This window comes from Nocardia sp. NBC_01009 (assembly GCF_045208035.1).
Taxonomy (GTDB): domain Bacteria; phylum Actinomycetota; class Actinomycetes; order Mycobacteriales; family Mycobacteriaceae; genus Nocardia.
The window spans coordinates 2,579,088-2,694,430 of record NZ_CP108695.1 but is presented as its reverse complement, the minus strand read 5'-3'; the positions used below and the strand labels follow the sequence as shown (position 1 = coordinate 2,694,430).

The 115,343-nt window shown below is 66.5% G+C and carries 109 protein-coding genes, 1 tRNA gene and 2 pseudogenes (2 of these 112 cut by a window edge); 49 read left to right on the top strand and 63 right to left on the bottom strand.

Annotated elements, in window-relative coordinates:
* Positions 1–466, bottom strand: partial view of a serine hydrolase domain-containing protein gene (locus OHA42_RS11980; protein WP_406236819.1) — the 5' end (the start) only. Its footprint begins 656 nt before the window's first position; only the first 466 of its 1,122 coding nucleotides appear in the window; it begins with the start codon at positions 464–466; its stop codon lies off the left edge, out of view.
* Between the two features lie 159 nt (positions 467–625).
* Complete coding sequence (locus tag OHA42_RS11975) at positions 626–1,084, bottom strand: SRPBCC family protein (protein ID WP_406236818.1); 459 nt, start codon at positions 1,082–1,084, stop codon at positions 626–628.
* Between the two features lie 339 nt (positions 1,085–1,423).
* On the opposite strand from OHA42_RS11975, the gene OHA42_RS11970 reads away from it, so the two are divergent.
* Complete coding sequence (locus OHA42_RS11970; protein WP_406236817.1) at positions 1,424–1,840, top strand: nuclear transport factor 2 family protein; 417 nt, start codon at positions 1,424–1,426, stop codon at positions 1,838–1,840.
* A 68-nt stretch (positions 1,841–1,908) separates the two neighbouring features.
* Here OHA42_RS11970 and OHA42_RS11965 read toward each other — a convergent pair whose 3' ends face one another.
* Positions 1,909–2,145: a hypothetical protein gene (locus OHA42_RS11965; RefSeq protein ID WP_406236816.1), complete on the bottom strand. Its 237-nt coding sequence runs from the start codon at positions 2,143–2,145 to the stop codon at positions 1,909–1,911.
* Between the two features lie 172 nt (positions 2,146–2,317).
* Between OHA42_RS11965 and OHA42_RS11960 the strand changes: the two genes are divergently transcribed.
* From OHA42_RS11960 to OHA42_RS11925, 8 genes are all read left to right on the top strand, one after another.
* Entirely contained in the window at positions 2,318–3,412 is a 1,095-nt protein-coding gene (locus OHA42_RS11960; protein ID WP_406236815.1) for an LLM class flavin-dependent oxidoreductase, read from the top strand.
* Positions 3,409–4,020: an FMN reductase gene (locus OHA42_RS11955; protein WP_406236814.1), complete on the top strand. Its 612-nt coding sequence runs from the start codon at positions 3,409–3,411 to the stop codon at positions 4,018–4,020. The genes OHA42_RS11960 and OHA42_RS11955 overlap by 4 nt, the downstream gene beginning before the upstream one ends.
* Positions 4,021–4,112: 92 nt before the next feature.
* Positions 4,113–4,661, top strand: a complete 549-nt coding sequence (locus tag OHA42_RS11950; protein WP_406236813.1) for a YceI family protein — start codon at positions 4,113–4,115, stop codon at positions 4,659–4,661.
* Positions 4,662–5,015: 354 nt separating this feature from the next.
* A complete protein-coding gene (locus OHA42_RS11945; RefSeq protein WP_406236812.1) occupies positions 5,016–6,743 on the top strand; it encodes an LCP family protein in 1,728 nt (575 codons plus the stop codon).
* Between the two features lie 118 nt (positions 6,744–6,861).
* On the top strand, positions 6,862–8,079 hold the full coding sequence (locus tag OHA42_RS11940; protein ID WP_406236811.1) for an Ig-like domain-containing protein: 1,218 nt from the start codon (positions 6,862–6,864) through the stop codon (positions 8,077–8,079).
* A gap of 37 nt (positions 8,080–8,116) precedes the next feature.
* Positions 8,117–8,815, top strand: a complete 699-nt coding sequence (locus tag OHA42_RS11935; RefSeq protein ID WP_406236810.1) for a nucleoside deaminase — start codon at positions 8,117–8,119, stop codon at positions 8,813–8,815.
* 91 nt (positions 8,816–8,906) lie between these two features.
* Complete coding sequence (locus OHA42_RS11930) at positions 8,907–10,331, top strand: WGR domain-containing protein (RefSeq protein ID WP_406236809.1); 1,425 nt, start codon at positions 8,907–8,909, stop codon at positions 10,329–10,331.
* A 137-nt stretch (positions 10,332–10,468) separates the two neighbouring features.
* Positions 10,469–11,956, top strand: a complete 1,488-nt coding sequence (locus OHA42_RS11925; protein ID WP_406236808.1) for a mannitol dehydrogenase family protein — start codon at positions 10,469–10,471, stop codon at positions 11,954–11,956.
* 7 nt (positions 11,957–11,963) lie between these two features.
* Here OHA42_RS11925 and OHA42_RS11920 read toward each other — a convergent pair whose 3' ends face one another.
* The gene (locus tag OHA42_RS11920) at positions 11,964–12,347 is read right to left on the bottom strand and encodes a hypothetical protein (RefSeq protein ID WP_406236807.1); all 384 of its coding nucleotides are present in this window, start codon (positions 12,345–12,347) and stop codon (positions 11,964–11,966) included.
* An 89-nt stretch (positions 12,348–12,436) separates the two neighbouring features.
* Between OHA42_RS11920 and OHA42_RS11915 the strand changes: the two genes are divergently transcribed.
* Positions 12,437–12,697, top strand: a complete 261-nt coding sequence (locus OHA42_RS11915; protein ID WP_406236806.1) for a nuclear transport factor 2 family protein — start codon at positions 12,437–12,439, stop codon at positions 12,695–12,697.
* A 33-nt stretch (positions 12,698–12,730) separates the two neighbouring features.
* On the opposite strand, the gene OHA42_RS11910 is transcribed toward OHA42_RS11915, so the two are convergent.
* The 5 genes from OHA42_RS11910 to OHA42_RS11890 form a co-directional block, all read right to left on the bottom strand.
* Positions 12,731–13,057 carry an Rv3235 family protein gene (locus tag OHA42_RS11910; RefSeq protein ID WP_406236805.1) on the bottom strand — a complete coding sequence of 109 codons (327 nt, stop codon included), beginning with the start codon at positions 13,055–13,057 and terminating at the stop codon, positions 12,731–12,733.
* 402 nt (positions 13,058–13,459) lie between these two features.
* Entirely contained in the window at positions 13,460–14,626 is a 1,167-nt protein-coding gene (locus OHA42_RS11905) for an ROK family protein (protein ID WP_406236804.1), read from the bottom strand.
* A 26-nt stretch (positions 14,627–14,652) separates the two neighbouring features.
* Complete coding sequence (locus OHA42_RS11900; protein ID WP_406236803.1) at positions 14,653–16,071, bottom strand: sugar ABC transporter permease; 1,419 nt, start codon at positions 16,069–16,071, stop codon at positions 14,653–14,655.
* 32 nt (positions 16,072–16,103) lie between these two features.
* Entirely contained in the window at positions 16,104–16,877 is a 774-nt protein-coding gene (locus OHA42_RS11895) for an ATP-binding cassette domain-containing protein (protein ID WP_406236802.1), read from the bottom strand.
* Positions 16,878–16,887: 10 nt separating this feature from the next.
* Positions 16,888–18,045 (bottom strand): sugar ABC transporter substrate-binding protein, encoded by a 1,158-nt coding sequence (locus OHA42_RS11890; protein ID WP_406236801.1) that lies wholly within the window; start codon positions 18,043–18,045, stop codon positions 16,888–16,890.
* 477 nt (positions 18,046–18,522) lie between these two features.
* Here OHA42_RS11890 and OHA42_RS11885 point away from each other — a divergent pair, with 477 nt between their 5' ends.
* Positions 18,523–18,975: a hypothetical protein gene (locus OHA42_RS11885; protein ID WP_406236800.1), complete on the top strand. Its 453-nt coding sequence runs from the start codon at positions 18,523–18,525 to the stop codon at positions 18,973–18,975.
* A gap of 238 nt (positions 18,976–19,213) precedes the next feature.
* Complete coding sequence (locus tag OHA42_RS11880) at positions 19,214–19,921, top strand: TioE family transcriptional regulator (protein ID WP_406236799.1); 708 nt, start codon at positions 19,214–19,216, stop codon at positions 19,919–19,921.
* A gap of 54 nt (positions 19,922–19,975) precedes the next feature.
* Here OHA42_RS11880 and OHA42_RS11875 read toward each other — a convergent pair whose 3' ends face one another.
* Positions 19,976–20,476: a CGNR zinc finger domain-containing protein gene (locus tag OHA42_RS11875; protein WP_406236798.1), complete on the bottom strand. Its 501-nt coding sequence runs from the start codon at positions 20,474–20,476 to the stop codon at positions 19,976–19,978.
* 26 nt (positions 20,477–20,502) lie between these two features.
* Here OHA42_RS11875 and OHA42_RS11870 point away from each other — a divergent pair, with 26 nt between their 5' ends.
* A complete protein-coding gene (locus OHA42_RS11870; RefSeq protein ID WP_406236797.1) occupies positions 20,503–20,703 on the top strand; it encodes a hypothetical protein in 201 nt (66 codons plus the stop codon).
* 14 nt (positions 20,704–20,717) lie between these two features.
* Here OHA42_RS11870 and OHA42_RS11865 read toward each other — a convergent pair whose 3' ends face one another.
* Both OHA42_RS11865 and OHA42_RS11860 read right to left on the bottom strand, forming a co-directional pair.
* The gene (locus OHA42_RS11865; RefSeq protein ID WP_406236796.1) at positions 20,718–22,010 is read right to left on the bottom strand and encodes a diguanylate cyclase domain-containing protein; all 1,293 of its coding nucleotides are present in this window, start codon (positions 22,008–22,010) and stop codon (positions 20,718–20,720) included.
* Between the two features lie 39 nt (positions 22,011–22,049).
* Positions 22,050–22,859 carry an SAM-dependent methyltransferase gene (locus tag OHA42_RS11860; protein WP_406236795.1) on the bottom strand — a complete coding sequence of 270 codons (810 nt, stop codon included), beginning with the start codon at positions 22,857–22,859 and terminating at the stop codon, positions 22,050–22,052.
* A gap of 471 nt (positions 22,860–23,330) precedes the next feature.
* On the opposite strand from OHA42_RS11860, the gene OHA42_RS11855 reads away from it, so the two are divergent.
* Positions 23,331–24,179: a cation diffusion facilitator family transporter gene (locus OHA42_RS11855; protein WP_406239294.1), complete on the top strand. Its 849-nt coding sequence runs from the start codon at positions 23,331–23,333 to the stop codon at positions 24,177–24,179.
* A gap of 17 nt (positions 24,180–24,196) precedes the next feature.
* Here OHA42_RS11855 and OHA42_RS11850 read toward each other — a convergent pair whose 3' ends face one another.
* Positions 24,197–24,778 (bottom strand): TetR/AcrR family transcriptional regulator, encoded by a 582-nt coding sequence (locus tag OHA42_RS11850; RefSeq protein WP_406236794.1) that lies wholly within the window; start codon positions 24,776–24,778, stop codon positions 24,197–24,199.
* A gap of 165 nt (positions 24,779–24,943) precedes the next feature.
* Between OHA42_RS11850 and argS the strand changes: the two genes are divergently transcribed.
* From argS to OHA42_RS11820, 6 genes are all read left to right on the top strand, one after another.
* On the top strand, positions 24,944–26,710 hold the full coding sequence (gene argS, locus OHA42_RS11845) for an arginine--tRNA ligase (RefSeq protein ID WP_406236793.1): 1,767 nt from the start codon (positions 24,944–24,946) through the stop codon (positions 26,708–26,710).
* Between the two features lie 233 nt (positions 26,711–26,943).
* Complete coding sequence (locus tag OHA42_RS11840) at positions 26,944–27,381, top strand: DUF6196 family protein (RefSeq protein WP_406236792.1); 438 nt, start codon at positions 26,944–26,946, stop codon at positions 27,379–27,381.
* A gap of 376 nt (positions 27,382–27,757) precedes the next feature.
* Entirely contained in the window at positions 27,758–28,300 is a 543-nt protein-coding gene (locus OHA42_RS11835; protein ID WP_406236791.1) for a TetR/AcrR family transcriptional regulator, read from the top strand.
* 63 nt (positions 28,301–28,363) lie between these two features.
* Positions 28,364–30,298, top strand: coding sequence for an alpha/beta fold hydrolase (locus OHA42_RS11830; RefSeq protein WP_406236790.1), 1,935 nt, complete (start codon positions 28,364–28,366; stop codon positions 30,296–30,298).
* 6 nt (positions 30,299–30,304) lie between these two features.
* Positions 30,305–31,543, top strand: coding sequence for an amidohydrolase (locus OHA42_RS11825; RefSeq protein WP_406236789.1), 1,239 nt, complete (start codon positions 30,305–30,307; stop codon positions 31,541–31,543).
* Positions 31,544–31,601: 58 nt separating this feature from the next.
* Positions 31,602–31,988: a hypothetical protein gene (locus tag OHA42_RS11820; protein ID WP_406236788.1), complete on the top strand. Its 387-nt coding sequence runs from the start codon at positions 31,602–31,604 to the stop codon at positions 31,986–31,988.
* Here OHA42_RS11820 and OHA42_RS11815 read toward each other — a convergent pair.
* A tRNA-Met gene (locus tag OHA42_RS11815) sits at positions 31,970–32,043 on the bottom strand. The genes OHA42_RS11820 and OHA42_RS11815 overlap by 19 nt on opposite strands.
* 140 nt (positions 32,044–32,183) lie before the next feature.
* On the opposite strand from OHA42_RS11815, the gene OHA42_RS11810 reads away from it, so the two are divergent.
* A complete protein-coding gene (locus OHA42_RS11810) occupies positions 32,184–33,257 on the top strand; it encodes a MerR family transcriptional regulator (RefSeq protein WP_406236787.1) in 1,074 nt (357 codons plus the stop codon).
* A 35-nt stretch (positions 33,258–33,292) separates the two neighbouring features.
* On the top strand, positions 33,293–33,766 hold the full coding sequence (locus OHA42_RS11805) for a hypothetical protein (RefSeq protein WP_406236786.1): 474 nt from the start codon (positions 33,293–33,295) through the stop codon (positions 33,764–33,766).
* 45 nt (positions 33,767–33,811) lie between these two features.
* Here the strand turns inward: OHA42_RS11805 and OHA42_RS11800 are convergent, their stop codons facing one another.
* Positions 33,812–34,519 carry a hypothetical protein gene (locus OHA42_RS11800; protein WP_406236785.1) on the bottom strand — a complete coding sequence of 236 codons (708 nt, stop codon included), beginning with the start codon at positions 34,517–34,519 and terminating at the stop codon, positions 33,812–33,814.
* A gap of 217 nt (positions 34,520–34,736) precedes the next feature.
* The gene (locus OHA42_RS11795) at positions 34,737–35,210 is read right to left on the bottom strand and encodes a MarR family winged helix-turn-helix transcriptional regulator (RefSeq protein WP_406236784.1); all 474 of its coding nucleotides are present in this window, start codon (positions 35,208–35,210) and stop codon (positions 34,737–34,739) included.
* An 82-nt stretch (positions 35,211–35,292) separates the two neighbouring features.
* Here OHA42_RS11795 and OHA42_RS11790 point away from each other — a divergent pair, with 82 nt between their 5' ends.
* Positions 35,293–36,516, top strand: a complete 1,224-nt coding sequence (locus OHA42_RS11790; protein WP_406236783.1) for an FAD-dependent oxidoreductase — start codon at positions 35,293–35,295, stop codon at positions 36,514–36,516.
* A gap of 11 nt (positions 36,517–36,527) precedes the next feature.
* Here OHA42_RS11790 and OHA42_RS11785 read toward each other — a convergent pair whose 3' ends face one another.
* Positions 36,528–38,039, bottom strand: coding sequence for a flavin-containing monooxygenase (locus OHA42_RS11785; protein ID WP_406236782.1), 1,512 nt, complete (start codon positions 38,037–38,039; stop codon positions 36,528–36,530).
* Between the two features lie 69 nt (positions 38,040–38,108).
* Here OHA42_RS11785 and OHA42_RS11780 point away from each other — a divergent pair, with 69 nt between their 5' ends.
* The 4 genes from OHA42_RS11780 to OHA42_RS11765 all read left to right on the top strand — a co-directional run bounded on the left by OHA42_RS11780 (position 38,109) and on the right by OHA42_RS11765 (position 42,386).
* Positions 38,109–39,125 (top strand): AraC family transcriptional regulator, encoded by a 1,017-nt coding sequence (locus OHA42_RS11780; protein WP_406236781.1) that lies wholly within the window; start codon positions 38,109–38,111, stop codon positions 39,123–39,125.
* Positions 39,126–39,334: 209 nt separating this feature from the next.
* Positions 39,335–39,952 carry a YdcF family protein gene (locus tag OHA42_RS11775; protein ID WP_406239292.1) on the top strand — a complete coding sequence of 206 codons (618 nt, stop codon included), beginning with the start codon at positions 39,335–39,337 and terminating at the stop codon, positions 39,950–39,952.
* A 96-nt stretch (positions 39,953–40,048) separates the two neighbouring features.
* Positions 40,049–41,641: a GMC oxidoreductase gene (locus OHA42_RS11770; RefSeq protein ID WP_406236780.1), complete on the top strand. Its 1,593-nt coding sequence runs from the start codon at positions 40,049–40,051 to the stop codon at positions 41,639–41,641.
* Positions 41,642–41,651: 10 nt separating this feature from the next.
* Positions 41,652–42,386: a VIT family protein gene (locus tag OHA42_RS11765; protein WP_406236779.1), complete on the top strand. Its 735-nt coding sequence runs from the start codon at positions 41,652–41,654 to the stop codon at positions 42,384–42,386.
* Between the two features lie 19 nt (positions 42,387–42,405).
* On the opposite strand, the gene OHA42_RS11760 is transcribed toward OHA42_RS11765, so the two are convergent.
* Positions 42,406–42,561, bottom strand: a complete 156-nt coding sequence (locus tag OHA42_RS11760; RefSeq protein ID WP_328412783.1) for a DUF6131 family protein — start codon at positions 42,559–42,561, stop codon at positions 42,406–42,408.
* A gap of 2 nt (positions 42,562–42,563) precedes the next feature.
* A complete protein-coding gene (locus OHA42_RS11755; protein WP_406236778.1) occupies positions 42,564–43,007 on the bottom strand; it encodes a hypothetical protein in 444 nt (147 codons plus the stop codon).
* A 112-nt stretch (positions 43,008–43,119) separates the two neighbouring features.
* Between OHA42_RS11755 and OHA42_RS11750 the strand changes: the two genes are divergently transcribed.
* Together OHA42_RS11750 and OHA42_RS11745 are read left to right on the top strand one after the other, a co-directional pair.
* Positions 43,120–43,311, top strand: coding sequence for a hypothetical protein (locus OHA42_RS11750; RefSeq protein WP_406236777.1), 192 nt, complete (start codon positions 43,120–43,122; stop codon positions 43,309–43,311).
* A 100-nt stretch (positions 43,312–43,411) separates the two neighbouring features.
* Entirely contained in the window at positions 43,412–44,584 is a 1,173-nt protein-coding gene (locus OHA42_RS11745) for a cytochrome P450 (RefSeq protein ID WP_406236776.1), read from the top strand.
* A gap of 7 nt (positions 44,585–44,591) precedes the next feature.
* Here OHA42_RS11745 and OHA42_RS11740 read toward each other — a convergent pair whose 3' ends face one another.
* Complete coding sequence (locus OHA42_RS11740) at positions 44,592–44,858, bottom strand: DUF418 domain-containing protein (RefSeq protein WP_406236775.1); 267 nt, start codon at positions 44,856–44,858, stop codon at positions 44,592–44,594.
* A gap of 185 nt (positions 44,859–45,043) precedes the next feature.
* Between OHA42_RS11740 and OHA42_RS11735 the strand changes: the two genes are divergently transcribed.
* Positions 45,044–45,538 (top strand): MarR family winged helix-turn-helix transcriptional regulator, encoded by a 495-nt coding sequence (locus OHA42_RS11735; protein WP_406236774.1) that lies wholly within the window; start codon positions 45,044–45,046, stop codon positions 45,536–45,538.
* Positions 45,535–45,909 (top strand): DUF5313 family protein, encoded by a 375-nt coding sequence (locus tag OHA42_RS11730; protein WP_406236773.1) that lies wholly within the window; start codon positions 45,535–45,537, stop codon positions 45,907–45,909. The genes OHA42_RS11735 and OHA42_RS11730 overlap by 4 nt, the downstream gene beginning before the upstream one ends.
* Before the next feature lie 40 nt (positions 45,910–45,949).
* On the opposite strand, the pseudogene OHA42_RS11725 reads toward OHA42_RS11730, so the two are convergent.
* The 3 genes and pseudogenes from OHA42_RS11725 to OHA42_RS11715 all read right to left on the bottom strand — a co-directional run.
* A pseudogene (locus OHA42_RS11725) lies at positions 45,950–46,113 on the bottom strand (acyltransferase); the annotation flags it as partial.
* Positions 46,114–46,147: 34 nt separating this feature from the next.
* A complete protein-coding gene (locus tag OHA42_RS11720) occupies positions 46,148–46,816 on the bottom strand; it encodes a response regulator (RefSeq protein WP_406236772.1) in 669 nt (222 codons plus the stop codon).
* A 298-nt stretch (positions 46,817–47,114) separates the two neighbouring features.
* Positions 47,115–48,281: a sensor histidine kinase gene (locus tag OHA42_RS11715; RefSeq protein WP_406236771.1), complete on the bottom strand. Its 1,167-nt coding sequence runs from the start codon at positions 48,279–48,281 to the stop codon at positions 47,115–47,117.
* A gap of 330 nt (positions 48,282–48,611) precedes the next feature.
* On the opposite strand from OHA42_RS11715, the gene OHA42_RS11710 reads away from it, so the two are divergent.
* Complete coding sequence (locus tag OHA42_RS11710) at positions 48,612–49,580, top strand: SDR family NAD(P)-dependent oxidoreductase (RefSeq protein ID WP_406236770.1); 969 nt, start codon at positions 48,612–48,614, stop codon at positions 49,578–49,580.
* Between the two features lie 69 nt (positions 49,581–49,649).
* Here the strand turns inward: OHA42_RS11710 and OHA42_RS11705 are convergent.
* The 7 genes and pseudogenes from OHA42_RS11705 to OHA42_RS11675 form a co-directional block, all read right to left on the bottom strand.
* A pseudogene (locus tag OHA42_RS11705) lies at positions 49,650–49,982 on the bottom strand (cytochrome P450); the annotation flags it as partial.
* A gap of 198 nt (positions 49,983–50,180) precedes the next feature.
* Positions 50,181–51,062, bottom strand: a complete 882-nt coding sequence (locus OHA42_RS11700; RefSeq protein WP_406236769.1) for an aminoglycoside phosphotransferase family protein — start codon at positions 51,060–51,062, stop codon at positions 50,181–50,183.
* Positions 51,063–51,084: 22 nt separating this feature from the next.
* Positions 51,085–51,984 carry a hypothetical protein gene (locus OHA42_RS11695; protein WP_406236768.1) on the bottom strand — a complete coding sequence of 300 codons (900 nt, stop codon included), beginning with the start codon at positions 51,982–51,984 and terminating at the stop codon, positions 51,085–51,087.
* A 145-nt stretch (positions 51,985–52,129) separates the two neighbouring features.
* Positions 52,130–52,342 (bottom strand): hypothetical protein, encoded by a 213-nt coding sequence (locus OHA42_RS11690; protein WP_406236767.1) that lies wholly within the window; start codon positions 52,340–52,342, stop codon positions 52,130–52,132.
* 54 nt (positions 52,343–52,396) lie between these two features.
* Positions 52,397–53,488 carry a calcium:proton antiporter gene (locus OHA42_RS11685; protein WP_406236766.1) on the bottom strand — a complete coding sequence of 364 codons (1,092 nt, stop codon included), beginning with the start codon at positions 53,486–53,488 and terminating at the stop codon, positions 52,397–52,399.
* A 159-nt stretch (positions 53,489–53,647) separates the two neighbouring features.
* Positions 53,648–54,043, bottom strand: coding sequence for a nitroreductase/quinone reductase family protein (locus OHA42_RS11680; RefSeq protein WP_406236765.1), 396 nt, complete (start codon positions 54,041–54,043; stop codon positions 53,648–53,650).
* Positions 54,044–54,120: 77 nt separating this feature from the next.
* Positions 54,121–54,924 (bottom strand): transglutaminase family protein, encoded by an 804-nt coding sequence (locus OHA42_RS11675; RefSeq protein ID WP_406236764.1) that lies wholly within the window; start codon positions 54,922–54,924, stop codon positions 54,121–54,123.
* Between the two features lie 126 nt (positions 54,925–55,050).
* Here OHA42_RS11675 and OHA42_RS11670 point away from each other — a divergent pair, with 126 nt between their 5' ends.
* The gene (locus tag OHA42_RS11670; RefSeq protein WP_406236763.1) at positions 55,051–55,713 is read left to right on the top strand and encodes a phosphate signaling complex PhoU family protein; all 663 of its coding nucleotides are present in this window, start codon (positions 55,051–55,053) and stop codon (positions 55,711–55,713) included.
* A gap of 25 nt (positions 55,714–55,738) precedes the next feature.
* Here OHA42_RS11670 and OHA42_RS11665 read toward each other — a convergent pair whose 3' ends face one another.
* Positions 55,739–56,647 carry a LysR family transcriptional regulator gene (locus tag OHA42_RS11665; RefSeq protein ID WP_406236762.1) on the bottom strand — a complete coding sequence of 303 codons (909 nt, stop codon included), beginning with the start codon at positions 56,645–56,647 and terminating at the stop codon, positions 55,739–55,741.
* Positions 56,648–56,788: 141 nt separating this feature from the next.
* Here OHA42_RS11665 and OHA42_RS11660 point away from each other — a divergent pair, with 141 nt between their 5' ends.
* A complete protein-coding gene (locus tag OHA42_RS11660) occupies positions 56,789–58,030 on the top strand; it encodes a TDT family transporter (RefSeq protein ID WP_406236761.1) in 1,242 nt (413 codons plus the stop codon).
* Positions 58,031–58,095: 65 nt separating this feature from the next.
* Here the strand turns inward: OHA42_RS11660 and OHA42_RS11655 are convergent, their stop codons facing one another.
* On the bottom strand, positions 58,096–58,323 hold the full coding sequence (locus tag OHA42_RS11655; protein WP_406239943.1) for a hypothetical protein: 228 nt from the start codon (positions 58,321–58,323) through the stop codon (positions 58,096–58,098).
* 160 nt (positions 58,324–58,483) lie between these two features.
* Positions 58,484–58,864, bottom strand: coding sequence for an alpha/beta fold hydrolase (locus OHA42_RS11650; protein WP_406236760.1), 381 nt, complete (start codon positions 58,862–58,864; stop codon positions 58,484–58,486).
* A 707-nt stretch (positions 58,865–59,571) separates the two neighbouring features.
* Here OHA42_RS11650 and OHA42_RS11645 point away from each other — a divergent pair.
* Both OHA42_RS11645 and OHA42_RS11640 read left to right on the top strand, forming a co-directional pair.
* On the top strand, positions 59,572–60,351 hold the full coding sequence (locus OHA42_RS11645; RefSeq protein WP_406236759.1) for an HNH endonuclease family protein: 780 nt from the start codon (positions 59,572–59,574) through the stop codon (positions 60,349–60,351).
* 56 nt (positions 60,352–60,407) lie between these two features.
* Entirely contained in the window at positions 60,408–60,797 is a 390-nt protein-coding gene (locus tag OHA42_RS11640; RefSeq protein ID WP_406236758.1) for a hypothetical protein, read from the top strand.
* A gap of 111 nt (positions 60,798–60,908) precedes the next feature.
* Here the strand turns inward: OHA42_RS11640 and OHA42_RS11635 are convergent, their stop codons facing one another.
* Both OHA42_RS11635 and OHA42_RS11630 read right to left on the bottom strand, forming a co-directional pair.
* Positions 60,909–61,928, bottom strand: coding sequence for an NAD(P)-dependent alcohol dehydrogenase (locus OHA42_RS11635; RefSeq protein WP_406236757.1), 1,020 nt, complete (start codon positions 61,926–61,928; stop codon positions 60,909–60,911).
* 56 nt (positions 61,929–61,984) lie between these two features.
* Positions 61,985–62,428, bottom strand: coding sequence for a hypothetical protein (locus OHA42_RS11630; protein ID WP_406236756.1), 444 nt, complete (start codon positions 62,426–62,428; stop codon positions 61,985–61,987).
* A gap of 132 nt (positions 62,429–62,560) precedes the next feature.
* On the opposite strand from OHA42_RS11630, the gene OHA42_RS11625 reads away from it, so the two are divergent.
* A complete protein-coding gene (locus OHA42_RS11625; RefSeq protein WP_406236755.1) occupies positions 62,561–63,370 on the top strand; it encodes a helix-turn-helix domain-containing protein in 810 nt (269 codons plus the stop codon).
* 294 nt (positions 63,371–63,664) lie between these two features.
* Here the strand turns inward: OHA42_RS11625 and OHA42_RS11620 are convergent, their stop codons facing one another.
* From OHA42_RS11620 to OHA42_RS11595, 6 genes are all read right to left on the bottom strand, one after another.
* The gene (locus OHA42_RS11620) at positions 63,665–64,588 is read right to left on the bottom strand and encodes a LysR family transcriptional regulator (RefSeq protein WP_406236754.1); all 924 of its coding nucleotides are present in this window, start codon (positions 64,586–64,588) and stop codon (positions 63,665–63,667) included.
* A gap of 238 nt (positions 64,589–64,826) precedes the next feature.
* Positions 64,827–66,029, bottom strand: coding sequence for an FAD-dependent oxidoreductase (locus OHA42_RS11615; protein ID WP_406236753.1), 1,203 nt, complete (start codon positions 66,027–66,029; stop codon positions 64,827–64,829).
* A 214-nt stretch (positions 66,030–66,243) separates the two neighbouring features.
* Positions 66,244–66,891, bottom strand: coding sequence for a PadR family transcriptional regulator (locus tag OHA42_RS11610; protein WP_406236752.1), 648 nt, complete (start codon positions 66,889–66,891; stop codon positions 66,244–66,246).
* A gap of 60 nt (positions 66,892–66,951) precedes the next feature.
* Positions 66,952–68,988: an MDR family MFS transporter gene (locus OHA42_RS11605; RefSeq protein WP_406236751.1), complete on the bottom strand. Its 2,037-nt coding sequence runs from the start codon at positions 68,986–68,988 to the stop codon at positions 66,952–66,954.
* 79 nt (positions 68,989–69,067) lie between these two features.
* Positions 69,068–69,748: an alpha/beta hydrolase gene (locus OHA42_RS11600; RefSeq protein ID WP_328409988.1), complete on the bottom strand. Its 681-nt coding sequence runs from the start codon at positions 69,746–69,748 to the stop codon at positions 69,068–69,070.
* Positions 69,749–69,876: 128 nt separating this feature from the next.
* Positions 69,877–70,563, bottom strand: coding sequence for a TetR/AcrR family transcriptional regulator (locus OHA42_RS11595; protein WP_406236750.1), 687 nt, complete (start codon positions 70,561–70,563; stop codon positions 69,877–69,879).
* Between the two features lie 109 nt (positions 70,564–70,672).
* Between OHA42_RS11595 and OHA42_RS11590 the strand changes: the two genes are divergently transcribed.
* Positions 70,673–70,996, top strand: a complete 324-nt coding sequence (locus tag OHA42_RS11590; protein WP_406236749.1) for a hypothetical protein — start codon at positions 70,673–70,675, stop codon at positions 70,994–70,996.
* Between the two features lie 102 nt (positions 70,997–71,098).
* Positions 71,099–72,067 (top strand): sigma-70 family RNA polymerase sigma factor, encoded by a 969-nt coding sequence (locus OHA42_RS11585; protein ID WP_406236748.1) that lies wholly within the window; start codon positions 71,099–71,101, stop codon positions 72,065–72,067.
* Between the two features lie 19 nt (positions 72,068–72,086).
* On the opposite strand, the gene OHA42_RS11580 is transcribed toward OHA42_RS11585, so the two are convergent.
* A complete protein-coding gene (locus OHA42_RS11580) occupies positions 72,087–72,719 on the bottom strand; it encodes a TetR/AcrR family transcriptional regulator (protein ID WP_406236747.1) in 633 nt (210 codons plus the stop codon).
* Between the two features lie 410 nt (positions 72,720–73,129).
* Here OHA42_RS11580 and OHA42_RS11575 point away from each other — a divergent pair, with 410 nt between their 5' ends.
* On the top strand, positions 73,130–74,005 hold the full coding sequence (locus tag OHA42_RS11575; protein WP_406236746.1) for an oxidoreductase: 876 nt from the start codon (positions 73,130–73,132) through the stop codon (positions 74,003–74,005).
* A 94-nt stretch (positions 74,006–74,099) separates the two neighbouring features.
* Here the strand turns inward: OHA42_RS11575 and OHA42_RS11570 are convergent, their stop codons facing one another.
* The 5 genes from OHA42_RS11570 to OHA42_RS11550 all read right to left on the bottom strand — a co-directional run bounded on the left by OHA42_RS11570 (position 74,100) and on the right by OHA42_RS11550 (position 90,722).
* Positions 74,100–74,909: an ABC transporter permease gene (locus OHA42_RS11570; RefSeq protein ID WP_406236745.1), complete on the bottom strand. Its 810-nt coding sequence runs from the start codon at positions 74,907–74,909 to the stop codon at positions 74,100–74,102.
* On the bottom strand, positions 74,909–75,727 hold the full coding sequence (locus tag OHA42_RS11565; RefSeq protein WP_406236744.1) for an ABC transporter permease: 819 nt from the start codon (positions 75,725–75,727) through the stop codon (positions 74,909–74,911). The genes OHA42_RS11570 and OHA42_RS11565 overlap by 1 nt, the downstream gene beginning before the upstream one ends.
* Complete coding sequence (locus OHA42_RS11560) at positions 75,724–76,698, bottom strand: ATP-binding cassette domain-containing protein (protein WP_406236743.1); 975 nt, start codon at positions 76,696–76,698, stop codon at positions 75,724–75,726. Before OHA42_RS11560 ends, OHA42_RS11565 begins: the two co-directional genes overlap by 4 nt.
* Complete coding sequence (locus OHA42_RS11555) at positions 76,695–89,888, bottom strand: amino acid adenylation domain-containing protein (RefSeq protein WP_406236742.1); 13,194 nt, start codon at positions 89,886–89,888, stop codon at positions 76,695–76,697. The genes OHA42_RS11560 and OHA42_RS11555 overlap by 4 nt, the downstream gene beginning before the upstream one ends.
* Before the next feature lie 369 nt (positions 89,889–90,257).
* Positions 90,258–90,722: an AMP-binding protein gene (locus tag OHA42_RS11550; RefSeq protein WP_406236741.1), complete on the bottom strand. Its 465-nt coding sequence runs from the start codon at positions 90,720–90,722 to the stop codon at positions 90,258–90,260.
* 197 nt (positions 90,723–90,919) lie between these two features.
* On the opposite strand from OHA42_RS11550, the gene OHA42_RS11545 reads away from it, so the two are divergent.
* Positions 90,920–91,378 carry a transcriptional regulator gene (locus OHA42_RS11545; protein ID WP_406236740.1) on the top strand — a complete coding sequence of 153 codons (459 nt, stop codon included), beginning with the start codon at positions 90,920–90,922 and terminating at the stop codon, positions 91,376–91,378.
* Positions 91,375–91,758 (top strand): DUF3817 domain-containing protein, encoded by a 384-nt coding sequence (locus tag OHA42_RS11540; RefSeq protein ID WP_406236739.1) that lies wholly within the window; start codon positions 91,375–91,377, stop codon positions 91,756–91,758. The genes OHA42_RS11545 and OHA42_RS11540 overlap by 4 nt, the downstream gene beginning before the upstream one ends.
* 12 nt (positions 91,759–91,770) lie before the next feature.
* On the opposite strand, the gene rdgB is transcribed toward OHA42_RS11540, so the two are convergent.
* From rdgB to clpS, 10 genes are all read right to left on the bottom strand, one after another.
* Entirely contained in the window at positions 91,771–92,379 is a 609-nt protein-coding gene (rdgB, locus tag OHA42_RS11535; protein WP_406236738.1) for an RdgB/HAM1 family non-canonical purine NTP pyrophosphatase, read from the bottom strand.
* Complete coding sequence (rph, locus tag OHA42_RS11530) at positions 92,379–93,149, bottom strand: ribonuclease PH (RefSeq protein WP_406236737.1); 771 nt, start codon at positions 93,147–93,149, stop codon at positions 92,379–92,381. Before rph ends, rdgB begins: the two co-directional genes overlap by 1 nt.
* Positions 93,150–93,639: 490 nt before the next feature.
* Positions 93,640–94,404: a cyclic nucleotide-degrading phosphodiesterase gene (locus OHA42_RS11525; protein ID WP_406236736.1), complete on the bottom strand. Its 765-nt coding sequence runs from the start codon at positions 94,402–94,404 to the stop codon at positions 93,640–93,642.
* A gap of 69 nt (positions 94,405–94,473) precedes the next feature.
* Positions 94,474–95,232 (bottom strand): rhomboid family intramembrane serine protease, encoded by a 759-nt coding sequence (locus OHA42_RS11520; protein ID WP_406236735.1) that lies wholly within the window; start codon positions 95,230–95,232, stop codon positions 94,474–94,476.
* Between the two features lie 140 nt (positions 95,233–95,372).
* Positions 95,373–96,335: a PLP-dependent cysteine synthase family protein gene (locus tag OHA42_RS11515; protein ID WP_406236734.1), complete on the bottom strand. Its 963-nt coding sequence runs from the start codon at positions 96,333–96,335 to the stop codon at positions 95,373–95,375.
* A gap of 8 nt (positions 96,336–96,343) precedes the next feature.
* Positions 96,344–96,616 carry a MoaD/ThiS family protein gene (locus tag OHA42_RS11510; RefSeq protein ID WP_406236733.1) on the bottom strand — a complete coding sequence of 91 codons (273 nt, stop codon included), beginning with the start codon at positions 96,614–96,616 and terminating at the stop codon, positions 96,344–96,346.
* Between the two features lie 36 nt (positions 96,617–96,652).
* Positions 96,653–97,075, bottom strand: coding sequence for a Mov34/MPN/PAD-1 family protein (locus OHA42_RS11505; RefSeq protein ID WP_406236732.1), 423 nt, complete (start codon positions 97,073–97,075; stop codon positions 96,653–96,655).
* A 73-nt stretch (positions 97,076–97,148) separates the two neighbouring features.
* Positions 97,149–98,204: a P1 family peptidase gene (locus OHA42_RS11500; protein ID WP_406236731.1), complete on the bottom strand. Its 1,056-nt coding sequence runs from the start codon at positions 98,202–98,204 to the stop codon at positions 97,149–97,151.
* Between the two features lie 76 nt (positions 98,205–98,280).
* On the bottom strand, positions 98,281–98,850 hold the full coding sequence (locus OHA42_RS11495) for a DUF2017 domain-containing protein (protein ID WP_328409941.1): 570 nt from the start codon (positions 98,848–98,850) through the stop codon (positions 98,281–98,283).
* A gap of 23 nt (positions 98,851–98,873) precedes the next feature.
* Entirely contained in the window at positions 98,874–99,194 is a 321-nt protein-coding gene (gene clpS, locus OHA42_RS11490; protein WP_406236730.1) for an ATP-dependent Clp protease adapter ClpS, read from the bottom strand.
* A gap of 121 nt (positions 99,195–99,315) precedes the next feature.
* On the opposite strand from clpS, the gene OHA42_RS11485 reads away from it, so the two are divergent.
* Both OHA42_RS11485 and OHA42_RS11480 read left to right on the top strand, forming a co-directional pair.
* On the top strand, positions 99,316–100,629 hold the full coding sequence (locus OHA42_RS11485) for a nicotinate phosphoribosyltransferase (RefSeq protein WP_406236729.1): 1,314 nt from the start codon (positions 99,316–99,318) through the stop codon (positions 100,627–100,629).
* An 89-nt stretch (positions 100,630–100,718) separates the two neighbouring features.
* Complete coding sequence (locus tag OHA42_RS11480) at positions 100,719–102,764, top strand: ATP-dependent DNA helicase (protein ID WP_406236728.1); 2,046 nt, start codon at positions 100,719–100,721, stop codon at positions 102,762–102,764.
* Between the two features lie 439 nt (positions 102,765–103,203).
* On the opposite strand, the gene OHA42_RS11475 is transcribed toward OHA42_RS11480, so the two are convergent.
* From OHA42_RS11475 to OHA42_RS11455, 5 genes are all read right to left on the bottom strand, one after another.
* Positions 103,204–103,599: a RidA family protein gene (locus OHA42_RS11475; protein ID WP_406236727.1), complete on the bottom strand. Its 396-nt coding sequence runs from the start codon at positions 103,597–103,599 to the stop codon at positions 103,204–103,206.
* Between the two features lie 169 nt (positions 103,600–103,768).
* Positions 103,769–104,308 carry a DoxX family protein gene (locus tag OHA42_RS11470; RefSeq protein WP_406236726.1) on the bottom strand — a complete coding sequence of 180 codons (540 nt, stop codon included), beginning with the start codon at positions 104,306–104,308 and terminating at the stop codon, positions 103,769–103,771.
* A gap of 113 nt (positions 104,309–104,421) precedes the next feature.
* A complete protein-coding gene (locus OHA42_RS11465) occupies positions 104,422–105,783 on the bottom strand; it encodes an NCS2 family permease (protein WP_406236725.1) in 1,362 nt (453 codons plus the stop codon).
* Positions 105,784–105,989: 206 nt separating this feature from the next.
* Positions 105,990–108,593: an alpha-glucan family phosphorylase gene (glgP, locus tag OHA42_RS11460; RefSeq protein WP_406236724.1), complete on the bottom strand. Its 2,604-nt coding sequence runs from the start codon at positions 108,591–108,593 to the stop codon at positions 105,990–105,992.
* Between the two features lie 73 nt (positions 108,594–108,666).
* The gene (locus tag OHA42_RS11455; RefSeq protein WP_406236723.1) at positions 108,667–109,107 is read right to left on the bottom strand and encodes a VOC family protein; all 441 of its coding nucleotides are present in this window, start codon (positions 109,105–109,107) and stop codon (positions 108,667–108,669) included.
* 78 nt (positions 109,108–109,185) lie between these two features.
* Here OHA42_RS11455 and OHA42_RS11450 point away from each other — a divergent pair, with 78 nt between their 5' ends.
* From OHA42_RS11450 to OHA42_RS11430, 5 genes are all read left to right on the top strand, one after another.
* Positions 109,186–109,782 carry a TetR/AcrR family transcriptional regulator gene (locus OHA42_RS11450; protein ID WP_406236722.1) on the top strand — a complete coding sequence of 199 codons (597 nt, stop codon included), beginning with the start codon at positions 109,186–109,188 and terminating at the stop codon, positions 109,780–109,782.
* Positions 109,783–109,950: 168 nt separating this feature from the next.
* Positions 109,951–110,073 carry a hypothetical protein gene (locus OHA42_RS11445; RefSeq protein ID WP_406236721.1) on the top strand — a complete coding sequence of 41 codons (123 nt, stop codon included), beginning with the start codon at positions 109,951–109,953 and terminating at the stop codon, positions 110,071–110,073.
* 38 nt (positions 110,074–110,111) lie between these two features.
* Positions 110,112–112,115, top strand: a complete 2,004-nt coding sequence (locus tag OHA42_RS11440) for an alpha-1,4-glucan--maltose-1-phosphate maltosyltransferase (protein ID WP_406236720.1) — start codon at positions 110,112–110,114, stop codon at positions 112,113–112,115.
* On the top strand, positions 112,112–114,283 hold the full coding sequence (gene glgB, locus OHA42_RS11435; RefSeq protein ID WP_406236719.1) for a 1,4-alpha-glucan branching protein GlgB: 2,172 nt from the start codon (positions 112,112–112,114) through the stop codon (positions 114,281–114,283). The genes OHA42_RS11440 and glgB overlap by 4 nt, the downstream gene beginning before the upstream one ends.
* An 87-nt stretch (positions 114,284–114,370) precedes the next feature.
* Complete coding sequence (locus tag OHA42_RS11430) at positions 114,371–114,742, top strand: VOC family protein (RefSeq protein WP_406236718.1); 372 nt, start codon at positions 114,371–114,373, stop codon at positions 114,740–114,742.
* 22 nt (positions 114,743–114,764) lie between these two features.
* Here OHA42_RS11430 and OHA42_RS11425 read toward each other — a convergent pair whose 3' ends face one another.
* Positions 114,765–115,343, bottom strand: partial view of a co-chaperone YbbN gene (locus tag OHA42_RS11425; protein WP_406239289.1) — the 3' portion only. 270 nt of this gene lie beyond the right edge of the window; only the last 579 of its 849 coding nucleotides appear in the window; the start codon falls outside the window, past its right edge — the gene reads right to left on this strand; it ends in the stop codon at positions 114,765–114,767.

Here is a 115,343-nt window from a genome sequence, read left to right as displayed (position 1 = left end):
GCAATGCGTCGACGGAACCGAGGTCGAGGTAGGGGAGATAGTTGGGAATACCACTGGTGTGCTGCAAGAGATTTCGGACGGTGATCACACGGCCGTCGCCACCCGGCCCGTAGACCCGACCCGGGAGATACCGCTCCAGCGGAGCGTCGAGTTCCACTCGATGTTCGGCCACCAATTGCAGCACCACCGTCGCGACGAAAGCCTTGGTATTGCTGGCTATCCGCACCTGAGCGTTATCCGGGAAAGCCGCGCCGGTCGCCACATCTCCCACACCGCCATTGATCTGGGTGTCGGTTCCGTGCTCGGTGAGCACCAGTTGCGCACCGGGCACCAAGGTGTCCTTGACCAGCTCGTCCAGACCGACCTGCAGCACCTGGGCCCGCACCGAGAATGCCGGATCGGCACTCGACGCCGACGTCAGGGCCAGTGGCGAAACCAGCACTGCCACAGCCGAAACCGCCGTCATCGCACACCGTCTCATCGGGCCTCATCCGGCTCGGCCCGTGACCGTCCCGCGGATAGGCGATCATTCGTGGCTGGAGTTCGAGCACTGCGTGAGGCAATACCCGGACGGGTCCCGTTCGGTTCGAACCGACGCCGTACTGCAACCACCGACAATGCGGCCTCACTTCTGCTCGACGAACTCCTTGATCCGGCTCAGCGTTTTCCGCATTCCGTCACGATTGGTCTTCCCGCGCGCCCGACCGGCCACCAGCCAGTACAGCCGCAGCCCGACGATGTCGGCGAGCCGGAACGACTCGGTGACATCGGTGCCGCCATCGACCGTCTCGAACCGGTAGCTCCAGGTGTTGAGCGCCGCCCCGCCGGGACCGAGCACGGTGAAGGTGAACTCCCGGCCGGGCTCGCAGGCGTCGATCCGGCAGACCGTCCAATACTTCAGGCCCCAGCCATTGCGGTTGACGTGGCCACGGAACTTGACGCCGACGGCAGGTGCGGTCGCACCACCGAGCCACTCGGCGCCGAAGGTCTCCGGACTGAACCGGCCGGTATTGGTGATGTCGCTGACCAATTCCCAGATCTCTTCAGCAGGCGCAGCCATCCGAACCGTCACGCTATCGTGCATATTCGAACGCTATCACCGAGCGTGCGCACTAGGACCGGGCAGCGACGCGACGGTCGATGACGGTCAGCGCGAACTCCGGCCAGCGGATGTTCTCCCGCCGCCTGCGCCCTTGGCAAGCCCACGGCCATCGAGGCACGGATCGCGTCGGCGTTTTCTGCGTCGACGGCTTGGACCTGCACACTCAGCCCGTCGCGAATCACGGTCGGTTTCAGTACGCCGACGGCGAAGGCGTGCAACGCTACGCGCCCGGCCGGGGTGATCGAATGCAGTCGCTTGGTGGGGCAGCACCCGCTAGCGTTCGATTCGGATACTCAACACATCGACTATGAGAGGTGGGTCATGCACCCGTTCCGGAAAGCCGTCGAAGCCGGTGACGCGGCCGCCATCGAGGCACTGCTGGCCGACAACGTCGTCTTCACCAGCCCGGTGGCGTTCAAGCCGTACCCGGGCCGGGCCATCACCGCCGCCATCATCCGTGGTGTGATGCGAGTCTTCGAAGACTTCCACTACATTCGCGAGATCACCGACACCAACGGGCTCGATCACGCCTTGGTCTTCGAGGCGAAGGTCGACGGCAAACAGCTCACCGGCTGCGATTTCATCCACGTCGATGCCGACGGCAAGATTGATGACCTCATGGTCATGGTCCGCCCGCTGTCGGCGGCCAATGCGCTCGCCGCCGCCATGGGCGCACAGTTCGACCAGATCCAACGCGAGGCCACCGAGCAGATCGAGCGAGAAGCCGCCGGCGCATAGGCACCGAGGTGCGCCGGCTCGTCGATTCCCATTGCGGACGCACACCGCCCGACCCTGGGCCGCGACGACTACGCGTCCCGCCTCCGCAGCTCGACGCCGGCGGCAATGAGCCGCTTGGCATGCTTCTTGTGTACCGCCTGCCTGGTGACCCCGAGTGCCTCGGCAACCTGCGGCCAGCTCCACCCCTCCCGCATCGCCTGTTCGACGGCAGCGTCTTCGACCTGATCGGCCAAGCGACGCAGGGCCGCAACCGACGCAAGCGCATCGGCCGGGCCCTGGGTACTGGGAGGATCGGCATCGGGCATGCAAGCAACTTTAGTTGACTATATTCATTTCAGTCAACCAGGGTTGCTTATCGGCGACATCTCGAGTGACGTGGGCCACGTTCCCGCTCGACGGAATAGCAGGCTCGCTGTTCATGTTCCATTGGTTGCCACATCCACCAACTGGATGTAAGACTTGGATTGAGGAGGTGTCGTGCAGTTCGGAATCTTCACGGTCGGGGACGTGACCACCGATCCGACCACCGGTCGTACGCCGACCGAGCACGAGCGCATCAAGGCGATGGTGACGATCGCACGCAAGACCGAAGAGGTCGGCCTCGACGTGTTCGCCACCGGTGAGCACCACAACCCGCCGTTCGTGCCGTCGTCGCCGACCACCATGCTCGGCTACATCGCCGCACAGACAGAGCGGCTGCAACTGTCCACCTCTACGACGCTGATCACCACCAACGATCCGGTGAAGATCGCTGAGGACTTCGCCATGTTGCAGCACCTGGCCGACGGTCGGGTCGACCTGATGCTCGGGCGCGGCAACACCGGGCCGGTCTACCCCTGGTTCGGCAAGGACATTCGCGACGGCATCCCCCTTGCCATCGAGAATTACCATCTGCTGCACCGGCTTTGGCGCGAGGACGTGGTCGATTGGGAGGGTAAGTTCCGCACGCCGCTGCAGTCGTTCACCTCGACGCCCCGCCCGCTCGACGGCGTGCCGCCGTTCGTGTGGCACGGGTCGATCCGCAGCCCCGAAATCGCCGAGCAGGCTGCCTATTACGGCGACGGGTTCTTCGCCAACAACATCTTCTGGCCGAAGGAACACTTCCAGCGGCTGATCGAGCTGTACCGGCGGCGCTACGAACACTACGGCCACGGCTCCGCCGACCAGGCGATCGTCGGCCTCGGCGGACAGGTGTTCATGCGCAAGAACTCTCAGGACGCGGTGCGCGAATTCCGTCCGTACTTCGACAATGCGCCGGTGTACGGCCACGGCCCGGCGCTGGAGGACTTCACCGAGCAGACACCGCTGACTGTGGGCAGCCCGCAGGAAGTCATCGACAAGACGCTGAGTTTCCGCGACTCTTTCGGCGACTATCAGCGCCAACTCTTCTTGATGGACCACGCGGGCCTGCCATTGAAAACGGTGCTGGAACAACTGGATCTACTCGGCGAAGAGGTGGTCCCGGTGCTGCGCAAGGAATTCGACGCGCTGCGCCCGGAGCATGTGCCCTCGGCTCCGACCCACGCTGCTCTCGTCGCTGCCCGAAGCGCGGAAGTGGAGGTCGCGCAGTGACTCGCATCGCCGTCATCTCGGCCGGGCTGGCGCAACCGTCCTCGACGCGGCTGCTTGCCGATCGTCTCGCAGCGGCGGCCGATCGGGCGCTGACAGCGTCCGGTCGGGCCGTGCAGTTCGATGTCATCGAATTACGGGACCACGCCCTCGATTTGGCCAACAACCTGGTGACCGGGTTCCCGGCGGGCGGTCTCCGGGAGACGATCGGCACGGTCGTGGACGCAGACGGCATCATCGCCGTGACACCGATCTTCAATGCCTCCTACAGCGGCCTGTTCAAGACCTTCTTCGACGTGCTGGAGCCGGATTCGCTCACCGGAATGCCGGTGCTCATCGGCGCGACCGGCGGCACGGCCCGCCACTCGCTCGCACTCGAGCACGCCGTGCGGCCGATGTTCACCTATCTGCGCTCGGTCGTAGTGCCGACCTCGGTGTACGCGGCCTCCGAAGACTGGGCGTCCGCGGACGCAGACGGACTCAGCGCCCGAATCGACCGTGCAGCAGTGGAATTCGCTGATGCACTGGCCACAGCTCACCATGACCGCCCGTCCGATCCCTATGACGAGCCGGTGCCGTTCGCGCAATTGCTCGGAGGCACCGCGAGCTGACCACCGGTGCAACGACGCACCGCCCCCAGCACCACCGCTGGACACCTGTTCACACCGCAGTAATTGAAAAATCAACTATATTAGGAGACAGCATGACGACCAACACCGCCAACGCCCTGACCGCAGGCACCTGGGCGATCGACGCCGCCCACTCCACCCTCGGCTTCTCGGTTCGCCACCTCATGGTGAGCAAGGTGCGCGGCCGCTTTGCCGACTTCTCCGGCAAGCTGGTCATCAACGAGGACGGCACCGCGCAAGCCGACGCCGAGATCCGCGTCGACTCGGTGACCACCGACAACGAGCAGCGCGACGGCCACCTGCGCACCGCGGACTTCTTCCACGCCGCGGAATTCCCCGTCGCGACGTTCTCCTCGACCGGATTCCGTGTCAACGGCAACGGCTTCGTGGTGGACGGCAACTTCACCATCCGCGGCGTCACCAAGCCGGTCACCCTGGACGTCGAGTTCCTCGGCGTCAACCCGGGTATGGGGAACGGCCCGGTCGCCGGCTTCGAGGCCAAGACCGTGATCAACCGCCGGGACTTCGGCATCACCATCGACATGCCGCTGCCCGACGGCGGCGCCGTGATCGGCGACAAGATCACCCTCACCCTCGAGATCGAGGTCGGCCTGCAGAGCTGATCAATCCTCTCGAAGCCGAATCCGCAGCAACGGCTTCCGATCGGCGCCGAGCCCCACTCGTGGAGCCCGGCGCCGATTGGCGTTACTACCGACCACACCGGGTGTTTCGGCCCCAGCCGAATGTGTGGGTGCGCGCATCGTCCGCCGTTTCCTACGCTGCTGAGCGCCGACAACTCAGGAGGAGTGCGGGGTTAATGAACACGAGGTGACGACACCCGGCCCAGCCTTGCTCGACGGTGATTTCGGCAGCGGCGTGCGCATCGCATAAAGCCGTCGCTCGCGCAGTGTCCGATTCTTGCCACGATCGCAGGACCGGGTGACACTGGATCGACCGAGTGCGGCAACCATCCGCGGATGGTCAGCCACCGGCTCGTGCGCAGTGTCGAACGAGTCGAGACGAAAGTTGAGGCGGCGACGAATGACCCGGCCACGAAGGCTGCCGCAATGATGGACGACGACACTGTTCCCGGCGCCGAGGTCGACGGCCGATGGCCGCAGCGCCCGCCGCGCTCCCGGCAGGCGGCGCACCGGCGTGCGGCACAGTCCCCGAGACGGCGGCACGCGGCCGAACCCGCGCCACGGGCTCGTCGAGCCACCGAACCCCCACGACGTGGTCGCCGCGCCGCGCAGCTCGCGACCCGAGCGGTCGCCTGCGCCGCCGCTCTCGCTGTCCTGTCCGGCACCGGATTCGCCTGGTCCGCCAAGACCGATTTCGAGCACGGCTTCACCCGCACCGAGGCCATCCCCGACGACGCACCGCATTCGCTGGGTGGCGACATGAATATCCTGCTGATCGGCCTGGACACTCGAAAAGACCTGAACGGCAACGACCTACCCAAGGCAATCCTCGACCAGTTGCACGCGGGCGACGGCGACAACGGTGGATACAACGCGAATTCGCTGATTCTGCTGCACATTCCGGCAGATATGAAGAAGATCGTCGCCTTTTCCATCCCGCGCGACGACTACGTCGCGGTGTCGGGCATTCCCGGCTACGACCACGCCAAAATCAAGGAGGCCTACGGCCTGAAAAAGGCCGCCGCCCAGGCCAAGCTGATCAACAACGGCGAAAAGGACCAGGTCACGCTGGAGCGGCAGGGCCGCGAGGCGGGCCGCGCGTCCATTGTGCAGACCGTCCGCAACCTCGTCGGCGTGCCGATCGACCGGTTCGCCGAAATATCGCTCGCCGGTTTCTACGACTTGGCGACCGCGCTCGGCGGTGTCGATGTCTGCCTGAATCACGCGGTCGACGACAGCTACTACTCCGGCGCGTCCTTTCCCGCGGGCCCGCAGCACTTGAACGGCTCCGACGCACTCGCCTTCGTTCGCCAGCGGCACGGCCTGGAAAACGGCGATCTCGACCGCACCCATCGTCAGCAGGCGTTTCTCACCTCGGTCGCCAAGTCGATCAGGGACACCGGCACCCTGACCAACCTCGGCAAGCTGTCGGAGCTGATGAACGTCGCCCATCGCGACGTGGTGCTGTCAGGCGGCTGGGACCTGCTCGATTTCGCCCGCGACCTCGGGTCCGCGGGCTCGATGTCGGTCGAGTTCCGCACCCTGCCGGTGCTGCGCTACGACAATGTCGACGGCCAGGATGTCAACGTTGTCGATCCGGTCGCCATCAAGAAGGAAGTGCGGGCCGCCTTCGGCTTCGAGGCGGCGCAGCCGACCCCGGCCCGCGTCCCGACGAGCACGGTCGACGTCCACAATGCGAGCGGCCGAACCGGTCAGGCCGCCAAGCTCTCCGCCGCACTCGCCACGCGCGGCTACCGGCCGGGCGCAGTGGGCAACGGCACCTACGCCGACGGTTCTGCATCCACCGTCAGCTACGGGCCCGGCGCCGAGGCCGAGGCCACCCAGTTGGCCGAAACCCTCGGACTGACCGCGACGGCCTCGCCGACCACCGCGACCGGCCACATCACGGTCGTCATCGGCAGCGACTTCTCGATGCCCACCGAGCTGACCCCGGCCTCGGCCACTGCCTCGGCCGCGCCGACCACCGCACCGGATCTGCCCGTCCCCGACTCGGGCAGGCCGGTTGCGACCCAGATCGGCAGCACCGTGCCCTGTGTGAACTAAGTCATCGGTCAGGGCGGATATCGACGGCAAAGGCAGCCCTCAGCGGCCGGTAAACTACGGATGGGGACAGTAACCAGAGCTGCGCCGCTGGGAATGCACGGCGATATATAGGAGATCCATGTCGAGTCGCCGCTTCCGATCGAGTGTTGCCGCGGGTGTTGTGCTGGTGACGGTTCTGGTTGTCGCCGCGTGTTCTTCGTCTGCGCCGCAGGCGACGGGACCCGCCGAGCAGGCACCCGCCGGGATCTCCATCAGTCCGGGGGACGGCGCGAGCAAGGTCGACCCGCTCGGCCCGGTCCGGGTGAGCGCGGGCGACGGTCAGTTGACCTCGGTGACCATGACGAACGAGCAGGGCAAAGCTGTCGAGGGGATCCTGACCCCGGACAAGACCGCATGGAAGCCCGCCGAGCCGCTCGGCTACGGCCACACCTACACGGTCACCGCCGAGGCGCTCACGATCACCGGCCGCACGGGTCCGACCACGGCGACCTTCTCCACGCTGACCCCGAACAACCAGACCAAGGCATATCTGAACACCACCGCCGGCACCCCGTTGACAGACGGCGGCACCTTCGGCGTCGGCACCGTCATCGTCGCGCACTTCGACGAGGACATCCCCGACCGGGCCGCCGCGGAGAAACGGCTGGTGGTGACGACCACCCCCGTCGTCGAAGGCGCGTGGTACTGGGTCGACAACCGCAATGCGCACTGGCGCCCGGAGCAGTATTACGCGCCGGGTACCAAGGTGACCGTCGCAGCGAACATCTTCGGCGCCGAACTCGGCAAGGGCCTGTTCGGCCAGGAGGACAGCAAAACCTCCTTCACCATCGGCCCCTCCCATGTGTCGATCGCCGACGACAACACCAAACAGGTCCAGGTCTTCGAAAACGGCAATCTGATCCGCACCATGCCGACCTCGATGGGCATGGGCGGCAGCGAGGTCGTCGGCGGCAAGACGATCACGTTCTGGACCCAGCCCGGCGTGTACACGGTCATGAACAAGGCCAACCCGGTGATCATGGACTCCTCCACCTTCGGGCTGCCGGTCAATTCGCGGCTGGGCTACAAAGAGTCCATCAACTGGGCGACCCGGATCAGCACCGACGGCATCTACCTGCACGAGCTGGCGTCCAGTGTGTGGGCCCAGGGCAACACGAACACTTCGCACGGCTGCCTCAACCTCAGCCCCGCGAACGCGCAGTGGTTCTTCAACTTCGCGGCGCCCGGCGACATCGTCGAGGTCCGCAATACCGGCGGTGCGCCGCTCGAGGTCTGGCAGAACGGCGACTGGGGCCTCCCGTGGGACCAGTGGCAGCAGGGCAGCGCACTGCACTGAGCTCGTCGGCCGCGGCGTGGAGCGGAAGGGGACTGACTTGGACATCTCGACCATGCCGCGCTCCTACGGCGTAACCGTGCCGCAATGGGTCTTCGACGAGCTGCGCGCGACGCCCGATACGCTGAGCACCGACGAGGAACGAATGTCGTTGGTGCACAAGCTCGCCGCACGTAACCCGGCCGAAGGCTCCGGCGGCCCGTTCGCTGCACTCGTCGTCGACACCGCTACCGGCGAAATCGTCTCGGCGGGCGTCAATCTCGTTCTTGCCAGCGGTCTTTCGGCGGCGCACGCCGAGATCGTCGCACTGTCGCTCGCCCAGACCCGGATCGGGGGCTGGGATCTCGGTGCGACGGGCGCTCCGGACCGTGAGCTCGTCGTCAACTGGCGGCCGTGCGCCCAGTGCTATGGCGCCGCCCTGTGGTCGGGAGTGAAACGCCTGGTCGTTGCCGGTGCAGGCCCGGAGCTGGAGCAGCTGACCGGCTTCGACGAGGGCCCGATGCGCGAGGACTGGGCCGAGCAGTTCCACGGCCGCGGTATCGAGGTGGTCTCCGATGTGTTGCGCGAACAGGGCACTCGAGGTGTTCGCCGCCTACGGCCGGATGGCTGCCGAGCAGGGGCTCACCGTCTACAACGCGCGCGGCACCACCTAGCCGAAGCCCGGTCGGTCACTCCTGCACCCCGCCCCCACCCGACGCCGGGTACGTCACTGCCGCCTACCAGGGCCGCACGCCGGTGACGAGTCGGCCGCAAGTGGTCGCACGGGAATGTCGGTGCCCCTTGCTAACTTTCGAGATGTTCTGATCTCACGAAAAAAGCGGGGCTATGCGATGACCACCGGGGGCACTACCTATCTCGAACTGTCCGAAGACGGCGGTTCGGCACACAAGTTCTACGAAGTCGCCGTGGCGGGCACCGAGGTGACCATTCGGTACGGACGCATCGGCGACCAGGGGCAAATACAGGTGAGTTCCTTTGCCACCGCGGAGAAAGCGGCCGCCGCCGCCGCGAAGAAGGTCGGCGCGAAGGTGCGGCGGGGCTATGCGCCCGCGGTGATGGGTGCGCGAACCAAGCGCCCGGTCACCCGGCGCGCGATCGTCAGCCAGCGCTCCACCGCGAAGTCGGCGCCGGTGCTGTGGACCTTCGACTCGGGCGCGGCCGCGTTCGGCATCTTCGTCGACGAGCACCGCTGCTGGGTCGGTAACGAGCACGGCGACGTGTTCACCTTGACACCCGCCGGCGACGTAACCGGCCGCTTCCGTCTGCCCGATGCGGTGAAATGCATTGTGGCGGACGATTTCTGGATCTATGCCGGATGCGACGACGGCAGGGTGTACGACCTTTCCGGCAAGGTGCCGCGCGCCGCATACGACATCGCCGCCGATGTCGACATCTACTGGCTCGACATCCACGACGGCATCCTCGGCGTCTCCGATCGAGACGGCGGCATCACCGTGATCGACCACGAGGAGGAGTCGCTCTGGACTCGCCGTAGCACCGGGAACTCGGGCTGGATGGTGCGCATCGACCAGGACGGCGTCTATCACGGCCATTCCGACGGCGTCACCAAATATGGTCTCACCACCGGAAACCACCAGTGGCATGTCCGTACCGGCGGCCCGGTCCTGTTCGGCTGGCAGGAGACCGACGCGGTCTACGCGGGCACCAGCACCCGCCAGGTGCGGATGGTGGCGAAGAACGGCCGATCCGAGCGCTCCTACCAGTGCGATGCCGCCGTATTCTCGTGCGCCACTTCGCCGGACGGCCGCTACGTCTTCGCCGGTGACAACTACTCCTCGGTCTACTGCTTCGATTCCAGCGGTCAGCGCCTGTGGAAACTGGCCACCGGCTGCGGTTCGGCATACTCCATGCAGTACCACGACGACAAGCTGTACCTGGTCACCACAAACGGAGCACTGGCCTGCCTCGATGTCAGCGAGGCGGCCATCCACAATGCGGAGCAGGGCGTCCTGCCCCAGACGCTGTCGGTCAAAGCGCCGGAGATCTCCGCCGTAACTCCGAGCAGGACCGTCGAAGTGGCCGTGGACGCGGGCTCCGGCATCGTCGTGGAGTGCGTCGAGGACGGCGGCAATCTGCGGGTGCATGTCGTGTCTCCCGGCTACCAACGCGCCTGGAACGTCCAGTTCCCCCGCGATATTCGCGAAGCAGGCGTTCGCTACGTCGTCGATGCCGTCGCCGAGTCGGCACGCGGCGGTTTCTACCGGGTCCGTGGCGATATCCGGCGATTGAGCTGACACCGGTGGCGAACCAGGCGTGCCGGATGCGCCCGCCACACCTGGTTCGCCCGGCGAGCTACGCAGTCCGAGCTCGGTAGCAGACCGGCCGCTATCATCCATTGTGTGACGCAGACGACACTGGATCAGTTCCGGTAATGACCGGGCTCAACTCGCAGACTCTGTCCGATCTCGACGCTGCGATATCGACACCCACTTATGAACGCACCGGAATACGCGCCGGCATAGTGCATTTCGGTGTCGGCGGCTTTCATCGGGCCCACCAGGCGCGATATCTCGACCTGCTCCTCGAATCGGGTGCCGCCCGGGAGTGGGGAATCTGCGGGGTCGGCGTGCTCGCCAAGGATCGCCGGATGAGCGAGGTGATGGCCGAGCAGGACTGCCTGTACACCCTGTGCGTCACCGAACCCGACGGCGCTTGGACGCCGCGGGTCGTCGGCTCGATTGTCGAGTACCTCTTCGCCCCGGACGATCCCGAAGCGGTCGTCGAGAAGCTCGCCGATCCGGCCACCCGCATCGTCTCGCTGACCATCACCGAGGGTGGATACAACATCTCCGCGACCACGGGCGCGTTCGATACGGCGAATCCTGCCGTCCGCGCCGATCTCGCGCCGGGAGCCGTCCCGGCGACGGTGTTCGGCCTTGTCACCGAGGCACTTTCGCGGCGCATGGCACGTGGGACGGCGCCGTTCACGATCATGTCGTGCGACAACATTCAGGGTAACGGCCATGTTGCTCGAAACTGCTTCACCGCCTTCGCCCGCCTACGTGATCCGGCACTGGCAGACTGGCTGGACCGCGAAGGCGCGTTTCCGAATTCGATGGTCGATCGGATCACCCCGGCGACAACCGATGCCATGAGGGCCGAGCTCACCGACCGTTTCGGCATCGAAGACGGGTGGCCGGTGGTGACCGAGCCGTTCCTCCAATGGGTGCTCGAAGACGAGTTCACGCTGGGCCGCCCCGATTTCGGCAGGGTCGGCGTGCAGCTGGTCGAAGACGTCGCGCCCTACGAATTGATGAAGCTGCGGATGTTGAACGCCAGCCACCAGGCGCTGTGCTATCTCGGGCATCTGACCGGATATCGACTGGTGCACGAGGTGGTTCAGAACGAAGCGTTCCGGCGGTTCCTGCTCAGATATATGGACGAGGAAGCCCGACCGACGTTGCTTCCCGTCCCCGGTATCGACCTCGACACCTACCGGGACACTCTCATCGAACGGTTCTCCAATGCCGCGATCGGCGACACTGTGGCCCGGCTGTGCGCGGAGTCTTCCGACCGGATACCGAAGTGGCTGCTGCCGGTGCTGCGCAGCCAGTTGGCCACCGACGGCGCAATAGCTTGCGCTGCAACAGTAGTAGCGGGGTGGGCGCGCTACTGCGAAGGAGTCGACGAGGGCGGTGCACCGATCGATGTCGTGGATCCGCTGCGCGATCGCCTGATGGCGCTGGCCCGCCGCCAGCGCGACGACCCGACCGTATTCCTCTCCGACCGATCGGTATTCGGCAACCTGATCGACGAGCCCCGCTTCGTCGCCGCCTACCGCGCGGCATTGGCGAGCCTGCACACCCGCGGCGCGCGCGCCACCGTCGTCGAGCTGCTGCGCGATCAGCGGACACCGTGACAAGCAGCTACCGTCTGCTTCGGGCCGAAGTGCCGGCTGTGGTCGCGTATGGCCCGCGCGCACTCGGCGTCGACGCCTCCGAATTCCCGCAGATCGGCCGGAGTCGGGAACAGGCGCCCGAGCCCGAACTGTTCCAGCCCGGCGACCGGTGCGCCGTACTCTGTGGCGATTTCGCCGAGGACGGCCGAAGCAGTTGCCGCGCCGACGGGTCGGCCACGATGGCGCGGACACCGGCCTCGAACGGATCCCACGCGCGTCCATCGAGGAAACGCCGCACCTGGTCCACCTGGTGGATGAGTCCTTCGATACGCGGTAGGTGGGCGATCAGCAGCGCATCGGCAGGCCCGGCCGCGCTGATCTCGAGCACTCCCGGATCGCCGTCGACGCGCACCGTCCGCCGGTAGACCGTCTTCGTGGCGTTCTCGACGCCGCGGATCGCCTGGCAAGCCAGCTGCGAAAGCCGTCGGCCGAGACCGCGTCGTGCATTTCCTGACCACCGAATTCCCCGCGGTGTTCGTAGCCGACCGGCAAGTGGACTTCACAGCAGTCACCGCGACCGACACGACTGTCGTAGTCGAGACCCGAATGCGAGCAACCCTGATGAACGGCCGCCCCTACGACAACGACTACTGCTTCATCTTCGAACTCTCCGATGGCCGGATCCACCGGGTACGGGAGTACATGGACACGCAACGCGCTCAGGAAATGTTCGACGGCAACGGTTTCCGGCAGAACGGCTGAAGCTCTGTGCCATGCTCCTCGATCGGTGTGCGGTCAAAACAGCCGCAGCGCACTCAAACGCCAGCCCTTGGCACGCGTGCGGGTGATGCGGGCCGCCAGCGCGAAATGGCGGCTGCCGCGGTCGTAGGCGGCGCACACTTCCGCCGCGGCGGCATCGACCATGACCACGTCCACTCTGGTCAGCACCGCCGCGCCCAGGGTGCGCCCTGGCGCCAGGTCGGCTCTGACCAGAGTCCGCACCGCGGACAGCACCGCAGGCTCGGCGACCGCGGCCAGCTGTGCGACCGGTCGACGGTGATCGAGCACTTCGAGGGTGAGGCGCAGTGTTCGATCCGCGAATAGTTTCGTCGCCGAATCCACTTCGAGAATCGTGCTCTCGACGGCCGACGGAGCGGCAGCCCGGCGGACACCGGCCGGATCCCCCGAAGGGCGCGCACGGCACATCCGCTCGCGTGGCGGCGGTGGCAGCTCATCGAATCCCGTTGTTCGACGCGATGGCCGGCACGGCCGCAGAGGTGGCTCGCTTCGTGGCGCGCGCGACAACGCCCTGGGATACCTGTCCATACAACAACCCCCTCGCCCCTGATCGCGACCCCCGCGATCGAATCGCGATAGCATGTCACGGATCTCGATGCAAGTAAAGCTGCAGGTCAGCAGGCCAAGCGACCGCTCGGGTGCGGGGTCGACCGAAGGCGTTGATACTCGGGTGTATTGATTCGAGCAGCCGACGAGCTGGCCGATCACAGCGGTGCGGAGCAGCGCTCAGACCGTGCCGAGAACTCCCTCGAATGCCGCTTCCGCCGCACCGAGAAGTTTCAGATCCGGCCCGAGAGAAGACTTTTCGACTCGAACGCCGCCGAGCGCCCGGCTCACCATGCTGCGGCGACGCACCTGCTCGGCGGCCCGCTCCACAACGGCGTCGGGCAGCGCGGTGAGCAGGTCGCCGAGGACGACGAGTTCGGGGCCGAGGATGTTGACCACGTTCACCAGACCGAGAGCGAGCCAGTCGATGTATTCGCCGAGTCGGTCGACCGCGTCGCAATTGCGTTCCAGCTCACGCAGTTCCGCGACAATCGCGCCGCGCGGGCTGTCCGCGGCAAGGCCGAGCGCTCGAGTCAGTGCGGCCTCGCCGACCTCGGTCTCCCAGCAGCCCTCGTTGCCACAGTGGCACGGGCGGCCACCCGGCCGCACGGTCATATGGCCGATCTCGCCGAGATACCCTGCCGCACCGCGTAATAGCGAACCTTGCGCGATCAGTCCCCCGCCGACGCCGATGTCCGCCGACACGAAGACCGCGTCCGAAACACCACGCCCGACGCCGCGCAGATGCTCGGCCAGCGCACCGAACTCCGCATCGTTGCCGACGACAACGGGAACCCCGAGCAGCGTGGTCATCCGATCGCCGAGCGCGACATCGACCCAATTGAGGTTGGCCGCATCGTGCACATGCCCGTCGGAACGCCGCACCACGCCCGGCACCGAGATACCGGCGGCGGCGGGGCGCAGGTCGAGGTCGCTGCTGAGCAGCGCCGCGGATTCCGCGACATGGGTCATCACCTCGCTCGATTCCCGTTGCCGCCCACGCAGATTCCAGCTGTCGCGGCCGAGGATCTGGCCACCGAGCCCGATCAAAGCGATCCCGACATGCTCCACCTGCACATCCACCGCCAGCACGACCACCGCCTGCGGTTGCGGCAGCACCAGCAGTGAGGGTCTGCCCGCACCACGCGCGAGCCGAGGCACCCGCTCCTCCACCACTCCGGTCTCGGCAAGCCCGTCCACCAGCATCTTGATCGTGGAACGGTTGAGACCGAGTTCTGTTGCCAAGGCCGCCCGCGTCGCCGGGCCGCCCGCGTGCAACCGGCGCAGCAGGATCGCCCGGTTGACGCGTCGCAACTCGTCAGGGCGGGCGACGGCGGGGCTGGTCATGCCCTCAGGGATACCATCACCCGCACTCAACCTTCCGTAGTGGCCGCACGGCGGCGCGTCAGCGCGTCGACGGTTGCCGCCAGCAACAGCACCAGACCGGTGACGATGGCGACCACCGCGGCGGGCTGCTCGAGCAGCCCGAGCCCATTGGCGACGACGGCGAGCACCGTGCCGCCGATCACCGCGTCCGCGACCCGGCCCTTGCCGCCGAACAGCGAGGTGCCGCCGATCACCGCGGCACCGACCGCGAACAGCAAAGTGTTGAGCCCGCCCGCCTGCGGGTCGACCGAGCCGACCTTGGACGAGTACACGATCGCGCCGATGGCCGCGCACGACGAGCACACCACGAAAACGCTCGCCCGGATCCGAGTGACATTGATGCCGGCCCGCCGCGCGGCCTCGCGATTGCCGCCCACCGCGTAGATGTGCCTGCCATAGGTCGTCCTGTTGAGGACATAGGTCCCGATGACCAACAGTGCCAAGACAATCGGCACAACGTAGGGCACACCGCGGATCTCGATGGCGTCGTTGCGCGATCTGTTGATCGTGAGCAGGGCGGTGGCCACCGCCGCCAAGACGGTCAACACCGAAACCTTGACCACCACAAGCGGCGTCGGCTGGGTCACCAGACCACGCCGCAAACGCAAGACATGTCTGCCGATGGTGAGCGCCGCATACCCCCCTGCCGCCACGACGAACAGCGCCCAGCTGCCCACCGTCGACAGGTTGCCGTTGGCCACCCGATCCAGCACCGTCGAGGAGCTGATGCCCAGCACGCCGCCCTCACCGATCAGCTGCAGAATCACACCCTGCCACGCCAGGAACAGTGCGAGGGTCACCACGAAGGAGGGCATGCCGATCTTGGCGATGAGGAACCCGGTGATGCAGCCGATCGCCGTGCCGACGCACACCGCGAGCAGCATCTCGATCCAGGGATTCGCTTCCAGTCCGGACACGGTCAGCGCGAGCCCGAGCAGCGACACCGCGACGCCGGGCCAGATCCGTAGCAGCCCGGCCAGGACGGCCGCCAGTATCAGCATTGCGACGAAGATGATGAACACCGTCGAACCCATGCCAGCGAGCAGGTTTCCGTTCTCGACATAGTGCATCGCCAGCACCGCGCCCGCGACGCCCGACGCCGTGCCCGCCGACAGGTCGATCTCCCCGATCAACAACACGAAGACGATCCCGATGGCGATGATCGTCTGCCCCGCGCCCTGTGCGAGCAGGTTCGCGATGTTGTTGAGCGAGAAGAACACATCCGACAACGCCGAGAACATGATGACGAGCGCGACAAGTCCGAGCAGCGCGGGCAGCGAGCCGATATCGCCGCCGCGCAGCCGGGACAGATACTCGCGGACCGCATCCGCGGTGGACTGCGTGGTGGTGTCGATCCCGAAGTCGGCGACCGCCGTTGTCGTCGGGACCACGGAAGTATTCGTCATTGCATTGTCTTTCTCGTTCACAGCACTCTCGTTCACAGCACCGCGGATTCCGGTCGAGCCAGCCCCAGATCACCGGAACGTCCCGCGGTGATCAGTTCGACGACCTGACTGTGGGTCACGTCCTTGGTGTGCACCTCGGCCGCCATCCGCCCCAGATACAGCACCGAGATCCGGTCGGCGACCTCGAAGACGTCGGCCATGTTGTGGCTGATCAGCACCACGCCGAGCCCCTGTTCGGCGAGCCGTCGGACCAAGTCGAGGACCTGCCGGGTCTGCGCGACGCCGAGCGCGGCCGTCGGCTCGTCGAGCAGCACCAGATTGCTGTTCCAGAGCACCGATTTCGCGATGGCGACCGTTTGACGCTGCCCGCCCGACAGCGCCGACACCGGGGTGCGCACCGATTTCACGGTGCGCACCGACAGCGATGCCAGTGTCTGCCGCGCCGCCTCCTCCATGCTCGCCTCGTCCAGCAGCCACGGACGTCCGCGCTCCCGGCCGAGGAACATGTTCTGCACGATGTCGAGATTGTCGGCCAGCGCGAGGTCCTGGTACACAACCTCGATGCCGAGCTCCGCTGCGTCCTTCGGACCGCGGATGTGCACCGTCTCGCCCCGGTACCGCACCGTCCCGGAGTCGAAAGCATGTATGCCGGCAATGCATTTCACCAATGTGGACTTGCCTGCACCGTTGTCCCCGACGAGGGCGGTGACCTCACCGGCGGGCGCCGTGAAATCCACATCGTGCAGGACATGGACCGGTCCGAAACTCTTGTTGAGACCGGTGATCTGAAGAAGTGGCTCACTCATGCTCGGCGCCTCAGGAAATACCGAGCTCGGTGCAGGCTGCCTGCAGGTCGCCGCCGCAGATCTCGCGCGCCGGGACATAGCCTTCGGCGACTACCCGCTTGACGGTCGGCCGGGTGATCGTGAACGGCTCCAGCAGCACTGACCTGACCTCACGCTTGCCCTTCGCATCCTGACTCACGCCGGTGGCGAGGGCATCCGCCGCCGCTTTGTCGTTATTGGCGAGTGCGACAGCAAGTTTGGCGACCGCATCGGCCTCCTGCTGGATCGGCTTGAACACGGTCATGTACTGGTCCCCGCGCAGGATCGCCTTCAGTCCTTCGGCTGTCGCATCCTGCCCGGTCACCGGCACCTTCCCATTGAGCCCGTTCTTCTTGAGCACAGTGATCACCGCACCGGCCAGACCGTCGTTGGCGGCGACCACGCCATCGACCTTCCCGACATTTGTGGTCAGTATCTGTTCGAAGGTGGTGCCACCCTTCTGGTTGTTCCATCCATCGATCGGCTGGCTCTGGACCAGCTTCAGCGCGCCCGAGTCGTACAGCGGCTGCAGAACTTTCCGCTGCCCGTCGTGGAACAGCGTGGCGTTGTTGTCGGTCGGGGCCCCTTCGATCTCGATCACCTGCCCGCCGGGCTTGTCCTTCAGCGCATCGGCCAACCCCTGCCCCTGCAACTGCCCGACCCGCACATTGTCGAACGAGACGTAGTAGTCCGAGGATCCGCCGAGGTTGAGCCGGTCGTAGTCGATCGTCGGAATCCCGGCCTTCTTCGCCTTGGCCGCAACCGCGCCGCCGACTTCGCTGTTGATCGCCGCGATGATCAACACCTTCACGCCCTTGGCGATCATGCCGTCCGCCAAGGTAGTGAACTTCTGCACCTCGCCCTGGGCGTTCTGCACGTCGGCATCGAACCCCTGCGCACTCAAAGCCTTCTCGAGCATCGGTTTGTCGAAGCCCTCCCACCGGGCCGACGTCGCGGTCTCCGGCAGGATCACCCCGATCGTCCCGTTCTTCCCACCGCCGGACTTGGTCTCGCTGCCCCCGTCATTACGCGAAGAGTTCGCGCCGCAGGCGGTGAGCGCCAACACCCCGACCAACCCCACCGCCAGAGCCCCGACCCGTGCCCGTCCGTGCCTGTTTTTTCCGAACGAGACCTGGCTTTTAGTCCGCATCTGGAGGAACCTTCCTGGAACAACCGACGACCCGTCGGAAGGACTCCGGCACTGCGTCGAGCTAATATGTTGTGGGCAACAACATATGCCGGAGGGCAACGCCACGGTGTGCGGATAGCATCACGATTCGGTAACAGTGGACATGTCGGCGCGAGTCGCTCACGACACGCCTTCGTCGCACTACGCCACCAACACGACGGCTGCCCGTCGGCGGCCCCGATGCTGGCGGGGATAGCAAGCTCGGACAACCGGCCGCCCCCGGCGTGGACAGCGGCTCGACCATCAAGTCTTCGCCGATCGCACGGCCGCGGTGAGTCGTACCGCATTCCTCGAAACAATCGCCGAGTGCGCGCCCGCTCTGCTGCGCGAGTGGGACTACGCGCAATCTTCACTGATAGCCGAAACGAATACTTCGTGACGATCGACAGACCCGAGAGTTCGTTTATCTGCACCCATCGAAATCATCGAGGAGATTGCATGAAGCGCATCATCAAGAGGTTCGCCGGCGTGTTCGCGGCCGCGGCGGTGGCCCCGGCCCTGTTGGCTGGTACCGCACAGGCCGATGACGGGAACACCGTGTATTTCAGCAATGGCGTTATGCAGTGCGCCATTACCGGCGACGGTACCGTCGGCTGCGATCTGACGAACTCCATGCAGATCCAATACTCGTTCCTGCCGTTCCTCTTCCCGGTGCGCGACATTGCGATCGACCAGCCGTCGCTGCCCGCCCACCCCACTTTCATGAGCGGCACGCCGCGCACACTGCCGGGCGGCAACCCGACCCTCTACGACGCCAGGACCGGCGACGGCCAGTGGGGCCCGTTCATCGAGCACGCCGGGGCCAAGTGTGAAGCCGGGTTCCATGGCAGCTTCACCTGCCGGACGAAGGGGCGCGGCTTCTCGATCTACAGCGGGATCATCTCCGCCTGAGCCGAATGCCGCACCCCACGCCTTGATTGTCCCGGGGCGTCGGCGCGCGGTAGCCGTTCCCTGGATAGCTGGTGAGTGGGGCACCGATGTCGGCGAGGTCGCAGCCGGCAGTGATGATCGACGTGTGAGTCACAGTTCCCGCATTCCGCAGCTCGATTGCCTTCAACCACATCGTCGAACTTTCTATAAACTTGTCCCGTGAATAGCACGGATCTCTGCGTAGAACCTTCAAACAGAGATGGGTAGCGGACGACTGCGTCCGGTCGACCTCGCGCGGGCCCAGGGTCTGTCCACGCAGGCGATCCGGAACTACGAGGACGCGGGCATCCTCCCGCCTGCCGAACGCACGCCCACCGGATACCGCGTCTATACGCCTTTGCACGCCGCGGCGCTGCGCGCATTCGCCGCTCTGGTGCCCGCCCACGGCCACCAGACTGCGACGGCGATCATGCGGGCCGTCAATGACAACGCTGTCGCGGCCGCGCTCGCGCTGGTCGACGCGAGCCATGCGCAACTCCTGGAAGACCGCATGACACTCGACCTGGTCGACAAGGCGCTGCGAGACCTGACGTCACCACATCTCCGGGGATCGCCACCCATGGGAGCGATGTTCATCGGCCCACTCGCCCGTCAACTGCGCATCCGACCGGCGACGCTACGGAAATGGGAGCAGGCCGGATTGATCACGCCGGATCGCGATCCCGAGACCGGTTATCGCGTCTACACACCGGACGATGTCCGCGACGTTCACCTGGCTCACCAATTGCGCCGTGGCGGATACCTTTTGAGCCAGATCGCCCCGCTCCTCGCCCAAGTGCGCACCGCAGGCGGACTGGCTCCGCTGGAGGCCACCCTGGGCGACTGGCGCGACCGTCTCACGCAACGCGGCCGGGCCATGCTGGCCGGTGCCGCCGAGCTGAATTCCTATCTGACGCACCGTGAATGACGTGTCGCAGTGTGCCTGCCACACGGACACCCTCGGCGCGGTCCCTACCCGTCGTCAGGCCGAACGACGAACTCGATGCTCGGCCACATGCACGCGGTTCGAGCAGCGCGTCGAGCAGAACCGCCGCCGCCCGTTGCGGGAGGTGTCGACGAAAACCAGGCCACACCCGGCCCGAGCACAGCGTCCGATTCGGGCGGGATCCTCGCAGAACAGCTCCGCCAAGCCGGCCGCGGTGTAAGCCTTGACCCGCTCATCGATGGGCGCGGTCTCGCGGGCGAAATGCAGGTGTGGCTTCCTGCCGTCATGGGTGGAGATGTACGGCTGACTCGTCGTCTCGGCCAGTAGTGCGTTGAGCAGCTCGACGCTCGGCGCGGAGAAGGCCGTGCCGAGCTTGGCGATCCAACGGCGCAGTTCTGCGTCTTGGCGGGCATTCAGTGAGCTCAGCGGCTTATATCCGGATTCGTCGAGCAACGCGAGGAGATCCTGGTCCGGGTCGGCGTTCACCAATCTGGCCGCGAGTTCGGCCGCCGCACCTCCGTAAGGGTTGAAATGCACTGACTCATTACATCAGGCTGGACCCCATGATCGCCACCTGCCCCTCGTGCTCCTGGCCCGCCCCGGCCCTCGTGTCGTCACACGGCCCTATTCGCTACCTGCGCTGCGTATGCGGCCAGTGGTTGGTCAGCGAGGGCGGCGCGGTGGTGGCGACCGCGGGAATCAGCGTGTTCAGCGATTCGAGCAGCGCCGAATACAGTGCGCCGGTGACACTTCCGGAGCACTGACCACGAATCACCCGCTATGGCAGCTGGAAACGCACCCCGCGCCCCCGCGCTCCCCCAGCAGCCTTGTTGCGATACATCGCCGTGTCGACCGCATGCATCAACTCGTCGACCTCCGTCGGCCGGTCCTCGACGAATACCGCGCCAATGCTGGCGCCGACGACAATTGGGCGTCCGGCAACCTGCATCGGCGCAGCAAGGGCGGCAAGTAAGACGCCTGCGACCGTCTCCAATTCCTTTCGACCGGAACACTTTTCGACCAGCACGATGAATTCGTCGCCACCGATTCTGGCTACCAGGCCGCCGACCGGTTCGACGGAAGCCTGTAGTCGCTGCGCGACGTCGCGTAACACTCGGTCGCCGACGGTGTGGCCCCACTCGTCGTTGATCTTCTTGAAGCCGTCGAGATCCAGATAGCACATCCCCACCGGCGGTGTGGCATGGGCCAGCCGATCGAAGAAGAGCACCCGGTTCGGCAGGCCGGTGAGGCTGTCGTGCGTCGCGTCGTGCCACAGGCGATCGGCGAGCTGCTTGCGTTCGGTCACATCGACGGCGACGCCGATGAGGAAGCGGACCCGGCCGCTACTGTCGCGCACAGTGGACATCGACAGGTCGATGCGGGCCAAGGTGCCGTCCGGGCGCACGTGGTCGGTCTCGAGACGGAAGCGGTCGATCGCTCCGCTGAGCATTCGCCCCAGTTGCGCGTAAGCGGGTCCGATATTCTGCGGACCGAGCACCTCGGCCGCCGAAAGACCGGGCATGGCGGCCGCCGGCATGCCGACCATTTCGGCCATGGCCTCGTTCACATCCAGCACGTGGCCGGTGATGTCGACAGTGCCGATGCCGACCGACGCGCCCGCGAAGACCGCCTCGAACCTGGCCTCCGACAACTGGCGCCGCACCTCGGCGTCCTGAGCAGCCGACAGCACGGCTGCCAGCGTTGTTTCCTGTTCATTCAAGGCCGCACTGCGCAGCGCCCCGGTGAAGCCCGCGGCGAACTCGGCGGCGACAGCGATCGCCCGATCGCGGATCTGCTCGTAGTCGGGGGTTGTGGGGGTCGGGCGGATCTCACGGACCATGTCCTGACAGATCACCGGAATCGAGCGGCTGACAGCCACCGGATCCCGGTAGTTGGCGGCGACGAGCGCCGCCGCGGCATCGTGCGCGACCGCGACATCGGCCGTCCCCTGCACCGCGGCCACCAGCGCCTCGGCCTGCTCGGCGAGCAATCCTTCGATCTGGGTTCGCGTGAGCGTCGGCGCGACGACGCCATCGAGCGCGTCGGCCCATCGCGCCGCCAACTCACCCATCCCCACGCCACCAACCCCCTGCCGGTTCGCTTCGCCCGCTCAGGCCTTGAAGCCGACGCCTGCCAAGCCGAGCGAGCGACCCGGCGCCTCGTGCAGGTCGCGCTCGGATTCCGGACGCCACGCAGGCAGCTCGACCACCCCTGGCTCGACCAGCTCCCATCCTTCGAACATAGTCGCGATTGCGTCCCTGGAACGGAAGTGGATGCCGATCCGGCTCTCGTTGGCCGCGTTGGCGCCCAGCTTGCCCGCGTCTTCGGGGCGCAGCGCCGAGGTCAGGTGGGAGATCGCGACATAACTGCCGGTGGGGACGACCCCGCGAAGCCGAGCGACCATCTCGGCGGGTCGATCCTCGTCCGAGAGCAGGTGCAGCACCGCGATCAACAGCACGCCGACGGGCTTGTCGAAGTCGATCACGCCGGTTTCCCGGACGCGAGCCAGCAGCTCGTCCGGTTTGCGCAGGTCGGCCTCGATCGCGGTGGCATTGTCGTTGCCCTGCAGGATCGCCCGCGAATGCGCGACCGCGACCGGGTCGATGTCCGCATAGAGCACCCGGCACTCCGGGTCGATGGCCTGCGCGACCTCATGGACATTTCCTGCGGTCGGGATGCCCGAGCCGATGTCGAGGAATTGCCTGATGCCCGAATCGGCCAGGAAACGCACCGCCCGCCGCAGGAAAGCACGGTTGCTCAACGCCAATCGCGGCAGGTCGGGCACCAATTGCTTACCCATCTCCGCGGCTTTGCGATCGATCTCGAAGTTGTGCGAGCCACCGAGCAGGGCGTCATACATCCGTGCCGGGCTCGCCTGCTGCATATCCACGCCCTCGGGCGCCCACGCCGGCCTATCCATCGAAAACCCCTCTACGCTCGCGATCGGACCTTCCCGACTCCGGGCCGCCCGCCCCTTCCGGATGCGGTGTTCTCGATCACCCGAAAGGCGCAGTCCGCATAGTAGCCGGACCGGCGAATCCCGGTGCACCGCACACGATCACGAAAACGCACGAGCCGGACCGCGGCACCCGACCTTCAGGCCTGGCGCGACGGTATGACACGCGCTTAATATTCATACATGCGCATGCGTGCAAGATGGGTTACCCTATCCTGCGACAGGCCCGTGAAACAGAAGGGACGTTCGACCATGGGAGAGCAGTGCGTGTCGTCGAAGCGGTCGGTGGAGACAGTCCCCCACTCCGGCCACGATCATGGCGCGAAGGCCGGTGATGGCCATTCGCATGACCACTCGCACGGACACGACCATGGCGTTTCGGCGAATTCCGACCCACGCTGGCTGTCCATAGCGCTCGGGCTGATCCTCGCCTTCATGGCGGTCGAGGTGGTCGTCGGCATCCTGGCCCACTCGCTGGCGCTGATCACCGATGCCGGGCACATGCTCACCGATGCCGCATCGATCGTGCTCGCCATGATCGCCATCCGGCTCGCCAGGCGGCCCGCGGCGGGCCGGTTCACCTACGGGTTCAAGCGCGTCGAGATACTGTCCGCCCAGGCCAACGGGATCACCCTGCTCTTGCTCGCGGTATGGTTCGTGTACGAGGGCATCAGCAGGCTGATCGATCCGCCCGACGTCTCGGGTCCGCTGGTGTTGATCACCGCGCTGGTCGGGATCATCGTCAATATCGCCGCGGCGTGGAGCATCAGCCGCGCCAACCGCACCAGTTTGAACGTCGAAGGCGCCTTCCAGCACATCCTCAACGACCTCTACGCCTTCATCGGCACCGCCATCGCGGGTGCGGTGGTGTGGCTGACCGGTTTTGCCCGCGCCGATGCCATCGCCGCGCTGGTCGTCGCCGTCCTGATGGCCAAGGCGGGCTGGTCGCTGGTCCGTGAATCCGGCCGCATTTTCCTCGAGGCCGCGCCCGCACACCTCGACCCCGATGCCATCGGTGCGCGCATCGTCACCATCCCGCAGGTGACCGAGGTGCACGACCTGCATGTCTGGCAGATCACCTCCGGCCAGCCCTCGCTGTCGGCACACATCCTCGTCACCGACGGCGCCGACTGCCACGCAGCTCGCTCGACGATCGAAACAACCCTGCACGACGAGTTCGGCCTGGCACACACCACGCTGCAGGTCGACCATGTCTCGGACCTCGATCCGTCCCCGGCAGACCTGCACTGCGCGGATTCCCACGGGCCGATCCACCGATCCTGACCACCGGCCGCGGCCCATCACGTCCCGTCGAGCAGCGTCAGCAGTGTCCGGCGCACCGCATCGGAGGCCACCTCGGGTGACCTCCCGCACCGGTCGACGAGATGGTGGCGGAAGCTCCACGCGGTCGTGGCCTCGATCAGATCGAGGAGTTCTTCGTCGACGGCGCCGTCGGGCTGCTCGAGCTCGTCGGCGAAGGTGCGGGCGAGCTGTTCGCGCAGCAAGCGATCCCCACGCCGCATCCGCTCATCGATAATGGGCACACTCGGCGATTCGACGAGGCCGGTCACCCGGATCCGGCGCTGCAGGGTGAACACCTGCGCGGTCTGCACTACTACCGCAGCCACCCGGTCGCGCAGCGGCAAGTCCGGGTCGGCACCGGTGATCAGTTGTTCGACGCGATCGGTCTGCTGAATCGTCGCGGCGGCCTTGAGCTCGTCCAGGTCCGGGAAATGGACAAAGATACTGCGCAGCGAAACTCCGGCCCGCTCGGCAATACTCTTCGCGGTCGGCGACACCTCGCCCGCGTCCAAGGCGGCCAGCAGCGCATCGATGATCACCGCCCGCGTCCGAATCGGATCACGGATCCGTCCGCGCGCCATATCGCCTCCCATTGAGCTGATTGACCAGAGATTAACGCCGAGCCTGCCGCGGGGACCGGTAGACCCGCTGGCGCAACCATCACTCGGGCCAGCAATAAACCACCTGCGCAATTCGGACCCACCGGAGACAATGGCGCTTTCCTACGAGCCAGGAGGACATCGTTTGTGTACAACCCCGGAGTGCTGCCGCTGCTCGGTCAGGTCGCTGCTGTCGTCGCCGAGGCGATCAGCAGGACCCGACCCGACATGACAGGCGCAGACCCGGTTGTCCGACGATCCGTGCACGCCGACTTCCAATCCAATGCGGCTCTTGCACTTGCCAAACGCCTCCACCTGAAGCCGGCCGAATTCGCAGAACAGCTCATCGAGGCACTGGCCGCGGAAGCCGATCATCTCCTCGCGCCGGTGGAGTTGTCCGGGCCCGGATTCCTCAACATCACGGTGCCCGACCGCGTGGTCTGGGCACAGGTGGCAACGCGGCTGGCCGACGATCGCCTCGGCGTCGCCGCCTCGGAACTCGGGCGGCGCACGGTAGTCGACTACTCGGCTCCCAACATCGCCAAGGACATGCACGTCGGGCATCTGCGCACCACGATCATCGGCGACAGTCTGGCGCGGGTACTCGGATTCCTCGGTGCCGACGTGATCCGACAGAATCACTTGGGCGACTGGGGAACCCAGTTCGGAATGCTCATCCAGTACCTCGATGAACACCCAGCGGCGCACTGGCGCCATACCGACCTCGCCGTCGACACCTCGGCGGTTTCGGCACTCGATCGGCTCTACAAAGCAGCCCGTGCCGCCTTCGATACCGACTCCGATTTCGCCGACCGTTCCCGAACCCGTGTGGTGGCGCTGCAATCCGGCGACCCCGCCACGCTGGCCAGGTGGCGCGAGATCGTCACCGAATCAGAGCAGGCATTCGGCGACATCTACCGCCGCCTCGACGTGCTGCTCACTCCCGACGACTATGTCGGCGAGTCGTTCTACAACCCGCTGCTGGCCGAGACCATCGCCGAGCTCGTGGACAAAGGCATTGCTGTCGACAGCGAAGGCGCACTGGTCGTGTTCTCCGAGGAGGTCACCGGCCCCGACGACAAGCCCGTGCCGCTGATGGTCCGCAAGCGCGACGGCGGATTCGGTTACGACTCCACCGATCTGGCCACCATCCGCTATCGCATCAAAACCTTGCGGGCCGATCGGCTGCTCTACGTCACCGACTCCCGACAGGCACTGCACTTCCGACTCGTCTTCGAAACCGCACGCAGGGCCGCGTGGCTGACCGATGTCATCGATGTCGAACACGTCTCCTACGGAACAGTTCTCGGGCCGGACGGACGACCCTTCAAGACTCGGGCAGGCGGTACCGTGCGGCTGACAGAACTGCTCGACGAGGCAGTCGCCACTGCCAGAGCGGTAGTCGCCGAAAAGAACCCCGACATGCTGTGTGCGGACCTGGACAGCATTGCCGAGCAGTCCGGTATCGGCGCGGTGAAGTACGCCGACCTGTCCACCTCGCGCGTCAAGGATTATGTCTTCGACCTCGACCGCATGGTCGCCTTGCACGGCAACACCGGCGTCTACCTCCAGTACGCGCACGCCAGGATCCGTTCCATTCTTCGGAAGGCCGAAGACCACAATGCCGTCATCGACCCGACCATTGCGCTGCGGCCTGCCGAACGAGCTCTGGCGCTGGAGCTCGACAACTACGGTGCGGCGATCGCCGAGGTCGGTGCGACTCTCGAACCGCACCGGCTCTGCGGATACCTCTACGATCTCGCTCGCGATTTCACCACCTTCTACGACAACTGCCCCGTCCTCACCGCCGACGAACCCACCCGCGGAAACCGGCTCGCACTGTGCCGGCTCACGGCGGGCACCCTCGAACACGGCCTCGGGCTACTCGGCATCGCCGCACCCGAACGCATGTGAACCGCAATCGGATCGGGTCGTCGGGCGGACCGAGCGATATGGTCCGCCGACCGGCGCGATGCCTCCAGCACCAAGCGCCTGCGATCAGTGTTGACGCAGCTGACAGTGGTCGAGCAACCGAGTCGACTTGCGCGCCAGCTAGTGGCGACCAGGTACGAATAGCGCCCGATGTCCCGAGCGTGCACTCCGGTGAACCGAATGGCCCGGCCCGCGCAGGGCCTACCCTCGACACCATGGTCAACGTCAGTGTCGAAACCCGCGAGCAGACCGAACAACGGCTGCGTCGCGTCATCGCGGCCGCCGAGTTCGTCGTGCACGAAGGCGTCTGGTCCTTCCACGAAACCCCGATCGATCAGCCGCCGACACTGACCCCCGACACCCTCGCGGTGGTCCGCGACGAAACCAGTTGGAGCACCCTGCGTCCCGCACCGCTCGCGGACGCCCGCGTAGAACGATTCGGCCTATGGTCCTTCCACTTCCCACCGAACGCCGACAACAGCGGATTCGTCGGCTGGCTCGCCACCCACCTCAAAACACAACTGGGCACCGGCGTTTTCGTGGTCTGCGGCAGCAATCGCGAGCGCGGCGGCATCTACGACTACTGGGGCTGCCCTGCCGATCTGCTCGACCAGGCCACCAAGGTGATCGACGAATTGCGCGCCAACAATTGACCCACGAAAACGATCGATGCCGGTACCCGTCGGCCTGTCGCCGCGGCGGGCCACGTCTTACTCGGGCGACGCTTCAACTGTGCCGGTGACGACACCGACCAGGAATTCGAACTGAGCCGCCACCCGGTCCAACGGTTGCGCACTTCGTTCCACGACACATGGCAACGGTGCCCTCGACAGCGGCAACGATCAGCGTGTCGGTACGTTCAGCATCGAGATCCGTTGCGCCATGGGCACGTAACGACTCCACAAGCAACGAAGTCACACACCACGGGCCACATTGATCCGGCAATCGAGTTCGTGGGTGGTTGACATGATTATGCAGACCGGTCTAGCGTGTTGTATGGCAACAAAGGGAGATACGACGCGAGCACGGATGGTTGAAGCGACTCGATTGATGGTCGAGGCGAATGGATACCACGGCACCGGACTGAAGCAGGTGCTCGAGCTGGCCGAGGCTCCCAGAGGCTCGCTCTACCACCACTTTCCCGGCGGTAAGGACGAGCTGGTCGGCGAAGCCCTCGCCGTGGCGGGCAGGGATGTCGATCGCATGGTCAAGGAGTTGGCCCTACAGGCGCCCACCCTCGGCGATCTCGTGCGAGCGATGCTGGAAACACTGGCAGACAGGATGGTCGCCGCCGATTACAGCAAAGGCTGCCCAGTGGCCACCGTGGCACTGGAGGTAGCTGCCACCAACGACGCCCTGCAACCGATCTGCGGCGGCATCTACGCCGGCTGGCAACGAACGCTGGCAGATGCCCTGCGCGCCGACGGCCACGACCCGACCGAAGCGGATGAACTCGCGACGACGGCGCTCGCCCTAATCGAAGGTGCACTGGTGCTAGCGCGTGCCAGCCGCAGCCGGATCCCCGTTGAGCGGGTCGGACGGCGCATCGCCAGGCTACTCACCAAAGACTGACGATCGCACAAGATTCAGAGACGTCTAAACGTAATATGTAGACCGGTCTAGTTAGAGGATGAAATGGAAGAGACCTTGAGCAGCGCTCCAGACGCGGTGGTATTCGGCGCGACGGGCCTTATCGGCAAGTGGACAGTGCTACATCTCCTGGATCAGGGCCGTGCGGTCGCTGCCGTTATTCGCAATCCGGCTCAGAGGCGCGCGAATGCCGAAGGCGAGCCGAGAGGAACCCGAGAGGATGAATTGCGCGTGTGGCTAGGCGATCGCGGCGTGGCCGCCGATCGACTCACGGTTGTGTCCGGCGATTTCACGAAAGGCACAGACCTCGGGTTGAGTCAGGCGGATGACGATCGACTGGCCGGTATCCGGGATGTTTTCAACGTTGCCGGTATCTATCGGTTCGGGCTGCAACGCGAGGAGGCAAGTGCTGTCAACGTCGAGGGTGCTCTCAACGTGTTGTACTGGTCCGCGACCCGTCGTGCCCTTCGTCGACTGATCCATGTGTCCGGATATCGGGTCGGATCCGACCCTGAACCGCGGTATCCGCTTCCCGAAGAAGAATTGGCGAAGCTCTACCGGGGCAAAGGAGCCTATGAAGGTTCCAAGACCGAAGCGGATGCCGCCATGCGGGTGATCGCGGCGCAATCGGGTGTCCCACTGACTGTGGTCAATCCCAGCAGCGTGATCGGCCATTCAGAGACCGGCGAGGTCGGTCAGTACCTTGGTTTGGCTGAAGTGGTCCGCGATCTGTGGATGGGGAAACTCCCAGCACTTCCGGGAACCGCACGTACCTTCGTGCCCGTGGTCGCCGTCGATCATTTCGCAAAGTTCATGGCCGCGATTCCCGATTACGATCCGGAGCCTGGCGGTCTGCACTGGGTGCTCGATGCGAACACGCCCAACCTGCCCGATTTGGTGCGGCTGCTGGCCGACCACCTGGGCGTACGTGCACCCAAAACGCAAGTGCCAGTCGGGCTGATCCGCAGCCTGCCAACCGCATTGACCGGCGTAAACCCCGAAACACTGACATTCCTCTCCGAGGACCGCTACGACACGACCTCGACCGATAAGGTCGCCCGAGCCGCAGGGCTCCAGCAGCCCCGAGTCGAGACCGTCCTGCGCCGCTGGGCCGACCGGCTGGTATCGGACGGCTTCGGGGCGACGCCGACGGATTTTCCCGGCGGCTTCCATGAAGTCGGCGGATCTCGGACTTTTGTCGCCGGAGACAGCACCTCGCCGGATTTCGTTCTCCTGCATGGAATTCCCCTTGACGGTGATTCATGGCAGGGAGTGATCAGCGAATTGGACAACGAGCGCGTTCTCGTCGCCGATCTACCCGGACTCGGCCGTTCTACCGCTACAGCGGCGACACCGTTGGACTGGGTCACCGATCTGCTGAAGCCGGTACGAACCCGCCCCATTCTTGTCGCCCACTCAGCGGCCGCCGCACCGGCACTGCGCTATGCTGCCGCCCATCCCGAACGCATCGCGGCCGTGCTCGTTATCTCCCCGTACTTCCTCCAAGCGCGGCCCAACTGGTTGCTCCGTACACCAATGCTCGCCGCACCACTCCTCAGGCGGATGTCGGCCGACCGTTTGGCGAGCACTCTGCTCGGCGACAGCGGTGCCCTTTCCTCAGAACATATTCGTCGGGCCATCGAAAGCGCGCAAAAGCAACTGCAGCGACCTGGCGTCGCCCGCCGAGTAGCCAACTGGCTCCGGGCTGCGAACCAACGCTCGGAACGCGCTGCTCTCCAGGCATTACTCGACGGAACCGAGCCGTTCCCTGTCCCTGTCCACATCGTTGCCGGATCACTTGATCCGCTGATCGGTGATTCCGGCGATGCCACGGTCGTAACCGTCACCGACAGCGGACATTACCCGCAACTCACGCACCCCTCAGACATTGTTGCCACGATGCGGAGCATTGCCGACCGCTCGATCCGCAGTGCTGCATCCAGCCCAAGTAGATCAATCCCCGTCGAATCGCAGGATTAGACCGACATGACAGGAACAGTTGTCGTGGACGAACACTGGCAGCAGGTCTACCGGCACCTGCACGCGCACCCCGAGTTATCGGGGGTCGAAGACGCTACAGCGGACCTGGTGGCCCAGGAGCTGCGGTCACTGCCCGGCTGGGAGGTGACGACAGGTGTGGGCGGCACGGGAGTGGTTGGTGTTCTTCGAGGAGCCCCCGGACCGGTGGTCTGGCTGCGGGCGGATATGGATGCGTTGCCGGTCCAAGAGGACACCGATCTCGAATACGCCTCAACCGTGCCCGGGGTCATGCACGCATGTGGCCACGACTTCCATGTCGCCGCACTGCTGGCCGTCTGTGCCGAGTTGGCAGCCTCAGACGCGCTACCCGGCACAATCGTTGCGATCTTTCAACCCGCCGAGGAAACCGGCTCCGGAGCCACGGCGATGCTCGACGACGGTGTGCTGGAAAAGGTTCCGCGGCCCTGGATCTGCCTCGGGCAGCATGTGAGCCCGTTGCCTGCCGGGCTGATTTTGACCCGGGGTGGTCCGTTGATGGCTGCCGCCGATTCGGTGCGGGTGTCGCTGACCGGCGAGGGCGGGCATGCCTCGACTCCACACCTGGCCGTCGATTCACTCGCGATGGCGGCCTCTCTGGTGCTGCGGCTGCAGGCGTTGACTGCCCGGCAGACCTCGCTGTCGGCAGCTCCAGTCCTCACTGCTGCGGCGCTGCATGCCGGACAACGCGCCAACATCATCGCCGACAGTGCGGAAATACTACTGAGCTTGCGGACGTTCACCCCTGGCTCACGTCGGGACATGCTGGAAGCGATCGACCGAATTGTCCTAGCGGAAGCCACAGCCGCTGGCGCACAACGTGAGCCGGTAGTGGAGGTCTTCGACAGCTTCCCATTGACCGTTAACACCCCCGGCGCCACCGAGCGCGTCATGACGGAGCTCACCGCAGGCGGACTCACAGTGTTTCCATTGCCGAAGCCGATCACCGGCAGCGAAGACTTCGGTCTGCTCGGCGCGGCGGCGGGCTGTCCGTCGGTGTTCTGGCATATCGGCGGCGCCGATCCCAGCCGGTTCACCTCGGAAGACCAAGAATTGCTACTCACTGAGGGGAGCCTGCCGTCGCGGATGCCCGTCAACCACTCGCCACGCTTCGCCCCGGACCCTCGGCATGCGTTGCCTGCGGCTGTCGCTGCCTTGGTGACCGCGGCGCGCGCGGAACTCGAGCCCACAGACAAACGCCCGTCGTGATCGCGGTGACCAACCGGATTGGATTCTGCAACAGGAATCATCCCCCACCTTCACCCCCATGAAAGACGGCACGATCCCGTTGTTCCAGTCCGACGTCGGCGCCCTGCGCGACCCCACGAACTTCAACGACCAATGGCGACGCGTCCGGCGCGCGCTCGGCATCCCCAACTCGATCACCGGACACTCGTTCCGCAAGCTCGTAGTCGACCTCGGCCCGGACGCTGGGCTCTCGGCAGCCATTGTCGCCGACCAGGTAGGCCAGGCCGACCCGACCGAAACCCTGAGAACATACGCAACACGAGGACGGGCGAGCAAACAGATGGCCGCAGTCATCCAGAACGCCGTGTTTCCAAACCAAAACATCCAGGAAGCCGAAAAATGGCCCAGGTCAAAGGGATCGAAAATCTCTCTGACCTGGGCCGCCTGTAGCGGGGACAGGATTTGAACCTGCGACCTCTGGGTTATGAGCCCAGCGAGCTACCGAGCTGCTCCACCCCGCGTCGGTAGTCGCCAGTCTACTCGACTTCTGGAGACGGTTTTTACCAACGGCCGGGCCAGGTCTCACGAGGACCAGGTGGTTCGCGGCAGGCAGGGGCCGTGGTGTTGACCTTCGGGTTACCTGAAGCTCCATGATGGCCGAGTGACGGAATTCGGGTCGGAGGAGTTGATCACCATCGGGGTGCTGGCGCGGGCCAGTGGGCTCACGCCGAGTGCGCTGCGGTTCTACGACGACTGCGGGCTGTTGGTTCCCGCGCGGGTCGATGGCGCGACCGGGTACCGGTATTACCGCGAATCGCAGTGCGCGCGGGCAGTGATGATCCGGCAGCTCAGAGGGATCGCGGTGCCGCTCGAGGTCATTTCGGAGATCTTGGCGGGAGATGTCGAGCGGGCGGCGCGATTGCTCGACGCGCATGTGCTGGAGCTGCGGCGGCAAGCAGAGGAGGCGGCGGTGGTTGCTCGCACGATCAAGGGCACGATCGGCGACACGGCCACGAGGCAGACTTCCTTGTCCGCCGCGACGCTCGCGGCGGCGATCGACCAGGTGCGGTCCGCCGCGGCTCGGACCGACGAAATACCGGTACTCGCCGGTGTTCTGATCGAGGCAAGCGCAGGTTCGCTGACGTTGACGGCAACGGACCGGTATCGGCTTTCGACAAGAACGATTGCGCTGAGCCGACCAGCCGCTGACTGGTCACTGGTTGTCGACGCAGGCGATCTCGCGTCGATCGGTTCCTGGCTTCGTGAGGCCGAGGAGGTCACCGTGGCCCCCGCGACGGGAGCGCTTGTCGTCGCAGCCGGCAGCATCGAGCGCCGATGCCGCACGATCGATGATTCGTTCCCGGACTATCGCGCAATGCTGGCGGGGCTGGCACCCGCGCGGACGCGAGTGCTGGTGCTACGCGACCGACTGCTGGACATGATCGAAGGTTACGACGGCACGATCATCTTCTCCGTCGAAGCGACGGTGCTGGCTTTGTCGCGCGCCGACGGCCGCACCGCGCGACTGCCCGTGACGCTGACCGGACCCGGCATCGATCTCACCTTCGCCGCCACGACCCTGTCACCCGCGATCGGTGCCGCGCTCGGCCCGGAGATCATGCTCGACATCGCTGCGCCCGACTTGCCGGTCCTCGTCCGTTCGGCGACCGACGGCGACCTCACCACGCTGGTAATGCCCACAGCACACCCGAACTCGAAGGGACACAACGTATGACTGCCTCGGCCACAGCAGGATCGCCGGATGAAACGATGGCGGCGATCACTCGCGCGATCACCCTCGGGCGCGAAGGTTCTCCGGACGCCGCCCGCAATGCGCTGCGGGAGATCTGGGATTCCCTCGGGCCACAGGGTGACCCGTTGCACCGCTGCACTGTTGCGCACTACCTGGCGGATCTATACGAAGATGCGGCGCAGGCGCTTTCGTGGGATATCCGGGCGCTGGACGCGGCAGACAGCATGACCGCCGACCGCGCCAGGCAATACGACGCCCAACTCGACGTGCGCGGCTTCTACCCCTCACTGCACCTGAACCTGGCCGACAACTATCGCCGACTCGGCTCCTTCGATGCCGCGCAACATGAGATCGACGCGGCCCGCAACAGTCTCCACACCCTCGGTGACGACGCTTACGGAGCGATCGTTTGCAAGGCGGTTGACGAGGTCGCCCAGTCTATTCGCGTGCGGGAAACAGCGCGCAGAAGTTCCGCGCCCGACGGGCGTTGAACACCGGGTGATCCGCTACCCGCCACGAGTGCCGCGATGACCTGATCATCGACTGAAGGGAGCGCCGTCACCTACGATGTATTTCGCCTTGATAGTGCCATCGGATGTTTTGTCCCCCTGCACGATAACCATCGTGCCGACTTTTACGTCGGCCGCACGGACCGCGGCCAACATCAGAACCCGAGTGCGTGCGTCGATGCGCACCACGGCCACGCTGCCCAGCACACCTTCGACCGTGAGTGTCGATCCGTCGTTGGCAGCGACCCTGCCGACGGCAATCCCGCGGACGAACTTGGCAGCGGATGCCGCCGGTGCGACCTTGACGCTCGTCGTCGTAGCCTGCGACGCTTTGACATTCGATGAGCTGCTTGTCGATGTCGAGTTGTCGTGCAGTATCATTGGCAGCAGGCCGATGATGATCAGCAGGACCACGCCGACCCCGATCAACAATCCAGTTCTGTTCGGCGGCTCGGGCTGCGAATGCTGCTGCGGCGCAGTCTTGCTGAGTTCGGCGGCCGGCGGGCGGTACAGCTCCCGGCGGGCAGCCTCGTCGCCGGGCGAATACGGCACCGGCGGGCCGAATACCGCTGTCGCGTCCGGCGCCTGACCGGGATCGCCGACCGGAGAACCGCCGACCCGCGTTGGTCGTCCGCCGCCGACACCGACCTGCGTCGGCCCCGAGATCGGGGCACGGCGCCGCTCGCTGGACCAAATCCTGGGCGGATCTGACCACGGAGTCTGCTGGGCGGCCATGAATCAGAGCGTAAGCGAACCCCCGGGGACGGGTGTCGCGAACGTCACGGTGACCAGACTCCGCGATCGAGCAATACCCCTGTCACACTGGGCCTTTCGTGGAACTGCCGAGCGTATGCTTCCCGACGTTGGCAACAATGGATCGCCAACGATGCATCGCTGCCCGAGAGGCCCGACGCGCGTTGCGGCCGCCCACTCACCTGAGTGCCGTGCAGTATCAGGCCCGCTCGGAGAGCGCGGCGATGCGGATTCGGTGACGCTCCTGGAGTTCACGGGAGCGGCGCAGGAAATCGATGACGGTGCGCAGTTCGGCCGCGGTGTAACGGGCGACCTCTACCGAGCCTTCCTGCGCGATCGGGCCGTAGATCTGCATTATCCGAGCGAGTCCGATTTCGGTGATACGGATGAGTACCTTGCGGCGGTCGCCCGGCCCGGGATGGCGCACGACGTAATCGAGTTTCGACAAACGATCGAGCATGGTGGTGACGCTGCCACTGGTGAGGCCGAGCTCGGCGGCGAGTTCACCCGGAGTCGAGTCGCCGTGCCAGAGAACTTCCAAGCAGCGCAGATCGGTTCGGTTGATGCCGAGCACCACCGCAGCGGCTTGGTCGACAGAGTCGACGGCCGCCTGCAGGGCCTGCGACTCGTGTCCGACCTGCTCACGGAGCCCATCCAACTCTTCTCTTGACATTCAAACCTCTTGATGTTCAAACTATTCATGTCTTGATTATCAAGATACATCACGATCGAGAGCGAGCTGGAGGAGACACACCATGAAGAAAGCCCTGATCATCGGCGGCGGGATTGCCGGACCGGTGACCGCGATGGCTCTGCTGCGGGCCGGGCTGGAACCGATCGTGTGCGAGGCGTATGAGGAGGCCGCCGCTGAGCAGATCGGCGCTTACCTGACCGTCGCGGTGAACGGGCTGTCTGCGCTGGCGCTGTTGGACGCCCACCACGTGGTGACCGAGATCGGACACCCGACCAGCACGCTGTCGTTTTCGACCAGCTCCGGCAAACACATCACCGACATGCCGATCGGCGGAACCCTTCCCGACGGCACCGTCACCCACAGCATCAAGCGACGCGACATGTACCGGGCGCTCAATGCCGAGGCGACCCGGCGGGGGGTGCGCTACGAGTACAACAAGCGGCTGGTGAGCGCTGTGTCGACCGGCAGCGGCGTCAGCGCCGCGTTCGCCGACGGGTCGGCCATCGAGGCGGACGTGCTGATCGGAGCCGACGGAATCCGTTCCTGCACAAGGGAAATCATCGACCCGGCCGCACCGAAAGCACATTTTCTCGGGATTTACGGTCTCGGCGGATTCGTCACCGACCGAACGCTGCACACCGAGCTCGGGCTACGCCCCGGCATTTACAGCATGATCTTCGGCAAGAAGGCGTTCTTCGGCTACCTCGTCGCACCGGATGGCGAAATCTGGTGGTTCGCGAACATGCCTCGTTCGCAAGAACTCTCGCGATCCGCCGGCGAAAGCACCACCCAGGCACAGTGGCGGGATCAGCTCGTCGAATTGCTGTCCGCCGATCGCGGACCTGCCGCGCGCATAGTGGCGGCAACCCCGGATGACACCTTCGTGCCCGGCTTCGACCAATACGACCTGCCAACGGTCACGACGTGGCACAACGACAATATGGTCATCGTCGGAGATGCGGCGCATGCCGTGGCCTCCTCGTCGGGCCAGGGCGTGTCGATGGCGGTCGAGGACGCCGTCACGCTGGCGACGTGCCTGCGCGACATCCCCGACACCGCCGCGGCATTGGCCGCCTACGAGGACCGTCGCAGAGCGCGCGTCGAGCGGGTGGTCGCCTACGGCGCGGAGACCAGCAGCGACAAGGCCTCGAGCGGGCTCGGGCGACTGCTGGTGCGACTGCTGACGCCGTACTTCCTGAAGAAGGCCGCGAAAGCCGGTGTCGCGCCGTTGAACTGGATGTTCGACTACCGGATCAGCTGGGAGCCCCAGCGTTTTTCACACTGAGGTGTACCGGGTCAGCCGGTGACCGACAAGTCACGATGGCGCACTGCGGACTTCGGGGTTGCCTCGAGGGTCTTGTGCAGGCTGGTGCGCATGGTGGTTGCGGAGTCGAGCAGGTAGTTCTGCCTGACCTTCCACGGGTGGCGGTCGCCTTGGCGGGGGAAGTCGCCGATCGAGCGTTGGACATATCCGGAGGCGAGGTCGAGCAGGGGGCGTTCGTCGAGCTTTCCGTCGGGCTTGGGCACCACCGCGGCGTAGCTGTTCTTGTCCATGTGGTTGAGGACCCGGCAAACCAGCCGCGAGGTCAGGTCGGCGCGCAGGGTCCAGGAGGCGTTGGTGTAGCCGATGCAGACCGCGAAATTGGGGACACCGGTGAGCATTGCGCCCTGCCAGACGAATTGATCCGACAGCGCCACCGACTCACCATCGACCTGCGGGGCGATGCCACCGAAGGCCAGTAGTTGCAGACCGGTCGCGGTGATGATGATGTCGGCCTCGAGAATTCGGCCGGACTTCAGCCGGATGCCTTCGGGTACAAAGGAATCGATGTGATCGGTGACGACTTCGGCCTTGCCTTTCTTCATCGCCTTGAAGAAGTCGGCGTTGGGCACGGCGCACAGGCGCTGATCCCACGGGTCGTAGGTCGGCGTGAAGTGTTCGGCAACAGCCTGTTCGTCCTTCAGGATGCGCGTGGTCAGACCGGTGAGCAGTTTGCGCGCGGCCTCCGGGCGGCGTCGGCAGTACTGATAGAAGCCGATGTTGAACAGGATGTTCTTGGTGCGGATCAGGCGATGCGCCAAATTGGGCGGCAGCGTCGCGCGGAGGCGGTCGGCCAGCTTGTCCCGGCCGGGGACGGCGCTGATCCAGGTCGGTGAGCGCTGCAGCATCGTCACCAGCTCGGCCTGGTCGGCCATCGACGGAACCAGAGTGACGGCGGTGGCGCCGCTGCCGATGACGACCACCCGCTTGCCCGCGTAGTCGAGGTCTTCGGGCCAGAACTGCGGGTGCACGATCTGTCCGGCGAAGGCGTCGGCGCCGGGGAAGTCGGGGGCGTGACCGTGGTCGTAGTTGTAATACCCGGCGCAGGCATAGAGAAAGCCGCAGGTCAGCATGCGTCGCTCGGTGTCACCCGAGGCGTCGCGAAATTCGAGGGTGAGTGTCCAGCGGGCCGTGTCGGTGGACCAGTCGGCCGCGACGACCTTGGTTCCGAAGCGGATATTCCGGTCGATGCCGAACTCGGTGGCCGTCTCCTGGACGTAGCGCAGGATCGACGGACCGTCGGCGATCGACTTGGCGTCGCGCCACGGCTTGAACGGATAGCCGAGGGTGAACATGTCGGAGTCCGAGCGAATACCCGGATAGCGGAACAGATCCCAGGTGCCGCCCAGTGCGTCGCGCGCCTCGAGGACCGCGTAGGTCTTGGTCGGGCATTCGGTCTGCAGCCGGTAGGCGGCACCGATTCCGGACAACCCTGCGCCGACGATCACGACATCGAGGTGTTCCGGAGCTACGACAGTCTCGGTCATGACTCCAGTGTGGGAGGGTTCAGGGGCAGCTTCTTGACTTTGCACGACAAGTATTTGATTCTGGGCGACATGTCGGTGATTCGATCCGCGGGTCTACGCGGATTTCGTGCCACGGTGGCCGAGCTGGGCGGAAACGCCGAGGAGTTCGCCACCACCTGCGGCCTGCCCATTGCCGCACTCGACGCCGACGACCTGCTGGTACCCGACCAGGCCGTCGCGGCTGTCCTGGAGCTGGCAGCGCATCGGCTCGACTGCCCCGACCTCGGCCTGCGCATCGCGCGCCGCCAGGATCTCGACATGCTGGGCCCGCTGGCACTGGCCATCCGCAATTCACCGACCCTGGCCGATGTCGTCGAATGCTCCTCGCGCTACCTGTTCCTGCACGCCCGCTCACTCAGCCTGATCCTCGAACCGGACCCCTACGGTGATCGCGGGGTGCTTGCCCTGCGCTACGGCGTGCCGCCCGGCGATCCGACCCCCATTCAAGGCACCGACCTCGGCTTGGCATTCGTGCACCGCACGATTCAACGCCTGGTCGAGGATCGCTACGGCCTGCGCTCGGTCGAACTCCCCTACCGCCCGGAGGCGCCGCTGCATACCTACGAAGAACTCTTCGGAGCGCCGGTGCGCATCAACCGTCCCGCGGCGGTCCTGCGGGTGCCGAGCAGCCTCGCAACACGTCCGCTCAGCGGTGGCGACGAAAATCTGCACCGCCTGGCGATGGCTTTCCTCGCCGAGCAGTCCGGCGGCGCAAACGCATCCCTGGTCCCCAAGGTGCGCGCCGCCGTCCAACAGCTACTCGGCACCACACCTCCCGAAATCGGCGCCGTAGCGAGACTTTTGACCGCGCACCCCCGCACCCTCCAACGCCGCCTCGCCACCGAGGGCACCTCGTTCGCCGCCATCCTCGACGACGTCCGCCGCGACGCAGCCCGCCGCTACCTCACCACCACCGACATGCCCATGAGCCAGGTCGCCTCCCTCATCGGCCTCTCCGAACAAGCCACCCTCACCCGCAGCTGCCGCCGCTGGTGGGCCACCACCCCCACAGCCATCCGCCGCGACGGCACCCCCGGCCGGCCCTAGCCCCACCGACCGGGAGCCCTTGCGGCGAAGCCGAACTCGAGCACGTGTACGCCTTCCCTCCGTCCTGCATCAGCCTGCCTGCCAGCGCGAACCGCCCGCACAGTCGGCCCGATGGCACGCTGGTCGGTATGACCGCTGTCTCCGACGACGAGCTGAACCGCGACGCCCGGCCCGAGCCCCTACCACAACCGACGCCCGACAAGCCGCGGATCAGGTCATACTCGTTCCGAGCCACGTACTTACAGCGCCGTCCACTGCCCGAGCTCGAGGATCGTCGACGTGCGCCCGGCCTTCGACGAGCTGGTTTGCGGTGGGGTGCGCTGCTCGCCCTGGTCGTTGTTCTCGGGCTGGCGGGCGTGCCGGTCTATATCCATCCGCAGATAGATCCGCTGCGGAAGGCGGATGCGATCGTGGTCCTCGGCGGGACAGCCTACGAACGCTTCGATATGGGTCTCGATCTCGCGCAGCGCGGATACGCCCCGCAGTTGCTGATCTCGCGATCGACCGGCATCAACGACCACGCGATGGACAAGTACTGCGCCGGCCGATTCGACTTCCAGGTCGACTGTTTCGTCCCGTATCCGTGGACGACCGACGGTGAGGCACGCGAAATCCGGCGCCGGGCACAGTTGTTCGGCTGGCGCCACATCATCGTGGTGACCTACACCCCGCATGTGTCGCGGGCCAGGTACATCGTGAGCAAGTGCTTCGGCGGCGAGTTGACCATGGTGGCGAGCCCGAGCGACTCCGGTGTGAAGTTCTGGACCTGGATGTATGTCCGACAGTCCGCGGGCTATATACGCGCGTTCTTCAGCCGGGGCTGCTGAAGCACCGGCAAAAGTCCGGCCCGCCTTTTACAGTGAACGGACGCGAGCCTGCCAGGGGGGTTCGTGGCCGGGGTGTTTTGCGGGAGAGGACCTCCGTTGCGTATCGATGATTTGCGGTCGGTCGGGGACGACGAATTGTCCGCTGATGTATGCATCGTCGGGTCCGGCCCGGCAGGGTTGACCCTCGCTGCCGAGCTGGCGGGCACACCGCGGCGAGTGCTGGTGTTGGAGAGCGGCGGCCTCGAATTGTCCGAGGAGGTGGACGCACTCGCCGATATCGACAATGTGGGTGCGTGCCGAGCCCAGTCGACGCGGGTCGCAGGCGATCGGATTCTGGGCGGCGCGTCGCATACCTGGAGCGGACGCTGCGGGCTGCTCGACGAGCTCGATTTCAGCGACCGCCCTTGGGTTGCCCACTCGGGCTGGCCGATCGGCGCAGGTGAGCTCGAACCGTTCCTGGAGCGGGCCGCCGAGCACATCGGGATCGGCTATGGCAGTGGCTTCACCGATGACGCGTTCTGGCAGTTGGCCGGTCGCCCACAGCCGTCCGATGCACTGGATCCGACGCGCTTGCGCCCCTACTTCTGGCAGATCAGCCGGGATCCGGTGGACCCGTTCGACTGCAAGCGATTCGGCACGCATGTGAAAGACCTTGTCGCGCCGAATGTCCGCGTACTCATCAACGCCACTGTCACCCATATCGATACCGATCAGGATGGCGCTCGGGTGAATTCGTTGCAGGTCGCGGGCGCCGATCCGCGACCGCGAACGGTGCGGGCCGCGATGTTCGTGCTCGCCACCGGCGGCATCGGAAATCCACGCCTGTTGCTCGCCTCGCGGCGGGTCCGGCCGGAGGGCATCGGCAACCGGCACAACCTGGTCGGGCGCTATCTGATGGACCACCGCTGTGGCGCGGTCGGTGCGCTCGACCCGGCGGTCGCGGACAGTGCGCTGGAACGTTTCGGCAAATACGTTGTCAAGACACCGCACGGCAAACACACCTTTCTGCACGGTGTCGCGCTGTCACCCGAGGTCCAGGCGACCGAGGGACTGCTCAATTGCGCGCTGTGGCTGCAAGAGGTGCCCGCCGAGGACGATCCATGGGATTCGGTCAAGCAACTACTGCGCGGCCGCGGCACCACGCACGACGCGAAGGTGGCACTCGCCCATTCGGGTTTGCTGCTGTCCGGTGCGCGGCGCAGGCTCATCCAGCACACGGGGCTGCCGCACAAACTCGACCGAATCGAGTTGCGCTGCATGGTCGAACAGGCACCCAACCCGAACAGCCGCGTCATGCTGACCGACCGCACCGATCGGCTCGGCATGCCGCTGGCCCGGATCGACTGGCGGGTCAACACACAGGAGGACTCCACAGTTCGCCGCGCGGCCGCACTCGCGATCGACGAATTCACTCGTCTCGGTTTCCCGGCACCCGCGCTCTACGACTGGGCGCGCGAAGCCAGCGCATTGCCGCTGCAGCTCACCGACTGGGCGCATCCGACCGGAACGACCAGGATGTCGGTGGACCCCCGCGACGGCGTCGTCGATGTCGAGTGCCGGGTGCACGGCGTGGACAACCTGTTCATTGCCGGCAGTTCGGTGTTCCCGACCACCGGGCACGCCAATCCGACCCTGACCATCGTGGCGCTGGCGGTTCGGCTGGCTGATACTTTGCGGACTTTGACATAGTGTGCGGCTCATGGACGAGACGACCGGGCCGGGCAGAGGTGCGCCGCATCCACACGAGCCGCACGCCGAGGGCCTGGCGTCGAGGCTGAACTGGCTGCGCGCGGGCGTGCTCGGCGCGAACGACGGCATCGTGTCGACCGCGGGTCTTGTCGTCGGCGTCGCCGCGGCGACGACAAGTCCGTCGGCCATCTTCACCGCGGGCATCGCCGGACTCAGCGCGGGCGCGATCTCCATGGCGGTCGGCGAGTACGTCTCGGTCAGCACCCAGCGCGACTCCGAGCGCGCGCTGTTGGCCAAAGAGCGCGTGGAACTGCGGGATGAACCGGATTTCGAACTTGCTGAACTCACCGACATCTATCAGGCCAAGGGTTTATCGGCGGCCACCGCGCGTCAGGTCGCCGAGGAGCTGACCGCACACGACGCGTTCACCGCGCACGCCGAGGCCGAGCTCGGGCTGAACCCACACGAGCTGACCAATCCGTGGCAGGCGGCCATCTCCTCGGCGGTCTCGTTCATCCTCGGTGCGGTGCTGCCGCTGCTGGCAATTATGTTGCCGCCCACCACGGCTCGTATTCCGGTGACCTTCGGGTCGATGCTGGTGGCGTTGGCGATCACCGGTTCGGTCAGCGCCCGCCTCGGCGGCAGCCATCGCGGCCGGGCCGTTGTACGCGTTGTCATCGGCGGCGCGCTGGCCATGGCAGTCACCTATGCCATTGGCCAGCTCGCCGATGTGTCCGGGATCTGAATCGCCGCCGGTCGACGTTCTAGTAATAGTGACGCCGGCCGCCGACAGGGCGACCCACCGATCCGGCGATCCAGAGCACCGCTCCGATAATCAACAGAATGATTCCCGCGGTGGTGAGCAATGGAATACCGAGCAGGTATCCGACGACGAGCAGAATAAGCCCTAAAACAATCATGGTCATTTCCTTACTGTTTCGACCGGGGTTTTCCCGGACGGTTGGCGCATGAACCGGTTCCAGCTCCAAGCCGGGCTACCGCTCGGCGGCGGGCTTGCCGGTCGCGAGGCAGGCGGTGCTGCGGGCGGCGGTGGGGTGGCGTCAGGTGGCGTGTTGCGGCGTACCGCAGCCACCTCCTTGCGGGTCTTTCGCAGCTCGCGTCGCGTCGCCATGCCACGGCGAGAACTGCGCCAGACACCGGCCAGCAGCAGGCTCAGCCCGAGCATCCCGATGGCCCCGACGGCAGCTCCGTAGCCGAACAGCTGGCCTGCGTCGGCGGTGAAGTGATAGTCGAACATGGCGAAATCATTCGTGGACGTGCTTACTTCGCCCATATTGGCCGCTACCCCGGCAACGCCGATGATTACCGCGGCTATCAATACGACGAGTCCGATAATTATGATCATGACAATCCCGATGCACTGGTTGGTGTTACAACTCCGCTATTCCCGGTAATTCAGGAGTCAAACAACGGACGTCGAAACGTTTGAGCACTCGGAGTCGGGATAAGCCCGTCATATGACTTACACGTTCGATTTGCCCAACTACTCCGACCAACACGCCAAGGTTGCCGAACAGGCACTGCTCGGCCTCGGCGGGGTGGATTCCGTCGACGTCGACCGGGTGGCGGAAACGATCACCGTGAACTCGACACTCAGCTACGGCGAAGTCCTGGACGCGATCCGCTCGGCCGGCGTGGCCGCGAAGTAACGACCAGCGTCGCCCGAGATCGAGGCGACGCGGTCGCGTGTACTTTGGTGCGCGTCGGGCGCCGACGGGAAATGTTGGCGGACAACGGGGATGGTGACTGGTGCAAGAAGTTTTCGATGCCGAGTTCGCGGCGGACCCGTGGCCGGTGCTCGACCAGCTGCGACGCGACGGCGGTGTGCACCGGGTACGGACACCGGACGGTCCGCCCGCATGGCTGGTGACGCGATACGACGATGTGCGGGCCGGCCTGCTGGATGACCGGCTGACCAGCGACGTTCGCACCGCGGGCCGCACGGACTACCGGGGCTTCGCGGTCCCGCCACCACTGGACGCACTGCTCGTCACGGCACCCGGCGATCATGCGCGCCTGCGCAAGCTGGTGACCGGCGAACTCTCGCCGCGACGGCTGACCGAGTGGGACCGACTCGCCCCATTGCTCGTCGAATCGCTGCTGCGGAAAGTGGATTCCGATGCGGAAGTCGATCTGGTCGAACGGCTTGCGGTGCCGCTGCCCGCCGCGGTGCTCGGCGAACTTCTCGGTCTCGGGTCCGACGAGCGAGAAGCGCTTGCGGTGTGGGCGAATTCGACATTGCTCGCCTCCGCCGCTCCCCCACGCGCCAGGGACACGCTTGCGACGATGCAGTCCATCATCACCGCGGCGACCGAGCAGGCGCGGGCGGAGCGGGCCGACACCCTGCTCGGCAGATTGGTCGCCGCCCATGACGACACCGGGTCGCCGTCCACGGAAGAGCTTGCCGGACTGCTGTTCTACCTGTTGTTCGTCTGGTACGAGGTGCTCACCGATCTACTTGCCGGTTCGATCCTCGCGCTGCTGAACCACCCCGACCAGTTGCCCGCACTGCACTCCGCATCCAACATGCTGCCCGCCGTCGAGGAGTTGCTGCGGTACGTGTCACCACAGGTGCTGGCGGGACCTCGCTTCGCGACCGCCGACATCGGGTTCGGCGACTACACGATTCGGTCCGGTCAGACGGTGCTGCTGTGCCTGGCCGCGGCCAACCACGATCCCCGCGTCTTCACGCGGCCGGGCGAATTGGATCTCGGCCGCAAGCGCAACCCACACCTCGGCCTCGGCTACGGCATCCATTCCTGTCTCGGCACCGCGTTGGTGCGCACCATCACCGGCGCCACCCTCGACGCGGTGTTCACCCGATGGCCCGGCACAACACTCACGGTGTCACCACGAGAAATAGTGTGGCGCTCCGGGTTCAGGCATCGCGGTCCGCTGACGCTGCCGGTGAAACTCGGCTGATGGCACGTCACCACCGCTGCGGCACACCGACCATGCCGGCGCGTTGCCGTCGTTCGTCGCGGGTGCACCGGTTGGGCACGAGCTGCCACGAGGTGAGGCAACGCCAGATCCCTTCGATCGGGCCGTAGCGGAACCAGCGCAGCCAGTAGTAGCTGAACAGCGCCTGCACCACGATGATCGCTGCCGCCGAACCGAGCACATGCCAGGCCGGATCGATGATTCCCGGTGCGACATATCGGTGATCTGCCAGATGTCGACGACCAGAATCCCGCACAGCGCAAGCCCGCGCACGGCGTCGAGCTCATGGATGCGTGGACGCGGCACGACAGCGTCGTCACTCATGCGCACACGCTATCGAAATCCGGCGTTTGTCGGCGTTGCGGCGCTGAGGTGTCGCGCACATTTACTTCATGCACTAACTATTAATGCGCTAACATGTCGGGGAAACCAGGAGGACCAATGGAGACCCGGATCGACGACCCACTGCAGTTGGATCGCCAAGTGTGTTTCGCGCTGGCCGTCGCCAACCGCGCGGTGCTCGGCGTTTACCGCCCGCTACTCGAACCGCTCGGGCTGACCCACCCGCAGTATCTGGTGATGCTTGCACTGTGGGGCGAGGCGCCGATGTCGGTGAAGGCGATTGCCGAAGCGATCCAGCTGGATTCCCCGACACTGTCTCCGCTGCTCAAGCGACTGGAAGCGGCCGGCTTGATCACCAGGACCCGCGATCTGCGCGACGAACGAAACCTGCTGGTCGACCTGACCCCAGCCGGTATCGCATTGCGCAAGCAGGCCGAGCAGATCCCGCCGGCCGTGGTGGCGCGCCTCGGCGTACCGATGTCGGATCTGGAAGAACTGCGCGACGTCCTCAACAGGGTCAACGAGGCCGCCCGGCGAGCTTTGCTGGGTGCTGACGAAAAGCCTTCCGACACCACGACAGGAGTCCGCCGATGAGCCAGGCACGCCCCAACCCGATCCAATGGATCGGCTACGCCTTCGGCCGCCGCCTCCCGGATTCCCTGCGCGGCTGGGTCCGCAACGACCTCACCGGAAAATACGCTGCCCCACGCCATCTGCTGCGCGGCATGGTCCCCTTCACCCCATTGTTCGCGGTGTTCCTGCTGTTTCCAGGCGAACTCTGGCTCCGCGGCTCGATGGTCCTGCTCGCAATGCTGCTCGCGCTCTTCTACACCACAGCCTTCATGCCGATGAACCGCGCCCACCGGCTGGCCAAGCATGGCCTGCCCGCTGATCTGGAAAATCCGGAACGCGCACGGCGGCGCGCCGTCGAACGCGCGAGATACGCTGCGCAGCACCCACACTGAACGCTATCGGCAGCGCTGGAACCGACCCGTCCCCGACGGGATCGAACGCCCCGGCTAGACACCGGCCCGAGACCAGCGTCAACTCACCGATCTCGTTGTCGAGGTCGTCTTGACGACGTTGCCGTTGTCAAAGACCACCTTGTCGCCGATGCGCGGCGAACCCTCGTGGCAGCGAATGGCATTGCTGTCGCCGATGTGCACCCAGCACACGTACCGAGCAAAATCGACACCGCTGGCACTACTCCGGACCCCGCTGTTGGACCCGGGTGCCGAGCACGGCGAGTCGAACTCGGTTGGTGGCGCCGGTTTTTGCCATGAGGTTGGCGATGTGGGTCTTGACCGTGGTGACGCCCACGTGCTGTCGGTCGGCGATCTCGGCGTTGGAGAGGCCGGTGACGACAAGGCTGAGGACCTCGGCCTCGCGTGGGGTGAGACCCTGGGGCGCGGTGGAATTCGCGCGGTTCTCCACACCCTTCGCCACACGTGCCGCCACTGCCGAGCCGACCAATCTTTGCAATATGGCTTGGGTGAATGGAGATTCGCCGGCAGCCGCGCGATGGATGCCGTCGAGCAGGTCGGTCGGAGACGCATCCTTGACGAGGAACCCGCAGGCGCCCGCCGCAAGCGCCGGATAGAGGTGATCGTCGTCGTCGAAGGTGGTCAGCACGACGATCCGGATCGCGGGGCGAGTCGCGAGAATCCTTTCGGTGGCCCGGATTCCATCCATGCCCGGCATCCGCAGATCCATCAGCACGACATCCGGCGCGAACTGCTCGGCCAGCCGAATCGCGTCCCCACCACCGGCTGCCTCCCCGACCACCTCGAGCGCACCATCGGTTTGGCACAGCATCCGCAATCCGGCCCGCACCAACTGCTGGTCGTCGACAATGAGCACCCGAATGGTCATGACCCGCACCCTGTCACAGCACGTCGCCCCGCGGCCGCTGCCAAGCCATCACCTGCGCTGCGGCGAACACCCGAGCGGAAAACCAGCCACCACACCATTGCCCGATCGAACAGCGAAGTCACCTTCCGGAACCGCACACTCACCACGCCACCATCGGCAATCGCAGCCGATCGCCACCACCGCACCGACGAACGTGGCCACCACATCACCCTCCAGAGGTGCACGCTCACATCGCCACCCGCGCCAAGCCGGGACAGATGCACAACCAGACACCAAATCGCCCTCCAAAACCACACACTCACGTCGACACCCGTGCAGCGGTGGGCAATCGTGCGACCAGCTGCCACCCCATATCACCTGGCCCCGCGGTGAACTCACCGCCGAGTAGTTCGACTCGCTCGCGCAGCCCAACCAGGCCGAGGCCGTGCCCGGTTCCTTTCGGTTCGGTGCGCATCCCCCTGTCGCATAACACGAAATCGACGGTGCCGTCATCGATGACATCGATGGTCAGCCGTGCTTTCGTGCCCGGGGCCGTGTGTCTCACAATGTTCGCGATGCCTTCCTGAGTGAGGCGCAATAGCGTCAGCGCGCGCAGCGCGTCGACGGTGGTGACGGCGTCGTCTACGTGCACCTCGATGGTGTGGCCCAGTTGCGCGGCGCGGTCTGCGACGCCGGTCAGAGCGGCGGGCAAATCCGTTGGTGCGATGAAGGATTCGCCTGCCATGGCCGGATCGCGCAGGATCGATACGAGCAGTCTCAGGTCGGCGAGGGTTTCGGTGCCGCTGGCGTGGATGTCGTCGAGCACCTCGCGCACGGCGGGCGGCGCATCGGGGACCGCATGCCTGGCCACGCCAACGCGCAGCACGGTAGACGAAACATGGTGGGCGATAAGGTCGTGCAGCTCTCTGGCGATGGCGGTGCGCTCCAACGCCCGCGCCGCCGCGATATCGGACTCGCGGCGCAGCGTCAGCTCCCCCGCCTCCCACCTGGCCCGTTCCGCACCCTCACGCGCCGTCCGCAGCAAACTGCCGATCAGCAGCGGCGCACCAGCCATGACGAGTGCGCGATAACCGGTCGCGGCGACACCCCCCGCCGGATGCAACAGATACGCGCCACCCAATGCCGCTGACGCCAGCAGGGGTTGCCACCCGCCCCGCCGCGCCGCCAGCTCGATCAGGGCGATGGCGGCAGCGACCTTGGCAACCACCGGCCCCACCTGGCCGATCTCGAACCCGACAGCGAGCAGCCCGGTCGTGACGAGCGAAGTGACCAGCGGCCAGCCCACACCCCCCGCCGTGGCCAGCACCGCCAGCAGGCCGATCACCCAGTCCACCGGCCCCGGTGCATCCGAAAGCAGCAGCAGGCACCCCACCGCTGCCCCACCGAGCGCGATCAACCGCACCGGCAGCGACCGCGCATCGAGGGCCCACTCGACCCCGCGAGTCACACCTGCCGAATCCACCACGCAAACAATGATGCCCTGCATCCGCGCCACCCGGTTCCTCCCGCTGGAGGAGTATCTCTCCTCCTACCGGCCGCACGGCCGAGATCTCGGCAGAACACCCTCGCCAACCTCGCAGCCCCACTCAGGCGCCGACCCGGTGACTCCCGCCGAAGACGGCATCTCCACTCGAGGCAGCACATCGGCATCCTCGACAGAACTTGGCACCCATACGGCCGTACACAGTCAACCGATCCGACTCCTACCGCGGGAGGAGCCGCCCGCCCTACTCGAGGCCGCGACTCGGGCTCATCGAGGGAATCGGTCGGCCCGCGTGTCGGCGACGGTTGTGGCATGACACACGACGCGAATGACATCGACACAGCAACTTCCGAGGTGTCCTCGGGGAAGCCCAACCGGCGCAAGCTGTTCGGCTTGGCCGCCGCCTCCGGGCTGGTGGTCGGTGCGACGGCCGGGCTGGCGGGCGGGGTGGCGCTCGGCGCGAATTCGAATCCGCCCGCTTTTCGTCCGTCCGGGTTGCGCCGTTTCGAGAACAAGGTTGTGCTGATCACGGGCGCGACGTCCGGGATCGGCGCGGCCGCCGCTCGACTGTTCGCGGCGGAGGGTGGCCGAGTCGCGTTCTGCGGCAGGCGGATCGAGCGCGGCCGGGCGGTGGAGCAGGAGATCCGCGCGGCTGGCGGTGAGGCCACTTATTTTCGTGCCGACGTTCTCGTAGAAGACGATGTGCGGGAGTTCGTCGACGCTGTGGTGCGCACCTACGGTCGCCTCGACGTGGCGTTCAACAATGCCGGGATCACCATTCAGAAGAAGCTGCACGAATACAGCGCCGAGGAGTTCGACCGGGTGCTGCACACCAACCTGCGCGGTACCTTCCTCGCGATCAAGTACGAAGTGCCGCACCTGCTGCGCGCGGGCGGCGGCACCATCGTCGTCACCGCGTCCAGCAACGCCCTCGCCACGGACTCGAGCCGCGCCGCCTACACAGCCAGCAAGCGCGGCCTCGCCGGTCTGGTCCAATCCGCCGCCCTCGATTACGCCGCCGACGGCATCCGCGTCAACACCCTCATCCCCGGCACCACCGACACCGAACTGGTCCGCCGCGCCGCGGGCATGGAAGCCCTCCCCGACGATGCCTGGCAGGTCCTGATGAAACAGTGGGCCAAGTCCAATGTCCCTGGCCTCGGCCGCCTGGCGACCCCGCAGGAAATCGCCTCGTTCGCACTGACCCTCGCCTCCGACGAGCACCCCTACCTCACGGGCGCCCAACTGGTCATCGATGGCGGCAAGACCGCCCACGCCTGACCCCCACGCCACGCCCACGATTGGTTGCGCGTCTTGCCGCAGGAGAGCCGATCTGTGGAAGTCGTTCGGCTACGGCAGGTTTCGATCGATCACCAGGGACAATCTGTGGTGGCGCCGGACGAAGATGCTCGGGACCCATTGGGCGGCTGTATGTTCCGAGGCGATCTGGAACGAGGTGGTGCGGGTCAGGAGGGTGTGCAGCGCGAGTTCGGCTTCGAGGCGGGCGAGGGTGGCACCGACGCAGAAGTGGATGCCTTTGCCGAAGGCGAGGTGATTGCGGGTAGCGCGGTCGAGGCGGATCTCGTCGGGGTCGAGGAAGACTGCGGGGTCTCGGTTGGCGGCACCCCAGAGCAGGAGCAGGTGACTACCTGCGGGGAGGGCGACATCGCCGAGGGTGGTGTCGGCCTACAGGCAATACCGACTCGGGCAAGTTTCGACGATGGCGACCCACGCACAGCTCAGCGGCGGCGAATCAGGCGGCGGGTCGCAGACTTGTCGGGCGGTCTGGTCACGGTTGTGTTCGCGCGCAACTGATTACGCGACGGGGCGGGGGCCGGGCGGGTGATGTGCCGGGCCAGCTTTCGTTTCATTGCCGGGGGTTCAGCGCATCGCCCAGGGGGCGATGGCTTGGACAGCGGGCCAGCCGAAGTCTTCGGTGTCCTCGTCCGCCACGAACCAGAGCCAGTTCTGAACGGCGCGCAACAGGGTCCAGGCGCGGGCGCGTTCGGCGTCGAGGCCCGCGATGGCGACGATGGCGGTGAAGCGGTCGTCGAGGACGGACTCGGTACGGCGGTTCCACAGCAGCGAGAGCATGGTGAATTCGAGGTCACCGACGAGCGGCTGCGGGTCGATGACCTGCCAGGGTTCGCGGAAACCGCCGAGCACATTCTCGAAGTGCAGGTCCTCGTTCACCAGTAGGCGGTCCGCGGTCGGCCCCAGTTGACGACACACCTCGACGGCAGCGTCGAGCATCTTGCGCGGGAAGGGGGAGCCGAGTCGCTCCCATTCGCTCGGCAATTCCTCGGCCCAGCGTTCGGCCTCGGTTCTGAGGTCGCGGGAAAGGCCGGACGGCGCGGGGATGGCGAGGCGGCGCAGCAGGCCCGCGATGATCGGCACCGCCTCATCGATCGGCTCGGTTTCCAACGACCGGCTGGGGTCGAGGCGCTCGAGCAGGAGCACACCGTGTGCGGGGTCGCTGTCGAGCAACTGCACCGCGCCCTGCCCCTGCCAGGCGGCGAGGGCAAGTGGCTCGTCCCGGGTTTCCGGGGTGATATAGCTGAGCTTCAGGACGGCGGGAGTGCCGTCGCTGCCGAGCACCGGCAGTACGACGCCCGCGTATCCGTGCATCGGCTCACCGACAATGCGCACCTGCCAGCGGTCGGCGTATTCGGCGGCTTGTTCGGGCAGCCGATCGAGCCAGGCCTCGGCCTCTGGTTCCATGTCGACTAAGCGGTTGGCAAAGAAATCCGGGACGACAATCACCCATCGAGCATCTCAGCCGTGTCTATCGAATTTCGCCTGATACCGCGGGCGGCGGCGCGGGCTCCTCGCCGCCATGCGCTGGTGGAATACACACCCAACGTCCCTGCGGGGTGCGGCCCCACTGTGCGATGACATCACCGTGCGAGCAGTCGTCCCCGATCCGATGTTCTTCGCGGCCCTGCTGCAGCGGGGCGCACACCCATAGCCCGTCGGGGGCCAGGCCCCACTGGGCGACAATGCCACCCGCGGAGCAGTCGTCACCGATCCGATGTTCTGCAGAGCCCTGCTCCTTCGGGGCGCACACCCATAACCCGTCGGGGGCCAGGCCCCACTGGGCGACAATGCCACCCGCGGAGCAGTCGTCACCGATCCGATGTTCTGCAGGGGCCGGCTCCTGCGGGGTGCACACCCATATCCCATCGTGCAGATGCCACTGGGCGACGACGTTGTCGTGTGAGCAGTCGTCACCGATCCGATGTTCTGCAGGCCCCTGCTCCTGCGGGGTACACACCCATATCCCATCGCGCAGATGCCACTGGGCGACGACGTTGTCGTGTGAGCAGTCGTCACCGATCCGATGTTCTGCAGGCCCCTGCTCCTGCGGGGTACACACCCATATCCCATCGCGCAGATGCCACTGGGCGACGACGTTGTCGTGTGAGCAGTCGTCACCGATCCGACGCACCGGTTGGACGCGCGGCAGCACGGGCCTGGCGCCGGAGGTTGCAGTCGGCCGCGCCGTGGTCGAGGTGGACGTCGCCGACGGAGTGTTCTTGTCGTCATCGGCTTGCTGATCGGTGCGCAGGACCAGTGCGACCGCGACCACCAATGCGAGCACCCCGGTGAGTACGGCCGCGATGACCAACATCCGCGAGTTGTCGGTTCCGCCGCCGGGCTCCGAACTGCCGCCGGATTCCACCATCGCACCGCCTTCGTTGGGACTGCACCGTCACGAAAAGCTCGCCAGGTGGCACGTTACCGAAAGTTGCGCAGCAAAAGATCAACTTCGACACGCCGTGTCGCCGCAGGTAGAAGCCACCAAGGTCAGGATGCCGAAAATTCGCCGACTACTTGACGGTGACGCGGACCTTGATCGAGTCGTCACCGGTCTCGTGCAGGGCCTGATGGATCAGGCTGCCGAGGTCGATGCGTGGCGCGGTGGCGGTGACCATATCGGTCAGCGGCCGAAATCCCGGCATCAGCGACTTCAGCTCCGGACCGACCTTCGCCATCCAAATGATCAAGATGTTCAGCAGCAGTGCGACGTGACCCCTCGCCACTTACTCGTCGTTGACCACGCGCGGCCAAGTTATTCATGGTTCCGGTCGTGGCCGCTACGGACTGGCGGCCAGGAACACAAAAGCCGAGAACAACGCGAGGTGAACGCCACCTTGGAGCAGCGTTGCCCGACCAGGCACGACGGTGAGCACCCCCACCACAACCGTCAGACCGAGCAGCACCATCTGGGTGGCACCGAGACCGAGCACCAGCGGTCCCTCTAGCCAGATACTTGCCAGCGCGATCGCCGGGATGGTCAGGCCGATGCTCGCCATCGCCGAACCGAGCGCGAGGTTCAGGCTGATCTGCACTTGGTCGCGACGGGCGGCCCGCACCGCAGCGAGGGTCTCCGGCAGCAGCACCAGCAGCGCGATCACCACACCGACCGCCGACTGCGGCAGCCCGGCGGACGCGACCGTCGACTCGATGGACGGCGACACCACCTTGGCAAGCCCGACGACACCGATCAGCGAAACGAGCAGCAACGCAAGGCTGATCAGCGTGACACGCACCGACGGCCGCTCGTCAACGACATCGTCGTCGGTGACCACGCCGTCGCCCTCGACCGGCAGGAAGTCGTCGGGATGACGCACCGTCTGCACCATGACGAACAACCCGTACAGCGCCAGCGAGGCCACCGCGGCGAACACCAGCTGAGCGGTCGAGAACTCCGGACCCGGCTTGCTCGTGGTGAACGTCGGCAACACCAGACTGAGCGTGGCCAGCGTCGCCACCGTGGCCAGCGCCGCACCGGTGCCCTCGGCGTTGAACACCGCGACCCGCCTGCGCAGCGCGCCGACCAACAGCGACAGACCGAAGATCCCGTTGCAGGTGATCATCACGGCCGCGAACACCGTGTCGCGCGCAAGTGAGGCGGTCTTCTCGCCGCCCGAACTCATCAGCGTGACGATCAGCGCCACCTCGATCACCGTCACCGCGACCGCCAGCACCAGCGATCCGAACGGCTCGCCCACCCGATGCGCAACCACCTCCGCGTGCCGCACCGCCGCGAGAACCGCGCCCATCAACGCCGCGACCACGATGATCACACCCACCGAATGCAGACTTCGCCCCCAGGTCAGGGCCAGCGCAGCGGCGGCAAGAAGGGGTACGAACACGGTCCAGCGGATAATCGACGCACGGATCATGCCAACCATCGTGTCAGCAAATTGTCCGCACTCGGTTACCTAGCATCGTGATCATGCAGCGACCACAGCCTCGGGCACTCCTGACCGGTGTCCCGCTCGCGCCGCGACCTCGACCTCGACCCCTGCCGTCTCCGGCCCGTCAAGCCATACTTTTCGACCTCAGTCGTCCAGATCGATGCGGACGGTCAGCAGGTCGGTGCCGACCAATCGGACGGCCGAGCTGTTGACTTTCGGCAGCTCGCGCAGGCGGGCGCGGGCGTCGTCCTCGAGCAGAAGGTGCGCGGTGCCGGTGTGCCACCGGCCGTGCAGGCGCACTCGGACTCGGTTGTTCGCGTTGATATTCCGGATGTACTGGGAGCGTTGGCCGAATTCGGAAACGAGCCAGAACTCGGTGCCGATCCGCCGTCCACCGATCGGCGTGCTGCGCGGCTGACCGCTCACCCGGCCGGTGGTCTCGAGCAGCTGCTGACTCGGCAGCCTGCGCAGGATCGGATTGCCGATCCGCCGTTGAAAAGCCGTCACCACTCGATGTTGAATATCGCGTTTGCTCGGCACATGTCGACGGTAACACCGAATCCGGCCTCGGCAGAGTGCCTGATCACGGGCAGCGGCACCGACCGTCCGGTCCATACTCACCAGAGCGTGACAGGGTCGGTGCCGTTGTCGAAGGGCAGGTAGCCGTCGATGGTGGCACTCACCTGCATATTGCTCACGTAGACCGCGCCGCCGTGGTTATCGAGGAACGCGGCATCAGAGGCATCCCTGCCGGTGGCGATGCGGATCAGCGACAAGCGCGGGGCGAGATGGGTGGCATCGAGAACCCGCCATCCGCCATCGATGTATGCCTCGGCTACGGCATGGAAGTCCATGGGAAACAGCCCCGGCGCGTACACCGACACCAAGCGCGCCGGCACTTTGAGCGCCCGCAACAATGCCACCAGCAGATGGGTGAAGTCGCGGCACACGCCTGCCCCGGCCAGCAGTGTCTCCACCGCGCCATCGATGGGGTCGCTGCTGCCAGCGACATAACGAACACGACGGCCGACCCACGACGAGACGATGGCAGCAAGGTCCGCAGGCGTTGCGCCGCTGGGGAATTCGGCTGCGGCGAATCCGAGCAGTTTGTCGGACTCGACGAAACGGCTCGGCCGCAGGTATACCGCGAGGTCGTAGTCCGATATCGGTTCGGCTATCGCGGTACCGAAGACTGTTGCGCTGTAGCGCACTTGCAGCGCGCCGGTGCCGACCTCGAATTTATGAATGCGCGTGCCGTGCGTACCGAGGATTTCCTGCGCCGCGATCGTGCGGCCGTCGAGGTCGAACACCAGCGACTCGGTCAGCTCGATGCCCGGTTGTCGGGCCACGGCGATCTGGAACTCGAGGGTGGTCGGCCCGGAGACCGCGATTTCCAGCTGCGCCGAGACGTCACGCTTCATTCCACAGTCTCCCGCACCCGGCGAATCTTTCCAGTTCTAATGCCACAGCCTGCGAGTTCCGGCCAATGCGGCGGCCGAATAACCTTTCGAGTACTCGATTGGCCGCGGATAGGCGACAATTTGCCGGTGCGGACCCAGTTCACTCGCGAGCTTGTCGCGTTGACCAATGACTTGACGCTGATGTGCAGGCTCGCCCACGATGCCGCCGAGCGGGTCACCGATGCCCTCGCCGACGCCGACCTCACCGCCACCTACGAAGTGTTCGCGCTCGACGAGCAACTACAGCAGATGTACAGCGCCTGCGAGGCGCGGACCGTGGTGTTGCTCGCGCTGCAGGCGCCGGTCGCCAGAGACCTGCGCCATGTGGTCACCGCCATCCAGATCGCCAGCGAACTGTCCAGAATCGGCATGCTTATCAGCCGCGCCGCCGAGCAGGTCTACAAATCCCACCCTGAACCCGTTGCCCCGCGGCCCATCATGGACCTGTTGATGGCCATGGGCCGGCTCGCCGCGCACCGCACCGCCATCGCCGGTCAAGCGGTCGCCACCGGCCATCAACCGCCTGCCGAACCGGCATCCGACGCACCCACCATGGACGAACTGCATCAGCAACTGCACGCGGCACTCACCGGCCCGGTGTGGTCCGGGCCCACGGATGCCTCCATCGATATCGCCCTCGTCGGCAATCATCTGGAACGCTGCGTCGATCACACCGCCCGTATCGATCGACTGATCCGCTTCCTCGACACCGGGATTCCGCCGACGGCGCAGCCCGAGGATGCCCCCTGATTTCGGCGTCGACTTTGCACCAGCGCTACTGGGTGCGGCGAGCGATGGCGTAGAGATCGCGGGCGGGGCCGGTCAGGCGCTGACCGCTCGGCCAGATGGCACGCAGAGTGCGGGCGAGGTCGAGGCCGGTCACAGTAGGCGAGATCAGGGTGCCTGCGGTGATCTCCGCGGCGACGGCCAGCGAGCTGAGGACTGCGGGACCTACGCCGGAGGCGACCGCGGTTTTGATGGCGGTCGTCGAGGACAGCTCCAGAGCAACGGTCGGCTGCCAGCCCGGGATGCTTCGCGTGATCGCATGCTCGAACCAGGTTCGGGTGCCCGACCCGACTTCGCGCTGGATCAGCGGGGTTTCGGCGAGTGCTTCGAGGGCGACCGCACCGTGCCGGGCCCAGCCGTGCTGCGGGGCCACCACGACGACCAGTCGGTCCCGCGCGACGATATGACTTTCGATGCCGCGGAAGTTCTGCGGACTCTCGATGAACCCGATGGCGGCCTTGCCGTCGAGCACGGCGTGCACGACCTCGACGGAATTGCCGGATTCCAAGGCAATGGTGGTGTCGGGAGCGGCGGCGCGCAAGGTCATCAGCCAGCCAGGGAACAGGTACTCCGCGACAGTCTGGCTGGCAGCAACGCGAAGGCGGGAGTCACGTTCGGCCCGCAAAGTGTCGATGCCCGCGTCGAGCTGCCCGGCAGCGTCGACCACGACGCGCGCCCACTCGGCGATGAGTGCGCCCGCGGGTGTGGGCCGGGAGCCGAGCGTCGTGCGCTCCAGGACCGGAAGACCGACGAGCTTCTCCAGATAGCGAATCCGCGAGGACGCCGATGGCTGACTGATGCCATGCGCCTCTGCGGCCCGCCCCAGGCTGCCCAGCTCGATTACCGAGAGCAGCAGGTCGAGCGCAGACAGATCTGGGACGCGCGGCGACAGGGGCATAGATCGAGTCTATGCCATCGGGTCACGAGACACTGGCGCTCTCGGAGGGGGCCATAGTGACGACTGGACATAGAACGAGTCTATGTACCCATAGGAGCGCGGTGCCTACTCGCAACGTCCGCCAGCGGCGACGCTGGAGACATGACCGCCACAGTGACTCCTCACCCCGCCGGATCGCGGCGTCTCTTGGGCGAGCTCGACCACGACGACACACGTCGAGGCCGCCTCGCAGCCGTGCACGAAGACACGCTCGGCGCTGCCGGGCAGCACCGGCTCAGCGCCTTGCAGGAGGAACGGCTGCGCCGCCGGGCGGGGCTGCGGCATCTCGGCCCTAACTGGTTCGCGACTGTGATGGGGACCGGGATCGTCGGCAACGCTGCCGCCACGCTGCCCTTGCAGTTTCCCGGGCTGCGGGGTGCGGCGACTGTGGCGTGGGTGCTGGCCGCGCTGCTGCTCGTGGTGCTGAGTTCGGCGTGGGTGGTGCAGTGGGTGCGTTTTCCCGAATCGGCGCGTGACCAGTGGAACCACCCGGTGATGTCGCAATTCTTCGGTGCTCCCCCGATGGCGCTGCTGACTGTCGGCGCGGGCACGCTGCTGCTCGGTCGCGATGTGATCGGCCTGTCGGCGGCGTTAACCGTGGACTGGGTGCTGTGGTCGGCAGGCACCGTGCTCGGACTGCTGACCGCGTGCGTGATTCCCTACCGCATGTTCACCCATCACCACGTCGAGCCGGACGCCGCGTTCGGCGGATGGCTGATGCCCGTTGTGCCGCCGATGGTGTCGGCTGGCATGGGTGCGCTGCTGGTGCCCTATGTCCCTGCGGGCCAGCTCCGACTGACCATGATTGTGCTGTGCCTGGCCATGTTCGGCATGAGCCTGATCGCCGCGCTCGTCACCATCGCCATGATCTGGTCCAAGCTGGTGCACTACGGTATCCCCGAAAACGGCATGGTTCCCACCTTGTGGCTCGTGCTCGGCCCGCTCGGCCAATCCATCACCGCCGCAGGTCTTTTGGCCAATGCCGCCCCCGCCGCCCTGCCCGACCTCTACGCCAAGGGCCTGACCGTCTTCTCGGTCATCTTCGGCGTCGTCACCTGGGGCTTCGCCATGCTGTGGCTGGCGCTCGCTGTCGCGGTCACCGCCAAGACCGCCCGCGCGGGCACACTGAAGTTCAACCTCACCTGGTGGGGCTTCACCTTCCCCCTCGGCACCTGCATCACCGGCAGCACCATTCTCTACAGCCACACCGGCGCCAACCTGTTCGCGGCCGCCGCTGTGGCGCTGTACATCGGGCTGGTCGGCGCTTGGGCAGTAGTGGCAGCGCGGACCGCCCGCGGCCTGCGGGGCGGAACATTGCTCCGCCCCGCCCCCGTCACTGCCTGATCACGCCGCCATGGGGCCCCTTCTGGTCACGCGCACACAATCCACTCGAGCGCATCGGCAAGTGCTCAGTCCAGTAGGGGGAAGCGGCCGGATCGCAGGAGTCCGGTGATCGCGTCCATCTTTGCTTGCGGCGCGGCGTAATCCGGGTGGGCACGGATTACGCCTGCGGCGTCGGTGAGGCGCAGCATTTGCGCGGCGGCCTCGGCGAGAGTGCGGCCACCGGGGGTGACCGGATGGTTCACAAGTTGTGGTTTGCCGGGGTGGATGCGGCCGATCGCGACGGCCTTCTCCACTCGGCGTTGGCAGCGGCAGAATGCTTTCGGTTCGGCGAGACTGCAGGTGGAACGCAGGAAGGTGGCCAGGTGTTGCCTGGCGCGCTCCAGGCGCTTCTGGAAGGCCGACGGCGTGACGTCGAGAACCCAGGCTGCATCGGCGGCTTTCAGCTCGAAGACCTCACCGAGGACGTAGGCGACGCGCTCGTCGCGGCTCAGGCATTGCGTGCGCGCGTCCGGGATGCCGTGCGACCCAGTCCATCGCGAGCGTCCCGCCCCAGTCGTGCCCGACGAGGACGACCTCGTCCAGCCCGAGCGCATCGAACCAGGCATCGAGGTAGCGGGCGTGGTCGTCGAGTCGGTAGTCGATGTCCGGCTTACCTGATTCGCCCATGCCGATGGGATCGGGTGCGAGGCAGCGCGCCTGGCCCGTGATGTGCGGGAGCACGTTGCGCCACAGGTACGAGGAGGTCGGGTTGCCGTGCAGGATCACCACCGAAACCGAGCCGGTGCCGAGGTCGATGTAGTTGATGAACGAGTCGAGAACGTCGACGGTAGCCATGATGTGCGCCTTTCCTGGATCCGGCTTTCTGCCTTCACCTGGTTTGGACACACAACTTCGGGCTGCTGTGACCGCTTCACCCACAGCTCTATTGTGATGCTCATCACTCAATGACGAGCAGTGGTGGCCGGCCCCGCCGCTACCGCCATGCACACATCCGCAGATGAGCGACATTTCCGTACTCAGGTAGTAGCAGTTTCAACTTCTACTGCCACCTACCTGGCACAGTCGCCCAGAAGGTAATGTTATTGCAAAGAGATCCGCGAGCACCTACTATCTTTCTACGTAGGAAGCGGGGCGATTGAACGGAGATACGCGGTGCATCGGCAACACGCAGATCCGCGCACTCCACCGCCCGACAGCTATCCGTAAACCGTCACGACGAGTCGGTCGTGCGACAAGCGCCCGAGACCTCCCTCATCGGCCTCGAACGCTGGGCACGGACCCCGGTCTGGACAACCGGCCCGCTCCCCCGTCACATGACAGAACAAACGCTCGATCGTGATCGATCACCCCTGAGTCGGCGCCGGCACGGCGACTCGGGGGTGTTCTGCGTTTCCAGCCCCCTTGGCGCACACGAAGTTTCTCATGGACTGTGCCGAAGGTCATAACGGACAATGACTTCCATAACGAGCCGAACCCGGTAGCTTGACGCCCGTTCTCAGTTCGGTGTTTGCGTAAGGAAGTTCGATGATGTCGGTGTTCTCGTGAATGTATTCTCCTCCCGCACCGTGCGTCGCATCTTCGCCGTCTGTGCGCCCATCTGCCTCGCTGTGCTCGTAGCCATTGCCTACGCCTATATCGACAAGCCAGCCGACGGCGACGGAGGCGGACCCGGGTCGGCCAGCGCGGCAACGGTTTCCAGCAAGGATGCCACCGAGCTGCTCGGGCAGCTCGTCGATGCACCCGAGGCGGCAATGGCCGGATACAGCCGCGAAAAGTTCCCGCACTGGGATTCCAACAAGCCAGAACACGGTTTCGGCCCCGACTTCGCGCAGTACAGCCGCTGCACCAGCCGTGAGGTGATGATGCTTCGCGACGCCACCGGCTCGGTCACGCTCGATCCGAAAACCTGCGAACTGAAGGTCGGCCGTGACGGCGGCTGGCGCGACGAGTACGGATTCCTCGACTCCAAGACCGGAAAACTGAAGCCGTACAAGTGGATGACCGATCCGGCATCCGTCGATGCCGAACACATCGTCGCGCTGGCCGAGGCATGGCGCTCGGGCGCCGACAAGCGTGATGAAGACACGCGCCGCCGCATCGCCAACGACGCGGTCAACCTGGAGGCCTCCGATCCGTCGGCCAACAGGTCCAAGGGTGACCAAGACGCCGCAAACTATCTGCCTCCCGGAACTTTCCGGTGCGCCTATGTCGAGCGTTACATCAAGGTCAAGGTAAAATACGCGCTGACCGTTGATCCCGCCGAGCACGTCGCACTGCGCACCGCAGTCGAGGACTGCGTCCGTCGAGGAGAGTTCAAATAAGCGACATCATCGAGATTTCCGCCAAGGCAGCTGTCCTGACCGAAGAGGAAGGGACGGTGTCCGGCGACCTCGATGTCACCGTCGACGAGACCGGCAAGGGCCTGGTCCGCTACCGAGGTAACGACAGCTGGTACACCATCGGAAACCTCGAGGCCGAGCCCCCTCGTTCCTGGGCCACCGTCGCCGACCTCGCAGCCGCTGTCGAGGCCGGTATCGGAACACGTGACGCCGCAGGCAATATCGTGCCGTTCGAGGCGACACCGGCCGGAGCCGAGAACGGCCCGCCTGCTGAGGACCGCGGCAACCAATCCCCTGGCACCGGCCAGTCTGCTGACAGTCATATCGACCAGCCGACCGATAACCAGAGCGGCCAACCGACTGACACTCGAACCGGCTCAGCTGACAACCAAAGCAACCCACCGGCTGACAGCCACAGCGACCAGTAGGCAGACCGTCGAAGCGGCCATGAAGATGATCCCCGTCGAAGCGACCCATCGGCATTGGGTGAAACCAGCCGAAAGGTCGCCATGACAGCGGAACTCGACGACCAGCCCTGATCAGGGCATTGTGACGACGACCTTGCCGAACGGGTTGTCGTCGCGGAAGTAGCGGTAGGCCTCGACGGCCTGGTCGAGTGGGAATGTCCGATCAATGACCGGGTGCAGTCGGTGTTCGGTGATCGCGCGGTTCATCGCCTCGAAGTCGGTACGGCTGCCGACGGCGATGCGGCGGATGCCGAGATACGGGCCGACGAACGGATTCTCGAACGGCCGGCCCTCGGACATTTGGTTAGCGCCGATCATGGTGATCATCGCGTTGTACCCGGCGGACTTCACCGACTTCGACAGGGTCGGCAGCCCAACAGCTTCCAGCACATGTTCGACACCGTGGCCCTCGGTGAGCTCCAGCACCGCCTCGTCCCAGTCCGGCGTCCGGCTCCGGTCGACGACCTCGTCCGCACCGAGCTTGCGCAGCCGCTCGGCCTTGTCGTGGCCCGAGGTGATCGAGATGACGCGGGCGCCCAGCATTTTGGCGTGCTGCACGCCGTAGAGCGCAACCGTGCCGCTGCCCACGGTCAGCACCGTCTCACCCGGTCCTACCGGCTGCGGCTTGGTCAGTGCCGCCCACGCGACGACACCCGCGCAGGTCAGCGTGGCCGCCTCGACATCGGTGAGGTGCTCGGGCACGTGCACCACCGAGTCCTCCTCGATCAGTGCGTAGGTGGCCAGCATGCCGTTGAAGTTGGCGCCGTACTGTTCGGCGACCTGGGCCAGCCGCTGCGGTCCGTCGATCCACCGCACGAAATACGAGGCGGTCACCCGGTCACCGAGCGCGGTGCGAGTCACCTTGTCGCCCACGGCGATCACCTCGCCGACCCCATCCGACAACGGGATGATGCCGGGCGTGGCGGGCAGCGGGTAGACGCCCTCCAACAGCATCAGGTCGCGTCGGTTGATCGAGGCCGCGCGCACCCGGATGACCACTTGGTTCGGACCCGGCTCGGGAACCTCCTGTGCCCGAGCCGTCAGTCCTTCGAGGCCGCGCAGCGGATCGAGGTGGTAGGCAATCGCATTCATGACGTACTCCTGAAACTCTGTGTTGCTGAAACTCTGTGGTGCGAAAACGCTCGGTGTCAGGCGACGCCGATGAACTGGTGGTCGACCCGGATGCGCCCGTCCTCGTCGAGGGCGAGCACGTCGTAGCCGCCGCCCGCGACCGATCCGTCGGCCTGCGCGACCATCAGCCAGGTGATGCCGACAAGGTTCACCGACAGCTGGGTGGCCTGACCGCGGGCGGCGAAGATGTGCTCGCCCGGCGCGACAAACATTTCGTAGGCGCGGGTGACCCGGCGATCCAGGGCGTCGTGCCCGCGGACCTCCAGAGTCGGAATCGGGAAGGCGAGTGCCGCGGCCGCCTCGCGGATTTCCTGCGGCGGGTCGGCCAGTACCTGGACTCCGTCGACCGCCCACAGTTCGCGGATCAGCTTGCTGCGGTTCTCGGCGTCGGGCTCGTTCCACATGGCGACGTAGCGCTCGGTCAGTGTGGCCAGTTCGTTCTCATCGAATTGCTTGCTCATGGCACAGAGTTTTGCCGAGGCCGATCAGGTGCGCGATTCCCCGCAGGGAATGAAGGGTATTAGCCGCAGGTACACCCCGATAATTCCCTGCGAGGAATGGCGCGGACCAGCTCGGTCGGATTCACTGGAGCCATGACGACGGTGCTAGAACCGAGCCCATTCGCCACGCAGCTACGGCACTGGCGAACCCAACGCCGGGTGAGCCAGCTCGACCTCGCGATTCGCGCGGACACCAGCCAGCGGTATCTGAGCTTCCTGGAACAGGGGCGGTCCAGGCCGGGCCGGACCATGGTCGTCCGGTTGGCCGAGTCGCTGGAGCTGTCGCTGCGCGAGCGCAATGGACTGTTGCTGTCGGCCGGGTTCGCGCCGGTCTTCCCCGAATCGGATATGGACACCGAAGCGTTGGGCCCGGTACGTGATGCGCTGGTGCGCATACTCGACGGGCATATGCCTTACCCCGCGGTCGTCGTGCGGCCCTACGGAATTCTGCTGGCCGCCAACGCGGCGTTCGATGTGCTCACCGAGGGTGTCGCGCCGGAGCTGCTGACGCCTCCGATCAATGTGCTGCGTCTCGCGCTGCATCCCGATGGTCTCGCGCGGCGCGTGGTGAACCTGCCGGAGTGGGGCAGACATGTCACCGAAAGCCTGCGCGGCAAGGCCATGCGCAGCCCCGATGCCGGCCTCGACGATTTCATCGCCGAGCTGGAAGGCTATCTCCCAGAAGTGAATCCGGGCCCGGACCATCTCGGCTTCGCGGTGCCGCTGCGGCTGCGCAGCGACGACGGCGAACTCAGACTCATCACCACTATCACCTCGTTCGCTACCGCCGTCGATATCACCCTCTCGGAGTTGCATCTGGAGGCGTTCCTGCCCGCCGACGAACAGACCGCCGACATCCTGCGCCGCCACGCGGACCGCCGAGGCGGCGCCGAGACCGACTGAGGACGACCGAAGCAATACGTCGGCCGCTGGCCCGAATGCGCGACCCGCAAAGCCTCAGCCGCAACGCCGCAACGCCGCAACGCCGCAACGCCGCAACGCCGCAACGCCGCAACGCCGCAACGCCGCAACGCCGCAACGCCGCAACGAGTGTGCTCGAGGTCGTCGCGCAGGTGCGGAGGCGCGGCGACCTCGGCACACGGCCTGACATCTGCATCCCCAGCCGAACAGTCGACCCGACCGAGGGTGCCGCGTCCGGCGGCCGGCACAGGCACGAGGTCCCTGGTGTGCACGGGCTCACCACTCGCGGCGCACCGCTAGTAGCTGATCGTGGACCAGATCGATGTGCGGACGAGTCGTGGCGCCGGGCCTGCGCACGAGGAATCCGGTGTTGATCGGTGGATCCTCGGGTTCGAGCAGTGCGACCAAGGCACCGGTGGCGAGACGTGCCGTGCACAGGTAGCGCGGCAGCACGCTGATGCCGCCGCCTGCGGCGACCAAGGCCGCGACCGCGCGGAGATCGGCAACTACGACCGCAGCGTCGGCGGCCAGTCGCACGCCGAACACATGCCGCCAATACCGCCGCAGGATCGGCAGATCCGCGGCGTAGCTGACCAAGGGGACGCCGGTCAGCGCCGTCGGCCCCTCGGCACGCAGTCGGGCGACATCGATCCGCTCTGCGATAGCTGGTGCGGCAACCAGGACGAACTCCTCGTCGGCAAGCGGTTCGGCGACAACTGCCCTGCCACGCGGCCGGACGGTGGACACGACCAGGTCGTAATGCCCGGCACGCAGCCCGGCGAGCAGTTCCTCCGAAAGCCCCGCCGTGACATTCAGCCGAACGCCACCGGCGATCAGCGGGGCCAGCGCGGGAAGTGCCTGCACCGCAAGCATTTCGGCGGGCCCGGCCAGGCGAACCGGCGGCTGTGTGATCGGTTGCGCTGGTGCGGTGTCGCCCACAATGCCACCGAGCGCGTCCAGCGGGCCGGCCACCCTGGCGGCGAGTTCGACGGCGGCGTCGGTTGCTGCCACCCCGCGCGGCAGCCGGTCGAACAGCCGATAGCCGAGCCGTTTTTCCAGCGCTTGCAGCTGCGTCGTCACCGTCGGCTGGGACAAACCGATCAGCCGTGCACCCGCGGTAATGGATCCCGCACGGTGCACGGCAAGGAAGGTGCGCAACTGGTTCAAATCCAGGTTGCCATCGGAATTCCTATCGGTCACCCACCAAGTGTATTGACATAGGCCCGGTATCAGCTGGGGTTGCACGACGCGGTGACGAGCAGTTCGGGCACCCGCCCGGCCCACACACCACCCACCATGCGACGGCGGGTGCGGGCGAAAGTTGCTGCAAATCCCGAACACTGTCCGATCCTCGCCCAGATCGTTCTCACCGTAGCTACGCCGCTCGGTCGGAACCGCCTCGGCCGTGGCAGCGGCTGGGCCACGGCCGAGTTTCGGGTCAGCCGACTGCCACCGGCTCCTGATCCACGGGGGCATCCCAGTCGATGCGGTAGCGCTGCTCGGCGCCCATGGTCTTCTCCAGGTCCATGAATCTGACCATCACCCGCATCATCACCGGCATCACCTTGCGCGCCACCGGGCCCGGCGTCTTGCTGTGGTTGATCTTCGCGGCCCGCGCGGCGATGCCTTCCACCCGCGAGCGCCGCGACCGCTCGTATGCGGCGAAGGCCGATGCCGGGTCCGGCAGATCTCGCAGGCACCGTGCCAGTTGGACGGCGCTCTCGATAGCGAGTGACGCACCCTGGCCGGAGCTGTTGGACGGCGCGTGCACCGAGTCGCCGACCAGCACCATGCGACCTCGGTACCACTGCGGAACCGGCGGCATGATGTGCAGGGCTCCGGTCGTTTCGAGGGTTTCCACGGTCGTATTGCGGGCGAGCTCGCCGCCGGGGGTGTCCGCGGCGTAGGTCTCGCGCAAGATCTTCAGCCAATGCTCGGCCGGGACCGCCCGCGCCTCGCTCAGCGACATGTACTCCTTGTGCGGGAGGTTCGCGCCCCACATGATCTGGCCCGGCTCGACCGCCCCGTACAGGTAGTAGGCTTGCTTTCCGAAGGCGAAAGTCATTGTCCCCGGCTCGATGTCGATATCGCTGTCGACGATCGCACCGAAGCCGAGCATGCCGGTGTACTCCGGTCCCGGCGCCTTCGGGTCGATGAGGCCGCGAACGGTCGAGCGGATGCCGTCGGCCCCGATCAGCACATCCGCGGTGGCGCTGGTGCCGTCGGCGAAATGCGCGGTGACGCCCGACTCGTGCTCGTCGACGCCGACCAATCGTTTGTTGTATTCGAAGGGAACGCCCGCGGCGACCGCGTGATCGTGCAGCGCCTGATGCAGCTCGTTGCGATCGACCAGTTGCAGCAGGGTGTCCGGCAACGTCGGCAGGTGCAGGTGCTTGCCGCCGATCGACATCGCCACATCGGTGATCGGCGAGGCCATTGCTCGAATGCGATCACCCGCGCCGATGATGTCCAGTGCGGCAACGCCGTTCGGAGCGAGCGCGAGCCCGCTGCCGACGCCGAAGGTCGGGCCGGGGTACGCCTCGTAAACGCGGGCGTCGATGCCCGCCTTGCGCAGCGCGGTGGCCGCGACGGGTCCGGCGACGCCGCCGCCGATGACAAGTGCGGTTCGTGTTGTGGACATGGGTGTCTCCAGGTTTGTGCGATACGGGTTGGGTGGAATCCCCGAACCGACCCGCCTGCCGCTCACCCAGTTATCCTGTGGTTGCCAACCTCGTGGCCGAGTGCGCGTATGCGGGCACGGTTCGAGACGGTTACATCGGGCTCGGCGGCGGTGTTGCCGCACCCCGCCGAGCCTGGTCTCGATCCGACGATGACATCGATCTGACAATGGCGCCCTATAGCGGCGCGTTCCCCCCTTCGACGAGCTTTGCGACTTCCGCGGGCTCCGCACCCTCGGCATGCAGCTGCCGCCACCAGTCCACGCCGGGGAAGCTCCCCGAGGTGAGTTCGTCGCGGAACGACCGCGCCCAGGCCTGCTCGGCTTCCAGCATCGCGAGCCCGTACTCGGACTCGATGATGAACAGCCGTGGCAGCGTAGTGGCGAGTGCGTCGAGTTCTCGGCGCACAGCCTCGATGATGTGACCCAGCGCCTCGATGCGCCTGCCGAGCAACTCGGCCACCTCGTCCGGCGGCAGCGCCGCCGCGATGGAGAGTCCCGCGGTGAACCGGTGGTGTTCGGGTTCCGGGGTGGCGATCAATTCTCTTGTCCAGTCGGCCATTTCCGTGCGACCGGCGTCGGTGATCCGGTAGATCGTGCGTTCCGGGCGTGCCCCGTCGCGCTCGCTGCCGACGATCTCGAGGAAGCCGGCCTTTTCCAGATTCTGTACGACCGTGTACAGCGAGCCCCATTTGATGTCCATGTCGCGGTCTTTGCCGCGATCACGCAGCGTCGACGCGATCTCGTATCGGTGCATCGGCCGCTCGACGATCACCGAGAGCACCGCAAGCGCCAGCAGGTTGTTCACCTTGCGCTTTGTGGCCATGACTACCTCCTGATTACTCGTATACGAATATACGTCTACGAGTAATTGTGTGCAAGGGGATCAAGCGTCGACGGGTTCACGCTCCTGGGCCTCCTCGTCGAGGAGCTTGGTGGCGATGTTCTCCAGCGCCTGATCGAGCAGCGCGCGGTCGACGGGGTCGCCGTGGTCCCAGTCGTCGAGCTGGGTGTGCAGCCACCGTCGCCACGATGACTGGATCAGGTCGACCTCGGCGCGGCCGGAATCGGTGAGTTGAACGCGGCCATCGTCGGCGGTGACATAACCCGCGGCGATCACCTGCACGTAGACCGGGCGGATCACCTCGGGCGGCATCTTGTGGGCGTGCGCGATGGCCTCGAGTGTGGCCACACCGCGAACCCGGGTGTGCATGTACACCTGGCCGAGCGCCCACGCCCGGCCCGGACTCAGCTTCGACCCCGAGTCCGCGAGAATGCGCGGTCCGATCGGCCCCTTGGCGTGCGCCTTGCGCATCGCACCGGAGACCGCGCGCTCCAGCAGCACCAGGCGGTCTGGGGAATCGGGCACCGAAAAGCCCTCGCCCACATCGGAAGCGCCGGCCCGGACGCTGTCACGCAGCGGTATTTCCTTCAGGAACCACGCGACAACAAAACCGACGAGAGCGACCGGGACCACCCACAGGAAGACGTGGTCGATGGACTTCGCGTAGGCGTCGATGATCGGCGCGGCGACGTCGGCAGGCAGGGCCCGCAGCTGCTGCGGATTCGCCGCCACCGCGGGCGGCACGACCTTCACCTCGGTCAGGGCCGCGGTCAGATTGGGGGTGATCTGGTTGGTGTACAACGTGCCGAATATCGCGGTGCCGAAAGCACTGCCGAGGGTGCGGAAGAAGGTGACGCCCGAAGTTGCCGTGCCCAATTGCGCGTAGGGCACGGTGTTCTGCACGACGATGGTCAGCACCTGCATGGCAAGGCCGATGCCGAGACCGAGGATCAGCATGTACAGCGATTCCTGCCAGATGCTGGTGTTTCGGCCCATCCTGGACATCAGATACAGACCGACCGCCATCACCGCGGTGCCCACGATCGGGAAGTACCGGTAGCGACCGGTCTTTCCGACGATCTGCCCGGACAGGATCGAAGTGAACAGCAATCCCGCGACCAGCGGCAACGTCCGGACGCCGGACGCGGTGGCCGACACCCCGTTCACATACTGCAGATACGCGGGCAGGTAGGTTATCGAGCCGAGCATCGCGAAGCCGACGATGAAGCTCAGGATCGAGCAGACCGTGAACACTCTGCTGCGGAACAATCCCATCGGCAGCATCGGTTCGGTCGCCCGCAATTCGACCGCGACGAACGCCGCGAGCAGTAGCACCGCGGCGACGAACAGGCCGATGATCTGCCGAGAGCCCCACGGATATTCGGTACCGCCCCATTCCAGTCCGAGGATGAGGCTGGAGACGCCGAGCGCGACCAACCCGATGCCCGCATAGTCGATGATGGGCTTGATCACCGCCCGCACCCGCGGGATGGTGCGCGCGGCAAGGGCGATCATGACGATCGCGACGGGCACGTTGACGTAGAAGCACCAGCGCCAGCTCGCATGGTCGGTGAACAACCCGCCGAGCGTCGGGCCGATCACCGTGGTGACGCCGAAGACCGCGCCGAGCGCGCCCTGATACTTACCGCGTTCGCGCAGCGGGATGATGTCGGCGATCAGTGCCATCGCCGTGACCATGAGGCCACCGGCACCGAGGCCCTGGACGGCGCGCGCGATGATCAGCAACAGCATGCCGTTGGCCAGGCCCGCGACCATCGAGCCGATGATGAAGATCAGCGCGCTGAGCTGGAACACCAGCTTGCGGCCGAACAGATCGCCGAGCTTGCCCGCCAGCGCCGTCGCCACCGCCTCGGCGAGCAGATAGGACGTGACCACCCAGGCCAGGTGCCCCGCACCGCCGAGATCGGCGACGATCGTCGGCAGTGCGGTGGAAACGATGGTCTGATCGAGCGCGGCCATCAGCATGCCGAGCACGATGGTGCCGAACACGATGTTGGTCCGTGCCCTGCTCAAGGGCGCGGGCGCGGATGTGTCGGCGACAGTGACTGCACCGGTCATCGGTTCAGTATGTGCCGACTTCGACGGTCGGGACGGCGCGACACGAGCCCAGGCAAACGGGAGGCAACCGGCCCGGCGCTCAGCCTGCCGCCGCCTCGAGGATCACCTGGGCGACCGCCTCCGGGTTGGACACCATGACCGCATGGCTGGCGCCTGCGACCTTGGTGGTCTTCGCGCTCATCCGCTCGGCGAGCACCTCTTCGAGCCGCGTGCCGATGATCAGGTCGTTGCCCGCGACGATGTACCAGCTCGGGAATTCGCGCCAGGCGGGCGGACCCGAGACGAAGCCGAAACGCGCCGCGTCGCTCGGACCTTGCACCGCAGCCATGACGCGCGCCTGCACCGGGTCGACATCGAAGGCGAAATACTCGACGAACTTGTCCTGCGGCAAAGTCACCCTGCCCTGCGGGTCGGTCACGAAGAATTGCGCCGAGGGCGGCTGACCGAACGGCTCACCGAGCGCCGTGACCGTCTCACCCTCGTCCGGCGCGAACGCCGCGACGTAGACCAGCGCTTTTACATTCCTGGCTCCGTGCGCGGCATTGGTGATGACGCAGCCGCCGAAGGAATGCCCGACGACCACGGTCGGGCCTTCGAGGATGTCGAGGGCCTGACGCACCTTGGTGACATCGTCGGGAATCGAGGACAGCGGCTGCTGCACGGCCACGACATGGTGGCCGGCGGCCTGGAGCGTGGGGATGACACCGGACCAGGACGAGCCGTCGGCGATAGCACCGTGCACGAGCAGGATGTTGACCATTGCGGAACCTCCGGAATCGTGGGCAATCGGGAGCATGCCGAACAACACACACGAACTAGGGAAACGCTGCGGGCAATCTTTCCGCAAGCACCGTCGAAGCGCTCGGCAATCGCCGAGAGTCTCGGTGTTCACTCGATGGCGACCGGCCCACTTCGGTCAGCGGCCCGCACCGCGTAGTCGGCCAGCGACGGCGCCAGCGCGGCGAAGGCGACCTCGATGTACCCGTGCAGTGTCGTGGCGATGTCGTCGTTGGACTCGCCGGCAAGTGTGCGGCGCATCGTCTCGTCGAACAGCACCCGATGTACCCCGCCCAATAGCGCTGCGGCCACCCGCGGCGTGATGTCGCCTGGCGCAGTATCGGTTTCGGTCGCAAGGGTTCGCGCCAGCGCTGCCTCCCGCTCCTCGTGGAATTCGCGCAGCCGGGCGACGAGCGCGGGACTGCCGGCAATCAGCCCGGCGAATTCCGGCCCGGAGAATCCGATGACCGGATCCTGATCGGCGACCGCCGCCAGGTAGGCGCGCCGCAACGCGGCGAGCGCGGACTCGCCCGCCGCGCGTTCGCGGACGGTGCGGCCGAGCTGGTCCACGAACACTTCGCCCAGATCCAGCGCTAGGTCCTCCTTGCGCGGGAAGTAGTTGGTCACTGTCATCTTGGCGACCTCGGCGGCCGCGGCCACGTCCGCGATCGTCACCTTGTCGAATCCGCGTTCCAAGAACAGCAGCGTGGCCTGGTGCGAGATCTTCTCCCTCGTCTGCTGTTTCTTTTTGGCCCGAAGTCCCTGCTCGGCGCCCGTGTCGACGGTCTGTGCACTCATGTCGAGCAGACTACATGATCTCGTCATAAATTTATGCTTGACATATTTTTAGGCCTGTTCTAAGTTTGCTCTCGTCGCCGCGAGACGACGAAGACGAAGGAGAAAGCGGATGCCCCACGGTCACGACGTAGCAGCCCCGACCCGCAACACGATGCAGACCAGCCACGAGGGAGCAGCCACCATGGCCGAGTACCACACCACGCACAGCACGCTGGACGCGGCGATCCGCGGCATGCACGAGCAGAGCTCTACGCCGAAGTCGGGCGAGCCCGCGGCGGCGCGATCCGCGAATCACGCTGCTGCCCAACAGATCTGGGCCACAACCGGGTTCCCCGGCGGCAATAGCAGGCGCGGCCGTCAGTCGAGCAACGCACCGAAAGGACAGGGATTCCGCGCGCAGCCACGGCGTCCGCTGCGGATTCTCGGCCGCTGAATCCGCACCGCCCGCTGAATCCGCACAACCCAGCCGGTAGTCGATCCGGCCCATCGGCATCGACTACCGGCTACTCCCCTCGCTCGACCGAAAGGCGCACCCGTGACCCAGATCTGCACCACTCGCTCCACCCGCACCGCCCAGAGCATGGTCAGCGAGGACCCCATCAAGGACTACCTGCGGAAGATCGGGCAAACCGCGCTGCTGAACGCAACGCAGGAAGTAGAGCTCGGCGAGCGCATCGAGGCGGGTGTGCTCGCCCAGCAGCGCCTCGACGAAAGCGCTGCCGCGGGAATCGAACTCACCGCCGCACAGCGGCGTACGCTGCAGCGCACCGCCGGGGACGGCAGGCGCGCCAAGGAGCACATGGTCCAGGCCAATCTGCGCCTTGTCGTCTCGGTCGCCAAGCGCTACCCGACGCCGACCAGCATGTCGCTGCTCGACCTGGTCCAGGAGGGCACCTTCGGATTGATCCGTGCGGTGGAGAAATTCGATCACCGGCGCGGGCTCAAGCTGTCCACCTACGCCACCTGGTGGATCCGCCAGTCGATCGGCCGCGCGCTGGCCGACCAGGGCCGCACCATCCGCATCCCCGTGCATGTGGTGGACGTACTCAACCGCGTCACCCGCACCCAGCGCACGCTGTCGCAGCAACTGGGCCGTGAGGCGACCGCCGCGGAGGTGGCCACCGAACTGGACCTAGCGGTCACCCAAGTCGAGGAGGTGATGCGCCATGGGCGCGAACCGATTTCGCTGCACACCTCGGTCGGCGAGGAGGACGACACCGAACTCGGCGGCCTGCTGGCCGACGATGTTCCCGACCCTGCCGATGTGGTAGCCGAGGGCATGATGCGTGTTCAGCTCGACGCGGCACTCGCGACGCTTACCGCCAAGGAGGCCGAGGTGATCGGGCTGCGCTTCGGCCTGGATCGCGGCGAGCCGCGGACCTTGACAGAAATCGGCACCACCCTTGGCGTATCCCGCGAGCGAGTGCGGCAGATCGAAGCCAAGGGCATGGGCAAATTGCGCAGGCCGTCGTGCACCCGCACGCTGGAGGGCATGCTCGCCTAGCGCGGTATCCCGGTGGCGGTCATGGCGTTTCGATCAACGCCACCGCCACCGGGACGAGCACCTCGACCAGCGCCTCGACCGGTGGGCGCGGGTCGGCGAGCAGCCATTCATGGGCGAGTCCGTTGATCGCGCCGATCAGGGCGCTGGTGCTGAGCCCGGGTCCACCGCGCACTCGACCGCCCGCGGTGACGGCGGGCACCACCAGGGATTCCAGCACCGTCCCCCAGGAGTGGCGGCGCTCGCGCCGGTGGCGTTCCATACGCTCGCTGACACCGACCACCTCGATGAACGCGACCTTGGCCCGGTACGGGTCGGAGCCGACCGACTGGAGATACGCGGCGAGCACCGCGGTCATCGCGGCGGTGATGTCGAAGCTCGGATCGAGTTGCTCGAGTGCTGCCATGATGGCCGCCGCGGCCTCGTCCTGGATGCGGTTGTAGGCCGCGATCAATACGTCTTCCCTGGTCTGGAACTCCTCGTAGAACTGCCGCTTCGACAGTCCTGCCGCGGCGCAGACATCCGCGAGCGAGCACGCGGGGTAACCGCGTTCGGCGAAGATCCTGGTCGCCGCGTCGAGGAACCGCAGACGGCGCTCGGCCTTCCGCTCGGCCACGGCGCGACCGCCGTATTGCCTGCCCACCGTGGTTGTCACGCCCACCACCGTAGCGAAGCGGGATCGACAGCCCTGTGGCCGCTCGATCGGCGATTGTCCGCGGATCGCCGGGTGTGCCTTGCGGCATGACCGCCGCCACATCCCATCGGCGCACCACGGGCACCGCTGTGGCTGCAGGATCGCTTCGCGGGCGCTCCGGTCGCTGCGGGCGGCTCGACCAGTGATGTCGGCTCGATGATGCTCGATCCGGCGACCTGGAAGGTCTGGGAGGAGACGGTGGGCGCCACCCTTGCCGCGGCGTTACAGCAGCCGATCGGCAGCGGGCGCTGATGTACTTCACCCGCGTGTCCGAGCGTTTTCGGCCGCGCGGGGCCTTGGCGTCCGAGACGCTCGGATTGCACATCCGTGTCGCTCTTCCCACGAAACTTACTCCGGAGTAAGGTCGGGCCATGGCGTGGAAACCACAAGAAGTACCCGACCAGAGCGGGCGCACCTTTATCGTCACCGGAGCCAACGGTGGGCTCGGCGTCGAGACCACCACGGTGCTGGCGGCCAAAGGCGGCACGGTGATCATGGCCTGCCGCAACGCGGAGAAGGCCAAGACAATCGCCGAGCGCATCGACGGCGATGTCCGTGTCGCCGTGCTGGATCTCGCGGATCTGGCCTCGGTACGCCGATTCGCGGACAGTACCGGCGAATTCGACGTGCTGATCAATAACGCGGGCCTGATGAACGTGCCCTTCTCCCGCACCAAGGACGGGTTCGAAACCCAGTTCGGCGTCAACCATCTCGGCCACTTCGCGCTGACCGGGCTGCTGCTGGACCGGATGCGCGATCGGGTGGTGAGTCTCGCAAGCATCGCCCACAAGCAGACCCCGAAGCTGTGGATCGATGACCTGAACTACGAAAATCGTCGCTACCAACGCAATCTGGCCTATGCCCAGTCCAAGCTCGCGAACCTGATGTTCGGCAGGGAATTACAGCGCCGACTGGCCGAATCCGGTAACAGCAAGCGCTCTTACGTTGTGCACCCCGGCGTCTCGGCCACCGACCTGTTCGCCAACACCGAGACCCCGATCGACTGGGTCAGCAAGCCCTTCATCCGCCTCATCGGCCACTCCCCGGCCAAGGCCGCGCACTCGACGCTGTTCGCAGCGACCATGCCGGACGCCGACCCGAACACCTACTGGGGCCCGACCAAGTTCTTCCAGACCCAGGGACCGGTGGAGGCGGCGCCGTCGAGCAAGCTGTCGAACAACCGCGTCCTACAGCGTCGGCTCTGGGAGGAATCCGAGCGCATGACCGGAATCTCCTACAAGTTCTGAGACGGGCGAATTCCGCAGCGGAAGGCCCGTCGGCCACAGCGCCGGCGGGCCGCACCGATCCCGATCAGCTCAGAACCGACACCACGATTTCGATCTATCTCCGGCTGGCGCGTCGATAGCCCACCGCCGCAGGAACGGCGAACATGATGATCGCGCCGAGCGACCAGATGATCGTCAGGGTCAGCGGCCTGGCGAGCGGGCCACCCAGTGCAAGCGCTCGCATCGCGTCGACCGCGACCGAGAGCGGCTGGTTGCGCACCACCGGCTGAATCCACTGCGGATAGGCAACGAGCGGGACGAAGCCGGTGCTGAAGAACATCAGCAGCGAGCTCAGTATCGTAATGCCTTCGACGAGAGTCGCTTTCGCGGTGTAGACCGCGATGGCAGTGACGATCGTGGCGAAGGCGAGGCCGAACAGCACGGGCACCAGCAGGAACATCAGCGCGGCGAGCACACCCTGCTGGAAGCGGAACCCGAGCAGATATCCGACAACGACGACGATGACGGTTCCGGCGAAGATGCGGCAACCCTCGGCGAGGATCCTGGCCAACAGGCCGGAGGCGCGGTGGACTGGCAGCACCCAGAACCGGGCGAGCAGACCGGCGTCGCGTTCGCGCCCGAGCATCACGCCGCTGGCCACCGCGCCGGATAGCGCGCCGACGATGGCAACCATCGGCACCGAGCCGTAGAGGCCATCGCCACCGGTGAACTTCTCGATCTGACCGCCGATCACGGTGTCGAGCATGAACAGCAGCAGGCACGGAATGATCAGCGTCTCCAGCATGGCAACCGGATGGCGCACCGAACGCAGCAGCAGTCGCTGTGTCTGCAGAATCGTGTGCCGCACCAGCGACACCGGTGATGTCTCGGAGCCGCGCACGCTGGGCGTGGCAAACAGTGTCATCACGCCCTCCTAGAGCTCAGCCGCACGGCGATCGGAATACACACGACCAGGATTCCCAACGCCCACAGCAGTGGTGGGCCCATCAGCGACCAGGTCACCTCACCCGCGTTGCCTTTGGTGTCGCCGGCCAGCGCCCGCAGTGCGATGGCGAACTGCGAGACCGGCTGGTTGCGCACGAACCACTGCACCCAGTGTGGAAATTGGCTCGCCGGAGCCAGCCCCGTCGACAGCATGCCGAAGATCAACGGCGGCAACACCAGCGCCTGCGTGACGGTCTCGGGACTCTTCGACACCGTCCCGATGACATCCGCGCCGAGCGTGAACGCAATGCCGATGAGCAAGGAGAACGCCAAAAAACCGAGCGTGTGGACGGCGTCCAGACGGAAACGGAAGCCGATGACATACCCGCACACCACTGCGGCGGCCAAGGCGAGGAGCAGTCGAAAGATATTGCCGGACATGCGCGCCGCGACGGGCACCAGCGGCCAAATAGGCATCGAGCCGAACCGGCGGTCCAACCCCGCGACAGCGTCGGAGGCGGCGCGGAATGCGGCCGAGATGGCCGTGAAGGCCGCCGCCTGCAGGATGACCAGCGGCATCATGTACTGCGCGTAGCTGCTGAAGCCATTGCCGGAGAAGGTCATCACCGTCTTCAACGGGATGTAGAAGCTGGCGGTGAAGGCCGCGGGCGCGAGAATCGACGCCAGCACTTCGCCGGTCTTGACCGACGGCACGATCAACCGCGAGGTGAGCACCCACCACTGCTGCACGGTGGCCGGGGTCGCGCGGGCTGAGGTCAGCCAGGTACCCGCCGTCATGAGACCGCCTCACCGTCTACCGAGGCGAGATGACCGGTCAGCTGCAGGAATACATCGTCGAGCGACGGCCTGCGCAGCGCGATGTCGACCAATTCGATCCCGGCGCCGTCCAACCGTCGCAGCGCCTCCGCGAGGGTCTTGGCGCCGTCGACCGCCGGGATGGCGATGCGATCCGAGTCGGGTGTCAGTGCGGTGCGAGTCTCCTCCGGCAGCAGTGATCCGAGCGCCGCCACGATGGCGGGCACATCCTTGAGATCCAGCGGCACCACCTCGCAGTAGCTACCGCCGGTCCGCGATTTCAGCTCGTCGGCGGTGCCTTGCGCGATCACCACCCCGTGGTCTATGACGATGATCCGATCGCAGAGTGCGTCGGCTTCCTCCAGATACTGGGTGGTCAGCAGGGTGGTGATGCCGTTCTTCTTGAAGCTGGACACCAGGTCCCATACTCCTTGTCTGCTGCGCGGATCCAGGCCGGTGGTCGGCTCGTCGAGGAACACCACATCCGGTCGGACCACCAGACCGCAGGCAATATCGATCCGCCTGCGCATGCCGCCCGAATAGGTGCCGACTCGGCGACTCGCAGCGCCCACCAGATCGAATTCGGTGAGCAGCTCATCGGCGCGCGCCTTGGCGGCGCCCTTGCGCAGCCCCATCAACCTGCCGAAAAGCACGAGGTTCTCGTAGCCGCTGAGCATGTCGTCGAGTGCGGCGAATTGCCCGGTCAGCATGATGGATTTGCGCACTGCCGCGGGATCGGCGACGACGTCGTGCCCCGCGACCATGGCTCGGCCTTTGTCCGGTGCGATCAGCGTCGACAGGATGTTGACCATGGTGGTCTTGCCCGCGCCGTTAGGTCCGAGGATGCCGAGCACCTCCCCCTCGGTGGCGGTGAAATCGATACCGCGCAATGCCTGCACAGCGCCGAAGGATTTCTCGATGCCCTCGACGAGGACTCCGGTGTCGGAACTCATCGCCTGCCTCCCAGCTGCTCGTCGAGTACGCGGGCGATGGTTGCCAGCGCGTGTGGTGTGGTCAGTTCGTCATGGGTCACGTCGACATCAACGGTGGTGATCTCGCCGGTGACATACTGTCGCCAGCCATCCGGACCGAAAATGTCCGAAGTGTCCACAGTGGCGTGGAAATACAGCACGTCGCCGTGGTAGGTCGGGCGCTGATAGCCGGTCCTGGTGCGCGCCGACGCGTTGTAGGAGCCTGCCATTCGTTCAAGGGTGTCCGCGTCGATGATCGAGACGCCACCCATCCGATCGCGGATGAGATCCGCCGCTTCCTGTGCGGTCGCCTCGGCGGGAACATCGTGGATACCGAAGACCGCGCCGAAAGTGTTGACGAAGGCGCCCGCGGTGAGCCGCTCGATGCTGTCACCGTCGATGTCGGCGGTATCGGCATCCAGCAACGCCAGCACCCCGACCGATGCGCCGGCCTGCTCCAGCTTCGTGGCGATCGCCTGCGCGATAAGCCCACCGAAGGACCAGCCGAGCAGGTGGTAGGGGCCGTCGGGTTGCACCCGGCGGATCTCGGCGACGTAGCGGTCGGCGAACTCTTCGATGGACCGAACTGACGGTGCGCCACTGAGATCCGGAGCCTGCAGGCCGTAGATCGGACGGCCCGCCGCCAGTGCGTCCGCCAACCCGAGGTAGGTCCATGCCATTCCGGACGACGGGTGGATGCAGAACAATGCCGGTTCGTCCCCGCCGAGCCGGATCGGCAGCAGCACGTCGAGTCCGAGTCCGCCCGGCCCGGCCTCGGCGACCGGTTGCGCGGCAAGGGCAGCCTCCTCGGCGGCCGCCTGCTGCGCCTCCGGCGTCTGCGCGAATTTCGCTGCCGCGCCGAGGGCCTCGGTCCATATCCGCGCCAGCTCCTCGACATCACCGCGGTCCACAAGGGTTTCGGGGTAGCCGATGCTCACGTGCAGCCGATCGCCGAGAACGACAGCGTTGACGTCGATCTCGGACATCAACGGCACGTCCGGATGCTCGGCGGCGTGCAGGTCACCGAACTCGTCGGTCGGCAGCCAGCCGAGCCCTTCCAACCCGGCCGGAATACTTGCCGTGGCGTAGCGGCCGAGATAGTTGAAGCCGACCCGCCCCGGCAGCCGTTTCGGCAGTTGCTCCACCGCAGCGGAGTTCAGATAACGCAGCAGCCCGAAACCGATGCCCTTGTCCGGTACCGCACGCAACTGGTGCTTCACCGCGCGGATCGCCGAACCCATCGCGGCGCCGCCGGACAACGCGGTGTCGAGGTCGATCTCGGCGAGATCCAATCGCACCGGGTAGATGCTGGTGAACCATCCGACAGTCCGCGAAAGATCAGCGCCGGGAATCACCTCCTCTTGACGACCGTGTCCTTCGAGCCGGATGAGCGCAGACCTGCTCGCATCGGAGGAGTCCGTCGGCGAAATTCCGTCGTCGCCATCGAATTCCGCGCGCCCCCGCCAGCGCATCAGCGTCAAGGCCAACGTGGCGAGCAACGCGTCGTCGGCGCCCCCCTGGAAGAGTGCGGGCAGTGTCGTCAGCAGTCCGGTGGTCACCTCCGCGGACACATCGAACTCGACCATCCGCATGGTGTGCGCCTGATCGATGGCCGGGTCGAGCTCGCGGGAGCCGATCAGTGGGTCGGGCCCGTCGACGACGTCACGCCAGTAGGTGAGCTCGGCCGTGCGAGCCTCCCGGTGTGCCTCCTCGGCCAGCGCGTGCGACCAGCGACGCATGGAAGTTCCGGTTTCGGCGAGGATCGGGGTGCCGCCGGTGGAGACCTGGGCCCATGCGGCGATCAAGTCCGGCACCAGGATTCGCCACGACACACCATCCACGACGAGGTGGTGCGCGACGACGATCAGACGGCCGGGCTTGCGCCGAACACCCGCGTCGCCGACGGGATCGAGCCAGATCAGCTGCAGGACGACACCGTTGGCCGGGTCCAGTCGGTTCAGCGCGGAATCCACTTCCGCGATGGCGTATTCGCGGACATCCACGGTGTCGGCATCGGCGTCGAACTCGATGCGGTGCACGAGCGCGTCCACGTCGATCGAGCCGGGCTCGCCGACCTGCACCTGCCATTCGGCCGTGGCGTCCTGAGACAGGCTGGCGCGCAGCATATCGTGCCGGTCGATGACGGCCGTGAGCGTCGCGACGAGTTGCGCGCGCTCGATGCCGACCGGCAGCTCGAGGACCGCGGTCTGGGCGAACCGGTCGAAGTTCCCGCCCCGCTCGATCATGTATCGCACGATCGGTGTCAGTGGCAGCGCACCCACGCCGCCGCCGGGCAGCTCCTCCAGAACCACCACCTCGCCTGCGGCGTCGGCAAGCACCGCAAGCGCTTCGACGGTGCGGTGCTCGAATATTTGCAGCGGTGTGAACACCAGGCCGTGCATTCGCGCCCGGGACACCAGTTGAATGGCGAGAATGCTGTCGCCACCGAGAGCGAAGAACGAATCGTGCACGCCCACCTTTTCGCGGCCGAGCAGCTCCGCAAAGATCTTCGCGAGCCGCTCCTCGGAAGGTGTTTGCGGCGCCCGGTATTCGGTCTCGACATCGTCGAACACCGGATCGGGCAACGCGCGACGATCGAGCTTGCCGACCGCGTTGATCGGGATCTCGTCGAGGACGACGAACGCGGCAGGAACCATGTACGCGGGCAAGGTTTCCGCAGCGAAAGCGCGCAGTTGCGCGAGGTCGAGCGTGTGGTCGGCCGCCGGAACCACATAGGCTGCCAGTGCCGTCGAGCCCGCGGGTCCGCGCACGCCGAGCGTCACCGCGAATTCCACACCGTCGGCGCGCCCGAGCACCGCATCGATCTCGCCGAGCTCGATACGCTGCCCGCGCACCTTGACCTGGAAATCGGTCCGCCCGATGTACTCCAGCTGCCGGTCGCGCGTCCACCGGACGAGGTCACCGGTGCGGTACATCCGCTCGCCCGGCGCGCCGAACGGGTCGGCGATGAACCGGGTCGCGTTCAGCTCCGGCCTGCCGTGGTAGCCCCTGGCCAGCGCGGGTCCCGCAATGTACAGCTCGCCCGCGACCCCGACCGGGACCGGACGCAGCCGATCGTCGAGCACCAGGACCGCCGAACCACGAATCGGGCGGCCGATGGTCACCGGAGCACCCACGGCCATTGCGGTGGAACTTGTTGTCCAAATGGTGGATTCGGTGGGTCCATAGAGGTTCACCATGGTGCGTCCCTGCGCCCACCGCTCGACCAGTTCCGCGCCGACCGCCTCACCGACCACCGCGAGCACCTGCACGCTCGGCACCGCCGCGGGGTCCATCGTTGCCAGCGCCGACGGGGTGATCACCATATGCGTCACTTGCTCGGCGCCGATCAGCTCGGCAAGCGGTATGCCGCCGAACACATCCGGCGGCGCGACCACCGACGCACTGCCCGAGCCGAACGCCATCATCGCCTCGAACACCGAGGCGTCGAAACTCGGTGACGCCACCTGCAGGACTCGCGAATTCTCGTCGAGCGCGAGCTGTTCCTGTTGCGCCGCCACCAGATCGGCGATGCCGCGATGCGACACCGAGACGCCTTTCGGTGTTCCGGTCGACCCTGATGTGTAGATCATCCATGCGGGTTGGTCCAGATGAACCGGGCTGCGTAGCTCGCCGGCCCGCACGGCATCCTCGCCCATCGGCTGGATGCGCGCGGTGAACTCGGCATCGTCGAGTACCAGCCACTGTGCGCCGTCCGGCAATTGGGCTCGATGTGCGGCCACGGTGAGTCCGAGCACCGCGCCGGAATCGGTGAGCATGTGCTCGATGCGGTCGGCCGGGTACTTCGGATCGACCGGCAGGAAAGCCGCACCGGCCTTGGCCGCCGCCCACATGCCGGTGAGCAGTTCGGCCCCGCGGGTGAGACCGAGCGCGACCACGGTTTCCGGCCCGGCACCGGCACTGATCAGGACTCGGGCGAGCTTGTTGGCGCGGGCGTCCAGCGCGCGGTAGGTAGTGGCGCGCCCGTCGACGACGAGCGCAGGTCGCTCCGGATGCGTCGACGCCGACGCAGCCAAGACCTGCGCGAGCGTCATGGTCCCGCTGCTGGCGGGCCCGCGCACGGGAACCAGTGTCTCGCGCTCGGATTCCTCGAGCACATCGATATCGGAGATTGCCTGGTCACTGTCGGCGACCACCGCGTTCAGCACGCGCTGCCACCGGGCCACCAGTGTCGCCGCGGTGGCCGCGTCGAACAGGTCCGTCGCGTAGGACAGCACGCCGCTCAGCCCGGCCGGCTCGGTCCCCGAGAGATGTTCTCGCAGATCGAGAGTCAGGTCGAACTGCGCGGCGTCCCGGTCGAGGTCCTCGACCTCGATGCGCAGACCGGGCAATTCGAGGGCCGGCTCGACGAAGTTCTGAAGCGACAGCGATACCTGGAAGATCGGGTGGTGCGCCGTCGAACGCGTCGGATTCAGCACCTGGACGAGCCGTTCGAACGGCACATCGGCATTGCCGAACGCGTCGAGGTCGGTCGAGCGCACCGTCGCGAGGAACTCGCGGAAGCCCGTGTTCGGATCGACCGATGTGCGCAGGGCAAGTGTGTTGACGAACATGCCGACCAGCCCGTCGAGGGCCGCCTCGCCGCGCCCCGCGATCGCTGTGCCGATCACTACGTCGTCGGTGCCACCGAGGCGGGCGAGCAGCACCGCGAGCGCGGCGTGCACAACCATGAACAGGCTGACGTCGGCCGTGGCCGCGAGCTCGCCCAAGGCCCGGTGCAGTGCCGCGTCGATCTCGAAATCCACATCGGCACTGTGCATTGTCTGCACGGCGGGCCGCGGTCGGTCGGCGGGGAGTTCGAGCAGGTCGGGTGCGCCGGTCAGCGCGCCGGTCCAGTAACCGATCTGGCGCGTGGCCATCGACTCGGGATCGCGCTCGTCACCGAGCAGCTCGCGGTGCCAGAGCGCGTAATCGGCATACTGCACGGCCGGTGGCGGCCCCGCCGTGCCCGCGGCATAGGCGGTCATCAGGTCACCGGCCAGCGGCGCCATCGACGAACCGTCGGCGCTGATGTGATGGACCACGAGGACCACCACGTGGACCTCGGGCGCGACACGCAGCAATCCGACCCGCAGCGGCGGCGCGGTGCCGATGTCGAATCCGGTACCGGTCAGCTCGGCGATCCGGTTATGCAGCGGCACACCGTCTTCGGTGTCCGCCACGGTGAGCGCGGGCAACGCTGCCGCACCACGCAAGACCACCTGCCGCGGCCCCTGCGCGTCGGCGGGATACACGGTGCGCAGACTTTCGTGCCGGTCGACGACATCGGCCACCGCCACCCGCAAGGCATCGATATCGAGCGTGCCGGTGAGCCGCAGCGCCACCGCGATGTTGTAGGCGGGTGAACCCGGATCCAACTGATTGAGCACCCACATGCGCTGTTGCGCGGGCGACAACGGAATCCGATCCGGCCGGATCCGCGGCGCGAGCACGAACCTGCTCCGATCGCCATCGGCGGCGGGCACGATCCGCGCGGAAAGCTGGGCGATGGTCGGGGCATCGAAGAGGTCGCGCAGTGCAATCCGCGCACCGAGTGCCGAATTGATCCTGGCGACGACCCGGGTCGCGCTCAGCGAGTTGCCGCCGAGCTCGAAGAACGATTCGTCGATGCTGACCCGCTCGGTGTCGAGCACGTCGGCGAACACCCCTGCGACGGCCTGCTCGACAGGTGTGCGCGGCGCGAGATAGGCGCGTCGCGAGACCGAGAAATCGGGCACCGGCAGCGCGTTGCGGTCCAGCTTGCCCACCGGGGTCAGCGGAACCTCGTCGAGTGCGATGAGATAGCCGGGGACCATATATCCGGGCAGCGTGGTGGCGATCTGGTTGCGCAACTGCTCGGTGTCCAGCTCCACCCCGGCGACGGGAACCACGTAGGACACCAGCACGGTCTCTCCCGCCGGTCCGGCGCGGCCGATCGTCGCCGCGTATTCCACCCGTTCGTCGGCGGCGAGCACCGCGTCGATCTCGCCGAGTTCGATACGCAGGCCGCGAATCTTCACCTGGAAGTCGCTGCGGCCCTGGTAGTCCAGCTCGCCAGGCTTATCCGGCACCCATCGCACCATGTCGCCGGTGCGGTACATCCGCTCCCCCGGCGCACCGTACGGGTTGGCGACGAATCGTCCCGCGGTCATCGAGAACCGATTGAAGTAGCCGCGCGCCAGGGCAGGCCCCGCGAGGTACAGCTCACCGGTGATGCCGACCGGGACGGGACGCAGCCATGGGTCGAGCACCATCACCGCCGCACCCTGAACCGGTCCGCCGATGGTGACCGGTTCGCCGATTCGAAGCTCGCTCGGTCCTGTCGCCCAGATGCTGAATTCCGTTGGGCCGTACAGGTTCACCATTCGGCGTCCCGGTGCCCACTGGGCCGTCAGCTCCGGACTGATCGCCTCACCGGCCACCGACAGCATGCGCAGCTCGATGAGGTTGCTGGGATCCATGGTGGCGAGCACCGACGGTGTGATGACCGCATGGGTGATCTTTTCGTCGCGCATCAACTGCTCGAGCGCACTGCCGCCGTACACATCCGGCGGTGACAGCACCAGCTTCGCGCCGGTTGCGTGCGCCATCAGCAGCTCGAACACCGACGCGTCGAAACTCGGTGAGGCGACCTGCAATACGCGTGCGGTCGGGACGAGATCGAGCGAATTGCTCTGGGTCGTCACCAGGTTCGCCAGGCCGCGATGGCTCAGCAACACGGCCTTCGGCTTGCCGGTGGAACCCGAGGTGTAGATCAGGTAGGCGGTCTGCTCGATGTCGATGGCGTGGCCGCGATCCGCGTCGGTGATGGGCGCGTCGGAAACCGTCATCACCTTGCGGATGGTGTTGAGATCGTCCAGCAGCAGCCAGTCGATGGTGCCGGGCAAGGTCTCGCCGGTCGCGCAGACCGTCACGCCGATCGGCGCTTTGGAGTCGGTGAGGATGTGCTCGATCCGCTCCGGCGGATAACTCGGGTCCAGTGGCGCGAAGGCAGCGCCGGTTTTGGCCAGCGCCCACACCGCGACCACCGACTCCACCGAGCGGGTGAGCGCGAGCACGACGAACACTTCGGGGCCGACACCGCGACGCAGCAGCACCCTGGCGAATCGGTTCGACCAGGCATCGAGTTCGCGGTAGGTCATGGACACGCCGCCGGCACTGACAGCAGTGGTATCAGGGGCGATGGCCGCACCGGAGGTCAGGATGTCGGGCAGCGTGCGCAGCGGCATCGGGGCGGGCCCGCGGACCGGCAGCAAGGCAGCGCGTTCGTCGCGATCGCAATGCTGCACCAGCGCCACCGCCTGCTGCGGTTTTTCGGCGATCTGTGTCAGCAGCAGCACGAAGCGGTCGAGCAACCGGCGCGCCGCGGGCGCCGCCAGCTGGTCGGCCATGAACTTCACGGTGATCCGCATGCTGTCGCCCGCAGGCCCGCCGGGCAGCGGAATGACCATGAGGTTCAACGGATACGGCGTCGCGTCGGTCCCCGTCACATCGAGCACCCGCATGCCCGCGATATCCAGCGACTGCGACAGCACCTCCCGATCGATCGGGTAGGACTCGAAAACGGTGAGCGTATCGAACAGTTCGGCAAGCCCGACGGCTTGATGGATCGCGGCCAGCCCGACATGCTGGTGATCCAGCAGCCGCGCCTGCTCGGACTGGACGCGAGCCAGCAGATCGACGACCCGCTCGCCCGGCTCGAGGCGCACCCGCACCGGCAGCGTGTTGATGAACAGTCCGACCATGTCCTCGACACCCGCCAGCTGCGGCGGCCGGCCGGAGACCGTGCCGCCGAACACCACATCGCTGCGGCCGGTCACCATCGCGAGCAGCAGCGCCCACGCGACCTGCACCGAGGTGTTGACTGTCGCGCCCGCCTCGCGCGCGGACTTCTCCAGCCGCGCAACGGCATCGGCGGACAGATCCACCGAAACCATGCCGGATTCGGTGGATTCGATCCCCGCCAGTGTCGGCACCGCGCGCGTCGGAGCGTCGATCCCGGCCAGCGACTGCTGCCACGCCGCGATCGAGGCCGCGTTGTCCTGCCTGTCGAGCCAGGACAGGAACTCCCGGTAGGAGGGGGCGGGCGGCAGCGCGGGGAGCTGCCCCGCCGCGCCGGCGGTGATGTAGATCGCCAGTAGCTCGCGCACCAGCAGCGGGGTCGACCACCCGTCGAGCACCAGGTGGTGATTCGTCATCACCAGCGTGTAGTCCTCGGCGGCGGTCCTGATGAGGGTGAAGCGCAGCAGTGGCGGACGAGTGAGGTCGAAGCGGGTGCTCGCGTCGACCTCGATGAGGCGTTCCAGTTCGCGGTCTCGTTCGGCGTTGTCGGTGATCGCGCTCAGATCCAGGTCGTACCACCGTATCTCGGCGGTCGCGAGCACGAGCTGGCGTGGACCGTCGTCGGTATCCACATAGGCGACCCGCAGATTCTCGTGCCGTTCGACCAATGCCTGTGCGGCCGAACGCAAACGGGCCGCGTCGACGCGACCGGCGAGGGCGAGCCTGGTCTGCACGGTGTATCCGTCGGCGGTGTCGGAGTCGTACCAGGCGTGGAAGAGCAGGCCGTACTGCAGTGGCGAGAGCGGCCACACGTCGGTCAGATTCGGGTAGCGCTGCTCCCAGCCGTCCAGCTGGCCTGCGGTCACCCCGACGAGGTCGAAATCCGACGGTGTGTGGCCGCCCGCACCTGCGGTCCGCGCATGCGCGGCCAGGGCGCGCAGGGCCTCCGCCCACAGCTCGGCGAGCTCACGCACCTGTGCCTCGTCGAGAATCCGTGACGCATAGCCCCAGGTCACCTCGAGCTCGGTGTCGCCCATGATGGCGTTGATGTCGACGACAGCCGCCAAGGGCGCGCGGTCGTCGTTGCTCGCGGCGAATCGCTCCGGCTGCCAGGTTGCGCCCGCGCCTCCGGTTGCCGCCCGCCCGAGATAGTTGAAGCTGATCTGCGGGGTCCCGGTATCTGTCAGGGCTGCAGCGGTTTCCGGATTCAGGTAGCGCAGCATGCCGTAGCCGACGCCCTTGTCCGGAATCGCGCGCAACTGTTCCTTTGCAGCCTTGATGGCGGCTCCCGCGGCGGGGCCGCCCGCGAAGGCGTCGTCGAGGTCGATGCCGGTCAGATCGATCGCGACCGGATAGACACTGGTGAACCAGCCAACGGTGCGGTCGACGGCGGCGTGCGGCAGCACGGCCTCCTCGCGCCCGTGGCCCTCCAGTGTCAGCAGCACAGCCGTACGCGGACGCCAGCGGCATACGGCCATGGCGAGCGCGGTGAGCAGCGCGTCGTCGGCGCCGCAGTGGAATCGGTCCGGCACCAGTTCGAGCACGACACTCGCCACCTCGGCGGGCACCGTCGTGCGCACGTCCGCCATGGTCGCGACCACGTCCAGCGCCGGATCCATGTCGCGGGCACCGAGTTCCTGATCGGGAGTGGCCAGAATCCGCTGCCACACCGGGAGTTCACCGGCTCGGCCGACCGCGGCCTCGACCTGGCCGTGCGCCCAGCGCCGCATCGACGTGCCGACCGGCTCCAGCTTCCCACCGATCAAGGCGGTGACCAAGTCCGGCAACAGAATTCGCCACGACACCCCGTCGACCACAAGATGGTGCAGCACCAGCCACAGCCGCGGATCCGCGTCCGGTGACTCGATCAGTACCACGCGCACCACGACGCCCGCGGCCGGATCGAGCAGATCGGCCGTGCGCTGCAACTCGCGTTCGTAGGACTCGGTCGGATCCGGACCGGCGGCGACGACGTCGATGAGGTTGTCGGCATCGACCGAACCAGCCGCGCCGACAACCCATTCCCAGCCCGCCGCCGACTGTCGCAGCGTGCTGCGTAGCACATCGTGGTGATCGATGAGCGTCGCCAGGGCCTTGGTCAGCTGTGCTCGCTCGACGCCGCGGGGCAGGCCGACCAGTACAGCCTGACTGAACCGCTGCCACGGCTCGCCGTGCTCCAGCATCGCGTGCACGATCGGCGTGAGCTCGACCGGGCCGACACCGCCACCGGGCAGTTCGCGCACCTGATGTGCGGCCGCGTCGGTGGCGACGGCGGCCAGTCCGGCAACGGTCTTGCGCTCGAACACATCTCGCGCGCTGAACGACAGACCTGCCGCCCGTGCCCGTGACACCAGCTGAATGGACACGATGCTGTCGCCGCCGAGCGCGAAGAAGTTCTCGTCGACACCCACCTCGTCCAACCCGAGCACCTCGGCGAACAGCGGTGCGAGCACTTCTTCGTTCGGTGTGCTCGGCGCGCGCTTCACAGCACTGCGAGCGGTGAAATCCGGCGCGGGCAGCGCCCGTCGATCCACCTTGCCGACCGGGGTGAGCGGCAAGCTGTCGAGCAGCATGATGACAGTAGGCACCATGTGGGCCGGAAGTGTCGCGCCGACAAATGCTTTCAATTCCTCGGGGTGCACCTGCGTGCCCGGCTTTGCCAGCACATACGAGACCAGCGCGGTGGCTCCGGACGGCGTCGTCGCGCCGATGGTGAGGGTGAAGTCGATGTCGGGGTGGCGCTGCAGCGCGGCGTCCACCTCACCGAGTTCGATGCGGAAACCGCGCACCTTCACCTGGAAGTCGCTGCGCCCCGCATAGTCCAGCTCGAGCCGCCCCGCGCGCCGATGCCAGCGCGCCAGATCTCCGGTGCGGTACATGCGAGCGCCCGGCTCGTACGGGTTGGCGACGAATCGGCTCGCGGTGAGCCCGTTGCGCTGGTGGTAGCCGCGGGCGACGCCGTCGCCTGCCAAATACAGCTCCCCGATCGTGCCGGTGGCCACCGGCCGCAACCAGGGATCGAGCACGACGGCCGAGACGCCGCGCACCAGGCTGCCGATCGTGACGGGTGCGTCCGGCGCCATCGGTGCGCTCAGGGTCGTGGTGACAGTGGTTTCGGTGGGCCCGTACCCGTTCAACAGTCTGCGATCCGACCACTTCGCCACCAGCTCCGGCGGGCAGGCGTCGCCGCCGACGATGACGGTGCGCAGCGCGGGCAGGGTCGCGGGATCGAGCGAACCCACCACGGCGGGAGTCACATTCAGATGGGTGACGCCGTGCGTGCGCAGCACCTGCGCCATATCCTCGCCCGCGTATGCCGACGGCGGCACCACCGCGACCGTCGCGCCGACGGCGAAGGCGACGAGCAGTTCCTCCACCGAAATATCGAAACTCGGCGAGACAGCGTGCGCCACAACGGAATCGGCCTTCACACCGAAGCTGGAGCCGGATCCGGTAGCCAGATTCGCCAGCCCACGATGCGACACCATGACCCCCTTGGGCAGGCCCGTCGATCCCGAGGTGTAGATGACGTAGGCGGTTTGGTCGAGCAGCACGGGCGCGGTGCGCTCCGCAACGGTGATCGGCGACGAATCCTGCATCGCGGCCATGTGATCGGTCGTGTCGTCGTCCATGATCAACCAGGTCACCCGGTCCGGCAGCGACGCCCGTACCGCGGCGACGGTGAGACCGGCGACGATCCCGCTGTCGCCGACCATGTGCTGGATACGGTCCGCGGGATAGTTCGGGTCGATCGGCACGAACGCCGCACCGGTCTTGGCCACCGCCCACATCCCGACCACGGAATCCAGCGAGCGCGGAATCGAGATCGCCACCGTGCGCTCCGGGCCCGCACCCGCCGCGATCAGCAGGCGGGCCAACCTATTCGAGCGTTCGTCGAGCTCACGGTAGGTCATCGCGACCTCGCCCGCCCGGATGGCGACCGCGCCGGGTTCGATAGCAGCGCCCGCGGCCAGAATGTCCGGAAGCGTTTGCGCCACAACCCCGTTCGGCCCATACGCGGGAACCAGCTCGGCCTTCTCGGCCTCGGAAACGACCTGCACCGTGGACAGCGCCGCATCCGCGCCCGCTGCGAGGAAGCGGGACAGGAAAGCACCGAAACGGCCGTGGTGTGCGACCAGCTCGACGTCACTGTAGAGATTCGGGTTGGCCTGGAAATCGATGTGGGTGCTCTCGCCCGCCACGCCGGGATACACGTTGACGAACAGGTCTTCGATCATCCCGGAGGTGAGCACATGCAGGCGACCGGTGACCGACCCGAGGCGGATCCGGGAGTCCATCATCATCAGGTTCACCGTCGGACCGAACGAGGCCGCCTCGTCCAGAGTCCAGCCGAGATCGCGGACGATGTCTTCCTGCCGATAGCGCGGTCGCCGCAGCGCGCCAGTGAGCTCGCTCTGCGTCGCCCGGATCAGCTCGCCTACCGTCGCGGTCGGATCCAGGGTGAGGCGCAGCGGCACGACATTGGCGACCATGCCGCCCGAGCGCCGCAGCGATGCGGTCGTGCGGGCGGACACCGGCAGACTCAGCGCCACCTCGGGCGCACCGGTCATGGCGGCGAGATACGCGGCGAACGCGGCCACGATCACCGGTGCCATGCTCGACGAACTCGCCTTCGCGACGGCATCGAGCAGTTCCGCGGTTTCGGCCGACAGTGCGCCGCTGACCAGCCGCGGGTGCGCGTCGACCGCGGCGAAGCGGCCCGCAAGGTTCACCGGCTCCGCCATCCCGGCCAGGTGTTCACGCCAGTACTGCCGGTCGGCCTCGAAACGCTGCGAGTCGCGATAGGCCACGTCCGCGTCGACGATCTTGCGCAGGTCCTCGGCCTTGCCTTCCGGGGGCTGCTGCCCCTCGATGGCCGCGTTGTAGAGATCCATCGTGCGCTGCAGCATGGTGATCGCACCGACGCCGTCGAGCACTATGTGATGGATTCGCGAATACCAGTACCAGTGGTCGTCGGCGAGGCGCAGCATCGTGACCTCGCACAGCCGATCGCGCAGCAGGTCGAGCGGCGCGGTGTACTCCGCCCGCATCCACGCCCGCGCCGCCGCCGCCGGATCGGGTTCGGCGCGCAGGTCGTGGATGGTGGTGCGGTCGTCCAAGGTGGTGTCGATGACCTGGAACGGGGCGTCGTCGACCTCGATCAGGCGCAGATAGCCGGTACCGAACTCGCGACCGGCCTGACGCGCCGAATCGGCCAGTATGTCGACGTCGACCGATCCGACGAATTCGACGTACTGGGCGATGGAAATCGGGTTGTCACCAGCAAAGTGCTGGGCGAACCAGATTCCGCGTTGGGCCGCGGACAGCGCGAACGCACCCGCGGGCAAACCGTTGCTCGCCGCGATGGGCGAGCGGGATTGCTGCTGCATGGGTATTCCTGCATGCTGATCGTGGACCTCGGTCCGCTGGTCGAGCAATAGTCGATCCTCGGTGCTCGCCACGCGTCAGCCGACCAGGCCAGGCCACATCGAAACGACTGCTGATACGGATGATTCGACCGGCTTGCACACCGCTATTTTCCCCTCGATGGTGTCGACAGGTGGCGTCTTCGGAATGTTGGTGATCTCGGCAACGTCCGACATGAGGTGCCGGCTTCCTCCCCTATCCCAGGTCCGAGGGCTATCGGTGAAGCGCCACGTTTCCCCAGCTCACAGCATTGAATAACGAAATCCTGATGGCGAGAAGCCGGGCGGATCCCGGCGTGGAAGCCGAGATCCGCCCGTAGGTGACAAGCCGGATCAAGCGATCTCGCGCACGATGGCGCGGTCCGCGTCGGTAATGGGCGCGTCGGAACCGGTCATGTAATGCACCAGGGTCGTGCGATCGTCGAGCATGAGCCAGTTGAGCGAATCGGCGAGTTCGCCGCGCAGCGCCTTGGTCGTCACACCGAAGGTGGCGCCGTGGACGGCCGTCCCGGGAGCGACCGCGACGGCGACTGCGCCGGTCTTGGCGATGGCCCACTCGGTCACGGTGGCCTCGACCGCGGGGGTGACGGCCACCGCGACGCGGACACCAGGGCCTGCGCCGCGAGCAAGCAGCAGCCGGGCCAGACGGTTCGACCAGAGGTCGAGCTCACGATAGGTGAGCTCGCAGTCGGCGGCGGACACGGCGACGGCGGTCGGATCGTTCACGGCATGCGCGGACACAGCGCTCGGCCGCAGCTGGACAACTGTTTCAGCAGGCGATTCGATCAGCGTGGTCATGTTCGTCTCTCTCTCGAAATCTTGGTCCGTGGCGTCTTCGGTATGCCTATTAATCTCGTCGTCGGAGCCTCATTTCGACAGGAACCCCAGTACTGGCCGATCCCCTCCGAGGGTGTGCGTTTCTCACACCTTGGTGTGACGTCCACGAGTGGACCTGCCTCCTACGTGTCGCGTAGTAGACGGGTACCGTGGTAGCCGTGTCCGCTCCACCTCGCCGCTCGGCACACAATCGCCCAGCCCTTATTGCGCTGGTGATCGTTGCTGCCCTCGGCTGCCTGGCCCTCGGCTGGTGGCAGTGGCAGCGGTTCGAGTCCGCGAGCGGCACCGGCCAGAACCTCGGTTATGCGCTGCAGTGGCCGCTGTTCGCCGGATTCGCGGTGTTCGCCTACTTCCGTTTCGTGCGCCTGGAACGCGAAGCCGAGACCGGAGACAATGCGGAGCAGGCGCCGGTGAAGCCGAAGCGGGCCCCGAAACCCGTTGCGCCACGAGAGATTCCGGAAGGGTTGCTGCCGGAACGGCCGACGGCCGTTCGAGACGAAGACCCGGTGCTCGCCGAGTACAACAGGTATCTGGCCGAGCTGCACGCCAATGACATCGACCAGCATGTCCGCGAGGCGGGCCTGCGTGCCCGCGATACCGAGAGGAGCGCCGGTTGACCACCAGCGAGAACTCGACCGAGCCCACCCTGACCGAAAGCGCGCCGGCAGCCGCCGTCACCCCGACGAACACCGGCAAGATCACGGGCGCGCTGCTGCGTTACCGGGTGCTCGCATGGGTCACCGGTCTCTGGTTGTTGCTGCTGACCGCCGAAATCATCGCCAAATACGGCTTCGACGTGCACACTCCGAGTTGGATCGCCGTCGTGCACGGCTGGGTGTATTTCGCCTACCTGCTGGTCACCGCCGACCTCGCGGTCAAGGTCCGCTGGCCGCTGCTGCGCACCGTCGGCACCCTGATCGCGGGCACCGTCCCGCTGCTGTCCTTCTTCGTCGAGCATGTCAACGCCAAGAAGGTCAAGGCGGACTTCAACCTCTGACCCGCGGGCGAATCAGTCCGCGAGCGCGGCGAGCGCGGGAACCAACTGGGCCAATGCGCGCCCACGATGCGAGACCGCGTTCTTCTGCTCGGGCGTGAGCTGCGCGGCGGTGCCGAGCCCACCCGCGGGAACGAACAGCGGGTCGTAGCCGAAACCGCCGTCGCCAACGGGTTTGCGCCCGATCGAGCCGGGCCATTCGCCGCGAACCACGGTCTCGCTCCCACCGGGTACCACCAACGCGCACGCGGAGACGAACTGCGCACCGCGCCGCTCGTCGGGCACATCGCCGAGTTGAGCAAGCAATAGCGCATTGTTGGCCGCGTCCTCGCCGTGGCCACCGGACCAGCGCGCCGACAGCACGCCGGGCATCCCGTTCAACGCATCCACCGCGATACCGGAATCATCTGCGACACAAGCCAATCCGGTGGCCACGGCACCGTCGCGCGCCTTCGCCAGCGCGTTCTCCTCGAACGTCGCGCCGGTCTCGGGCGCCTCGTCGTAGGCGGGCACATCGTCGAGCCCGACGATCTCGATGCCCGCGACACCGGCGTCGTCGAGGATGCGCCGCAGCTCGTTCAACTTCTTCGCATTACGGCTGGCAACCAGAACGCGTCGCGTCATTACTTCTTCTTCGACTCGGTCGGCTCGGGCAGCACGCCAGGATAGGGCAGCGCCAGCGCCTCTTTCTGCACGACGAACAGCTGCTCGCAACCGGCGAGCGCCGAGTCGAGCATCTTGTCCAGGGTGGAGCGCGGGAAGGTCGCACCCTCGCCGGTGCCCTGGATTTCCACCAGGGTGCCGGTGTCGGTGGCGACCACGTTCATGTCGACCTCGGCGCGCGAATCCTCTTCGTAGGGCAGGTCCAGGCGTACCCGGCCGTCCACGACGCCGACGCTCACCGCGGCGATCGCGCACGAGATCGGCTGCGGATCGTTGAGTCTGCCTGCAGCGGCCAGATAGGTGACCGCATCCGAGAGCGCCACGTACGCGCCGGTGATGGCGGCAGTCCTGGTACCGCCATCGGCCTGCAGCACATCACAGTCGAGGGCGATGGTGTTCTCACCGATGGCCGCGAGGTCGATGCAAGCACGCAGCGATCGACCGATCAGCCGGCTGATCTCCTGCGTACGGCCGCCGACCTTGCCCTTGACCGATTCCCGCCCGCTGCGGGTGTGAGTGGCCGCGGGCAGCATCGCGTATTCGGCGGTCAGCCAACCGAGGCCGGAGTCGCGCCGCCACGGCGGCACGCCGTCGGTGACACTCGCGGTGCACATCACGCGGGTCTGCCCGAACTCCACCAGCACCGAACCGGCTGGGTGCGCGGTGAATCCACGGGTGATCCGTACCTCGCGGAGTTGATCGTCCGCCCTGCCATCGGCTCGTCTCGACACGGGCCTAGCCTACTGTGTTTGTTTTGCAGCGCCTGCGGCGCTGCGTGTTCGCGGCCCCGAAGGCTCGCGTCCGAGCGGCCGAGACTCGCGACTTCGTCGCATGCGCTTCGGCCACTCGGACGCGAGCCGGCCGCGAACGGTCGCTCGTAAGACTCGCTCCGTGGTGGGTGCTTTGGTGGGGAAGCTCGCGACTTTGGTGCGCTGTATCGGTTGCTTGGGTGCTGGCCGCGAACGGTCGTTCGTAAGACTCGCTGCGTGATGGTGCTTTGGTGGGGAGGCTCGTGACTTTGGTGCGTTGTGTCGGCCGCTCGGACGCGAGCCGGCCGGGACGTCGCTCGTAAGACTCGCTCCGTGGTGGGTGCTTTGGTGGGGAAGCTCGCGACTTTGGTGCGTTGTATCGGTTCCGTGGGTGCAGGCTGCGAACGGTCGCTCGTAAGACTCGCTCCGCAGTGGTTGGGCTGGAGGGGGAATCCGGGCGTTGGACGCACGGTCAGATGTCGAAGGTTTCCCCGGGTGCGACCGCATGCACCGGGCCGGAGAACTGCGCCTTCGCCTCAGCGATGACGTCCTCGCGGGAGGTCCACGGCGGGATGTGGGTGAGCAGCAGCTCTTTCACCCCGGCCTGGGCCGCGATCATGCCCGCCTCGGTGCCCGAAAGGTGAATCCCGGGAGGCCGATTCGCCGGATCGTGCGTCCACGAGGCCTCGGCCATCAGAATGTCGGCGTCCTGGGCCAGTTCTTGAACCGCCCCGCACATCGCGGTATCACCGGTATAGACGAAGGTCCGGCCGGCGGCGGTGACGATCCGCAGCCCATAGGACTCCGGCGGGTGGTACATCCGCCGCGCCGTCACCGTATGTCCTGGCCCGAACTCGACCGCCTCGCCTTCACCCCAGGCCCGATGATCGATGACGTCCGACCAGTCGTCGCATTCCCCGCCGATCTCCGCGGAGGCATTGCCGATGCGCAACGCGCTGTCGGAAGGACCGCGCACGATCGCCTTCCCCACCGGTGGCGTCGGATGGTAGCGCCGCCACACCAGCAGTCCAGGCAGATCGAGGCAATGATCCGCATGCAGGTGGGTCAGGAAGATATCGACCTCACCGGGATCGGCGTGGCGTTGCAATGCGCCGAGCACGCCTGGTCCGAAATCGATCACCACCGGCCGCATATCGGGGCCGCTCAGCAGGTACCCCGACGCAGGGGAGTCCGGGCCGGACACGCTGCCCGAGCACCCGAGGACGGTAAGGCGCATTCCCCCATGCTGCCACGACGAATTCTCGCTCAAGGAAGGATCCCCCACATTTCCCGACGGGCCGCACGCTCACCGTGGCGACGCACTGACTCCGGCTCGATCCCCGCGACGGTGTCGACGTTCATCACCAGAGAGTACCCAGCCTGCCAGCACTCCACCCATTGCCCCGAAAAGATGTCCCTGCCAAGAGATTCCAGGTTGTCCGGGTAATACGCCCCACAACAGCGACCCGTACACGGCCAAAACGACGAGTCCGACGACGATTTGCGCGATATTGCGGGCGAACCAGCCGCGCGAGATCAGGAAGGTCAACCAGCCGAAAACCAGGGCGGACGCACCCAGATGCACCGATCCGCTTGCTCCGGTGAGCCAGGTTCCGATCCCGGCCACGACCCAGATGATCGCGGTGGCGGCCAGCCCGCGCCCGATCCCCGCGAGCAGCGTCAGGAAGCCGAGCAGCAGCACCGGCAGGGTGTTGCCGATGAGATGGTCCCAGCCGCCGTGCAGGACGGGAGCCCACAGGATGCCCCACAGGCCGTCCGCGGTGCGCGGCTCGATGCCCGCGCGATCGAGCTGGGTGTCGTCGAGTTGATCGACGCCCTCGATGCCGTACAGCAGCACGACGAATCCGGATATCAGAATTCCGGCGCGCAGCCAGAGCTGTTTGACGACCCCGAGGTTGCCGGAAGTCTCGGCCGGGCTCGGCGCAGGCGATCCCGGCAGCGGCGCGCTCGGTGGAGTCGAGCCGACCGGGTTACCCAGCTGCGCGCGCAGCGCGGCAATCCGATCCGGATCGAACGACGATCCGATTCCCGCACCGCCGGTCATCGCAACCTCCTCGTCGAGCAAGGCATCGCGGTCGCGAAGGTCCGATCGCGAGCCGGTGCCCCGCCTCTTCGAGAGTACCGGTGCCTATCGCCACCAAGCGGTAGGCAAGACCGAAAGCCTCTGGTCGACGCGACGGCGGGTCAGGCCCAGAGTTGGCCTTCGAGGCGTTGCTCCGCCTCTTCGAGCGTGCCGTCGTAGGCACCGGTCGAGAGGTACTTCCAGCCGCCGTCGGCCACCACGAAAGCAATGTCCGCGCGCCCGCCTGCCTTGAGGACCTTGCGCGCAACCCCGAGCGCGGCGTGCAGAATCGCCCCGGTCGAGATGCCCGCGAAAATGCCCTCCTCCAGGACCAATTCGCGGGTGCGCTTGACCGCGTCGAACGGGCCGACCGAGAACCGCGTGGTCAGCACGGACTCGTCGTAGAGCTCCGGGATGAAGCCTTCGTCGATATTGCGCAGTCCGTAGACGAGTTCGCCGTAGCGCGGCTCCGCGGCGACGATCTCGATGCCGGGCACCTGCTCGCGGAGAAAACGCCCGGTCCCCATCAGGGTTCCGGTGGTGCCGAGCCCGGCGACGAAATGGGTGATCTCCGGCAGATCGGCCAGGATCTCCGGGCCGGTCGTCTCATAGTGCGCCAATGCGTTGGCGGGGTTGCCGTACTGGTAGAGCATCACCCAGTCCGGATTCTCGGCCGCGATCTGCTTGGCCTTGGCCACCGCCTGATTCGAGCCACCGGCGGCCGGAGAATCGATGATCTGCGCACCGAACATGGTCAGCAGCTGACGCCGCTCCACCGAGGTGTTCTCCGGCATCACGCAGACCAGCCGGTAGCCCTTGAGCTTGGCTGCCATCGCCAGCGAGATCCCGGTATTGCCGCTGGTCGGCTCCAGAATCGTGCAACCTGGCGTCAGCAGACCGTCGGCCTCGGCCTGCTCGATCATCCGCAGGGCGGGGCGATCCTTGATCGACCCCGTCGGATTGCGATCCTCCAGCTTGGCCCACAACCGCACCGGGTTCTCGCCGTCCCACCGCGGGGACAGGTTGCGCAGTCCGACCAGCGGGGTGTTGCCCAGCGTCGCGATCAGCGATTCATAGCGCGCCACGGGGTCGCTCAGCCGCCCGCGACGGCCGGCAGGATGGTCACCGAGGCATCCGCGGGCACCTCGGCCGCGAGGCCACCGGAGAAGCGCACGTCCTCGTCGTCGACGTAGATGTTGACGTAGCGGTTCAGCTTGCCGTCCTTGAGCAGCCGCTCGGCCAGGCCGGGGTGGTTGGCCTCCAGATCGGCGATCAGTGCGGACAATGTGGCGCCGTTGGCCTCGACCCGCTTCTCACCGCCGGTCAGGCCACGCATGATCGTCGGGATGGACACGGTTACCGACATGGGGACTCCTCGATTTCGACAAATAAGGGGGCGGGTCTAGGCGGGGGCGTAGGCGTCGATGATCTGCACGGGCTCCTCGGTGACCTCGCCGTCGAGAATCCGGTAGCTGCGCAACTCGTGCTGCTCGGGATCGCGGGTGGAGATCAGCACGTAGTGCGCATTCGGCTCGGACGCGTAGGACACATCGGTCCGGCTGGGGTAGGCCTCGGTCGCGGTGTGCGAGTGATAGATCACCACCGGCTCCTCGTCGGCACTGTCCATCTCGCGCCACACCTTCAGCTGCTCACCGGAGTCGAACCGATAGAAGGTCGGCGAGCGCTCGGCGTTGACCATGGCCAGGAATCGCTCCGGGCGGTCGGAGCCTTCCGGCCCCGAGATGACGCCGCAGGCCTCGTCCGGGTGATCGGCGCGGGCATGCGCCACCATCGCCTCGACAAGGTCGGCCCTGATCACCAGCACGAGTCAAACCCTTCCGCAATTCGGTGTAGCAGTTGCCGACCTATCGCACTCGACAACGAGCCAGAATATTCGGCTATTCCCCGGCGGCTGCGAACAGGTCGGAGTATGCGGGAATCCCGGCGATGGATCGGGCGGCCAGGATCGCGTCCACGATCGCGCGTTCCACACAGACCGCGGCGGCCGTGCACACTTCGTCGAGCACCAGCAGGTCCGGCGGAAACGCGGGCGGCAGCGGGAAGGTCGCCGGTCGCGCGGTTCCGGTGGCCAACGCGAACAAGGTGTCGCCGTCCAGCGGGGAATGCGCCGGGCGGATCGCGCGGGCGATGCCGTCGTGCGCGGTGGCCGCCATCCGGCGGCAGCCCGCCGGATCCAGCGGTGCGTCGGTGGCAACGACGCCGATGGTCGTATTGAGGACGGTGCCCTTGACCGCGAGCGCGTTGGCCCTTGCCAGCGCCTCGGGGTCGGCGGGGCGCAGCCCGAAGTATTCGGGGCCATCGGTCCCGGTCCCCCACGGCAAACCGGTGCGGGGATCGAACACCGAGCCGACCGGATTGGCCACGATGAGCGCGGCGACCGTCACGCCCGTGTCGAGCACCACACTCGCGGTGCCGACTCCGCCCTTGATCGACCCGGCCCGCGCGCCGACACCCGCACCGACGGTGCCGCGCTCGAACTCGACCGCGGCGGCATCCGAGGCCAGGTACCCGAACTCGGCGGTGGGCCGAATCCCCCAGTCCCCCACCGGAAGATCGAAGATCACCGCACCGGGCACGATGGGCACCACCCGGCTCGGGTCGGCGGGATCCATCGGGATGCCGTCGCCGTTCTCCTCCAGCCAGCGCATCACGCCGTCGGCGGCCGCGAGGCCGTAGGCGCTGCCGCCGGAGAGCAGGATCGAATTCACCTGTCGCACAGTGTTTGCCGGGTCGAGCAAATCGGTCTCCCGGGTGCCGGGCCCGCCACCGCGCACGTCGACGGCAGCGGTCGCACCGTCCGGCGCGCGGACCACGGTGCAGCCGGTCGCCGCACCGGAGCCGAGCGTCGCATCCGGATCGAGCTCGTGATAGTGCCCCACCAGCAGCCCGGGTACATCGGTGATCGAATTGCGTTGTCCGGGTCGACCGTTCATAACAACGCCTCCTGACTGTGGGTCACAGAATCGTCTCCGTTGCGGCGAAGTGGTGATATCCCTCGGCCGGACGGGGTTACGGAGCGAGTGCCTGCAGCAGCGAATCCTGCATCCAGGTCAGCCAGTGGTACACATCGAGATGTGGCCCGCGCGGGTCGTCGGCTTCCAGATGATCGGGCGTATCGGCATCGATGCCGAGCACCGCGCCGAGGGCGAGTCGTACATCGGTGAGCGCGATCAACCACGCGTCGGCCTGTTCCGGGGTCAGCAGGATTCGGCCGCCGTCCGCGGGCACCGTGTTCAGCACCACCGAGCCCGCGGCCAGCTTGGCGTCGATGATCTCCGGCTCGTGCAGGCCGCGCAGCGCGCTGTTGAGATCGGCGCGATCGGCGTCGGGAGAACCGGGTTCACTGCGGTGGAAGTCCGGCAGCAGGCGGTGCAGCCGAGGGTCGTCGGGCGGGCTCGAGTTGCCGGTACGCAGCCCGGTCAGTGCGGCGAGATCGTCTTCGGGGGCCGAATTGGCCCGTTCGGTCAGCAGCCCGGAGACCGAGCCGACCAGGGAACGCAACACGCTCGCCTCACGCGCGTCCATCTCGGAGCGCAATTTGAGGCCGCTCAGTGAGTTCTTTCGGCTCCACTTCCGCACTGACGTCAGCGTAGTCGTATTGGTCAGTCGTCCCGTTGCATGGTCGCCCAGAGTCCCGCGGCGTGCAGTCTTCTGACGTCCTGTTCCATCTTGTCCCGCGAGCCCGAGGACACCACTGCCTTGCCCTCGTTGTGCACCTGAAGCATCAGTTCGGTGGCCTTCGCCTTGGTGTAGCCGAACAGCTTCTGGAAGATGTAGGCGACGTAATGCATCAGGTTGACCGGGTCGTCCCAGACGACCGTGACCCACGGACGGTCCTCGGCCTCCAGAATCTCGGTGTACTCGACCGCCTCCGGAGTCGCCTGTGCCGCCGACAGTGCCGCGTTCGCTTCGCACAAGCCCATAACACTCAGGGTACGACTCGACCCCGAAATCACAACACCCGTCCACGATCTTTTCGACGTTCGGGAGACGTCCCGACCACACCGGCCTATCATGCCCGCCACCGATGTCTAGAGTGGCTGCGTGGACATCCGCGACGGCGTCGGCAGCACCGCACTGCTGACCGACCAGTACGAACTGACCATGCTCGCCGCCGCACTCGCCGACGGTTCCGCACACCGGCGCTGCACCTTCGAGGTGTTCGCCAGGCGGTTGCCGCACGGCAGGCGCTACGGTGTCGTCGCGGGCACCGGCAGGCTGCTGGAGGCGCTGGCGCACTTCCGATTCGGCGAACCGGAACTGGCGACCATCGCGGGCTTCTCGGACGCCGCGACCATCGAGTGGCTGCGCGATTACACATTCACCGGCGATATCGACGGCTACGCCGAGGGCGATCTGTATTTTCCTGGCTCACCGATTCTTTCGGTGCGTGGCAGCTTCGCGGAATGCGTCCTGCTGGAGACGCTCGCGCTCTCGATCCTCAACCACGACAGCGCCATCGCCTCGGCTGCCGCCCGCATGGTGAGCGCCGCAGGCGGGCGTCGGATGATCGAGATGGGCTCGCGGCGCGCCCACGAGCTGGCCGCACCCGCCAGCTCACGAGCCGCCTATCTTGCGGGCTTCGACGCCACCTCGAATCTGGAGGCGGTGCGCAGCTTCGGCGTGCCGGGCGCGGGCACCAGCGCGCACGCGTTCACCCTGCTGCACAGCGCTGCCGACGGCGCACACGAGGCGGCCGCGTTCCGCAGTCAGATCGACGCGCTCGGTGTCGGGACGACGCTGCTGGTGGACACCTTCGACATCACGGCGGGCGTCGCGACCGCCATCGAGGTCGCCGGCCCCGAGTTGGGTGGCGTGCGCATCGATTCCGGTGATCTCGGCGTCCTGGCCAGACAGGTGCGCGATCAGCTCGACGGCCTCGGCGCCACCAACACCCGCATCGTGGTGTCCGGCGATCTCGACGAGTACGCCATCGCCGCGCTACGGGCCGAGCCGGTCGACGTCTACGGCGTCGGCACCGCGCTGGTCACCGGTTCCGGCGCGCCGACGGCAGGCATGGTCTACAAGCTGGTCGAGGTGGACGGCCTGCCGGTGGCCAAGCGCAGCAGCCACAAGCAGTCGCGCGGCGGCACCAAGAAAGCAGTCCGGCTGGCGCGGCACACCGGCACCATCGTCGAGGAGATCATCTACCCGGCCGCGGGCACCACACCGGCCACGAACGGATTCGAGGCCCGCGAGCTGCTGGTTCCGCTGGTGCGCGGCGGGAAGGTGGTCGATGGTCTGCCGACACTCGCCGACAGCCGCAAACTGGTGTCGCGCGGGCTGGTCAGCCTGCCGTGGGAGGGCCTGAAGCTGTCCGACGGCGACCCGGCGATTCCGACGACATTCGTGAGCTGATCGGCGGCGGGGCTCGGACACCCGAGCGCGGCGCTTGGCGACCCCGATGGACGATGATCCCTGTCGGTCCCAACCAGTAGGCTGCTCGCGTGCCCGAACTGCCGCCCACCTCTGACCTTTTGGCCACTGCCGTGCAGGCGCTCGGTGGGAAAGAGCGGGTCGGGCAGGTGACGATGGCCGCGGCGGTGGACCACGCGATCGATACCAAGGAGCATCTCGCCGTGCAGGCGGGAACCGGGACCGGGAAGTCGCTGGCATACCTGGTGCCGAGCCTGCGGCACGCGGTGCGGACCGGGCGGACGGTCGTGGTGTCGACCGCGACGATCGCCTTGCAGCGCCAGCTGGTCGACCGGGACCTGCCCCGGCTTTCCGAGGCGCTGAGCAAGCCGCTCGGGCGCACGGCCCAGTTCGCGATCCTCAAGGGCCGCAACAACTATCTGTGCTTGAACAAGATCAATAGCGTGATCCCGGACGAGCCCGCCGAGGCAGAGCTGTTCGACGCGTTCGCGATCTCCCGGCTCGGCCGGGAGGTGCAGCGGCTCAACGAGTGGGCCTCCGACACCGAGACCGGCGATCGCGACGAGCTGGCACCCGGTGTGACCGATCGCGCCTGGCGGCAGGTCAGCGTGTCGTCGCGGGAATGCCTCGGCAAGTCGCGCTGCCCGTTCGGGCAGGACTGCTTCGCCGAACGGGCGCGGGCGGAGTCGGCGCAGGCCGATGTGGTGGTGACCAATCACGCCCTGCTCGCCATCGACGCGATCAGCGGCATCCAGGTGCTGCCGGAACACGATGTCGTCGTCATCGATGAGGCGCACGAGCTGGTCGACCGGGTGACCGGCGTGGCCACCGCGGAACTGGCGCCCTCGGCCATCAGCGCGGCGGCACGCCGCTGCGCCAAGCTCGTCGACGAACAGGAGGTCGACCGTCTCGAAGGCGCGTCGGAGGCCTGGCACAACGTCCTGGACGAGCTGCCCGCCGCCCGGTGGGACGCGCTGCCCGATGGTGTCGCCCCGGTGCTCGCCCTGGTCCGCGACGCGGCATGGAACGTGCGCACCGCGCTGGCCCCACAGGGCGGCACGTCTGCGCAGGGTGACCCGGAGAGCGCCGCCGCACGCACCCAAGCGCTCGCCGCGATCGACGAGGTGCACGACAGCGCGGTACGCGCGCTGACGGCGTTCGACGAACCCGATCCTGCGAGCAGGCGCGATGTCATCTGGCTCGCTGCCGACGAGATACGCGGGGTCGTCCGGCGCACGCTGCGGATGGCGCCGCTTTCGGTGGGCGGCCTGCTGCGCAGCAGGTTGTTCGGCACCGCGACGGTGGTCTTGACCTCGGCAACATTGCAGATCGGCGGTTCGTTCGATGGCCTCGCGATCACGTGGGGCCTGCCCGCGCAGTCGGGGAGCCGCACGGATTCGGCCACCGCGAACGGTGCCATCGCGCCGTCGGATGTGGAGACGGTCCGGTGGAGTTCACTGGATGTCGGCTCGCCGTTCGACCATGCCAAGTCCGGCATCCTGTATGTCGCCAAGCATCTGCCCGCGCCCGGTCGCGATGGACTCGCGCCCGCCTACCTCGATGAGATCGAGCGGCTGATCCGCGCCGCGGGCGGCCGCACGCTCGGCTTGTTCTCCTCCATGCGCGCCGCCAAAGCGGCCACCGAGGCGCTGCGCGGGCGGCTCGACACACCGGTGCTCTGCCAAGGCGACGACTCGACCGGCGCGCTGGTGCGCAAGTTCGCCGACGATCCGGAGACCTCACTGTTCGGCACGCTGTCGCTGTGGCAGGGCGTCGACGTGCCGGGCCCGTCGCTGAGCCTGGTGATCTTGGATCGGATTCCGTTCCCCCGGCCCGACGATCCGCTGCTGACGGCACGGCAGCGCGCGGTGGAGTCACGCGGCGGCAACGGCTTCATGACCGTCGCCGCCAACCATGCGGCGCTACTGCTCGCCCAGGGCACCGGCAGACTACTGCGCAGCGTCGACGACCGCGGCGTGGTCGCCATCCTCGATTCCCGCTTGGCCACCGCGCGCTACGGCGGCTACCTGCGTGCTTCGCTGCCGCCGTACTGGGAAACCTCGGACCCGAATGTGGTGACCCAGGCACTCGAACGACTCACCGCTACGTCACTGTGATACCACTCACAAAGCGGCCGATTACTTCCAGACAGAAGTAAATTGGGCCTTGGTACTCCGCTGGAATCCAATTCCCACACCGGACGTATCGGCAGTCCCCGCGCCAAGCCCTGCACGCGGCGCGGGGACACCAACCTTCGCGCACGGCCGAACCCAAATCCCCTGCTGCGCAGCACCCCAACATCAGACCGTGTCCCAATGCATGCGCCAGCACGATCTCATCGAGAGTCTACGAAAAGAGCTGCACGACAAGGGGATATAAACCACTCCCCGGGAAATGCGCGACAAGTTCCACCATGCCGCGACGAATGTTCCAGTCCTGCACTCGAAGCCGAGCCCGACACTGCACTGAGATCGCGCAGACGGTTCACGACGAGGCCGGCCCTGCCGCCGCCGCGTTGTGAACCGCCCCTTACCGGCACGAGGCGAACTCCCGGTGTCAGCCGCGCACGGCGACGGCGTCCACCTCGAACAGCATCGTGGGCAGCGCCAGCGCGGCAACCCCGGCCAACGTCTGGACCGGCGGCTTGTCGCCCCAGATTTCGGCGATCTTCTTCCCCAGCACGGCGAGCTTGTCCAGATCGTGGTCGACGATGAACGTCCGCAACTGCGCCACATCGGCGTAATCCAAGCCCGCCGAACGCAGCGCAGTGCCGAGATTGGCGAAGGCACGGTCGACCTGAGCGACGAAGTCGTCGCTGGTGGTGTGCCCGTCGGCATCGGAATCATATTGCCCGGCGATCAGAACCAGCTCGCCCGTCACTCGTGCCACGTGGCTGTAGCCGAACCCGGTGGGGTCGTGCAGCTCGGCCGGGTTACTGATCTCGATCGCCATCGTCGTCTCCTTCATCGTCACCTGTTGCCCTGCAACAACTACAACGACGATGCGAGTTGCCCGAGTGTGACATGACGACGCTCACAGACGACGGTGGCGCGGCGACCCCTCGGTCACCGCGCCACCATCTACGAATTCCATTGAGCGTCCGCAACCGAACGCGTCGAGATCAGAGCGTCCACTTCAAGATCAGGGTGAGCACCGCCGCGGCCACGGCCAGCACCACAGCGCCCGCGCCCCAGACGAAGCCCTGTCGCTGCCACGGACGGCCGCTGTCCAGCGAGAACTTGCCCGGCCCGGTGAACGCGATGGTCGCGCCGACGACGGCGAACAGTAGGGCCGTTTCGTAGCCTTTGCCGGTCATCAGGCCGCCACTCCAGGTGGTGTTGATGGCGTTGATCATGGTGCCGAGCACGATGGCCGCTGCCAGCGGAGTCAGCAGGCCCAGCAGCAGCAACAGACCACCGGTCAGCTCGCTGAGCCCGGCGAGCGTGCCGAAAAGCTTGCCGGGGTTGTAGCCCATGGAGTCGAAGGCGGCGGCGTTCTTGCTCCAGCCGTATCCGCTGAACCAGCCGAACAGCTTTTGGGTGCCGTGTGCGGCAAGCAGCCCGCCGAAGACGACCCGCAGCAACAGCAGGCCGATGTCGGCGGAGAAGGTATCGAGATCGTTTGCGCTGGTAGCGCGCTCGGGCGTGCTCTTGGTGGTCATGCTGGTCCTCATCCTTGCAATTCGATTCCAAACGACATTTCATTGGCCTCGGCGACGAAGTGGACTGCGGTCCGATTGTCGCACGATTGGGGCCAACCGGCCAGAGCGCCGCCTTATTCCGCGAGAAAGAAGAAGTATCCGAGGAACATCACCATCAGTGCCCACATCGCCGGGTGCACCTCTTTGACGCGCCCCTTGGCAACCATGACGATCGGGTAGAACAGCATCCCCATCGCCAGCCCGTTCGCGATCGAGTAGGTCAGCGGCATCATGATGACAGTGATGAAGGCCGGGATGGAGTACTCCAGCCGGTTCCAGTCGATCTCGCCGAGCGCCCGTGCCATCAGCACGCCGACCACGATCAGCGCGGGCGCGGTGATCGAGGCCGAACCCGCGACGACCGCGAAGATCGGGTAGCAGAACATGGCGATCAAGAACCATCCCGCAGTGGTCACGGCGGTCATGCCGGTCCGCCCGCCCGCCGAGACACCCGCCGTCGATTCGACGTAGGCGGTGGTGGTGGAGGTCCCGATAACCGCGCCTGCCATGGTGCCCACCGAGTCCGCGGCCAGCGCGCTTGCCGCCCGGGGCAGCTTGCCGTCCTTGTCCAGCAGCCCGGCCTGGTTGGCCACGCCGATCAAGGTGCCGGAGCAATCGAAGAAATCGACGAACAACATCGTGAGAATGACGACGGCCAGCTGTCCGGTGAACGCGTCGGGCAGATGGATGATCGCCTGACCGAAGGTGTGCTCCAGCCCCTTCGGCATCGACACCACACCGTCGGGCAGATCGACCAGACCGCTGATGACGCCGACCAGCGCTGTGAGCACGATGCCGTACAGCACCGCGCCGTGCCAGCCGATGACGAGGAACACCACGGTCACCACGAGACCGAACAGCGCGAGCAGCGTGGTGCCCTTGGTGAAATCACCGAGGGTGACCAGCGTGGCCTCGCTGTTGACCACAACGCCCGCGTTCTTCAAGCCGAGGAACGCCACGAACATGCCGATGCCGGCCCCGACAGCCAGTTTCATCTGCATCGGAATGGCATTGAGGATGCGTTCGCGCACCTTGGTGATCGCGAGCACGAAGAAGATCACGCCGGACAGGAAGGTCCCCGACAGCGCCACCTGCCACGGAATCCCCATCCCGAGCACCACCGAGTACGCGAAGAACGCGTTGAGCCCCATACCGGGCGCGAGGGCGATCGGATATCTGGCCCAGATCCCCATGACGAGCGTGCCGAACACCGCGGCGACGGCCGTCGCGGTGAATACCGCCTGCATGGGAATGCCTTTGTCACCGAGCGCGCCCTCATCGCCGAGCACCGACGGGTTCACCGCGAGCACATAGGACATGGCCAGGAACGTGATCGTGCCCGCCATCAGTTCGCGCTTCACGGTCGAGCCGGTCGAACTGATGCCGAAGTACGCGTCGAGGCGTCCTCGGGTGCGCGTCAGAACGTCGGTGACCATGAGCTCTCCAGTCGGAAATGGGTACGGGGGTGCCAGGGCACGGTAGCCGACAATTCACTGGACAAGTGAACTCGGTCGATGTCCCGACCGCTCACTTCGTGAGCAACGTCACCATTGCCGTCCCGCAGCCCCAACAACCACCCGTCCCGAGCTCGCTGACCTCGGGTTACCTCCGGCGTTCCGGCGCCGCGACGCGCCCGGAATCGCTAGGCGCTCGGCGCGGCGACCAGCCCCAGTTCGGCATCGCTGGCAAGCAGCTCATGGTGGGGCAGCACCCGCACCGTGTAGCCGACCGCGCCGGACAGCGGCACCGGAGTTTCGACGGTGAAAATTTCGACGCCGGAATCCGATCCGGTGTGGGTCATCGGAAACGTGGTGACATCGGACAGGTCGTCGGTCGGCGACACCCGGCCGAGCACGGCCTGAACAGTGACGTCGGACGTGCTGAGGCCACCGAGGTCGATGCGGGCGGCCAGGGACAATTCCGCGCCGATGATCGGGGTGTCGGGCAGGCCCGCACTGTCGACCTGAATCACCTTGACCGAGGGCCATGCGGCCTCCACTCGGCGGCGATAGTCGGCGCTCGCGCGAGCGGCGGCGAATTCGTCGGCGTTTGCCCGCAGGCCCGCCGCCGCGGCAGGAGCGTAGTACTCGACGGCATAGTCACGGACCATGCGTGAGGCCAATACCTTCGGGCCGAGGGTCTGCAATGTGTGCCTGACCATCTCTACCCAGCGCACCGGCATGTCGTTGCGGTCACGATCGTAGAAGCGCGGGGCGACGGTGCGTTCGAACAGGTCATAGAGGGCGCCGGCCTCCAGATCGTCGCGACGGTGCTCGTCGGAGACGCCGTCGGCGGTCGGAATGGCCCAACCGTTTTCGCCGTCGTACATCTCGTCCCACCAGCCGTCGCGAATGGACAGGTTGAGTCCGCCGTTGAGCGCGGACTTCATGCCGGAGGTGCCGCACGCCTCCAGCGGCCGCAGCGGATTGTTCAGCCACACATCGCAACCCCAGTACAGGTAGCGGGCCATCGACATGTCGTAGTCGGGCAGGAAGACGATGCGGTGGCGCACCTCGGGATCGTCGGCGAAGCGGACCACCTGCTGGATCAGCGCCTTGCCGCCGTCGTCGGCGGGATGACTCTTACCCGCGACCACCAGCTGCATCGGCCGTTCGGGATCGAGCAGCAGCGCACGCAACCGCTCCGGGTCGCGCAGCATCAGGGTGAGCCGCTTGTAGGTCGGCACCCGGCGGGCGAAACCGACGGTCAGCACGTTCGGATCGAAAACACTCTCGACCCAACTCAATTCGGCCGACGCGGCACCGCGCTCCAACCAGGATGCGCGCACTCGGCGGCGCACCTCCTCGACAAGGGTGGCGCGCAAGGCGTTACGGGTCGACCACAGTTCGCCGAGGTCGACGTCGCGCAGCTTCTCCCAGCCGCGCGCCTCTTCGACCAGCTCGGGGCCGATGTATTCGCGGGCCTTGTCGAACCATTCGCGTGCGGCCCAGGTCGGGGCGTGCACACCATTGGTGACCGAACCGATCGGCACCTCGGCCGCGTCGAAGCCCGGCCACAGCGGCGCGAACATCGCGCGGCTGACCGCACCGTGCAGCTGGGAGACACCATTGGCGCGCTGAGCCATCCGCAAGCCCATGTGCGCCATATTGAAGACCGACGGATCGGCCTCCCGTCCGAGGGCCACGATCCGGTCGACAGACAGTCCCGGCAGCATGGCGGACTCGGATTCACCGTGGCCACCGCCGAAGTACCTGCGCACGAGCGGCATCGGGAATCGGTCGATGCCCGCGGGCACCGGAGTATGCGTGGTGAATACCGTTGCGGACCGCACCGCGGCCAGCGCGGTATCGAAATCCAGTCCCGCCGAGACGAACTCGCGGATCCGCTCGACACCGAGGAAACCGGCGTGCCCCTCGTTCATGTGGAATACGTCGGGATCCGGCAGCCCGGTCGCGGCGGTATAGGCGCGCACCGCACGCACACCGCCGATGCCTGCCAGAATCTCCTGCTTGATGCGGTGGTCCTGGTCGCCGCCGTAGAGCCGGTCGGTGACCGCTCGCAGCTCCGGATCGTTCTCGGCGATATCGGAATCCAGCAGCAGCAACGGCACCCGCCCGACCTGTGCGATCCACACCCGTGCCCGCAGCACTCGCTGATCGGGCATTGCCACGTGGACGAGCACCGGCGCCGAATCCGACCGCCCCGACTTCGCTCGACCGTCGTCTGTGGTCAGCAGGCGCAGCGGCAGGCCCTGCGGATCCAGCGCCGGATAATGCTCGGTCTGCCAGCCGTCGCCGGTCAGCGATTGCCGGAAGTAGCCGGACCGATACAGCAATCCGACGCCGATCAGCGGCAGGCCGAGATCGGATGCGGCTTTCAGGTGATCACCGGCGAGGATGCCGAGGCCGCCGGAATAGTTCGGAAGCACCTCGGTGACACCGAATTCCATGGAGAAGTAGGCGATGCCACGCACGGCGGGCGCGTCGGTCTGCCGCTGGAACCAGCCGGGCCGCGTCAGGTAGTCGCGCAGATCCGCGGCCGCGGCGTCGACCCGCCCGGTGTAGTCCGCGTCGGCAGCGAGCTCGTCCAGCCGTGCCGCGGGCACCTCCCCCAGCATCCGCACCGGATCGTGTCCGACCTCGCGCCACAGCTCGGGATCGAGCTCGGCGAACAGGTCCTGGGTAGGCCAATGCCACGACCAGCGCAGGTTCGTGGACAGTTCGCCCAGGGCCGCCAGACGGTCGGGCAGATGGGCACGGACGGTGAATCGACGAAGTGCCTTCACCAGGCGAACCCTACCGAACAATCGCGCGCTCGACTGTCAGGGCGACCCGGGTCACTGCGCACCGGCGCAGTGATCACGAGGTGAACTTCTCGGCAATGTACTCGTCGCTGAACTGCTCGGCGTATTCCTGCGACGGCGGGATCACGGTGATCATGTCGATCAGCACACCGCTGGGATCGGCCACGATGAAGTGCCGCTGCCCGAAGTCCTCGTTGCGGATTTCCAGCTCGGCTTCGATGCCGCCCTGTACCACCATCCGCTCCCACTCGGCGTCGACGTCGACGACCTCGAAGTTCAGCAGCAGACCCTGCACCGGCTTGCGGTAGGCCGCAGGCACGGTCTCGTGGGTGTAGTCGAGCAGCGCGAGCTCGTAGTTCACCGTGCCCGGCCGGCGCAGGCTGAGATACCAGTCGGCCTCGAAGGTGATCTCGAAGCCGAGCCACTTGGTGTAGAAGTCGCGGGTTTCGGTGAGCCGATCGGTGCCGATGACGGGGTAGAGGCTGCTCAGTTCCATGTTCTCGCCTTTCACATACCGTTGGTATGCGAGCTAAGCTAGTCGACATACCGTCGGTATGTCAACGAGAGGACAGCAATGCCGAGCACCATGCGTGCCCAACAGCGCGAAGAGACGCGTAGCGCGCTGCTGCGCGAGAGCCGGCGCTTGTTCGCGGCGAAAGGCTATGGCGCCGTTGGCCTATCGGAGATAGTGACGGCTACCGGAGTGACCAAGGGTGCGCTGTACCACAACTTCGCAGGCAAGGCCGAACTGTTCCGCGCGGTGCTCGAACAGCTACAGCACGAGGTCGGCGACCGAGTGGCGGCGGCCGCGGACGCCCACACCGATCCCTGGACCCAGCTGGTGGTCGGCTGCGAGACCTTCCTGACCACCTGCACCGCCCCGGAGATCCAACGCATCATGCTGATCGACGGCCCCGCCGTACTCGGCTGGCACGAATGGCGCGCGATGGACGAGGCCGCCTCCGCCCAGCACCTCGCCCAAGCGCTGGCCCAGCTCATCGACGACGGCGTACTCACACCACAGCCGATAGCACCCCTCACCCACCTGCTGTCCGGTGCCATGAACGAAGCGGCGCTGTGGCTGGCGAGCACCGACGACCCCAGCGCCCTGGCCGACACAACTGCGGCATTGCGTCGACTGCTCGAAGCGATGCGCACCGGAAAGCCGTGACCACCCGCGTGGCCGTCGACCGACCGGCCGTCAGTAGTCGCGTGGGTACGTCTTCGGACTGACGATCCTCTCGCAATTTCTGCCCGCCGACGGACCGGTGCTGCCGACCGTGCTGGTCCTGGCCATGATCCATGGCTCACCATCGACACTGCATGGTGCGTCGGCGTTGTGGTGGCCGCCGACCGGGCCGGGGCCGGGCTGCGCAGAACCGGGATCCGGCAGCGGATCGAGCGGGCGCTCGGTGCGGCGCTGGTCGCACTCGGCCTCGGCCTCGCCGCCGACGCGCGCTGAGCAACGTCTCGGCGCGAGGTAACGGTACGGTTGGTCCCGTGACCGGCCGCATCGCTATCGATGACATTGCCCCGTCCATCGCGGGCGGCCGACCGGCCAAGGCCGTGGTCGGCGAGGTCTTTCCGGTGCGCACCGTGGTCTGGCGTGAGGGGCACGACGCGGTTGCCGCCACGCTGGCGGTGCGCGCTCCCGGCACGTCACGGATCACCAGGATTCGGATGGCGCCGGATTTCGAGCCCGACGTGTTCAACGGGACATTCGTCCCGAACCTGCCCGGCGCGTGGACCTATCGCATCGAGGGCTGGAGCGATCCGATCGCCACCTGGCGCGCGGCGGTCGAGGCAAAACTGGCTGTCGGGCAGAGCGCCGTGGATCTGGCCAACGATCTCGAGCTCGGCGCCCGACTGTTCGAGCGCGCGGCCCAAGCCGTGCCGAAGAAACAATTCGAGCGCCTCCGAGCGGCCGCGACCGCGCTGCGCAGCAACGAACAGCTGCCCGCACGGGTCGCATCGGCCTTCGGCGCGGAGATCTCCGAGATCCTGCGCACGACGCCGTTGCGGGACATGGTCACCCGAGGCGCGCAGCACACCGTGCAGGTGGAACGTCAACGCGCACTGTACGGCTCGTGGTACGAGTTCTTCCCGCGCTCGACCGGCGGCCGGGACGCCGCGGGCAACCCGATCCACGGCACCTTCGCCACGGCGGCGAAGGAATTACCGCGCATCGCGGGCATGGGTTTCGACGTCATCTATCTGCCGCCGATCCATCCGATCGGCGAAATCAACCGCAAGGGCCGCAACAACGCGCTCACCGCCGAGCCGGACGATGTCGGCTCGCCGTGGGCGATCGGGTCGAAGGACGGCGGGCACGACGCGATCCATCCGGCACTCGGCACCGAAGCCGATTTCACCGAGTTCGTCAGCACCGCTTCCGAACTCGGCCTCGAGGTGGCCCTCGATCTGGCCCTGCAGTGTGCACCCGATCATCCCTGGGTACAGGCGCATCCGGAGTGGTTCACCACCCTGCCCGACGACACCATCGCCTTCGCCGAGAATCCGCCGAAGAAGTACCAGGACATCTATCCGGTCAACTTCGACAACGATCCCGACGGGCTGTACGCGGAAATCCTGCGTGTGGTGCGGCACTGGATCGGCTCGGGCGTCAAGATCTTCCGTGTCGACAACCCGCACACCAAGCCCGCCGACTTCTGGGAATGGTTGATCGCGCAGGTGCGACGCACCGACCCCGAGGTGATCTTCCTCTCCGAGGCGTTCACCAGGCCGGCTCGGCTGTACGGCCTCGCGAGACGCGGATTCAGCCAGTCCTACACCTACTTCACGTGGCGCATCGCCAAATGGGAGCTGGCCGAATTCGGCAAGGAGCTGGCTGCGAAAGCGGACGAGGCCCGACCGAACCTGTTCACCAACACCCCCGACATCCTGCACGAGAGCCTCCAGCACGGCGGGCCGGGCATGTTCGCCATTCGCGCGGTCCTCGCGGCGACCTTGGCCCCTACCTGGGGCATCTACTCCGGATTCGAATTGTTCGAGCACCAGGCGGTGCGACCGGGCAGCGAGGAGTACCTGGATTCCGAGAAGTACGAACTGCGCGCACGCCCGTTCGCCGAGGCGCTGGCGCGCGGAGAATCGTTGGAGCCGTGGATCACTCGGCTGAACGAGATCCGTCGCGCGCACCCCGCCCTCCAGCAGTTGCGCTGCGTGCATTTCCATCACGTCGACAACGACGCGCTGATCGCCTACTCGAAGATCGATCCGGTCAGCGGCGACGCCGTGCTGATCGTGGTGAACCTCAACCCCTTCGGCGCCGAGCAGGGCATGATTTCGCTCGACCTGCCCGCGATCGGGCACGAATGGCACGACCATCCGGTCGTCTACGACGAGGTCAGCGGCGAGGAATACCACTGGGCGCAAACGAATTACGTGCGGCTGGATCCGGCCAACTCGGTCGCTCACATTCTGGCGCTGCCGCCGGTGCCGCAGCAGGTTCGCGCCGAACTCGCCTATCGCAGGACCTTCCGATGAGCGATGCGACGGTGGTGAAACGCCGCGACCTGATGCTGCTCGCGGCCGGAACCCATACCGATCCGCACACCGTGCTCGGCGCGCACCCACACCGCGACGGCACGGTCATCCGGGCGCTGCGGCCGCACGCAGAGACGGTGTCGGCACGCGTCGGTAGTGCCGACCATCCACTGAAGTCGTTGGGGCACGGGATATTCGCCGCAGTGCTGCCCTACCCCGAGGTCATGGACTATCGCCTCGTGACCACCTATCCGGGCGGCCAGCAGATCATCACCCCCGATGGGTACCGCTTCCTGCCCACCGTCGGCGAGCTCGATCTGCATCTCATCGGCGAAGGCCGCCACGAACACCTGTGGGATGTGCTCGGCGCGCATCCGCGCCACTACACCACCCTCGACGGCGAGGTGAGCGGCACCTCGTTCGCGGTCTGGGCTCCGAATGCCCGCGGCGTCACCGTGATCGGTGATTTCGACAGCTGGAGCGGCAACACCGCACCGATGCGCGCACTCGGCTCATCCGGGGTCTGGGAAGTGTTCGTGCCCGGCGTCGGCGTCGGCGCCAAATACAAGTTCCGGGTACATGGTGCGGACGGCCGGACGGTGGACCACGCCGATCCGCTGGCGTTCGCGACGGAACTCCCCCCTGCCACCGCGTCGGTCGTCACCGAGAGCAATTACGCGTGGTCCGACCATGATTGGGTCGCCGCTCGCGAACGCACCGATCCGACACGCGCGCCGATGAGCGTCTACGAAGTCCATCTCGGATCCTGGCATCCCGGTCTCGGGTACCGCGAATTGGCCGACCAGCTGGCCGATTACGTGCGCGCGGCCGGATTCACCCACATCGAGCTGCTGCCGATCGCCGAGCACCCGTTCGGCGGTTCCTGGGGATACCAGGTCACCTCCTACTACGCGCCCACAGCGCGCTTCGGCTCCCCCGACGACTTCCGCTCCTTCGTGGATCGCCTGCACGCCGCGGGGATCGGCGTGCTGTTGGACTGGGTACCCGCGCACTTCCCGCGCGACGAATGGGCGCTGGCCCGCTTCGACGGAACCCCACTCTACGAACATCCCGACCCGCGCCGCGGCGAGCAGCTCGACTGGGGCACCTACGTTTTCGACTTCGGCCGCAACGAGGTCCGCAACTTCCTCGTCGCCAACGCCAGGTACTGGATCGAGGAGTTCCACATCGACGGCCTGCGCGTCGACGCGGTGGCCTCCATGCTGTACCTGGATTACTCACGCCCCGAAGGGGGTTGGGAGCCGAATGTGTACGGCGGCCGGGAGAACCTGGAGGCCGTCGATTTCCTCCAGGACCTGAACAACACCGTGCACCGGTACCACCCCGGCGTCGTCACCATTGCCGAAGAATCGACGAGTTGGCCCGGAGTGACCAGGGGCACCGACGTCGGCGGCCTCGGTTTCACCATGAAGTGGAACATGGGCTGGATGCACGACACCCTCGGGTTCCTCGGCCGCGATCCGATCCACCGCTCCTGGCACCACAACGAGATCACCTTCTCATTGGTGTACGCATGGAGCGAGAACTACGTGCTGCCGATCAGCCACGACGAAGTCGTGCACGGCAAAGGCACCCTGTGGACCAGGATGCCAGGCGACGATTTCGCCAAGGCCGCGGGCGTGCGCGCCCTGCTGGCCTATATGTGGGCCCATCCCGGTAAGCAATTGCTGTTCATGGGGCAGGATTTCGGCCAGTTTCGTGAATGGTCGCACGATCGCGGCCTGGACTGGCACGAGCTGGACAATCCGCTGCACCTCGGCATCACCGCCGCCGTGCGCGACCTCAACGCGGTCTATCGCGCGCACCCCGCGTTCTGGACGCAGGACACCGCACCCGGTGGGTACTCCTGGATCGAGGCCGACGACCGCGCCAACAATGTCCTGGCCTTCCTGCGCTACGGCTCCGACGGCTCGATGGTCGCCTGCGTCTACAACTTCTCCGGTTCGGTGCACGACGAATACCGCGTCGGCCTGCCCGCCACCGGCCGCTGGCGCGAAATCCTCAACACCGACGCCATCGCCTACGGTGGCTCCGGCATCGGCAACCTCGGCGCCGTGACCGCGCTCGACGAGCCATGGCACGGCAGGCCGGCGTCGGCGACCGTCGCCCTGGCCCCCAACAGCGCGGTCTGGCTCGCGCCGGATTAGCCGACGCCATCGGGCGAGCGGAGCGGAATCGTTGCCTATACGATCATTTCGATACTTCGTCAGTTATCGAAATGAATGGAACGCGTCATGGCAGTTCGCAACATCTTCGCCCGCATCTACGTCGACGATCTCGATACCGCCCTGCCGACCTTCACCGCTCTGACCGGTGCGCAGCCGGGTCTGCGCTTCGCCTATCGCGATGTGGAGCTGGCCGGAATCGGTGACTTCCTCCTGGTCGCCGGGACCCCGGAGAGCCTCGCTCCCTTCCGCAATGTGCAGGCCACCACGATCGTCGACACCCTCGAGGAAGTCCTCGCGGTGGTCGAGCGGGAGGGCGGGCAGACACTCGACGGACCCAACGACGTCCCGACCGGGCGCAATCTGACAGTGCGGCACCCGGGCGGTGCGATCGTCGAGTACGTCGAGTTCGATGCGAGCAAGGTCGAGGCGCTGGCCTGAGCGCACCCGGCAGCGGGCGCGCTCAGTACAACGCGGCGGCCAGCTTCCTGCGGGACGCAACGACGGCCGGATCGGCCGGATCAAAGAGCTCGAACAGTTCCAGCAGGCGGGTGCGGACCTGTGTCCTCTCATCACCGGCGGTCCGCTTGATCAGCGCGATCAGCCGGTCGAACGCGGCCTCGGGCTGCTGGTTGAACAGTTCGAGGTCCGCGGCGTCGAACGCTGCACCGACATCGGCCGGATCGGAATCCGCGGTCGCAATTGCCGATCCGGGAATGTTCTGGGCACGACCGAGGAAACGCAGCTGACGCAGCGCGACCTTGGCCTCTTCGTTGTTCGGCTCTGCGGCGATGATGGCCTCGTAGGCGGCCTCCGCGGCTGCCATGTCACCCTGCTCCAGCGCCGCCTCGGCAGCGGCGAAACGGGGATCCTCGGCGGGCTGCGGCTCGGCGGTCTCGCCGTCGAGCTTGCCCGCCACCGCCTCGATGACCGCGTTCAGCCACTGCCTGACCTGCGATTCCGGCTGCGCGCCTTGGAAATCCGCGAGCGGCTGGCCACCGGCTACCGCGATCACCGTCGGAATGCCCTGCACGCCGAAGGC

What these genes read in the sequence shown, in the direction of transcription:
- OHA42_RS11975 (WP_406236818.1), bottom strand. Translation starts at nt 1,084, where the DNA reads ATGCACGATAGCGTGACGGTTCGGATGGCTGCGCCTGCTGAAGAGATC.
- OHA42_RS11970 (WP_406236817.1), top strand. Translation starts at nt 1,424, where the DNA reads ATGCACCCGTTCCGGAAAGCCGTCGAAGCCGGTGACGCGGCCGCCATC.
- OHA42_RS11965 (WP_406236816.1), bottom strand. Translation starts at nt 2,145, where the DNA reads ATGCCCGATGCCGATCCTCCCAGTACCCAGGGCCCGGCCGATGCGCTT.
- OHA42_RS11950 (WP_406236813.1), top strand. Translation starts at nt 4,113, where the DNA reads ATGACGACCAACACCGCCAACGCCCTGACCGCAGGCACCTGGGCGATC.
- OHA42_RS11945 (WP_406236812.1), top strand. Translation starts at nt 5,016, where the DNA reads ATGGTCAGCCACCGGCTCGTGCGCAGTGTCGAACGAGTCGAGACGAAA.
- OHA42_RS11940 (WP_406236811.1), top strand. Translation starts at nt 6,862, where the DNA reads ATGTCGAGTCGCCGCTTCCGATCGAGTGTTGCCGCGGGTGTTGTGCTG.
- OHA42_RS11930 (WP_406236809.1), top strand. Translation starts at nt 8,907, where the DNA reads ATGACCACCGGGGGCACTACCTATCTCGAACTGTCCGAAGACGGCGGT.
- OHA42_RS11925 (WP_406236808.1), top strand. Translation starts at nt 10,469, where the DNA reads ATGACCGGGCTCAACTCGCAGACTCTGTCCGATCTCGACGCTGCGATA.
- OHA42_RS11905 (WP_406236804.1), bottom strand. Translation starts at nt 14,626, where the DNA reads ATGACCAGCCCCGCCGTCGCCCGCCCTGACGAGTTGCGACGCGTCAAC.
- OHA42_RS11900 (WP_406236803.1), bottom strand. Translation starts at nt 16,071, where the DNA reads ATGACGAATACTTCCGTGGTCCCGACGACAACGGCGGTCGCCGACTTC.
- OHA42_RS11895 (WP_406236802.1), bottom strand. Translation starts at nt 16,877, where the DNA reads ATGAGTGAGCCACTTCTTCAGATCACCGGTCTCAACAAGAGTTTCGGA.
- OHA42_RS11890 (WP_406236801.1), bottom strand. Translation starts at nt 18,045, where the DNA reads ATGCGGACTAAAAGCCAGGTCTCGTTCGGAAAAAACAGGCACGGACGG.
- OHA42_RS11885 (WP_406236800.1), top strand. Translation starts at nt 18,523, where the DNA reads ATGAAGCGCATCATCAAGAGGTTCGCCGGCGTGTTCGCGGCCGCGGCG.
- OHA42_RS11880 (WP_406236799.1), top strand. Translation starts at nt 19,214, where the DNA reads ATGGGTAGCGGACGACTGCGTCCGGTCGACCTCGCGCGGGCCCAGGGT.
- OHA42_RS11870 (WP_406236797.1), top strand. Translation starts at nt 20,503, where the DNA reads ATGATCGCCACCTGCCCCTCGTGCTCCTGGCCCGCCCCGGCCCTCGTG.
- OHA42_RS11865 (WP_406236796.1), bottom strand. Translation starts at nt 22,010, where the DNA reads ATGGGTGAGTTGGCGGCGCGATGGGCCGACGCGCTCGATGGCGTCGTC.
- OHA42_RS11860 (WP_406236795.1), bottom strand. Translation starts at nt 22,859, where the DNA reads ATGGATAGGCCGGCGTGGGCGCCCGAGGGCGTGGATATGCAGCAGGCG.
- OHA42_RS11855 (WP_406239294.1), top strand. Translation starts at nt 23,331, where the DNA reads ATGGCGGTCGAGGTGGTCGTCGGCATCCTGGCCCACTCGCTGGCGCTG.
- OHA42_RS11850 (WP_406236794.1), bottom strand. Translation starts at nt 24,778, where the DNA reads ATGGCGCGCGGACGGATCCGTGATCCGATTCGGACGCGGGCGGTGATC.
- OHA42_RS11840 (WP_406236792.1), top strand. Translation starts at nt 26,944, where the DNA reads ATGGTCAACGTCAGTGTCGAAACCCGCGAGCAGACCGAACAACGGCTG.
- OHA42_RS11835 (WP_406236791.1), top strand. Translation starts at nt 27,758, where the DNA reads ATGGTTGAAGCGACTCGATTGATGGTCGAGGCGAATGGATACCACGGC.
- OHA42_RS11830 (WP_406236790.1), top strand. Translation starts at nt 28,364, where the DNA reads ATGGAAGAGACCTTGAGCAGCGCTCCAGACGCGGTGGTATTCGGCGCG.
- OHA42_RS11825 (WP_406236789.1), top strand. Translation starts at nt 30,305, where the DNA reads ATGACAGGAACAGTTGTCGTGGACGAACACTGGCAGCAGGTCTACCGG.
- OHA42_RS11820 (WP_406236788.1), top strand. Translation starts at nt 31,602, where the DNA reads ATGAAAGACGGCACGATCCCGTTGTTCCAGTCCGACGTCGGCGCCCTG.
- OHA42_RS11805 (WP_406236786.1), top strand. Translation starts at nt 33,293, where the DNA reads ATGGCGGCGATCACTCGCGCGATCACCCTCGGGCGCGAAGGTTCTCCG.
- OHA42_RS11800 (WP_406236785.1), bottom strand. Translation starts at nt 34,519, where the DNA reads ATGGCCGCCCAGCAGACTCCGTGGTCAGATCCGCCCAGGATTTGGTCC.
- OHA42_RS11795 (WP_406236784.1), bottom strand. Translation starts at nt 35,210, where the DNA reads ATGTCAAGAGAAGAGTTGGATGGGCTCCGTGAGCAGGTCGGACACGAG.
- OHA42_RS11790 (WP_406236783.1), top strand. Translation starts at nt 35,293, where the DNA reads ATGAAGAAAGCCCTGATCATCGGCGGCGGGATTGCCGGACCGGTGACC.
- OHA42_RS11785 (WP_406236782.1), bottom strand. Translation starts at nt 38,039, where the DNA reads ATGACCGAGACTGTCGTAGCTCCGGAACACCTCGATGTCGTGATCGTC.
- OHA42_RS11780 (WP_406236781.1), top strand. Translation starts at nt 38,109, where the DNA reads ATGTCGGTGATTCGATCCGCGGGTCTACGCGGATTTCGTGCCACGGTG.
- OHA42_RS11765 (WP_406236779.1), top strand. Translation starts at nt 41,652, where the DNA reads ATGGACGAGACGACCGGGCCGGGCAGAGGTGCGCCGCATCCACACGAG.
- OHA42_RS11760 (WP_328412783.1), bottom strand. Translation starts at nt 42,561, where the DNA reads ATGATTGTTTTAGGGCTTATTCTGCTCGTCGTCGGATACCTGCTCGGT.
- OHA42_RS11755 (WP_406236778.1), bottom strand. Translation starts at nt 43,007, where the DNA reads ATGATCATAATTATCGGACTCGTCGTATTGATAGCCGCGGTAATCATC.
- OHA42_RS11750 (WP_406236777.1), top strand. Translation starts at nt 43,120, where the DNA reads ATGACTTACACGTTCGATTTGCCCAACTACTCCGACCAACACGCCAAG.
- OHA42_RS11735 (WP_406236774.1), top strand. Translation starts at nt 45,044, where the DNA reads ATGGAGACCCGGATCGACGACCCACTGCAGTTGGATCGCCAAGTGTGT.
- OHA42_RS11730 (WP_406236773.1), top strand. Translation starts at nt 45,535, where the DNA reads ATGAGCCAGGCACGCCCCAACCCGATCCAATGGATCGGCTACGCCTTC.
- OHA42_RS11720 (WP_406236772.1), bottom strand. Translation starts at nt 46,816, where the DNA reads ATGACCATTCGGGTGCTCATTGTCGACGACCAGCAGTTGGTGCGGGCC.
- OHA42_RS11710 (WP_406236770.1), top strand. Translation starts at nt 48,612, where the DNA reads ATGACACACGACGCGAATGACATCGACACAGCAACTTCCGAGGTGTCC.
- OHA42_RS11695 (WP_406236768.1), bottom strand. Translation starts at nt 51,984, where the DNA reads ATGGTGGAATCCGGCGGCAGTTCGGAGCCCGGCGGCGGAACCGACAAC.
- OHA42_RS11685 (WP_406236766.1), bottom strand. Translation starts at nt 53,488, where the DNA reads ATGATCCGTGCGTCGATTATCCGCTGGACCGTGTTCGTACCCCTTCTT.
- OHA42_RS11675 (WP_406236764.1), bottom strand. Translation starts at nt 54,924, where the DNA reads ATGAAGCGTGACGTCTCGGCGCAGCTGGAAATCGCGGTCTCCGGGCCG.
- OHA42_RS11665 (WP_406236762.1), bottom strand. Translation starts at nt 56,647, where the DNA reads ATGCCCCTGTCGCCGCGCGTCCCAGATCTGTCTGCGCTCGACCTGCTG.
- OHA42_RS11660 (WP_406236761.1), top strand. Translation starts at nt 56,789, where the DNA reads ATGACCGCCACAGTGACTCCTCACCCCGCCGGATCGCGGCGTCTCTTG.
- OHA42_RS11650 (WP_406236760.1), bottom strand. Translation starts at nt 58,864, where the DNA reads ATGGCTACCGTCGACGTTCTCGACTCGTTCATCAACTACATCGACCTC.
- OHA42_RS11635 (WP_406236757.1), bottom strand. Translation starts at nt 61,928, where the DNA reads ATGAATGCGATTGCCTACCACCTCGATCCGCTGCGCGGCCTCGAAGGA.
- OHA42_RS11630 (WP_406236756.1), bottom strand. Translation starts at nt 62,428, where the DNA reads ATGAGCAAGCAATTCGATGAGAACGAACTGGCCACACTGACCGAGCGC.
- OHA42_RS11625 (WP_406236755.1), top strand. Translation starts at nt 62,561, where the DNA reads ATGACGACGGTGCTAGAACCGAGCCCATTCGCCACGCAGCTACGGCAC.
- OHA42_RS11615 (WP_406236753.1), bottom strand. Translation starts at nt 66,029, where the DNA reads ATGTCCACAACACGAACCGCACTTGTCATCGGCGGCGGCGTCGCCGGA.
- OHA42_RS11610 (WP_406236752.1), bottom strand. Translation starts at nt 66,891, where the DNA reads ATGGCCACAAAGCGCAAGGTGAACAACCTGCTGGCGCTTGCGGTGCTC.
- OHA42_RS11605 (WP_406236751.1), bottom strand. Translation starts at nt 68,988, where the DNA reads ATGACCGGTGCAGTCACTGTCGCCGACACATCCGCGCCCGCGCCCTTG.
- OHA42_RS11600 (WP_328409988.1), bottom strand. Translation starts at nt 69,748, where the DNA reads ATGGTCAACATCCTGCTCGTGCACGGTGCTATCGCCGACGGCTCGTCC.
- OHA42_RS11595 (WP_406236750.1), bottom strand. Translation starts at nt 70,563, where the DNA reads ATGAGTGCACAGACCGTCGACACGGGCGCCGAGCAGGGACTTCGGGCC.
- OHA42_RS11590 (WP_406236749.1), top strand. Translation starts at nt 70,673, where the DNA reads ATGCCCCACGGTCACGACGTAGCAGCCCCGACCCGCAACACGATGCAG.
- OHA42_RS11575 (WP_406236746.1), top strand. Translation starts at nt 73,130, where the DNA reads ATGGCGTGGAAACCACAAGAAGTACCCGACCAGAGCGGGCGCACCTTT.
- OHA42_RS11570 (WP_406236745.1), bottom strand. Translation starts at nt 74,909, where the DNA reads ATGACACTGTTTGCCACGCCCAGCGTGCGCGGCTCCGAGACATCACCG.
- OHA42_RS11565 (WP_406236744.1), bottom strand. Translation starts at nt 75,727, where the DNA reads ATGACGGCGGGTACCTGGCTGACCTCAGCCCGCGCGACCCCGGCCACC.
- OHA42_RS11560 (WP_406236743.1), bottom strand. Translation starts at nt 76,698, where the DNA reads ATGAGTTCCGACACCGGAGTCCTCGTCGAGGGCATCGAGAAATCCTTC.
- OHA42_RS11555 (WP_406236742.1), bottom strand. Translation starts at nt 89,888, where the DNA reads ATGCAGCAGCAATCCCGCTCGCCCATCGCGGCGAGCAACGGTTTGCCC.
- OHA42_RS11550 (WP_406236741.1), bottom strand. Translation starts at nt 90,722, where the DNA reads ATGACCACGCTGATCGAATCGCCTGCTGAAACAGTTGTCCAGCTGCGG.
- rdgB (WP_406236738.1), bottom strand. Translation starts at nt 92,379, where the DNA reads ATGACGCGACGCGTTCTGGTTGCCAGCCGTAATGCGAAGAAGTTGAAC.
- OHA42_RS11525 (WP_406236736.1), bottom strand. Translation starts at nt 94,404, where the DNA reads ATGCGCCTTACCGTCCTCGGGTGCTCGGGCAGCGTGTCCGGCCCGGAC.
- OHA42_RS11520 (WP_406236735.1), bottom strand. Translation starts at nt 95,232, where the DNA reads ATGACCGGCGGTGCGGGAATCGGATCGTCGTTCGATCCGGATCGGATT.
- OHA42_RS11510 (WP_406236733.1), bottom strand. Translation starts at nt 96,616, where the DNA reads ATGTCGGTAACCGTGTCCATCCCGACGATCATGCGTGGCCTGACCGGC.
- OHA42_RS11500 (WP_406236731.1), bottom strand. Translation starts at nt 98,204, where the DNA reads ATGAACGGTCGACCCGGACAACGCAATTCGATCACCGATGTACCCGGG.
- clpS (WP_406236730.1), bottom strand. Translation starts at nt 99,194, where the DNA reads ATGGGCTTGTGCGAAGCGAACGCGGCACTGTCGGCGGCACAGGCGACT.
- OHA42_RS11475 (WP_406236727.1), bottom strand. Translation starts at nt 103,599, where the DNA reads ATGGCGATCGAGATCAGTAACCCGGCCGAGCTGCACGACCCCACCGGG.
- OHA42_RS11470 (WP_406236726.1), bottom strand. Translation starts at nt 104,308, where the DNA reads ATGACCACCAAGAGCACGCCCGAGCGCGCTACCAGCGCAAACGATCTC.
- OHA42_RS11465 (WP_406236725.1), bottom strand. Translation starts at nt 105,783, where the DNA reads ATGGTCACCGACGTTCTGACGCGCACCCGAGGACGCCTCGACGCGTAC.
- OHA42_RS11455 (WP_406236723.1), bottom strand. Translation starts at nt 109,107, where the DNA reads ATGGAACTGAGCAGCCTCTACCCCGTCATCGGCACCGATCGGCTCACC.
- OHA42_RS11450 (WP_406236722.1), top strand. Translation starts at nt 109,186, where the DNA reads ATGCCGAGCACCATGCGTGCCCAACAGCGCGAAGAGACGCGTAGCGCG.
- glgB (WP_406236719.1), top strand. Translation starts at nt 112,112, where the DNA reads ATGAGCGATGCGACGGTGGTGAAACGCCGCGACCTGATGCTGCTCGCG.
- OHA42_RS11430 (WP_406236718.1), top strand. Translation starts at nt 114,371, where the DNA reads ATGGCAGTTCGCAACATCTTCGCCCGCATCTACGTCGACGATCTCGAT.